Source organism: Streptomyces sp. NPDC101152 (assembly GCF_044768275.1).
Classification (GTDB): Bacteria; Actinomycetota; Actinomycetes; order Streptomycetales; family Streptomycetaceae; genus Streptomyces.
In genome coordinates, this window is record NZ_JBIWPO010000006.1 from 1 (window position 1) to 111,401 (window position 111,401).

General features: G+C 72.3%; 104 protein-coding genes and 2 pseudogenes. 45 read left to right on the top strand and 61 right to left on the bottom strand.

Annotation, left to right across the window (positions count from 1 at the left end; genetic code table 11):
- Positions 1–204: pseudogene (locus ACIRVK_RS09750) on the top strand (hypothetical protein); the annotation flags it as partial.
- On the opposite strand, the gene ACIRVK_RS09755 reads toward ACIRVK_RS09750, so the two are convergent.
- The 4 genes from ACIRVK_RS09755 to ACIRVK_RS09770 form a co-directional block, all read right to left on the bottom strand.
- Positions 198–602: a VOC family protein gene (locus tag ACIRVK_RS09755; protein WP_404244957.1), complete on the bottom strand. Its 405-nt coding sequence runs from the start codon at positions 600–602 to the stop codon at positions 198–200. The pseudogene ACIRVK_RS09750 and the gene ACIRVK_RS09755 sit on opposite strands and share 7 nt — an antisense overlap.
- A 48-nt stretch (positions 603–650) precedes the next feature.
- A complete protein-coding gene (locus ACIRVK_RS09760; protein ID WP_404244959.1) occupies positions 651–1,244 on the bottom strand; it encodes a hypothetical protein in 594 nt (197 codons plus the stop codon).
- A gap of 88 nt (positions 1,245–1,332) precedes the next feature.
- Positions 1,333–1,551, bottom strand: a complete 219-nt coding sequence (locus ACIRVK_RS09765) for a hypothetical protein (protein WP_404244961.1) — start codon at positions 1,549–1,551, stop codon at positions 1,333–1,335.
- Between the two features lie 65 nt (positions 1,552–1,616).
- A complete protein-coding gene (locus ACIRVK_RS09770) occupies positions 1,617–2,117 on the bottom strand; it encodes a universal stress protein (protein WP_404244963.1) in 501 nt (166 codons plus the stop codon).
- A 155-nt stretch (positions 2,118–2,272) separates the two neighbouring features.
- Between ACIRVK_RS09770 and efeU the strand changes: the two genes are divergently transcribed.
- Together efeU and efeB are read left to right on the top strand one after the other, a co-directional pair.
- Complete coding sequence (gene efeU / locus ACIRVK_RS09775; protein ID WP_404244965.1) at positions 2,273–4,303, top strand: iron uptake transporter permease EfeU; 2,031 nt, start codon at positions 2,273–2,275, stop codon at positions 4,301–4,303.
- Positions 4,304–4,350: 47 nt separating this feature from the next.
- Entirely contained in the window at positions 4,351–5,634 is a 1,284-nt protein-coding gene (gene efeB / locus ACIRVK_RS09780) for an iron uptake transporter deferrochelatase/peroxidase subunit (RefSeq protein ID WP_404244967.1), read from the top strand.
- Positions 5,635–5,642: 8 nt separating this feature from the next.
- On the opposite strand, the gene ACIRVK_RS09785 is transcribed toward efeB, so the two are convergent.
- From ACIRVK_RS09785 to ACIRVK_RS09800, 4 genes are all read right to left on the bottom strand, one after another.
- Positions 5,643–6,308 (bottom strand): response regulator, encoded by a 666-nt coding sequence (locus ACIRVK_RS09785; protein WP_404244969.1) that lies wholly within the window; start codon positions 6,306–6,308, stop codon positions 5,643–5,645.
- A complete protein-coding gene (locus tag ACIRVK_RS09790; RefSeq protein WP_404245552.1) occupies positions 6,305–7,561 on the bottom strand; it encodes a sensor histidine kinase in 1,257 nt (418 codons plus the stop codon). The genes ACIRVK_RS09785 and ACIRVK_RS09790 overlap by 4 nt, the downstream gene beginning before the upstream one ends.
- A 64-nt stretch (positions 7,562–7,625) precedes the next feature.
- The gene (locus ACIRVK_RS09795) at positions 7,626–8,468 is read right to left on the bottom strand and encodes an ABC transporter permease (protein ID WP_404244971.1); all 843 of its coding nucleotides are present in this window, start codon (positions 8,466–8,468) and stop codon (positions 7,626–7,628) included.
- On the bottom strand, positions 8,465–9,409 hold the full coding sequence (locus ACIRVK_RS09800) for an ABC transporter ATP-binding protein (RefSeq protein ID WP_404244973.1): 945 nt from the start codon (positions 9,407–9,409) through the stop codon (positions 8,465–8,467). Before ACIRVK_RS09800 ends, ACIRVK_RS09795 begins: the two co-directional genes overlap by 4 nt.
- A gap of 356 nt (positions 9,410–9,765) precedes the next feature.
- Between ACIRVK_RS09800 and ACIRVK_RS09805 the strand changes: the two genes are divergently transcribed.
- The 4 genes from ACIRVK_RS09805 (at position 9,766) to ACIRVK_RS09820 (ending at position 15,296) form a co-directional block, all read left to right on the top strand.
- Positions 9,766–11,958 carry an MMPL family transporter gene (locus tag ACIRVK_RS09805; RefSeq protein WP_404244974.1) on the top strand — a complete coding sequence of 731 codons (2,193 nt, stop codon included), beginning with the start codon at positions 9,766–9,768 and terminating at the stop codon, positions 11,956–11,958.
- Between the two features lie 46 nt (positions 11,959–12,004).
- A complete protein-coding gene (locus tag ACIRVK_RS09810) occupies positions 12,005–13,186 on the top strand; it encodes a sensor histidine kinase (protein ID WP_404244976.1) in 1,182 nt (393 codons plus the stop codon).
- A 25-nt stretch (positions 13,187–13,211) separates the two neighbouring features.
- Positions 13,212–13,889, top strand: coding sequence for a response regulator (locus ACIRVK_RS09815; protein ID WP_404244978.1), 678 nt, complete (start codon positions 13,212–13,214; stop codon positions 13,887–13,889).
- Between the two features lie 138 nt (positions 13,890–14,027).
- Positions 14,028–15,296, top strand: coding sequence for an MFS transporter (locus ACIRVK_RS09820; RefSeq protein ID WP_404244979.1), 1,269 nt, complete (start codon positions 14,028–14,030; stop codon positions 15,294–15,296).
- Here ACIRVK_RS09820 and phoU read toward each other — a convergent pair.
- From phoU to ACIRVK_RS09860, 8 genes are all read right to left on the bottom strand, one after another.
- Entirely contained in the window at positions 15,291–15,953 is a 663-nt protein-coding gene (gene phoU / locus ACIRVK_RS09825; protein ID WP_404244981.1) for a phosphate signaling complex protein PhoU, read from the bottom strand. The two genes, ACIRVK_RS09820 and phoU, sit on opposite strands and share 6 nt — an antisense overlap.
- A gap of 91 nt (positions 15,954–16,044) precedes the next feature.
- On the bottom strand, positions 16,045–17,898 hold the full coding sequence (locus ACIRVK_RS09830) for an RICIN domain-containing protein (RefSeq protein WP_404244983.1): 1,854 nt from the start codon (positions 17,896–17,898) through the stop codon (positions 16,045–16,047).
- A 73-nt stretch (positions 17,899–17,971) separates the two neighbouring features.
- Positions 17,972–19,702, bottom strand: a complete 1,731-nt coding sequence (locus tag ACIRVK_RS09835; protein WP_404244985.1) for an amylo-alpha-1,6-glucosidase — start codon at positions 19,700–19,702, stop codon at positions 17,972–17,974.
- 101 nt (positions 19,703–19,803) lie between these two features.
- Complete coding sequence (locus ACIRVK_RS09840; RefSeq protein ID WP_404244987.1) at positions 19,804–20,613, bottom strand: carbohydrate ABC transporter permease; 810 nt, start codon at positions 20,611–20,613, stop codon at positions 19,804–19,806.
- Positions 20,610–21,590 (bottom strand): carbohydrate ABC transporter permease, encoded by a 981-nt coding sequence (locus ACIRVK_RS09845; protein WP_404244989.1) that lies wholly within the window; start codon positions 21,588–21,590, stop codon positions 20,610–20,612. Before ACIRVK_RS09845 ends, ACIRVK_RS09840 begins: the two co-directional genes overlap by 4 nt.
- 19 nt (positions 21,591–21,609) lie before the next feature.
- Positions 21,610–22,857 (bottom strand): extracellular solute-binding protein, encoded by a 1,248-nt coding sequence (locus ACIRVK_RS09850; RefSeq protein ID WP_404244992.1) that lies wholly within the window; start codon positions 22,855–22,857, stop codon positions 21,610–21,612.
- Positions 22,858–23,009: 152 nt separating this feature from the next.
- A complete protein-coding gene (locus ACIRVK_RS09855) occupies positions 23,010–24,032 on the bottom strand; it encodes a LacI family DNA-binding transcriptional regulator (RefSeq protein ID WP_404244994.1) in 1,023 nt (340 codons plus the stop codon).
- 172 nt (positions 24,033–24,204) lie between these two features.
- Positions 24,205–25,383 (bottom strand): galactosyldiacylglycerol synthase, encoded by a 1,179-nt coding sequence (locus tag ACIRVK_RS09860; RefSeq protein ID WP_404244996.1) that lies wholly within the window; start codon positions 25,381–25,383, stop codon positions 24,205–24,207.
- Positions 25,384–25,601: 218 nt separating this feature from the next.
- Here ACIRVK_RS09860 and ACIRVK_RS09865 point away from each other — a divergent pair, with 218 nt between their 5' ends.
- The 3 genes from ACIRVK_RS09865 to ACIRVK_RS09875 are packed head-to-tail and all read left to right on the top strand — an operon-like array spanning position 25,602 to position 28,132.
- A complete protein-coding gene (locus tag ACIRVK_RS09865) occupies positions 25,602–26,453 on the top strand; it encodes an SDR family NAD(P)-dependent oxidoreductase (RefSeq protein WP_404244997.1) in 852 nt (283 codons plus the stop codon).
- A 6-nt stretch (positions 26,454–26,459) separates the two neighbouring features.
- The gene (locus ACIRVK_RS09870; RefSeq protein WP_404245000.1) at positions 26,460–27,377 is read left to right on the top strand and encodes a DMT family transporter; all 918 of its coding nucleotides are present in this window, start codon (positions 26,460–26,462) and stop codon (positions 27,375–27,377) included.
- On the top strand, positions 27,374–28,132 hold the full coding sequence (locus ACIRVK_RS09875) for a polysaccharide deacetylase family protein (protein ID WP_404245002.1): 759 nt from the start codon (positions 27,374–27,376) through the stop codon (positions 28,130–28,132). The genes ACIRVK_RS09870 and ACIRVK_RS09875 overlap by 4 nt, the downstream gene beginning before the upstream one ends.
- A 577-nt stretch (positions 28,133–28,709) precedes the next feature.
- Here ACIRVK_RS09875 and ACIRVK_RS09880 read toward each other — a convergent pair.
- The 5 genes from ACIRVK_RS09880 to ACIRVK_RS09900 form a co-directional block, all read right to left on the bottom strand.
- Entirely contained in the window at positions 28,710–31,004 is a 2,295-nt protein-coding gene (locus tag ACIRVK_RS09880; protein WP_404245004.1) for an FtsX-like permease family protein, read from the bottom strand.
- Positions 31,001–31,699, bottom strand: coding sequence for an ABC transporter ATP-binding protein (locus tag ACIRVK_RS09885; RefSeq protein WP_404245006.1), 699 nt, complete (start codon positions 31,697–31,699; stop codon positions 31,001–31,003). The genes ACIRVK_RS09880 and ACIRVK_RS09885 overlap by 4 nt, the downstream gene beginning before the upstream one ends.
- Positions 31,696–32,220 carry a PadR family transcriptional regulator gene (locus ACIRVK_RS09890; protein ID WP_404245009.1) on the bottom strand — a complete coding sequence of 175 codons (525 nt, stop codon included), beginning with the start codon at positions 32,218–32,220 and terminating at the stop codon, positions 31,696–31,698. Before ACIRVK_RS09890 ends, ACIRVK_RS09885 begins: the two co-directional genes overlap by 4 nt.
- Positions 32,221–32,299: 79 nt before the next feature.
- Complete coding sequence (locus ACIRVK_RS09895) at positions 32,300–33,349, bottom strand: alpha/beta fold hydrolase (RefSeq protein ID WP_404245011.1); 1,050 nt, start codon at positions 33,347–33,349, stop codon at positions 32,300–32,302.
- A gap of 105 nt (positions 33,350–33,454) precedes the next feature.
- Positions 33,455–34,396 carry a Dyp-type peroxidase gene (locus tag ACIRVK_RS09900; RefSeq protein ID WP_404245013.1) on the bottom strand — a complete coding sequence of 314 codons (942 nt, stop codon included), beginning with the start codon at positions 34,394–34,396 and terminating at the stop codon, positions 33,455–33,457.
- Positions 34,397–34,626: 230 nt separating this feature from the next.
- Here ACIRVK_RS09900 and ACIRVK_RS09905 point away from each other — a divergent pair, with 230 nt between their 5' ends.
- The 3 genes from ACIRVK_RS09905 to ACIRVK_RS09915 all read left to right on the top strand — a co-directional run bounded on the left by ACIRVK_RS09905 (position 34,627) and on the right by ACIRVK_RS09915 (position 37,951).
- Positions 34,627–36,051 carry an amidase gene (locus tag ACIRVK_RS09905; RefSeq protein WP_404245015.1) on the top strand — a complete coding sequence of 475 codons (1,425 nt, stop codon included), beginning with the start codon at positions 34,627–34,629 and terminating at the stop codon, positions 36,049–36,051.
- Positions 36,052–36,077: 26 nt separating this feature from the next.
- Positions 36,078–36,296, top strand: coding sequence for a hypothetical protein (locus ACIRVK_RS09910; protein WP_207929898.1), 219 nt, complete (start codon positions 36,078–36,080; stop codon positions 36,294–36,296).
- 167 nt (positions 36,297–36,463) lie between these two features.
- Entirely contained in the window at positions 36,464–37,951 is a 1,488-nt protein-coding gene (locus ACIRVK_RS09915) for an SPFH domain-containing protein (RefSeq protein ID WP_404245017.1), read from the top strand.
- Between the two features lie 18 nt (positions 37,952–37,969).
- Here ACIRVK_RS09915 and ACIRVK_RS09920 read toward each other — a convergent pair whose 3' ends face one another.
- Complete coding sequence (locus ACIRVK_RS09920) at positions 37,970–39,082, bottom strand: sensor histidine kinase (RefSeq protein ID WP_404245019.1); 1,113 nt, start codon at positions 39,080–39,082, stop codon at positions 37,970–37,972.
- Complete coding sequence (locus ACIRVK_RS09925; RefSeq protein ID WP_404245021.1) at positions 39,075–39,770, bottom strand: response regulator transcription factor; 696 nt, start codon at positions 39,768–39,770, stop codon at positions 39,075–39,077. Before ACIRVK_RS09925 ends, ACIRVK_RS09920 begins: the two co-directional genes overlap by 8 nt.
- A 375-nt stretch (positions 39,771–40,145) precedes the next feature.
- Between ACIRVK_RS09925 and ACIRVK_RS09930 the strand changes: the two genes are divergently transcribed.
- Together ACIRVK_RS09930 and ACIRVK_RS09935 are read left to right on the top strand one after the other, a co-directional pair.
- A complete protein-coding gene (locus ACIRVK_RS09930) occupies positions 40,146–41,132 on the top strand; it encodes an endonuclease/exonuclease/phosphatase family protein (RefSeq protein ID WP_404245554.1) in 987 nt (328 codons plus the stop codon).
- Between the two features lie 46 nt (positions 41,133–41,178).
- Positions 41,179–41,625: a type II toxin-antitoxin system PemK/MazF family toxin gene (locus ACIRVK_RS09935; protein WP_404245023.1), complete on the top strand. Its 447-nt coding sequence runs from the start codon at positions 41,179–41,181 to the stop codon at positions 41,623–41,625.
- Between the two features lie 40 nt (positions 41,626–41,665).
- Here ACIRVK_RS09935 and ACIRVK_RS09940 read toward each other — a convergent pair whose 3' ends face one another.
- Positions 41,666–42,097, bottom strand: coding sequence for a hypothetical protein (locus ACIRVK_RS09940; protein WP_404245556.1), 432 nt, complete (start codon positions 42,095–42,097; stop codon positions 41,666–41,668).
- 13 nt (positions 42,098–42,110) lie between these two features.
- Positions 42,111–42,773: a helix-turn-helix transcriptional regulator gene (locus tag ACIRVK_RS09945; RefSeq protein WP_404245025.1), complete on the bottom strand. Its 663-nt coding sequence runs from the start codon at positions 42,771–42,773 to the stop codon at positions 42,111–42,113.
- Between the two features lie 116 nt (positions 42,774–42,889).
- Here ACIRVK_RS09945 and ACIRVK_RS09950 point away from each other — a divergent pair, with 116 nt between their 5' ends.
- Complete coding sequence (locus ACIRVK_RS09950; RefSeq protein ID WP_404245027.1) at positions 42,890–43,273, top strand: hypothetical protein; 384 nt, start codon at positions 42,890–42,892, stop codon at positions 43,271–43,273.
- Positions 43,274–43,315: 42 nt separating this feature from the next.
- Here the strand turns inward: ACIRVK_RS09950 and ACIRVK_RS09955 are convergent, their stop codons facing one another.
- Entirely contained in the window at positions 43,316–44,173 is an 858-nt protein-coding gene (locus ACIRVK_RS09955; RefSeq protein ID WP_404245029.1) for a TIGR02452 family protein, read from the bottom strand.
- A gap of 290 nt (positions 44,174–44,463) precedes the next feature.
- On the opposite strand from ACIRVK_RS09955, the gene egtA reads away from it, so the two are divergent.
- The 4 genes from egtA to egtD are packed head-to-tail and all read left to right on the top strand — an operon-like array spanning position 44,464 to position 48,843.
- On the top strand, positions 44,464–45,774 hold the full coding sequence (gene egtA / locus ACIRVK_RS09960; RefSeq protein ID WP_404245031.1) for an ergothioneine biosynthesis glutamate--cysteine ligase EgtA: 1,311 nt from the start codon (positions 44,464–44,466) through the stop codon (positions 45,772–45,774).
- Positions 45,771–47,093, top strand: coding sequence for an ergothioneine biosynthesis protein EgtB (egtB, locus tag ACIRVK_RS09965; RefSeq protein ID WP_404245033.1), 1,323 nt, complete (start codon positions 45,771–45,773; stop codon positions 47,091–47,093). Before egtA ends, egtB begins: the two co-directional genes overlap by 4 nt.
- On the top strand, positions 47,093–47,884 hold the full coding sequence (gene egtC / locus ACIRVK_RS09970; RefSeq protein WP_404245035.1) for an ergothioneine biosynthesis protein EgtC: 792 nt from the start codon (positions 47,093–47,095) through the stop codon (positions 47,882–47,884). Before egtB ends, egtC begins: the two co-directional genes overlap by 1 nt.
- Positions 47,881–48,843 carry an L-histidine N(alpha)-methyltransferase gene (gene egtD / locus ACIRVK_RS09975; RefSeq protein WP_404245037.1) on the top strand — a complete coding sequence of 321 codons (963 nt, stop codon included), beginning with the start codon at positions 47,881–47,883 and terminating at the stop codon, positions 48,841–48,843. Before egtC ends, egtD begins: the two co-directional genes overlap by 4 nt.
- Before the next feature lie 26 nt (positions 48,844–48,869).
- On the opposite strand, the gene ACIRVK_RS09980 is transcribed toward egtD, so the two are convergent.
- Positions 48,870–50,129 (bottom strand): extracellular solute-binding protein, encoded by a 1,260-nt coding sequence (locus ACIRVK_RS09980; RefSeq protein WP_404245039.1) that lies wholly within the window; start codon positions 50,127–50,129, stop codon positions 48,870–48,872.
- Positions 50,130–50,356: 227 nt separating this feature from the next.
- Between ACIRVK_RS09980 and ACIRVK_RS09985 the strand changes: the two genes are divergently transcribed.
- Positions 50,357–50,572, top strand: a complete 216-nt coding sequence (locus ACIRVK_RS09985) for a dodecin (protein ID WP_404245041.1) — start codon at positions 50,357–50,359, stop codon at positions 50,570–50,572.
- A gap of 28 nt (positions 50,573–50,600) precedes the next feature.
- Here the strand turns inward: ACIRVK_RS09985 and ACIRVK_RS09990 are convergent, their stop codons facing one another.
- Together ACIRVK_RS09990 and ACIRVK_RS09995 are read right to left on the bottom strand one after the other, a co-directional pair.
- Entirely contained in the window at positions 50,601–51,092 is a 492-nt protein-coding gene (locus ACIRVK_RS09990; protein WP_404245043.1) for a hypothetical protein, read from the bottom strand.
- Positions 51,093–51,185: 93 nt separating this feature from the next.
- Positions 51,186–51,776 (bottom strand): TetR/AcrR family transcriptional regulator, encoded by a 591-nt coding sequence (locus tag ACIRVK_RS09995; protein ID WP_404245045.1) that lies wholly within the window; start codon positions 51,774–51,776, stop codon positions 51,186–51,188.
- A gap of 147 nt (positions 51,777–51,923) precedes the next feature.
- Between ACIRVK_RS09995 and ACIRVK_RS10000 the strand changes: the two genes are divergently transcribed.
- The 7 genes from ACIRVK_RS10000 to gap all read left to right on the top strand — a co-directional run bounded on the left by ACIRVK_RS10000 (position 51,924) and on the right by gap (position 57,883).
- A complete protein-coding gene (locus tag ACIRVK_RS10000; RefSeq protein ID WP_404245047.1) occupies positions 51,924–52,943 on the top strand; it encodes an aldo/keto reductase in 1,020 nt (339 codons plus the stop codon).
- Between the two features lie 62 nt (positions 52,944–53,005).
- The gene (locus tag ACIRVK_RS10005; protein WP_404245049.1) at positions 53,006–53,353 is read left to right on the top strand and encodes a hypothetical protein; all 348 of its coding nucleotides are present in this window, start codon (positions 53,006–53,008) and stop codon (positions 53,351–53,353) included.
- 69 nt (positions 53,354–53,422) lie between these two features.
- On the top strand, positions 53,423–53,845 hold the full coding sequence (locus ACIRVK_RS10010) for a (2Fe-2S) ferredoxin domain-containing protein (RefSeq protein ID WP_404245051.1): 423 nt from the start codon (positions 53,423–53,425) through the stop codon (positions 53,843–53,845).
- 48 nt (positions 53,846–53,893) lie between these two features.
- Entirely contained in the window at positions 53,894–54,898 is a 1,005-nt protein-coding gene (locus ACIRVK_RS10015; protein WP_404245053.1) for an LLM class flavin-dependent oxidoreductase, read from the top strand.
- A 29-nt stretch (positions 54,899–54,927) separates the two neighbouring features.
- Positions 54,928–55,620 (top strand): VOC family protein, encoded by a 693-nt coding sequence (locus ACIRVK_RS10020; RefSeq protein ID WP_404245055.1) that lies wholly within the window; start codon positions 54,928–54,930, stop codon positions 55,618–55,620.
- Positions 55,621–55,808: 188 nt separating this feature from the next.
- Positions 55,809–56,765 (top strand): GlxA family transcriptional regulator, encoded by a 957-nt coding sequence (locus tag ACIRVK_RS10025; RefSeq protein WP_404245057.1) that lies wholly within the window; start codon positions 55,809–55,811, stop codon positions 56,763–56,765.
- Between the two features lie 119 nt (positions 56,766–56,884).
- Entirely contained in the window at positions 56,885–57,883 is a 999-nt protein-coding gene (gene gap / locus ACIRVK_RS10030; protein ID WP_404245059.1) for a type I glyceraldehyde-3-phosphate dehydrogenase, read from the top strand.
- A 7-nt stretch (positions 57,884–57,890) separates the two neighbouring features.
- Here gap and ACIRVK_RS10035 read toward each other — a convergent pair whose 3' ends face one another.
- Complete coding sequence (locus ACIRVK_RS10035; protein ID WP_404245061.1) at positions 57,891–58,487, bottom strand: DinB family protein; 597 nt, start codon at positions 58,485–58,487, stop codon at positions 57,891–57,893.
- A 173-nt stretch (positions 58,488–58,660) separates the two neighbouring features.
- On the opposite strand from ACIRVK_RS10035, the gene ACIRVK_RS10040 reads away from it, so the two are divergent.
- A complete protein-coding gene (locus ACIRVK_RS10040; RefSeq protein ID WP_404245063.1) occupies positions 58,661–60,001 on the top strand; it encodes a jacalin-like lectin in 1,341 nt (446 codons plus the stop codon).
- A 59-nt stretch (positions 60,002–60,060) separates the two neighbouring features.
- On the opposite strand, the gene ACIRVK_RS10045 is transcribed toward ACIRVK_RS10040, so the two are convergent.
- The 8 genes from ACIRVK_RS10045 to ACIRVK_RS10080 form a co-directional block, all read right to left on the bottom strand.
- Positions 60,061–61,239: an alanine--tRNA ligase-related protein gene (locus ACIRVK_RS10045; protein WP_404245065.1), complete on the bottom strand. Its 1,179-nt coding sequence runs from the start codon at positions 61,237–61,239 to the stop codon at positions 60,061–60,063.
- Positions 61,240–61,482: 243 nt separating this feature from the next.
- Positions 61,483–62,040: a pyridoxamine 5'-phosphate oxidase family protein gene (locus tag ACIRVK_RS10050; protein WP_404245067.1), complete on the bottom strand. Its 558-nt coding sequence runs from the start codon at positions 62,038–62,040 to the stop codon at positions 61,483–61,485.
- A 176-nt stretch (positions 62,041–62,216) separates the two neighbouring features.
- The gene (locus tag ACIRVK_RS10055; RefSeq protein WP_404245069.1) at positions 62,217–63,026 is read right to left on the bottom strand and encodes a lysophospholipid acyltransferase family protein; all 810 of its coding nucleotides are present in this window, start codon (positions 63,024–63,026) and stop codon (positions 62,217–62,219) included.
- Positions 63,026–63,796, bottom strand: a complete 771-nt coding sequence (locus ACIRVK_RS10060; protein ID WP_404245071.1) for a GNAT family N-acetyltransferase — start codon at positions 63,794–63,796, stop codon at positions 63,026–63,028. Before ACIRVK_RS10060 ends, ACIRVK_RS10055 begins: the two co-directional genes overlap by 1 nt.
- A gap of 154 nt (positions 63,797–63,950) precedes the next feature.
- Complete coding sequence (locus tag ACIRVK_RS10065) at positions 63,951–64,970, bottom strand: hypothetical protein (RefSeq protein WP_404245073.1); 1,020 nt, start codon at positions 64,968–64,970, stop codon at positions 63,951–63,953.
- Between the two features lie 101 nt (positions 64,971–65,071).
- On the bottom strand, positions 65,072–65,821 hold the full coding sequence (locus tag ACIRVK_RS10070) for a succinate dehydrogenase/fumarate reductase iron-sulfur subunit (RefSeq protein ID WP_404245075.1): 750 nt from the start codon (positions 65,819–65,821) through the stop codon (positions 65,072–65,074).
- Positions 65,818–67,764, bottom strand: coding sequence for a fumarate reductase/succinate dehydrogenase flavoprotein subunit (locus ACIRVK_RS10075; RefSeq protein ID WP_404245077.1), 1,947 nt, complete (start codon positions 67,762–67,764; stop codon positions 65,818–65,820). The genes ACIRVK_RS10070 and ACIRVK_RS10075 overlap by 4 nt, the downstream gene beginning before the upstream one ends.
- Before the next feature lies 1 nt (position 67,765).
- Positions 67,766–68,437, bottom strand: a complete 672-nt coding sequence (locus tag ACIRVK_RS10080; RefSeq protein ID WP_404245079.1) for a succinate dehydrogenase — start codon at positions 68,435–68,437, stop codon at positions 67,766–67,768.
- 120 nt (positions 68,438–68,557) lie between these two features.
- Between ACIRVK_RS10080 and ACIRVK_RS10085 the strand changes: the two genes are divergently transcribed.
- Entirely contained in the window at positions 68,558–69,445 is an 888-nt protein-coding gene (locus ACIRVK_RS10085) for a LysR family transcriptional regulator (RefSeq protein WP_404245081.1), read from the top strand.
- A gap of 92 nt (positions 69,446–69,537) precedes the next feature.
- Here the strand turns inward: ACIRVK_RS10085 and ACIRVK_RS10090 are convergent, their stop codons facing one another.
- The 3 genes from ACIRVK_RS10090 to ACIRVK_RS10100 all read right to left on the bottom strand — a co-directional run bounded on the left by ACIRVK_RS10090 (position 69,538) and on the right by ACIRVK_RS10100 (position 73,698).
- Positions 69,538–71,673 carry a putative bifunctional diguanylate cyclase/phosphodiesterase gene (locus ACIRVK_RS10090; RefSeq protein ID WP_404245083.1) on the bottom strand — a complete coding sequence of 712 codons (2,136 nt, stop codon included), beginning with the start codon at positions 71,671–71,673 and terminating at the stop codon, positions 69,538–69,540.
- Positions 71,670–72,482 carry an SAM-dependent methyltransferase gene (locus tag ACIRVK_RS10095; protein ID WP_404245085.1) on the bottom strand — a complete coding sequence of 271 codons (813 nt, stop codon included), beginning with the start codon at positions 72,480–72,482 and terminating at the stop codon, positions 71,670–71,672. Before ACIRVK_RS10095 ends, ACIRVK_RS10090 begins: the two co-directional genes overlap by 4 nt.
- Before the next feature lie 253 nt (positions 72,483–72,735).
- A complete protein-coding gene (locus tag ACIRVK_RS10100; protein ID WP_404245087.1) occupies positions 72,736–73,698 on the bottom strand; it encodes an SCO0930 family lipoprotein in 963 nt (320 codons plus the stop codon).
- Between the two features lie 274 nt (positions 73,699–73,972).
- On the opposite strand from ACIRVK_RS10100, the gene ACIRVK_RS10105 reads away from it, so the two are divergent.
- From ACIRVK_RS10105 to ACIRVK_RS10115, 3 genes are all read left to right on the top strand, one after another.
- The gene (locus ACIRVK_RS10105) at positions 73,973–74,458 is read left to right on the top strand and encodes a hypothetical protein (RefSeq protein WP_404245089.1); all 486 of its coding nucleotides are present in this window, start codon (positions 73,973–73,975) and stop codon (positions 74,456–74,458) included.
- Positions 74,459–74,473: 15 nt separating this feature from the next.
- Positions 74,474–75,238: a DUF4239 domain-containing protein gene (locus tag ACIRVK_RS10110; protein WP_404245091.1), complete on the top strand. Its 765-nt coding sequence runs from the start codon at positions 74,474–74,476 to the stop codon at positions 75,236–75,238.
- Between the two features lie 201 nt (positions 75,239–75,439).
- Positions 75,440–75,958: a hypothetical protein gene (locus tag ACIRVK_RS10115; RefSeq protein ID WP_404245093.1), complete on the top strand. Its 519-nt coding sequence runs from the start codon at positions 75,440–75,442 to the stop codon at positions 75,956–75,958.
- Positions 75,959–76,046: 88 nt separating this feature from the next.
- On the opposite strand, the gene ACIRVK_RS10120 is transcribed toward ACIRVK_RS10115, so the two are convergent.
- The gene (locus ACIRVK_RS10120) at positions 76,047–76,544 is read right to left on the bottom strand and encodes a hypothetical protein (protein WP_404245095.1); all 498 of its coding nucleotides are present in this window, start codon (positions 76,542–76,544) and stop codon (positions 76,047–76,049) included.
- A gap of 331 nt (positions 76,545–76,875) precedes the next feature.
- Here ACIRVK_RS10120 and ACIRVK_RS10125 point away from each other — a divergent pair, with 331 nt between their 5' ends.
- Positions 76,876–77,538, top strand: a complete 663-nt coding sequence (locus tag ACIRVK_RS10125; RefSeq protein WP_404245096.1) for a class F sortase — start codon at positions 76,876–76,878, stop codon at positions 77,536–77,538.
- Positions 77,539–77,569: 31 nt separating this feature from the next.
- On the opposite strand, the gene ACIRVK_RS10130 is transcribed toward ACIRVK_RS10125, so the two are convergent.
- Both ACIRVK_RS10130 and lysX read right to left on the bottom strand, forming a co-directional pair.
- The gene (locus ACIRVK_RS10130) at positions 77,570–78,409 is read right to left on the bottom strand and encodes a polysaccharide deacetylase family protein (RefSeq protein ID WP_404245098.1); all 840 of its coding nucleotides are present in this window, start codon (positions 78,407–78,409) and stop codon (positions 77,570–77,572) included.
- Between the two features lie 85 nt (positions 78,410–78,494).
- Complete coding sequence (gene lysX / locus ACIRVK_RS10135) at positions 78,495–81,773, bottom strand: bifunctional lysylphosphatidylglycerol synthetase/lysine--tRNA ligase LysX (protein WP_404245100.1); 3,279 nt, start codon at positions 81,771–81,773, stop codon at positions 78,495–78,497.
- A 90-nt stretch (positions 81,774–81,863) separates the two neighbouring features.
- Here lysX and ACIRVK_RS10140 point away from each other — a divergent pair, with 90 nt between their 5' ends.
- On the top strand, positions 81,864–82,325 hold the full coding sequence (locus ACIRVK_RS10140; protein ID WP_404245102.1) for a universal stress protein: 462 nt from the start codon (positions 81,864–81,866) through the stop codon (positions 82,323–82,325).
- Between the two features lie 57 nt (positions 82,326–82,382).
- Here the strand turns inward: ACIRVK_RS10140 and ACIRVK_RS10145 are convergent, their stop codons facing one another.
- A complete protein-coding gene (locus ACIRVK_RS10145) occupies positions 82,383–83,498 on the bottom strand; it encodes a CapA family protein (protein ID WP_404245104.1) in 1,116 nt (371 codons plus the stop codon).
- A 201-nt stretch (positions 83,499–83,699) separates the two neighbouring features.
- Here ACIRVK_RS10145 and ACIRVK_RS10150 point away from each other — a divergent pair, with 201 nt between their 5' ends.
- From ACIRVK_RS10150 to ACIRVK_RS10160, 3 genes are all read left to right on the top strand, one after another.
- On the top strand, positions 83,700–84,245 hold the full coding sequence (locus ACIRVK_RS10150) for a sigma-70 family RNA polymerase sigma factor (RefSeq protein WP_404245558.1): 546 nt from the start codon (positions 83,700–83,702) through the stop codon (positions 84,243–84,245).
- 156 nt (positions 84,246–84,401) lie between these two features.
- Positions 84,402–84,917: a hypothetical protein gene (locus ACIRVK_RS10155; protein ID WP_404245106.1), complete on the top strand. Its 516-nt coding sequence runs from the start codon at positions 84,402–84,404 to the stop codon at positions 84,915–84,917.
- Between the two features lie 150 nt (positions 84,918–85,067).
- A complete protein-coding gene (locus ACIRVK_RS10160; protein ID WP_404245107.1) occupies positions 85,068–85,721 on the top strand; it encodes an anti-sigma factor family protein in 654 nt (217 codons plus the stop codon).
- Positions 85,722–85,728: 7 nt separating this feature from the next.
- Here ACIRVK_RS10160 and ACIRVK_RS10165 read toward each other — a convergent pair whose 3' ends face one another.
- Positions 85,729–86,313: a class I SAM-dependent methyltransferase gene (locus ACIRVK_RS10165; protein ID WP_404245109.1), complete on the bottom strand. Its 585-nt coding sequence runs from the start codon at positions 86,311–86,313 to the stop codon at positions 85,729–85,731.
- 123 nt (positions 86,314–86,436) lie between these two features.
- Between ACIRVK_RS10165 and ACIRVK_RS10170 the strand changes: the two genes are divergently transcribed.
- Positions 86,437–87,735 carry a sensor histidine kinase gene (locus tag ACIRVK_RS10170; protein ID WP_404245111.1) on the top strand — a complete coding sequence of 433 codons (1,299 nt, stop codon included), beginning with the start codon at positions 86,437–86,439 and terminating at the stop codon, positions 87,733–87,735.
- Positions 87,732–88,403, top strand: a complete 672-nt coding sequence (locus tag ACIRVK_RS10175) for a response regulator (RefSeq protein ID WP_404245113.1) — start codon at positions 87,732–87,734, stop codon at positions 88,401–88,403. The genes ACIRVK_RS10170 and ACIRVK_RS10175 overlap by 4 nt, the downstream gene beginning before the upstream one ends.
- 21 nt (positions 88,404–88,424) lie before the next feature.
- Here ACIRVK_RS10175 and ACIRVK_RS10180 read toward each other — a convergent pair whose 3' ends face one another.
- Together ACIRVK_RS10180 and ACIRVK_RS10185 are read right to left on the bottom strand one after the other, a co-directional pair.
- Entirely contained in the window at positions 88,425–89,288 is an 864-nt protein-coding gene (locus ACIRVK_RS10180) for an Fpg/Nei family DNA glycosylase (protein ID WP_404245115.1), read from the bottom strand.
- A 40-nt stretch (positions 89,289–89,328) separates the two neighbouring features.
- Positions 89,329–91,416 (bottom strand): SpoIIE family protein phosphatase, encoded by a 2,088-nt coding sequence (locus tag ACIRVK_RS10185; RefSeq protein ID WP_404245117.1) that lies wholly within the window; start codon positions 91,414–91,416, stop codon positions 89,329–89,331.
- 170 nt (positions 91,417–91,586) lie between these two features.
- Between ACIRVK_RS10185 and ACIRVK_RS10190 the strand changes: the two genes are divergently transcribed.
- Positions 91,587–93,011 carry a lipase maturation factor family protein gene (locus ACIRVK_RS10190; RefSeq protein WP_404245119.1) on the top strand — a complete coding sequence of 475 codons (1,425 nt, stop codon included), beginning with the start codon at positions 91,587–91,589 and terminating at the stop codon, positions 93,009–93,011.
- Positions 93,012–93,025: 14 nt separating this feature from the next.
- On the opposite strand, the gene ACIRVK_RS10195 is transcribed toward ACIRVK_RS10190, so the two are convergent.
- From ACIRVK_RS10195 to ACIRVK_RS10230, 8 genes are read right to left on the bottom strand one after another with little or no spacing between them, the layout of a single operon-like run.
- Entirely contained in the window at positions 93,026–93,859 is an 834-nt protein-coding gene (locus ACIRVK_RS10195; protein ID WP_404245121.1) for an amidohydrolase family protein, read from the bottom strand.
- Complete coding sequence (locus ACIRVK_RS10200; protein WP_404245123.1) at positions 93,856–94,170, bottom strand: L-rhamnose mutarotase; 315 nt, start codon at positions 94,168–94,170, stop codon at positions 93,856–93,858. Before ACIRVK_RS10200 ends, ACIRVK_RS10195 begins: the two co-directional genes overlap by 4 nt.
- Complete coding sequence (locus tag ACIRVK_RS10205; RefSeq protein ID WP_404245125.1) at positions 94,167–95,156, bottom strand: aldo/keto reductase; 990 nt, start codon at positions 95,154–95,156, stop codon at positions 94,167–94,169. Before ACIRVK_RS10205 ends, ACIRVK_RS10200 begins: the two co-directional genes overlap by 4 nt.
- A complete protein-coding gene (locus tag ACIRVK_RS10210) occupies positions 95,153–95,908 on the bottom strand; it encodes an SDR family NAD(P)-dependent oxidoreductase (protein WP_404245126.1) in 756 nt (251 codons plus the stop codon). Before ACIRVK_RS10210 ends, ACIRVK_RS10205 begins: the two co-directional genes overlap by 4 nt.
- Complete coding sequence (locus ACIRVK_RS10215; protein ID WP_404245128.1) at positions 95,905–97,254, bottom strand: L-fuconate dehydratase; 1,350 nt, start codon at positions 97,252–97,254, stop codon at positions 95,905–95,907. The genes ACIRVK_RS10210 and ACIRVK_RS10215 overlap by 4 nt, the downstream gene beginning before the upstream one ends.
- 32 nt (positions 97,255–97,286) lie before the next feature.
- Positions 97,287–98,312, bottom strand: a complete 1,026-nt coding sequence (locus ACIRVK_RS10220; RefSeq protein ID WP_404245130.1) for an ABC transporter permease — start codon at positions 98,310–98,312, stop codon at positions 97,287–97,289.
- Entirely contained in the window at positions 98,305–99,909 is a 1,605-nt protein-coding gene (locus tag ACIRVK_RS10225; RefSeq protein WP_404245132.1) for a sugar ABC transporter ATP-binding protein, read from the bottom strand. The genes ACIRVK_RS10220 and ACIRVK_RS10225 overlap by 8 nt, the downstream gene beginning before the upstream one ends.
- Entirely contained in the window at positions 99,906–100,979 is a 1,074-nt protein-coding gene (locus ACIRVK_RS10230) for a sugar ABC transporter substrate-binding protein (RefSeq protein ID WP_404245134.1), read from the bottom strand. The genes ACIRVK_RS10225 and ACIRVK_RS10230 overlap by 4 nt, the downstream gene beginning before the upstream one ends.
- 164 nt (positions 100,980–101,143) lie before the next feature.
- On the opposite strand from ACIRVK_RS10230, the gene ACIRVK_RS10235 reads away from it, so the two are divergent.
- Positions 101,144–101,845, top strand: a complete 702-nt coding sequence (locus tag ACIRVK_RS10235; RefSeq protein WP_404245136.1) for a FadR/GntR family transcriptional regulator — start codon at positions 101,144–101,146, stop codon at positions 101,843–101,845.
- A gap of 9 nt (positions 101,846–101,854) precedes the next feature.
- On the opposite strand, the gene ACIRVK_RS10240 is transcribed toward ACIRVK_RS10235, so the two are convergent.
- The gene (locus tag ACIRVK_RS10240; protein WP_404245138.1) at positions 101,855–102,310 is read right to left on the bottom strand and encodes a DUF4231 domain-containing protein; all 456 of its coding nucleotides are present in this window, start codon (positions 102,308–102,310) and stop codon (positions 101,855–101,857) included.
- Between the two features lie 28 nt (positions 102,311–102,338).
- On the opposite strand from ACIRVK_RS10240, the pseudogene ACIRVK_RS10245 reads away from it, so the two are divergent.
- Both ACIRVK_RS10245 and ACIRVK_RS10250 read left to right on the top strand, forming a co-directional pair.
- Positions 102,339–102,818 (top strand): annotated as a pseudogene (locus tag ACIRVK_RS10245) (GNAT family N-acetyltransferase).
- Between the two features lie 58 nt (positions 102,819–102,876).
- Positions 102,877–103,497, top strand: a complete 621-nt coding sequence (locus ACIRVK_RS10250) for a DedA family protein (RefSeq protein ID WP_404245140.1) — start codon at positions 102,877–102,879, stop codon at positions 103,495–103,497.
- A 23-nt stretch (positions 103,498–103,520) separates the two neighbouring features.
- Here ACIRVK_RS10250 and ACIRVK_RS10255 read toward each other — a convergent pair whose 3' ends face one another.
- From ACIRVK_RS10255 to ACIRVK_RS10265, 3 genes are read right to left on the bottom strand one after another with little or no spacing between them, the layout of a single operon-like run.
- Positions 103,521–105,071, bottom strand: coding sequence for an alpha-L-fucosidase (locus tag ACIRVK_RS10255; RefSeq protein WP_404245142.1), 1,551 nt, complete (start codon positions 105,069–105,071; stop codon positions 103,521–103,523).
- Positions 105,072–105,090: 19 nt separating this feature from the next.
- Positions 105,091–106,941, bottom strand: coding sequence for a family 20 glycosylhydrolase (locus tag ACIRVK_RS10260; protein WP_404245144.1), 1,851 nt, complete (start codon positions 106,939–106,941; stop codon positions 105,091–105,093).
- Entirely contained in the window at positions 106,934–109,285 is a 2,352-nt protein-coding gene (locus ACIRVK_RS10265) for an alpha-L-fucosidase (protein WP_404245146.1), read from the bottom strand. Before ACIRVK_RS10265 ends, ACIRVK_RS10260 begins: the two co-directional genes overlap by 8 nt.
- 246 nt (positions 109,286–109,531) lie before the next feature.
- Here ACIRVK_RS10265 and ACIRVK_RS10270 point away from each other — a divergent pair, with 246 nt between their 5' ends.
- Positions 109,532–110,905, top strand: coding sequence for an amidase (locus ACIRVK_RS10270; RefSeq protein WP_404245148.1), 1,374 nt, complete (start codon positions 109,532–109,534; stop codon positions 110,903–110,905).
- On the opposite strand, the gene ACIRVK_RS10275 is transcribed toward ACIRVK_RS10270, so the two are convergent.
- A complete protein-coding gene (locus ACIRVK_RS10275; RefSeq protein ID WP_404245150.1) occupies positions 110,886–111,368 on the bottom strand; it encodes a GNAT family N-acetyltransferase in 483 nt (160 codons plus the stop codon). The genes ACIRVK_RS10270 and ACIRVK_RS10275 overlap by 20 nt on opposite strands.
- Positions 111,369–111,401 lie beyond the last annotated feature (33 nt).

A 111,401-nucleotide genomic window follows, 5' to 3' on the forward strand; every position in this document is an offset into this window, starting at 1 on the left:
CGCGCCGGCCAGGGCGCCTCCGACTGGTGGACCATCACCTCCGGCCCCGCCCACCTCCCCCCGCACGCCAGCGCCGTCTACCGCGTCACACCACCCGGCGGCTACCGCACCCTTCCCCCCAGCACCCACACCCCGATCTACCTCATCGCCGTCACCGGCACCCCCATGACCATCACCACCACACAGATCCCGAACCCTCAGTAGGACTGCAGCTCCACCAGCGTGCCGTCCGGTGTCCGCAGGTGGGCAGATCGCAGGCCGGGGCCCCACTCGGGGCGGTCCTGGGGCTCGGCGAGCGCCGACGCGCCGTGCCTGCCGAGGCGGAGCGCCGCGTCGTCGACGTTCTCGACGCGCAGGACGAGCATCGCGGCGTCCTGCGCCGGCGCGGATGGCGGAAGGGCGGCGGTGCCGATGACCTGGGCGATGGTCTTGCGCGCGTACAGCACGAGGACGGCTTCGCCGCCGAGGTCCCAGTTGGCGTAGCCCGCGTCGGGCAGCACCTTGACGGGCTCGATGCCCAGCAGGTCGCGGAGCGCTTCGGTCCAGAAACGGGCCGCGGTGTCGAAGTCCTCGACGAGCAGCCGGGGATACAGGGCGTCCATGAGGGCTGAGCGTACCGGGGCGGTGTGCCGCGCATCCCCCCGCCCGGATCATCCGGTGCGGCCGCCCCAGCGCAGGTCGGCGCGGGCCCACTCGTCGTCCCACGCCCGCATGCGGCCTTCCATCAGGCGGCCCCGGACGACCCGACCGGCCGCCCACACGACACCGCCGGCGGCACCCCCGGCCAGCGTGCCCAGGATGGCCGCCTCCACCTGTGCCTCCCCATGCTGGGGAGGAGCCGACACCAGGGCACCGTGGTCGTCCGTCCAGATGGTGACCCGGTCGCCGGCGTGCGCGTTCTCAGACGCCCTGGCCTGACCGACGTGCACGGAACCGTCCCGGCCACGCCAGCGGACGTCCGCCCAGACATGGTGGTCGTCCACGGCCACCGGGGAGACGGAGTCCTTCGCGTCCCGGGTCAGCACGGCCGACACCTCATGGCGTTCGGCCCGCAGCCGGTCGAAGCTCCGCGCGCCCGCGTCGGCGGTCACCAGCCCGGCGACCAGTCCGCCCGCGACCGCGAGCACCCACACCGCGAGCAGCAGCCAGGCCTCGACGACATCGGTGCGCCGCCTGAGCGGACTGCGCCGCCAGCGCCACAACCTGACCCTCGTGCGGCTTCCACGCCACCCTGTCCTTGCCACCGGTCGACACCCCCAGTGAGCACCGACACCCCCGTTTCCCCCAGTGTCCTCCTCACGGCGGCCAAGAGCACCCGCAGGCCCCGCCGTCCTACGCGCCGTCGTTCCAGTCGTAGGGGCCGCCCTCGCGCCACTCGATCAGCGCGGGGTCGTCGACGGCCCGGTCCTCGGCGGGCAGGCCCGCGCCGTGCAGGAGGTCCAGGACCTCGAACAGGCTGTACGCGGTTCCTACCGGCTCGCCGTCGATGGTCACCTGTCGGCCACCATCCTCGGCGAGCGGAAACACGACCACGGGCGGGCGCTCGTCCATGACACCACGATGCGCCGAACGGGGTCCCGGCGCAGCTCTTGTGCGGCCACACAGGCGGGCCGCCGCTACCCCTGGTGCGGGGGACGCGGTGGTGGGGGCGGGATGGTGGTGAGGCCGGGGGCCGGTTCGGGCCAGACCAGGAGCACCGGGCACGGGGCGTGGTCGAGGACGAAGCGGCTGGCAGGGCCGAGGCTGTGCGGGCCGAGGTGGGTGCGGTCGCCGTCGCGGGCCAGGATCAGCAGGTCGGCGTCCTCGGCCGCGGCGACGACCTCGCGTTCGACGCGGCCGGTGCGCTCGTCCCGGGTGCAGGGGGCGCCCAGGCGGTCGGCGGCGGCCCGCAGGAGCTGGTCGGCGGAGGCGGCGGCGAGGTGCTCGACCCGGGTGCCGGGATCCCGTTCGGACCGGCCGCGGCCGAGCAGCCCGGCGAACGCCCCGCGCGCCACCTCCTCAAGGTCGGCCGGGGTGACGTGCAGCAGGACGATGTCCGCGTCCACGGGGGCGTGGGTGCGGGCGGCGTCCACGCAGGCGGGCCAGGTCCCCTCGACGATCCACACGACGACAGCCATGGCCCCAGTCTGCGCCGTCACCGGGATTTTTGCCTTCACATTACCAAAACATGACTATTGGACTACCCATCCGTGGTCATCATGGTCAACGTCCAAGTTAGGTATGCCTACGCTAATGAACGCGATCATGGCGCGGGCCGGCCGGGGAGAGCCGTATGTGGGATGACGCGTTTCCGAGCTTCCTGATCGGATTGCGGGAAGGACTGGAAGCGGGGCTCATCGTCTCCATCCTGGTCGCCACCCTGGTGCGGGCCGACGCCCGCTCCCGGCTGCCGCAGGTGTGGACGGGCGTGCTCGCGGCGATCGCGCTCGCGATGAGCTTCGGCGCCGTCCTCACCTTCACCGCCGCGTCTCTGACCGCGACCGCCCAGGAGGCCTTCGGCGGCACCCTCAGCGTGATCGCGGTCGCGTTCGTCACCGCCATGGTCTTCTGGATGCGCCGCTCGGCGCGCGGTCTGTCCGGCGAGATCAAGGAAAAGGTCACGGGGGCGCTCGGCATGGGCGCCGGTGTCCTGATCGTCACCTCCTTCCTCGCCGTGGGCCGGGAGGGCCTGGAGACCGCCCTGTTCCTGTGGACCACCGCCCAGGCGGCCGGCGAGTCCGCCGGCCCGCTGACGGGCGCCGCGATCGGCCTCGTGCTCGCGGCCGGTCTGTGCTGGGGCCTGTACCGGCGCGTACTGAAGATCAACCTGACGAAGTTCTTCACCGCGACCGGCGCCGTGCTGATCGTCATCGCGGCCGGTGTCCTCGGCTACGGGCTGCGCGATCTGCAGGAGGGCGGTGTGCTGCCGGGGAAGGCCGCCTACGCCGTCGACCTCAGCGGCAGCGTCGACGCGAGCTCCTGGTACAGCACCCTCGTCCAGGGCGTGCTCAACCTGACGCCGACCATGACCTGGCTCCAGGTCACCGCCTACGTCGGCTATCTCGCCGTGGTCATGACCCTGTTCGTGCGCGGTGTGCGAGTGGCGGCGCCGAAGCAGGCCCACGAGCAGGCGGCCCCGGCCGACAAGGCCCCGCGGGCCGCCCGGCGCCGCCCCGGCTGGGTCGTGCCGGTCGCCGTCGTCACCGTACCGGCGGTGGTCGCGGGCCTCGCCGTCGCGCTCGGCCGTCCCAAGCCCGCCGCCGCGCAGACCGTGGCCGTCTCCGAGACGGAGTGCGGCCAGGGGTTCTCCGCGCCGAAGCCGGGGCGGCAGACCTTCCAGATGCACAACACCGGCGACAAGACCTCCGAGGTGTACCTGGTCGACCCGGCCACCAACGCGGTCTACGGCGAGATCGAGGGCCTCGCCCCCGGTACCACCCGTGCGCTGGTCGCCACCGTCGCCGGCGGCACGTACGCCTGGCGGTGCGTCCCCACCGGCGGCACCGCGGTCACCTCCAAGGCCGTCCGCGTCACCGGCTCGGGAGCGGCCAAGGCGGTCGTCCCGGTCTCCGCGCAGGACCTCGCAGGCCCGCTCGCGCGGTACAAGGCGTACGTCGGCCAGGGCCTCGCCACTCTCGTCGCGCAGACCCGCACGCTGGCCGCCGACGTCAAGGGCGGGCATCTCGACCAGGCCCGCGCCGACTGGCTCAGCGCCCACCGCACCTACTCCTCCCTCGGTGCCGCCTACGGCACCTTCGAGGACTTCGACAAGAAGATCAACGGCAGGGCCGACGGGCTGCCGGGCGGCGTGCACGACAAGGACTTCGCCGGCTTCCACCGCGTCGAGTACGGGCTGTGGCACGGCGAGTCGGCGGCCTCACTGACGGGTCCGGCCGAGCAGCTCGCCGTCGACTCCGCCGGACTGCAGAAGGCGTTCCCGCAGCAGCAGTTCGACCCGGGCGACCTGCCGCTGCGCGCCCACGAGATCCTCGAGAACACCCTGCAGTTCGAGCTGACCGGCGACACCGACGAGGGCAGCGGCTCCAACCTCGCCACCGCCGACGCCAACCTCGCGGGCACCCGCGAGCTGCTCACCGTGCTCAGGCCCCTGCTGACCACCCGCTCGCCGCGGCTGCTGCCGACGGTCGAGGCGGACATCGCGCGGCTGCAGAAGCTCCTCGACGCCGCCCACCAGGGCACCTCGTGGACCCCCGTCGACCAGCTCGACGCGACCACCCGGGCCCGCCTGAACGGAGCCACCGGCCAGCTCCTCGAGGACCTCGCCCCGGTCCCCGACCTGCTGGAGATCCGGAAGTCCGCCTGATGAACCCCGCACACCACGACCCCGCACGCAGCGAAGGGAACCCTCCCATGCCGTCCGCCGAATCCCCCGCCCCGCTGGGGGGCTGCCCCGCCGGTGCCGGGCGCCGCTCCTTCGTGAAGACGGCCCTCGGCGCCTCGGCCGCCGGCGCGGTCCTGGCGGGCGGCGGCTTCGCGCTCGCGGAGGGCGGCGACGGCACCGCCGAGGCCGCCACCCAGCCGCAGAACGCGGCGAAGGTCCCCTTCCACGGCGCGCACCAGGCAGGCATCGTCACCCCCGCCCCCGCGTTCGCCACCTTCGTCTCCTTCAACGTCATCGCCGAGAACCGGAACGAGCTGGCCCAGCTGTTCAGGACGATCACCGACCGGGCCCGCTTCCTCACCGCCGGCGGCACCCCGGCCGACCTCGGCGTGGGTGCGCCGCCCTCCGACAACGGCATCCTCGGCCCGGCGGTCCCCGCCGACGGCCTCACCGTCACCGTCGGCGTCGGCGCGTCCCTCTTCGACGACCGCTACGGTCTCGCCAAGGCCCGTCCCCGCCGGCTGACGCCGATGCGGACCTTCCCCAACGACAACCTGAAGCCGGCCGAGTGCCACGGCGACCTGTCCCTGCAGATCTGCGCCGACCGCCAGGACACCGTCCTGCACGCGCTGCGCGACATCGCCCGGCACACCCGCGGCGCCATGCAGATCAAGTGGCGCATCGACGGCTTCCAGAACACGCCCCGGCCCACCGGCGCGCAGCGCAACCTGCTGGGCTTCAAGGACGGCATCGCCAACCCGGACGTCACCTCCGCCCGCGAGACCGGCCGGCTGGTCTGGGTCGGGGACGGCGACGGCGAGCCCGCCTGGGCGACGGGCGGCAGCTACCAGGTGATCCGCGTCATCCGCATGCTGGTGGAGTTCTGGGACCGGGTCTCCCTCACCGAGCAGGAGAAGATGTTCGGCCGCCGCAAAGACACCGGCGCCCCGCTCGACGGCGCGGTGGAGACCGACATCCCGAACTACGCCAAGGACCCGCACGGCACGGCGATCCCCCTCGACGCCCATATCCGCCTGGCCAACCCGCGCACCGCGAAGACCGACAACACCCGTATCCTGCGCCGCGGTTACAACTACGACCGCGGGATCGACGACGTCGGCAACCTGGACATGGGCCTGGCGTTCTGCTGCTATCAGCAGGACGTGCAGCGCCAGTTCGAGGCCACCCAGACGCGTCTCATCGACGAGCCGCTCGTCGACTACATCTCCCCCACCGGCGGCGGCTACTTCTTCGCCCTGCCCGGCGTGCGCGACGCGGCCGACTGGCTCGGCCGCGGACTGCTGGCGGCCTGAACCCGCGGTCAGGGGCCGGGGCGGGCCAGGCCGAGGTCGTAGGCGAAGATCACGGCCTGGATGCGGTCGCGGGCGCCGATCTTGGCCAGGACCCGGCCGACGTGCGTCTTCACCGTGGACTCGGAGACGACGAAGCGGGCGGCGATCTCGCCGTTGGTCCAGCCCTTGCCGATGGCGACCAGGATCTCGCGCTCGCGTTCGGTGAGGGCCGCCAGCCGGGCGTCCTCCTCCGCGTCGCTCCGTCCGCCCGGCACGTGCCGGGCGTACTCGTCCAGGAGGCGGCGGGTGAGCGCCGGCGCGATGACGGCGTCGCCGCCGGCCACGGCACGGATGCCGGCGAGGAGTTCGTCCGGGCGCGCGTCCTTGAGCAGGAAACCGCTCGCTCCGGCGCGCAGGGCGGCGTGGACGTACTCGTCGACGTCGAAGGTGGTCAGCACCAGGACCCGGGAGCGGCCCCCGGCGGCGGTGATCCGGCGGGTGGCCTCGATGCCGTCCATGCCGGGCATGCGGACGTCCATCAGGACCACGTCGGGGTGCAGTTCGGCGGTCTTGCGGACCGCCTCGGCGCCGTGCGCCGCCTCGCCGACCACCTCCGTCTCAGGGATGGAGTCGAGCAGCACCCGGAAGCCGTAGCGCTGCAGCGGCTGGTCGTCCACGACGAGCACCGTGGTCATCGCACGCCGTCCCGGGGTGCCCGCTGCAGGGTGGCCTCCACCGCCCATCCGCCGCCGCTCGCGGGTCCGGCGCTGACGCTCCCGCCGTACAGCGCCGCTCGTTCGCGCATGCCCACCAGTCCGTGTCCTTCCTCGTTCCGGGGTCCGGGGCGTCCGCCCGGTCCGTCGTCACGGACCCGGATGACCAGGCGGTCGTCCTCGGCGATGAGGGACAGTTTCACCCGGGTGCCGGCGCCCGCGTGCTTCAGGGTGTTCGTGAGGGCTTCCTGGACGATGCGGTACACCGTCAGCTGCGTCCCGCCGTCCAGGGCGTCGACGTCGCCGACGGTGCGGTAGACGACGTCCAGACCGGCGGTGCGCACACCGTCGCACAGCGCCTCGATGTCCGCGACAACGGGCTGCGGGCTGAGTTCGGGCACGCTGGACGAACTGTCCGAGGCCTCCCGCAGGACGCCGAGCACGCGCCGCAGCTCGCCGAGGGCGGTGCGGCCGGTGTCGCCGATGAGCTGGAGGGCCTCCTTGCCGCGCTCGGGGGCGAGGTCGGTGGCATAGGCCCCGGCGTCGGCGAGGGTGATCATGACGGACAGGTTGTGGCCGACGATGTCGTGCATCTCGCGGGCCACCCGGGCGCGCTCGCTGGCCGCCGCGAGCCGGCTGCGCTGGTCGCGCTCGATCTCCAGGCGGGCGGCCCGCTCGCGCAGGCCGGCGAGCTGGGCCCGGCGAATGCGGATCACCAGGCCGAGCGCGAGGGCGGCGGTCGCGGTGCCGAGCAGGAAGAACAGCGCGTCCCAGACGGACATGGCCGCCGACACCCGTACCGCCACCAGGACCATCGCGGCCGCCATGGCGCCGCAGGCCCAGGGCAGCTGCCGCAGCCGCCCGTGCAGGGCAAGGCTGTACAGGGCGATGAACAGGGCGACGTCCGCGCGCAGCGCCGCGCCCAGAGACCACTGGAGGACGAACACGGCCGCTATGACGGCGAAGGCCGCCAGGGGCCTGCGCCGCCGCCACAGCAGCGGCAGCACCAGTCCGGCCTGGAGGAGCAGCATGACGGCCAGGGGCAGCCGGGTGACGGCGAGCCGGAACCGGTGGTGGCTGCCGCCGTCCCCGGCGCCCCCGTGCAGCAGGTCCGGCAGGCAGAACAGGAGGAAGGCGAGGACCACCACAGCGGTGTCCAGCGCCCAGGGATGTGCCCGGTCCGCCTGGCGCAGCCGCTGGCCGCTCCGGGCGAACCGGGCGACCAGCGGTCCCATCCCGCCGAAGTCGCCGGCGGGGGTGGTCGTCGTCAAGGTGGTCACCTGCCCCATGGTGCGGGCGTCAGACGTCGCTGCGCACCAGCCGGTACGCCGCGCCGGCCAGGGCGAGCGCCGTCCAGCCGAGGAAGACCAGCAGTCCGGCGCCGGGTGAGAGGGTGGTGCTGTCGTGGGTCAGGGCGAAGATCGACTCGCCCGCGTTGCTCGGCAGGTAGGGGCTGATGTCGTCCTTCCAGGAGCTCGGCAGCAGGGACAGCAGCCCCGGGATGAGCATGAAGGAGGCGACGAACACCGAGATGCCGCCGGCCACGGAGCGCAGCAGCGCGCCCAGCGCGGTGCCGATCACGCCGACCAGGCCGAGGTAGAGCCCGGCGCCCAGCAGGCTGCGGACGACTCCCGCGTGCGAGATGCCCATGGCGGCGGGCGTGCCGGAGACGATGCCGCTGCCGAACCCGAAGGCGACGAACGCGCCGATGGTGCCGATCACCAGCGCGACCACGCCGAACACGGCCGCCTTGGACCACAGCACGGGCAGCCGGCGCGGCACGGCGGCCAGCGTCGAGCGGATCATGCCGGTGGAGTACTCGCCGGCCGTGACCAGCACGCCGAGCACGCCGAGGGCGAGCTGGGCGAAGTTCGTGCCGAACAGGGACAGGCTCACGGCGGTCGAGCGCGCGAAGTCCGGGTCCATGTGCTGCCCGGAGTCGATCCCGGACTTGTAGCGGCTGGCGGCGATCAGGCCGAAGGCCACGAGGAAGAGCAGGCCGAGGCCCAGGGTGATCCAGGTGGAGCGCAGCGACCACAGCTTGGCCCACTCTGCGGCCAGCACGCGCCGTCCGGTCACCCGGTAGGCGGGGCGGGCGGGGGCGGAGGCCGGTGCCTCGACGGTGTCGACGACGGTACTCATGCCGCACTCCCCTCGGCCGCGAGGGCCTCGATGCCGGTGGTGCCGTGGTATTCCACGGCATCCCTGGTCAGGTTCATGAACGCTTCCTCCAGCGACACCGACCGCGAGGTCAGTTCGAACAGCGCGATCCCGTGCTCGGCCGCCTTGAGGCCGATCTCGCGGGTGCTGAGCCCGGTCACCTGGAGCTCCTCGGAGCCGGCCCGGCCGGTGATGTCGACGCCGGGACCGGCGAGGACCTCCCGCAGCCGGGCCGGGTCCTGGGTGGCGACCTTCACCGTGTCGCCGCCCGCCTCGCGGACCAGGTCCGCGACGGTGGTGTCGGCGAGCAGCCGGCCGCGGCCCACGATGATCAGGTGGTCGGCCACCAGGGCCATCTCGCTCATCAGGTGGGAGGACACGAACACGGTCCGCCCCTCGTCGGCGAGCGCCTTGAGCAGGTTGCGGATCCACAGCACGCCCTCGGGGTCGAGCCCGTTGACCGGCTCGTCCAGCATCACCGTCTGCGGGTCGCCCAGCAGGGCGGCCGCGATACCGAGCCGCTGGCCCATGCCCAGGGAGAAGGCTCCGGCCCGCTTCTTGGCCACGCTGCCGAGGCCGGCCAGCTCGATGACCTCGTCGACGCGGCGCCGGGGGATGCCGTGGGTGAGCGCGAGCGCGTTCAGGTGGTTGTAGGCCGAGCGGCCCGGGTGGATCGACTTCGCCTCCAGCAGGGCGCCGACCTCCTGGAGGGGCGCCCGGTGCTGGGCGTAGTGCCGGCCGTTCACCGTCACGGAGCCGGCGGTCGGGGCGTCGAGCCCGATGACCATGCGCATGGTCGTGGACTTCCCCGCGCCGTTGGGTCCGAGGAACCCGGTCACCGTGCCCGGCCGGACGGCGAAGTCCAGGCGGTCGACGGCCGTCTTCTCGCCGTACCTCTTGGTCAGCTGCTGTGCGTCGATCATTCGCGTCTCTTCCTGTCGGACACCGGCGCCCGTGACGCCTCACCGACCACGCTAGGTTCCGCGGCGCCGTGATCCGTGGTACCGGGGACTGATCCACACGGGCCGGGTGGTACCGGGGTACTACGGCGGCGCCCGGTCCGACGGCCCCACCACGGGGGTTCGCGGGGCCTGCGGAACGAGTCGACCCGGCGGGTCGGTGATCGGCTGTCCGTGTGACCGGAGGGACTTCCTACTGCGGGCGCAGTAGGGCGAAGTGTCTGCGAACGCCCGACGACGAGAGGGTGCCGGACTGCGAGCGTGAGGGTGGGCCGGGGTGCCGGCCCTTTCGCGTGGCGTATCCCTGGAAAGGCTCGTCGATGTCTCCTCTCGCCCGCTGGTGCCACCGGCACCGGCTCGCCGTCGTCCTGGTCTGGGTGGGCCTGCTGCTCGCCCTCGGGGCCGGGGTCGGTGCGGCCGGCAGCGCCTTCGGCAACAGCCAGACCTCGCAGAACACCGACTCGGCCAAGGCCACGGCGCTGCTGCAGGGGGCTTCGAACAGCGCGGCGGGCAAGAGCGGCAGAGTCGTCTGGCAGACCGCGGAAGGCAAGGTCAGCGGAGCCGCGGCCGAGCGGGCGATGAGCGGTGCACTGGCACGCGTCTCCGCCGCGCCGGGCGTCGCCTCCGTGACCAGCCCGTACACGGCCGCGGGGCGGGCGCAGGTCAGCAAGGACGGCCGTACGGCCTACGCCACGGTCTCCTTCGCCCGTGACGTGGCCGACTCGCAGGTCGCGCACGTCAAGGAGCTGGCGACCGCTCCGGAGTCGAAGAGCCTGCACATCGCGCTGAACGGGCAGGCATTCACCGTGAACCCGGCACCCAACCCGGTCGCCGACGCCCTGGGCATCGCGCTCGCCTTCGTGGTGCTGCTGTTCGTCTTCCGGGCGGTCTGGGTGGCGGTGCTGCCCATCGTCACAGCGATCGTCGGCGTCGGCACCTCCGCGGTCACGGTGATGCTGCTCAGCCACGTCATCACGCTGTCCAGCACCACGCTGACCCTCGGCTCGCTGATCGGCCTGGGCGTGGGCATCGACTACGCGCTGTTCATCGTCAACCGGCACCGCGCCAACCTCAAGGCCGGGAGGGGCGTCGCCGAGTCGATCGCCAAGTCCCTCGACACCTCCGGCCGGGCCGTGGTGTTCGCCGGACTGACCGTGGTCGTCGCCCTGCTGGGCATGCTGACGCTGAACGTCGGGATCCTCAACGGCATGGCCGTCGGCGCGGCCGTCACCGTCGTACTGACGGTCCTGGCCGCCGTCACCCTGCTGCCGGCGCTGCTCGGCCTGATCGGGGTGCGGGTCCTCGGCCGACGCGAGCGCCGCGAACTCGCCGGTGGTGCGGTCACTCCCCAGGGCGGGGCCGGGCTGTGGGATCGGTGGGCGGCGCGGGTGCAGGCCCGGCCCAAGGCCCTCGGTCTGCTCGGGCTGGTCGTGGTGGCGGCGCTCGCGTTGCCGACCCTGTCGCTGCGCCTGGGCGCGTCCGACGACGGCAACCTGCCCACGACGTCGACCAACCGGCAGGCGTACGACATGATCGCGGACGGTTTCGGGCCCGGCTTCAACGGCCCCCTCGTCCTCGCCGTCCAGGCCCCGACCGCCACCGACCGGGCCGCCGCGGCGCACCTGGTCACCAGCCTGCGGCAGGTCGACGGCGTCGCCGGCGCCACCGCCGCCCCCATGAAGGAGGGGCAGACCGTCGGTGTGATCTCCGTCGTGCCGACGACGTCCCCGCAGTCCGCGGCCACCTCCGACCTGATCGGCCGGCTGCGCGGCGACGTCATCCCCCGGGCGCAGCAGGGCACGTCGCTGAAGGTGTACGTCGGCGGGCTCACCGCCAGCAACGACGACTTCGCGTCGGTCCTGATGGGCAAGCTCCCCCTGTTCGTGCTGGTGATCGCGGCGCTCGGGTTCCTGCTGCTGACCGTCGCCTTCCGCAGCCTGCTCATCCCCGCCGTGGGCGCCGTGCTGAACATCCTCAGCATCGGGGTCGCCTTCGGTGCCATCGTCGTCGTCTTCCAGTACGGCTTCGGCGCCTCGCTCCTCGGACTCGGCGCCGCCGGACCGATCGAGTCGTTCGTGCCGATCCTGGTGGTCGGCATCATGTTCGGCCTGTCCATGGACTACCAGGTCTTCCTGGTCAGCCGGATGCGGGAGGAGTGGGCGCACACCGGCGACAGCCACCGGGCGGTCCGCGTGGGCCAGGCGGAGACCGGCAAGGTGATCGCCGTCGCCGCCACGATCATGTTCTGCGTCTTCGGCTCCTTCGTGTTCGGCGGCATGCGGGTGATCTCCGAGTTCGGGCTGAGCCTCGCGGTGGCCGTCGCCCTCGACGCGCTGCTGATCCGGATGGTGGTCGTACCGGCGCTCATGCATCTGTGCGGACGGGCGAACTGGTGGCTGCCGCGCCGGCTCGACCAGGCCCTGCCGCGTGTGTCCGTGGAAGGGCCGCCGCCGGAGCCGGTCGTGCCGCCCCACGCGGCACGGGAGCCGCAGACCGCCGGCCTGACCGACTGAGCCGCGGACGGCCCGTGCTCCTCGCAGCGCTCCATACAGTGAGGGAATGGACGTGAGAGTGGTGTGGCGGCGGTGGCTGGCCCGTCATGAGCGGATCCGGGACGTGCTCCCCACGGTACCGGTGACCCTGGTCGCCGTGGCCGCGACCGCCGTCGGCGAGTCCGGCTGGCACGAGCCGCGTTGGGCCGAGGCGGTGTGGACGGCGCTGTCCTGCCTTCCGCTGGTCTTCCGCAGTCGCCGGCCGCTGGGTGTCGCCCTCGTCACCCTGGCCCTCGACCTCGCGCTCATGTCCTTCGCCCCGTACATCGCCCTGACTCCGGCGGCGAGCCTCGTCGCCCTGTACACACTCGCCGTCCGCGGGAGTCGGCGTACCGCGTGGATCGTCGGCGTCGCCGCCTCCGTGGCGATCACCGGGGTGTACTCCGCCTCCCACCCGGACGCCGTGCTGGGGGCCAGCAGCCTGGTGCGGCTCGACCTCGCGATCGCGGCCACCGCGCTGGGCCGCGCCGTCCGCAGCCGCCGCGACCACCTCGCCGAGGCCAGAGCGCGGGTGGAACTCGCCGAACGCACCCGGGAGGAGGAGGCCAGGCGCCGCGTCACCGAGGAACGGGTGCGCATCGCACGCGATCTGCACGACGTCGTGGCCCACCACATCACCCTGGTCAACGCGCAGGCCGGAGTGGCCCACCACCTCCTGCGCACCGACCCCGACCGGGCGTACGAGGCCCTGGCCCACATCAAGGAGACCAGCCGCGCCGCGCTCGACGAACTGCGGGCCACCGTCGGTCTGTTGCGCCAGCCGGACGACGCGGCCGACTCCCGGGCACCGCTGCCCGGACTGGCCGACCTCGACACCCTTCTCGGCGGCATCCGCGCCGGCGGTCTGCCCGTGACGGTGACCCGCACCGGCCTGCCCCGGCCCGTGCCCCCGGCGACCGGTCTGACGGCCTACCGCATCATCCAGGAGTCCCTCACCAACACCCACAAGCACGCCTCGGCAAGCCACGCCGTGGTGGCCCTGGAGTACGGTGTGGCGACCCTGCGGGTCGTCGTCACGGACGACGGCCGTCCGCGGGCGCCCCAGGGCCCCGGCACCGGCCACGGACTGATCGGCATGCGGGAGCGCGCCACGGCCCTCGGGGGCACCGTCACCGCCGGTCCGCACCCCGACGGCGGCTTCCAGGTCGTCGCCGAACTGCCGCTCTCGCTCGCCCCCGCCACCGTCTGACGCACCCCACGAGGACACTCCGCCCATGACCATTCGCGTGCTGCTCGCCGACGACCAGGCTCTGCTGCGCGGCACCTTCCGGCTGCTCGTCGACGCCCAGCCGGACATGGAGGTCGTCGCGGAGGCCGCCGACGGCCGCGACGCGGTGCACCTGGCCCGGTCCGAGCGGGCCGACGTGGTGGTGATGGACATCCGCATGCCCGAGGTCGACGGCATCGAGGCCACCCGCCTCATCGGCCGGGACGAGGATCTCGCCGGGGTGAAGGTCCTCGTCCTGACGACCTTCGAGGTGGACGAGTTCGTCATCGAGGCGCTGCGGGCGGGCGCGAGCGGCTTCCTCGGCAAGGGCGTCGAACCGGCCCAACTCCTCGACGCCATCCGCCTGGTGGCCACGGGCGAGGCGCTGTTGTCGCCCGCGGCGACGAAGGGCCTCATCGCCCGCGTCGTCGCCCAGCCCGCGGCGGGCGACCTCGTCGATCCCGGCCGCCTCGCCACGCTCACCCCGCGGGAGCGCGAGGTGATGACCCTGGTGGCCACGGGCCTGTCCAACGACGAGATCGCCGAACGGCTCTTCGTCGCCCCGGTCACCGTCAAGACCCACGCCAACCGGGCCATGGCCAAACTCGGCGCCCGCGACCGTGCCCAACTCGTCGTCATCGCCTACGAGACGGGTCTGGTCCGCGCCGGAGAACGGCAGAACTGAAGGGGCGGTCGTCCGGCCTTCGCCACGTCAGCGGCGATTGACAGGGCGGTATAGTTCAGCCGTCAACTGCCAGTGCGCGCAGGTGAGTTCTCCCGCTTTTCCCTCTCCCCTCACGACCTCACCGAAAGCCTCCTGTTCGTGGCCCTCACCGTGTACGAGGACCGGCCTGCCGGTCGGCATGCCGCCATTCCGTCCGGCAGTCTCTTTCGGCGAATCTATGCTCCGCGCGCGAGTGACGCGCTGGCGTTCTCCATCTCCACGTACGCCATGCCGCTCCTGGTCCTGACCCTCACCAGTTCCGCGTCCTTGACGGGGCTTGCGTTCGCGTTGGAGTGGACCCCCCGCATCGCGGCGTTCGTCCTCGCCGGCAATGTGGTGGACCGGCGCGGCGCGGCGATCGTGTGCTTCCTCGCCTCCCTCGGACGGTCCGTGGTGGTGGGGGTCTCGGCGGTGGCCCTGACCATGCTGCCCCGAGGCACCACCGAGACCGCGGTCGTTCTGGTGCTGGCGGCGGTGACCGGGACGCTGTCCCAGTTCGGGTTCGTCGCCAACGAGGCCGTGGGGGCGGTGATCACCCGGCGCAAGGAGGCCCGGCCCCACGGGATACAGGCGGTCCTGGTCGGCATCGACCAGACGGCCACGGTCGTCGGACCCCTGGTCGCCGGCTTCCTCCTGCTGGCGGGACCGGCGTGGATGCTGGGGTTTCTCAGCGCGGTGTCCCTGTTCGCGGCCGTGCTCGGGCTGCAGACCCCGCCGACCCCGTTGCGGGCCGCCGCCGCGGACGGCATGGGCACGGGCAGCGGACTGCGCAAGGGCCTGCGTACGCTGCTGAAGCTGCCCGCCCTCGGCTGGCTGGTGGCGGGCCTGACCTGCTCCAACCTCGCCCTCGGTCTGCTCCAGTCCGCGAGCCCCGTGATCGTGGTGGAGAACCTCGGGCGCTCGCCCGCGAGCGTCGGCACCATGTGGTCCGCCGCCGCGGTGGCCACCCTCCTGGCGATCACGTGCTGTCGGCTCGCGCTGAGCCGTGTCGACCTGTGGGCGGTGGGCGTGGTGTCCGCGACGCTCGCCGCCGCGGCCTGCCTGGCCCTGCCCCAGGCGCCGTCCTACGTCTCCTACACCCTCCTGGTCGCGATCTTCATGGCGGGTGACGGCGGTCTCACGGTCGTACTGCGCACCGTGCGCTCGGTCGTCATCCCGGCCAACGCGCTCGGTGCCACGCTGTCGCTGACCATGCTGCTGTTGCTGCTGCCCTTCCCGGCCGCCGGCGTGCTCGTCGCGCTCACTCCGCCGCCCCACCTCGGCAGGGTGGTGCTGGGCTGCGCCGTCCTGCAGGCCGTCGCGCTGTTCGTCACGTTCTTCAGGCTCCGCGGGGCGCCGGCGCTGCGCATGACCGCCGATCGATCATGACAAACGCGGGGCGTCGTCCGCGTGTTCCCCGGTGACGAGGTAGACCACGCGACGGGCGATGGAGACCGCGTGGTCGGCGAAACGCTCGTAGTAGCGGCCGACCAGCGTGACGTCGACCGCCGTCTCCACCCCGTGGTGCCAGCGGTCGTCCATCAGATGCTGGAAGATCATGCGGTGCAGCTCGTCCATGCGGTCGTCGTCCTGCTCCATCTGCAGGGCGGCATCCACGTCGTGGGTGATCAGGACCTCCGCCGCTTGGGCCATCAGACGCTGCGCGAGCTGGCCCATCTCCAGGATCGTGCGGCGCAGGTCCCGGGGCACGGCGTGCGCGGGATGGCGGCGCCGGGCCAGCTTCGCCACGTGCTCGGCCAGCACGGCGCAGCGCTCGAGGTCCGCGCTCATCCGCAGTGAGGTGACCACGACCCGCAGGTCCGTCGCGACCGGCTGCTGCCGTGCCAGCACCGCGACCGCCCGTTCCTCCAGGTCCCGCTGCAACTCCTCGACCTGGCCCTCGGCGGTGATGACGCTCTCGGCCGCCGGGAGGTCCGTGTCGAGCAGGGCGCCCGTGGCGCGGCCCATGGCCGAGCCGACCAGGTTCGCCATCTCCACGAGCGCCTCGCTGATCGCGTCGAGCTCCTTCTGATACGCCTCGCGCACCGGTCCTCACCGTCCCGTTCTCAGCCGCCTGCACCGGCTGCCAGACTCGCACACCGGTCGCGCGAGGCGACGCGAGGGACCGCTGTCCTGCTCAGCCCTTCCCGGTGAGGCGCCAGATCTGGTTCTTCTTGGTGGCGAGCGCGCTCGCCGGATCGCAGGTCCACTGGTGGATCAGGGCGCCCGGTGCGGTGGAGACGTTGCTGACGTCGACGCACTTGCCGCTGTGGACGGCGACGAGCTGGTAGTCCTGGCTGTTGCCGAGCGCGGTGACGGGGTTGAGGGTGAACATCTGGTTGGGCTGGCCGTTGCAGGTGTACTGGATGACGGCGGCGTCGTCGGCCGTGGAGGCACCCTTGACGTCCAGGCACTTGCCGCTGAGCTCGTTGACGACGGTGTAGGTGTTCGTCCGGCCGGCGACCGGCTTGAAGTCCAGCATCTGCTGGTAGCCGCCCTCGCAGTAGTACTGCTGATACTGCGTGCCGTCGGTGGTGCTGAGGTTGGTGTCGTCCAGGCACTGGCCGCTGTTCTCGCTCACCGCGACCGTGGAGACGGTCGTGTTGGAGGGCGGGAGCAGGGTGACGGTGTAGCCGTCCTTGGCGTTGGTGTAGGGGATGGTCACCGAGGCGGCGTTGTTGCTGACGGTCAGCGTGGTGTCGGAGACGGTGGTGGGACCGGTGACGGCGCCGCCGCTGTTGTAGGGGATGCGCTGGACGACGGCGCGGACCCGGCCGTTCTCCACGACCGAGGTGGTGTTCAGGCCGGTGAGGTTGACGGTGACGTTGCCGGTGTTGCCGTTGCTGCCGATCAGGACCTTGGCGTTCTTGGCGGTGTTGTCCTTGGTGGCGAGGCCGTCGGTGCCGGCGCCGGGGATGTAGTTGACGATGTTGCCGGTCTGGGAGCCGTAGTAGCGGTACATGAACCACTCCCCCAGCGGCAGGTACTGGCCGGAGCTGTTCTTGGTGAGCAGGTTGGCCTCGTCGTCGTGCAGGGCGGTGCCCATGGCCCAGTTGCCGCGCAGGCCGTCGGCGCCGGCCCGCTCCAGGCGGCCGATGAACCAGGCGCCGCCGCCGGGGTTCTGCTGCGACAGCGCGCCGTACTCGTTGATCTGGTACGGGCGGGTGTTGGTCAGGCCCGCGGCCGCGAGTGTGGAGTTGGCGCTCGAAACGCCCGGGACCGGGTCTGCGGGTTCGTCGTGCCAGCTGTAGATGTCAGGGGCGACGTTGTTGGCCTTGACGTAGTTGAGGTAGGTGGTCCACCAACTGTTGGAGGAGGTGGGCTGGCCGGCCATGCTGGGCCCGACGATGAGCTGGCCGGGGAAGTTGGCCCGCACCGCGGCGTAGAACCGCGACCACATCTGCAGGTACTGACTCTGGGACCGAGCCCAGAAGCCGCTGCCGTCCGGCTCGTTCCACAGGTCCCACTCCACCGTCATGTTGTTGGCCTTGACGTCGGAGAAGAGCTGCTTGACGAAGTTGTCGAAGAGCGTCCAGTCACCGTTGTCGCCGGGGAAGGCCTGGCTGGTGGTGCCATCGGCGCCCCACAGGTCGTGCGGCAGGATGACGAAGGTGCCGCCGAGGGCGACGGTGCGCTTGTACTGGGCCAGGGTGGAGTTCCAGCGGGTCTGGTAGTCGGCGAGGCTGGTGGCGTAGCCGCCGCTGTTGAGCTGCGCGCCGCCGGCCCGCATGAAGTGCCACTTGATGTCCTTGAAGAAGTGGTCCTGCGGCAGTGAGCCGTCCGGCGTCATGCCGTAGATCATGCCCGAGGCGCGGTAGGTCGGGGCTCCTCCGGCGGTGGCGAAGTCGACGGTGACGCTCGTGTCCGCGGCCTGCGACGGGCCGGCGGGCACCAGGGTCGTGGCCACGGCGGCCAGGAGGACGGCGAGGGATGCGACCGTCTTGCGTCCGGTGGGTGTTCCTGGTCTGGGCAGTGTGCTGCGCAGGTTCATGTGCGGCTCCTGAACGGGGGGGATCGGACCGGGACTTCAACGGTCCCGGGGCTGTGGGGGGGGAGGCGGCAGGTCAGCTGCCTTCTCGGTGGGCGTGTGCTTCGGCGAGGAGGAGGTAGCTGCTGGCGGTCCAGGTGTAGGCGCGGTCGCGCAGGCCCGTTCCGGTGAGGGCGTCGAAGTTCTCGGCGAAGCCGTGGGTCTCGCACAGGGCGCGGAAGCGGGCGCTGATGTCGTCGGCCAGCCGGTGGTGACCGGCGCGGCGCAGGCCGTCCTCGACGAGGACGGTGGCGGGGGCCCAGATCGGGCCGCGCCAGTAGCCGTCGGCGAGGTAGTGGGGTGAGGTGGTCAGTTCGGTGGCCAGGCCGTACGGGGTGAGGTGGGCCTTGATGTGGTCGGCCAGCGCGCTGCTGACCTCGCCGGGCAGGTGCTCGCCCAGCACGACGGGCATCAGGTCGAGGAGGCTCGCGCTGCTCCAGGTGTCCCCGGTGGCCGCCGACCGGGCGACGAACCGGTCTCCGGTCCAGAGCTGGTCGAGCAGCGCCGTCTGGGTCTCGGTGGCGGAGGAGGCCCACCGGTCCGCCTCCGCCGTTCTTCCCAACTCGGTTGCCAGGTTCGCGAGTTCGCGCATCTGGAGGATGAGGAAGGCGGCGAGGTCGGCGGTGACGACGACCCGCTCGGGGTCGAAGGTGGTGGCGTTGTCCCAGCCGCTGTCGTTGCCGTGCTGGTAGTGGGGCAGTCCGGCGCCCGGGGCGCGTCGCGCGGTGAGCCAGAACTCGGTCCAGCGGGTCAAACGGTCGTAGGCCTCGGCCAGTTGGCCCCTGTCGGGCGGCGTGGGCAGGCGGCGGCGCAGGTGGCCGAAGGCCCAGCCGTGAATGGGTGGTTTGACGAAGTTGTACAGGACCTCGGAGTGGGTCACCGAGTCGGGCAGGGCGCCGGCGGCGTCCTGGTGGTCGAAGGGCACGTGGAACTGGTCCATCGCCAGCTCCGCCGAACCCGGCGCCAGGGCGAGGGCGTTGAAGCAGTGGTCCCAGCTCCAGACCTTGTCCATCCAGTGCTTGGACATCAGTACGGCGGGCCGGGTGACCAGGCCCGCCGGGCGTACGGTCGCCGACCAGACGACGTAGGCGGCGAGTTCGGCCGCCGGGGTGGCCGGCGAACGCCAGGGGGCGACCGCGTCGACGAAGCCGGCGAACGCGCGCCGCGCGCTCTCCACGACCTCGTCGAAGGACCACCGGGGTGCGAACGGTGGGCGGGCGGTGTCGAGTTCCTCGACCGCGAGCTCCCAGGTGCCGTCCGCCGTCACGGCGACACCCCGGTCCGCGCTGCCCAGGGCCTGGTCACCGACCGCCTCGGCGAGAGTGCCGGACACCACGGTGACGCGGTAGCGGCGTCCGGTCTCGTACGACGTGAACACGTGCGCGCCCGCCGCCGGGTCGTGGAAGAAGTAGGTACCGCTGAACGGGGTGAGGGCACGTGCGGCGGCGAAGATTCCGAAGCCCAGGCCGCTCCCCCGCAGCCGCACCGTGTCCGGCGACTCGTACGCGAGGTCGACCCGCCCGCTCTCGCCGGCCCAGCTGAGCAGGCCCGGTGTCGCCTCGACCCGGGTCTCGGCGCGGTCGCCCGTCGCCGCGTCGAGGGGGACCAGGCGCAGGACGCCGTGCATGCCGTTCTGGTGGGAGACGAGGTGGAGGTCGTCGGCGTACGTCTTCTCCGCCACCACGGGCGAGAGGTCGAACCAGGAGCCGCAGGTGCTGAAGGGTATGTCGCGGACGGAGAAGGCCGGGCCGGCAGGGGCGGCGGTCATGGGGCGTGACTCGTTTCTGGAGCAGGGGACGACAACAGGCGGCGCGGGCCAGGTCAGGGGAAGGGCATCGCTCTCCAGGGGGGCAGAGACGTGACGACTGCTCAGTCCTTCACCGCACCGGCGGCCACGCCGGCGGCGACGTAGCGCTGGGCCAGGACGAGGATCACCGCGGCGGGCAGGGAGGCGACCACGGCGGTGGCCATGATGGCGTTCCACTGCTGGTTGTTGTTGCCGATGTAGTGGTAGATGCCGAGCGTGATCGGCTCGTGGGCGCCGCCGCCGTCGAGGGTGCTGGCGAAGACGAAGTCGGACCAGGACCACAGGAACGCGAACAGGGACACGGTGACCACGGCGTTGCGGCTCATGGGCAGGACGACCGACCAGAAGGTGCGCAGGGTCCGTGCCCCGTCGACCTGCGCGGCCTGGAGCAACTCGCCCGGGATGCCGGACATGAACGCCGTGAAGATCAGGACCGCGAACGGCACGGCCAGGGTCGAGTCGGCGACGATCAGGCCGGGGACGGACTGGAGCAGGCCGAGTTGGAGGTAGATGGCGTAGAAGCCCATCGCCATGATGATGCCGGGGATCATCTGGGCGGCCAGCAGGACGAAGCTCAGGACGCCGCCGCCGCGCGGGCGCAGCTTGGCCAGCGCGTAGCCGGCCGGCGCGGACAGGGCGACGGTCAGGACGACGGTGCCCAGACCGATGACGAGGCTGGTGCCGAGGTAGGGCAACTGCTCGTGCAGCACGGTGCGGTAGCCGGTCAGGGTGCCGTGCAGGGGCAGCAGGTCCGGGGGGCTCTTGCGCATGTCCTGGTCGCGGGTGAGGGAGACGTTGATCATCCAGTAGACGGGGAAGAGCATGACCGCGGTGAGGAGGACGCCGACGGCCGTCTTCCAGCGAGCCTTCATGACAGGGCCTGCTTTCTCTGCACCCGGACGTACACCAGGCCGAAGACCAGGGCGGCGACGACGAGCAGGTTGCCGACGGCCGCGCCCGGGCCGAAGGCGGGGAGCAGGTTGCCGAAGCCGAGCCGGTAGGACCAGGTGGCGAAGGTGGTGGAGGAGTCGGCCGGGCCGCCCTTGGTCATGATCCAGATGATGTCGAAGACCTTCAGTGTGTAGACCAGCCCGAGGAGCAGGGTGATCGCGGAGACCGGGCGCAGCAGCGGGAAGGTGATGCTCCAGAAGCGGCGCCAGGCTCCCGCCCCGTCCAGGGCCGCGGCCTCGTACAGTCCGGCCGGGATGGACTGCAGCCCGCTGTACAGCACGACCAGGTTGAACGGGACGCCGATCCAGATGTTCGCGATGATCACCGAGGGGAGCGACCAGGAGGGTGAGGTCAGCCAGTTGACCGGGCTGATGCCCACCGCGTGCAGAACGGCGTTGACCACACCCGACTCGCTGTTGAGCATCCACGACCAGGTGGACGCCGACACGATCAGTGGCAGCAGCCACGGGACGAGGAACAGGGCGCGCAGGGTGGGCGACAACCGGAAGTTCTGGTTGAAGAAGACGGCGAGGGCGAGCCCGATGGCGTACTGGAAGACCAGGCACACGGCGGTGAAGAGGGCGGTGTGCAGCAGGGCCGGGGCGAAGGTCGGGTCGTCGAAGACCTTGCGGTAGTTGGCCAGGCCCGTGAAGGGGGCGTCGCCCTGGACGAAGGAGCGCACGGTGTAGTCGCGCAGGCTCAGATCGAGGTTGCGGTACAGCGGATAGGCATAGAAGAGGGCGAGATAGACGGTCACCGGGGCCAGGAATCCCCAGGCGGCCCACTGGGTGGAGGTGGGCCGCCGGCCCGTCGGGCCGCGGGCGGGGGGCGGGGCGGTGACCGCCCCGCCCTGGCCGGGCACGGACCGGTGGTCCGGCGGACGGGTCGTCTGCTTCATCTGCTTCACAGGGCTCATGTCACTTGGCCGCGGCCTGCGCCGACGTCAGCGCGTCCTTGGGCGACTTGGAGCCGCTGAGGGCGGACTGGACGGCCTTCCACATCTGCTCGGAGATCTTGGGGTACTTGGTGCCCAGGTCGTCGCTGGTGCGGCCCTTGGCCGACTTGACCGCGGCGACCCACGGCTTGAGTTCGGGGTTCGCGGTGACCTGCTTGTCCTGGACCTCACTGGTCGGGGCCACGTAGGACAGCGTGGTGTCGGTGGTGTAGAGGTTGGCGGTGCTGGTGAGGCAGGTCGCCAGCTTCTGGGAGGTGGCGTAACGGCCGGTGTCCTTCTGCACGGGGACGGTCACGAACTCGCCGCCGGTCGGGGCCGCGGCGGTGCCGCCCGTGGCGGCCGGGATGGGCAGGACACCGTAGTCGAGGCCGGCCTTCTTGGCGTTGCCGAGCTGCCAGGTGCCGTTCTCGCTGAACGCGTAGTCGCCGGTGGCGAACTCCTGCCAGCTGGTGGTCTGGGTGTTGTTGAGGACCGAGTTCGGGGCGTAGCCGTTCTTCAGCCAGTCCTTCCACAGGGTCAGCGCGGACACGGCCTGGGCGGAGTCGAGTTGGGTGAGCTTGGCACCCGAGCCCCACAACCAGGGCAGGAACTGGAAGCTGCCCTCCTCGGTACCGATCGCGGAGAACGTGATGCCCTTCTTGCCCGCCTGCTTGACCTTCGCCAGGGCCGCCGTCAGCGAGGCCCAGTCCTTGACGGAGGCGATGTCTACGCCGGCCGCCTTCAGGACCTTCTTGTTGTAGTAGAGGGCGAGGGTGTTGGCGCCGATGGGTGTGCCGTAGGTCTTCCCGCCGGACTGTCCGGCCGCCAGCAGGTTGGGGTCGACCTTCGAGGTGTCCAGCTTGGTGTCGGCGGTGGTGGTGAGCACGCCCGCCTCCGCCAGGGTGGACACGACCGGGTTGTCGACGATGAGGACGTCCGGGGAGTTGCCCTGCTGGGCGGCGAGGAGCGTCTTGTTGCCCAGGTCGCTCGTGTCGAACGCGGTCCGCTTGACCTTGACGCCTGCCTTGGCGCCGCACTGGTCGAGCAGCTTCGCCCAGTCCGAGGTCTTGTCGAACTGCGGGTAGGGGTCCCAGATGGTGTACGAGCCGCCGCCGGCGCCCTTGGTGTCGGTGCTGCCCGAGCCGGAGGAACAGGCGGTGGCCGTGACGGTGACGGCGAGGGCGGTGAGGGCGGCGGCGGTCAGACGGCGGTGTCTGGAGGAGCTGTTCATCGCGGGAGTCCTTTGTTTCGGGCATGCGGGTGCCGAGGCACGGGGTGATGAGGCACGGGACGACGAGAGGAGGCGGGCACGGCGAACGGCGCTGTGGAGCGGTTCGGGTGTCCGGTGAGGTGAAGGGGGCTTCGGTGGTCCGCGCGGGGCGGTCAGGGCGTCGTCGGGGTTCCCGCGGGTCCGGTGCTGGCCCGCAGGGAGATCGGGGGGGTGAGGAGGTGGTGCCGGGGCGGCGCCTCGGGGTTGTCGAGGCGTTCCACGAGCAGGTCGACGGCGCGGCGGCCCATCTCCTCCGCCGGCACGTCGGCCGCGGTGAGCTGCGGGGTCACCGTCTCCGCCCAGCGGCCGGCCACGACCCCGGTGACGGAGAAGTCGCGCGGCACATGGCGGCCGGCCTCGCCGAGCCCCCGGTACAGGCCGCCCAGGGCGGCCTCGTTCAGCGTGACCAGGGCGGTGGTCCCCGGGTCGTCGTGCAGGATCTGCTCCAGGCAGGCCTGGCCGGAGGCGGCGTCGTCCCCGCAGCAGTAGGTGCGCACGGTCAGCCCGCGTTCGGCGGCGGCCTTGGTGAAGCCGTCCAGGCCGCGGTGGGCGGACTCGTATCCGGCCCGCAGCAGTTGCTGGGGGCGGTTGACGAAGGCGACCCGGCGGTGGCCCAGGTCGGCCAGGTGGTGCACGCAGGCCGCCGCGAGCGCGGTGTGGTCCAGGCCCACCCACCAGCCGCCCTCCGGACGGGCGGTGCGGCCGATGGCGACGCAGGGGAAGCCGAGGGCGGCCAGGTGGTCGACCCGGTCGTCCTCCAGCCTGATCTCCATGAGGATGGCCCCGTCGACCCGCCGCTCCCCCAGCAGGCGCTGGAAGGAACGGTCGCTGTCCACGCCGCTCGGTGAGAGCAGGACGTCGTAGTCGTAGGCCGCCGCGGCCTCCACCACGCTGCCGATGAAGTCCAGCTGCATGCCGGTGTAGTGGTTGCCGGCGGGCGGGAAGACCAGGCCGATGGTGCTGGTGCGTCCGTTGGCCAGGGCGCGGGCGCTGGCGTTGGGCTGGTAGCCCAGCTCGTCGATGACCTGCTGGATCTTACGCCGGGTGCCGTCCGAGACCGGGCGCTTGCCGCTCAGCGCGTAGGACACGGTGCTGCGCGAGACACCGGCCCGGCGGGCGATCTCACCGATGTTCACTCGGACTCCTTCGTCGAACCGGTTCGCGTGAAGTGAAGGTAGGAACTGCCCGCACACCTGTCAACACCCTTCGCGCCACTTCTTCCGGCAGGCGGGCGGCCTGGGGAAGCTACGGTCGAAGGGATTGCTGGCCAGCCCCGCCGGTGCTAGCTTCTCGAACCGGTTCGATGACTCATGCCGTCCGGCCGGCCGGGTCCAGGAAGGCCAGCAGACGGCTCGGGACGTCGGTCCGGAATACCGTGCGCGCGTGGGCGACGCGCCGGTCACGGGTGGGCCCGGAGGTGGTGAGGCGGTACAGGGCTGCGACGAGTTCGGACGGGGTGGCCGCGAGGTCCGCGAGGCCGAGCGCGGCCATCTCACGGACGCCGTGCGCGCCATGGCCCGGCAGCGGCCGGTGCCCCACCACCGGCAGACCCGCGGCCAGGGCCTGTACGGCGGTCTGGCCGGCGGCGTTGTCCACCAGCGCGCCGGACGCCTGCATCAGCCCGGGCATGTCGGTGACCCAGCCCAGGGCGAGCACCCCGGGGAGCTCCCCCAGGCGCCTCCGTAGGCCGTCGTTACGGCCGCACAGCGCGACCGGCAGGAATCCGTGCCCGACCAGGGCCGTGGCCGTCGCGGCGAGGCGGTTGCCGACTCCCCACTCGCCCGTGGAGAGGATCACCGGAGGCCGTCCTGCGGCGAGGCGGGCGAAACGCTCGCCCCAGTCGGTGGCCGTGGGAGCCGGGCGGAAGAAGGCGGGGGCCACGAGCGGTCCGGTCGTCTCCGTGCGGCTTCCGGTGTCCCGGCGCACCTCCCGAGCCGCGCCCTCGGTGAGGCAGAAGTACCCGTCGTTGCCGGGGTGGAGCCATTGGCGGTGCACGGCGAAGTCGATCAGGAAGACGGCGCTGGGCACCCGCAGCCCGCCCCGGGCCCGGAGGTGGCCGGTCAGCTGGGCGGCGAGATGGAAGACTGGCACCACCAGGTCCGCGCGGGCGTGGTCCACGAGGTCGGTCAGTCGGTCGCCGGCGAGGCGGGCCAGGGGGAGGCCGCTGGGACGGCGACCGGCGCCCGGCTGGAGGAACGCCCGGTACAGGGCGGCGTAGGACCATGGGAAGTACCGCACCGAGGACCGGTAGAAGCCACGCAGGCCGCTGCCGAGGCCGCACGGCAGCAGGGTGAGGACATCGACGACACGCACCTCGTGCCCGTCCTCCCCAAGGCGCCGCGCGAGTTCCCCGGCCACCGTGTCGTGCCCGGCGCCCATGCCGGCGCTGAGGACGACGATCCGGCGGGAGCCGTCCGTCGTCCCGGGACGCTCCGCGAGGTCTGGCCGCCGCGGTTCCCGGCGCCGGTGATCACCGCCTCCGTACACCCGATCCACTCTCCCTCGGACGAGTCCCCTCCGCCGTCCAGGGGAGTGACCCGCGGCCTCGGTGCCCAAACGGCGCGTCCCGCCCCTCCGGACGAGCCCGGCGTTTCGTCACCTGACGGTCTGGATACTCCGGGGGTGCCCGACCGATGGGGGACGGGAGCGGTCCTACCGGGCTCCTTGCTTCCCGCCTCCGCCACGTCGCAGCGAGGTCAGCCATCATGCTCCACGCCCTCTTCGGTACCGGATCGACAGCCTCTTCCCCCCGGCCGGTGACAGCCCACCGGACCGCGGGTCGTCCCGTGCGGCTCACGGTCGGCAGTACGGTGGTCGTCGGCACGGCACTCGTGACGGGCGCGTCCTCGGGCATCGGCGCGGCGGTGACCCGCCGGCTGGCCGCCGAGGGCTGGCGGCTCGTGCTGAACGGACGGGACGCGACACGGCTCGAGAGCGTGGCGGCCGAGGCGTCGGCCACGGCGTTCCCGGCGGATCTGACCCGGCCCGGCGCGGATCGGCGGCTGGCCGGGTTCGTGCTGGACCGGCTCGGCACGGTGGACCTGCTGGTGGCGGGCGCCGGTGTCGGCTGGGCCGGTGACTTCGCGCGCATGCCGGCGACCGCCGTCGACGAGGTCGTCAACACCGACCTGCTGGCCACTCTGCACCTGGTCCGGCTGCTGCTGCCGCACATGGTCGCGGCCGGCTCCGGACGGATCGTGCTCATCGGTTCCGTGGCCGGCAGTGTCGGGGTGCGCGGGGAGGCGGTCTACTCGGCGGCCAAGGCCGCGCTGGCCGCCTTCGCCGACGCCCTGCGGTACGAGCTGCGGGGCAGTGGCGTGGGTGTCAGTCACGTGGTTCCGGGAGTGGTGGACACCCCGTTCTTCGACCGCCGCGGCGTCTCCTACCAGCGGTCGATGCCCCGGCCGGTGCCGCCGGAGCGGGTCGCGGACGCCGTGTGGAGCGCGGTACGGCGGGGCCGGGACGAGGTCTACGTGCCCGGCTGGCTGCGTCTGCCCGCCCGGGTGCGGGGCGCCGCGCCGGGGCTGTACCGGCGGCTCGCGGCCCAGTTCGGATGACCGGTAGTGAGCGTCCTCACCGTCGTCCTCGCCCTGTCGGCGGCCCTGACCAACGCGTCGGCCTCCGTGCTGCAGCGCCGTGCCGCGACGGACGAGTCGGACAGCCGCAGCGGTGCCTGGCACGCCGTGCGGTGGCTCGGGCGGGTGCTGCGGCGGCCGTACTGGCTGGCGGGTGCCGGGATGCTGCTGTTGTCCACCGTGTTCCAGGCCTGGGCGCTGGCGGTGGGCAGTCTGGCGGTGGTGCAGCCGGTGCTGACCACCGAGCTGCTGTTCACGCTCGTGGTGGGCAGCCTCGTCTTCCGGCACCGTCCCGACCGGCGCACCTGGCTGGCGTTCGCGGCCCAGGCCCTGGGGCTGGCGCTGTTCCTGGGCGCCGCGGCGCCGTCCGCCGGCCGGTCCACCGCACCGTCCGTGACCTGGCTTTGGACGGGTGTCGTGGTGGGCTGCGGGGTTGCTGCCGTGGTGGTGACCGCGCGGCGGGTGACCGGTGCGTCGCGGGCAGCACTGCTCGGCCTCGCCTCCGCCGTGAGTTTCGCCGCGACGGCCGCCGTGCTCAAGGAGGTCATGGGCAGGCTCGGCGACGGTGCGGCCGGCGTGTTCACCCACTGGTCGCCGTACGCCACGGCGGTCGTCGGCCTGGTCAGCTTCCTGCTGTTGCAGGCCGCCTTCCGTGCCGGGTCGCTGGCGGCCTCGCAGCCTGCGCTCACTCTCGGCGACGCCATGACGAGTGTCGCCCTGGGGTGGGTGCTGTTCGAGGAGCACATCGGGCTGGGTGTGCGCATCGTGCCCGAGGTGGTCGGTGTCGCCCTGATCGGGGCGGGCAGTATCGGGCTGGCCCGTGCCCCGTCGCTGGGCGGCGGCTGGGACACCGGGCCCGAGGACCGCTCGGAGGCGACCGGCGTGACAGGGCAGGGGGCGTCATGACTCCACGACGACCGGGACGGGTGGCGGCGACCACGCTGGTTCCGGTGGCCGCCGTCGCCGCCGTGCACATCACCCCGGCGGTCACCTGGCTGCCGAGCGTGCGCCGCCTGCTGTTCCCCCGGCTGTCCGGCACCGGCCGCTGGAACCACATCGCCCTCACCTTCGACGACGGCCCGGACCCCTCCTCCACGCCACGCTTCCTGGAGGTGCTGGACGGGCTCGGGGTCCGGGCGACCTTCTTCATGCTGGGCGAGAGCGTTACCGCGTACCCGGCGCTGGCCGGTGAGGTCGCCCGGCGCGGACATGAACTCGCGGTGCACGGCTGGACCCACAGCCGCCCGTGGCGCCCGTCCCCTCGCCGCGACGCCGCGGAGATCCGTCGCTCCGTGCACGCCGTGGTCGAGGCGACCGGCTTTCGGCCGCGGTGGTACCGGCCGCCGTACGGGATCCTCACCTCGGGCCGGTGGATCGCCGCCCGGCGTGCCGGGGTGCGGCCCGTTCTGTGGACGGCCTGGGGCAGGGACTGGACGGCCGACGCCACCGCCGCCTCCGTGCGGGCGCTGGTGGGCGCGGATCTGCGCGGCGGAGGCACCGTCCTGCTGCACGACTCCGACCGGGCCTCGGCCCCGGGTGCCTGGCGCTCCGCGCTCGGCGCCCTGCCCGCCCTCGTCAACGACTGCCGCGAGGCGGGACTCCGGGTGGGGCCGCTGTCCGAGCACGGCACCGGGCGACCCGCCCCGGCTCCGGCGCCGTGAGGAGATCGGTCGTCGGGGGTTTGGAACCGCCGCAGGCGGGTGACTCCCCCTCCTGGCAGCCCTGCCGGACAGTGCGGCGGGCCTGGGCCGGTGACGCGAACTGCGGGGTGTACGAGCACGCGTGACCGCGAACCCTCCTGGGAGGCCCCCGCACCCCGTCGGCAGGGCTGCCGCCACGGGCACGTCAAGCCGCAGCCGGCCTGGGCGAGGGCCCGGGACGTGCACGCGGGACGTTGCCGCGGGCGACGCGCGGGGCGTCGCCGCCGACGACGAGGGGGACGTGGACCGACGGCTCTATCGCACCGCGGCCCCACCCCCACCCCCACCCCCAGCCCCAGCCCCAGCCCCAGCCCCAGCCCCAGCCACCACCGTGACCGCCGGCCGCGCACCGCCAGCCACAACCCGCGAGCCCCCAGCCGCGACCCGCTGCCACCACCTGGGAATCGTCGGCCGCGCGGCCCGAACCGCAAGCCCCCAAACCCCAGCCCCTCAGCCCCCAGCTGCAGGGATAATCGGAGCGGCTGGGCCTGGGCCGCCCGGGTTTGGTGGGGCGGTCCGGGGGCCGGCCGGGCGTCGGCTACTCGTTGCGTGCTGTTTCGGGGCCCGTGATCCGCCTGAGCAGCGGCATCGTGGACGCGATGACACCCAGTGAGGCGACCAGGCCGGCTAGCACGATCGCGTAGTACTGGATCCCCGGTGCCCTGATCGAGTAGTGGAACTGTGCTCGCACGAACAGCTGGGCGGCCAGGAAGCCCATCCCGATCGCCACCGCCGCGACCACCAGGAGCGGGACCGCGCTCTCCAGCAGCACCACCCGCCGGAGCACCCCGAGCTGGGTGCCGGTCAGCCGCAGCAGGCTGAAGGGCCGTTTGCGGTCGCGGAGCCCCCCGGCGACACTCACCGCCAGGCTGCAGCCGGCGATGGGGAAGCTCACCAGGACGACCACGTCGGACAGTTGCTGGTACCCGGCGAGTTGTGAGCCCGTCTCGGCGTGCTCCTCGCGGACGGTGTACGGGAGGTCCTGATCGGGATAGGCGTTCGCGAGGATGGTGCGCGCGCGTTCGATCGCCGACGTCGAACCGTTCGTGGCCACGACGATGTGCTGGACCGGGAGGCCGGCGAGCCGCTGGGCCGAAATGGCGGCGGCGGGCCAGGTCGACGGCCAGTGTTCCCAGGGGTACGTGCCGAAGGTGCCGTAGTCCTGGGTGACCGACGCGACCTCGGCTCCGGCGGCACACGTGCCGTGGGCCGGCATCTTCGCGAGCTCCGCGCACGAGGCCAGACCGGCCACGGGCCGGGCGTCGCCCCGGGGGTCGACGACGGAGGGGTCCGTGGTGCCCAGGGGGTTGGTGTGGACGCTCAGCACGCCTTTGACACCTGGTACGGCGTTCAACTCGCCGAGCACCGCCGTCGAGAGCGGGGGCACACTGCCGATCAGCGCGCCCGAGGAGTGCTCCGCGCCCCGAACGTAGTCCGCCACCAGGGCGCCGGAGACCGCCGGGCCGGCCGCCGGTACACCGCGCTCGGCGTTCAGCGAGCCGATGACCCCGACGGCCGTGCTGGTCACGCACAGCGCGACGACCAGCCCGCTGACCGCGCGGAAGCCGGCCTTCGGGTCGTCCGCGAGCCGCCGCCCCGCGACGAGCAGGGCGGGCCGGCTGGTGAACCGGGCCACGACGCGGGCCCCGGCCATGGTCAGCCACGGTCCGGCGATGACGAGACCGATGAGGACGAGCAGGACTCCGGGCACGAAGATCGCGATCTGTCCGTTCGCGCTCCTGGGCACCCGGCCGATGCTGTACGTCAGTTCGGCGATCCCGGCGAGCAGCGGGATCAGCCGGTACGCCCGCGGCGGGCGGGGCCGTACACGCCGGGTGACCCCGAGCGGGGAGACCTGCACGCGGCGCAGGGCGATCCTGGCCGCGATCGCGGCGGCCACCGGGACGCCGAGGGCGACGAGCAGGATGTCGCCGGCCCCGAGCGTGAGGTCGCTCGCGAAGAAGGGCGTACGCGTGAGATTGACCGCCGCCAGTTGGGTGCGCAACAGGTAGAAGAGGCCGAAACCGACGGCCGTTCCGAGGACCGCGGCGGCCGTCGACTCGACGGCGGCGAGCATCGAGATCTGCCGCGGGGTGGCGCCCACCAGCCGCATCGCGGCGAAGCGCTGCTCGCGGCGGGCGGCCGCCAGCCGGGAGGCCGTGCCGATGAGGATGAGCACCGGGAAGATCAGGGCGGTCCCCACGACGGAGAGGATGAGCTTGATGCCCCTGCTGTCGATGCCCGCCCTGACCGTGCAGTTCCTGCCGTTGCAGGAACTCGGGGTGACCGTGGTGATCGAGGTGACCTTGCTCGCGTCGTGCTGCTGCGCGAGCTCGTCGGGGCGGTGGCCGATGACGATGACCAGGGAGTCGGGGCCCGGGAGCGCCGCCTTGCCGACCGTGCCGACCTCGTGGCCGGGGTAGCGGGCGGAGAGTTGGGCGGCCGGGGTGGAGCCCAGGAGCTTGCTCAGGGCCGGTGAGGCGTAGTACTCGCCCGGCCCGGGAAGGTGCGAAAGGCCCGGTGGGACCGGGGAGTTCGGACCGGTGGCGGCGACGTCGACGCGGCCGATGAGCTTGCCGTCGAAGTGGTCGGGCCGCAGCCGCCACCACAGCGGGTCCGTGTCCGCCTTCGCCGCCGACCGGCTCGACGTGCTCGTGCCGGTGCCGGTGTTGAGCCAGGCGTTCCGGCCGTTCTGGGTGGACGTGGCGTTGATCGCCGCCAGGATGCTCAGCAGCAGGCCGACGCCGAGCGCGACCGCGGAGGCGATGACGGCGAGACGGGCGGCGGCCTCCCTGCCCCCGGTCAGGGTGAGGCGCAGGCCGAAGCGGATCACGAGGCGAGCCGTTCCACGGACAGCGGCGTCACCTTGCCGTCGCGGACGACGACTTCGCGCTTCGCGTAGGCGGCCACCCGCGGCTCGTGGGTGACGAGGACGACGGTAGTGCCCTCCGCGCGTACGGAGGCGACCAGCAGTTCCATCACGTGCTCACCCGTGAGGGAGTCGAGCGAGCCGGTGGGCTCGTCGGCGAACAGCACCCTGGGTCGGGAGACCAGGGCGCGGGCCAGGGCGACCCGCTGGGCCTGTCCGCCGGACAGTTCACCGGACCGGCGGCCCTCGAGACCGTCCAGGCCGAGCCGCCCGAACCAGGAGCGGGCCTCGGCCAGCGCGCCCGCCCGGCGGGACTTGGCGAGCAGCAGTGGCAGCGCGACGTTCTCCTCGGCGGTCAGCTCGGGGACGAGCTGACCGAACTGGAAGACGAAGCCGAACTGGTCCCGGCGCAGGGCGCTGCGTTCGGGCTCGCCCAGGGTGTCGATACGGCGGCCGTCGAACCGGATCTCACCGGAGTCGGGGGCGAGGATCCCGGCCAGGCAGTGCAGCAGCGTGGACTTGCCCGATCCGCTCGGTCCGGTGACCGCGAGGATCTCACCGGCGGCGGCGCGCAGGTTCGCGCCCTGCAACGCGGGTGTCTGCCCGAACGACAGGCGGGCGTCCCGCGCTTCCACGAGGAAGCCCTCGTCCGCGCTCATGAGCGCACCTCCGTCGTCAGGGCGCCGAGCCGTGCCGCGGTGAGGTCCATCCACCGCAGATCGGCCTCCAGGTGGAACACGCCGTGGTCGGCGAGCAGCGAGTCGATCGTGCTGCCGGTCTGCCGCAGTTCGGTCAGCTCCCGCATCCGCTCCATGTGCGCGGCGCGCTGGATGTCGAGGTACACGCGGGGGTCGCGCTCCAGCAACAGGGCGAGGACGACCTTGGTGAACAGGACAGTCTGCAGGTGCGGTTCGGCGGCCACCGGCTCGGTCAGCCAGGTCTCGACCTGGGTGACCCCCAACTCGGTGATCACGTACCGCTTGCGGTCCGGTCCGGCGCCAGCCTCGGTCTCGCCGACCTCGACCTTTCCGTCCCGGGCGAGGCGGCCCAGGGTCGAGTAGACCTGGCCGGGCGGCAGCGGCTTGCCCCGGCCGAAGTACGTGTCGTAGTCGCGCTTGAGGTCATAGCCGTGGCTCGACTCCCTTTCGAGGAGTCCGAGGAGTGCCAGAGGAACGGTCATACCTCAGTATCTACACTCAGTATCTAGTCGGCGTCAACAGCCTTCCGAAGCCAGGCGACTTGGACCGGGCCGGGCCTCGCTACGGCACGGGACGGGCGCCCGCCAGGGCCTCCACGGCTGCCGCGACCTCGTGCGGGCTGGAGATCATGGTCAGATGGCGGGCGCGGGGGATGAGGGTGGGGGGAGGTGCGCCGATGCGCCGGGCGGTCTGCCGCGGGGTCTGCTCGCTGAACACGTCGTCCTGCGCGCCGAAGACGACCGCCTTCGGGATGCGCACCGTGGCGAGCCGGGCGACCTCGGCCGCCGGCAGGCCGGGCACGCCCTCGCCGAGCATGCTCCACAGCGCGGTCTCGGCACCGGGCACCCGCAGCGGCCGACGCCACTCGTCCAGTCCGGCGGCGTCCAGACGTGGGCAGGCAGGTCCGCACTGGGCGCCGTAGAACGAGCGGATGAGCCCGTCGACGCCGAGACCGAGGCGCAGCAGGCTGGTGCGGTACGGGTCGATCAGGACGTACTTGAGGGCCGACGGCGGACCGGCGCCGGTGTCCAGGGCGTCCCCGTCCAGCAGCATCACGCTTCCGATCCGTCCCGGGGCGCGCAGGGCGGCCTCCGCGACGACCGCGGCTCCGCTGGAGTGGCCCACCAACAGCGGGCGTTCACCGGGGCCGTCGAGGTGCAGGGCGCTGAGGAAGCCCAACAGCTGTCGGGTGAAGTGGTCGACGGTGTAGGGGCCGCGGCGTTGGCTGTAGCCGTCTCCGGTGAGGTCCAGCGCGTAGACGCGGTGGTCGGGGGCGAGGAGCGGGCCGACCCGCGACCAGGTGTCCGCCTGCTCGAAGGCGCCGTGGACGAGGACGACGGGCGACCCGGCCCGGCCCCAGGTCCGGTAGCGGGTGCGGATGTCGGCCGCCTGCACGTACCGCAGCCCCTTGGGCGGCGCTGCACGCCCGGCGGTGACCGCGTTGTACGTCAGGGACGTCGTGGTGACGACCAGGAGCAGGACCGTACCGACCAGCACCGCGCGTCGCCACCACCGCCCGAGCCGCGAACGGCGCCGTGGCGGTGCGCCGGGCCCGGCGTCGGAATCCACCGCCGGCGGTTCGATCGGCCCGGCCTGGAGGTCGGCATCCACGCGAGTTCCCCTTCTGTTCGCCCCTCCGTACAGCATCGCCGCTTCGGGTACGGAGATCATCCACCGTGAGTCGTCATCGGGCGTACTCCCGTGGGCGTAACCTCCTCAGCCCAGGTTCTCCAGGAAGTCCACCGTGGGGACGTGGAAGAGGCATCCGGTGAGCGGAGTGGAGAAGTCGAGGATCCGGTCGTGCGCCGCTCCCGGGGCGCCCAGGAACATGCGCTCCAGCATCGTCTCCGTGACCGCGGGGGTGCGGGCGTAACCGATGAAGTACGTTCCGAACTCGCCCCGGCCGACGGTGCCGAAGGGCATGTTGTCGCGCAGGATCTCGTGTTCCGTGCCGTCGGCGTCGGTCAGGCTGGTGAGGGCGATGTGGGAGTCCGCCGGTTTGACGTCGTCGTCCAGTTCGATGTCGTTCAGCTTCGTCCTGCCGATGATCTTCTCCTGCGTCTCGACCGGGAGGGCGTTCCACGCGTCGAGGTCGTGCACGTACTTCTGCACGATGACGTAGCTCCCGCCGGCGAACTCCGGGTCCTCGTCCCCCACCAGGACGGCGGCGCTCGCCCCGGGCCCGGTGGGGTTTTCCGTGCCGTCGACGAAGCCGAGCAGGTCGCGTTTGTCGAGGTACTGGAAGCCGTGCACCTCGTCGCGTACGGTCACCGCCCCGCCGAGCCGGGCCATGATCTCCGTGGCGAGCGCGAAGCACAGGTCCAGACGCGCGGCGCGGATGTGGAAGAGCAGGTCGCCGGCTGTCGACACGGCGCGGTGCACCGGTCCTTCCAGCGCGCGGAAGGGGTGCAGTTGGGCCGGACGGGGTCCGGTGAACAGGCGGTCCCACGCCTGCGAGCCGATTCCGGTGACGCAGCTGAGCCTGCCGTCCGGCTCGGCGCGGAAGCCGACGGCGCGCTGCAGGGAGCTCACCTGGGACAGCACGTCCCGGGTGACCGCCTCTCCGCCGGGGTCGATCGTGGCGACCAGGAAGATCGCCGCGCTGGTGAGCGGTGAGAGAACCAGCTGCGGAGTCGGTGCCGGGGCGTCTTCCGCCATGGGCCCTCCCCTTCCGATCGTCGTCTGCGGTTCCGCCGAAACGGAGGCACGGGAGCGGGGCCTCTCGCCCGTGCCGACTCTATGGCCGAGCCCGCGCGGCCGCAGCCGGATGCCGGAGCCCCGGGCACGCGCGACGACTGGCCGACTCCGGCCCCCGTCCGCCGAGGGCGCTCGCCGCCGCCGCCGGTGGAGGTTACTGTGCAGTAGTCAGAGCGTTCCCGGAGGTGCCCATGACGTTCGACCGTGCCGCGGGTCTGGTGGAGTCCGCGCGGGCGCTGGCCGCCGGTGAGGTGACCTCGCGTGCGCTCGTCGAGAGGGCACTGGCGCGGATCGAGGCGACTCAGCCCACCCTCAACGCCTTCCGGGTCGTCCGGGCCGAGGCCGCCCTCGCCGAGGCCGACGCCGCGGACCGGGACCTCGCGGCCGGCCGCCGCGCACCGCTGCTCGGCGTGCCCGTCGCCGTCAAGGACGACATGGACGTGGCCGGCGAACCGACCGCGTTCGGCTGCGAGGGGGAATTCCCGCCCGTCACCCGGGACGGGGAGGCGGTACGGAGGTTGCGGGCGGCCGGAGCCGTCGTCATCGGCAAGACCAACACCTGCGAGTTCGGGCAGTGGCCCTTCACCGAGGGGCCCGCCTTCGGCGTCACCCGCAACCCCTGGAACCCCGAACACACCCCCGGAGGCTCCTCCGGCGGGTCGGCCGCCGCCGTCGCCGCCGGTCTCGTGCCCGCCGCGCTCGGCTCCGACGGCGCCGGCTCCGTCCGCATCCCCGCCTCCTGGACCCACCTCGTCGGCATCAAGCCCCAGCGCGGCCGCATCTCCACCTGGCCCCGCGGCGAGTCCTTCCAAGGCATCACCGTCAACGGCACCCTCGCCCGTACGGTCGCGGACGCCGCCCTGATGCTGGACGCGGCGAGCGGCAACCACGACCTCGACCCGCACCGGCCGGCCCGGGTCGACGCCTTGGACGCGGTCGGCCGCGACCCCGGCCGGCTGCGCGTCGCGCTCGCGCTGAAGCCTCCGTTCACCGCCCTGCCCGCCCGCCTCGGTCCGGAGGTGCGCGAGCGGGTGCTCCAACTAGCCGAGCGGGTCGCCCGGTTGGGGCACGTGGTCGAGGAGGCCGACCCGCCCTACGGCCGGATCGGGCTGACCTTCGTCCCCCGCGCGACCGCGGGTCTCGCCGAACGCGTAAGCGAGGCGCCCTTCCCCGCGCTCCTCGACCGCCGCACGCGGGACGCCGCCCGGCTGGGGCGGCTGCTCGGCGGGGCGCCCCTGCAGGCGGCACGGCGCGCGGAGGCGGTGCTGCACCGTCGTATCGGCGCGTTCTTCACGTCGTACGACGTCGTCCTCGCGCCCACCACGGCCGCTCCCCCGCCCCGCGTCGGCGCGATGCTGCGGCTGGGCGGTCTCGCCACCGACCGGGCGATGATCGCCGCCTGCCCCTATGCCTGGCCGTGGAACGTGCTGGGCTGGCCGGGCGTCAACGTCCCGGCCGGGTTCGTCGGGGACTCACTGCCCGTCGGTGCCCAACTCCTCGGGCCCGAGGGCAGCGAACCGCTGCTGATCTCCCTCGCCGCGCAACTGGAGGCGGAGTTGCGCTGGCACGAGGCGTGGCCGCCCGTCGAGGCCGTCACGGACTCACCGGCGACGTAGGCGGAGTGGGTCCGTACCCTGTGGCCATGGACGATGCGTCGATGGTCGGGCTCATGGGGCGGGTCACCGGCACGGTCGGGCCCGGGCTCGTCGGCGAGGTGATCGTGCGGGTGCGCGGCGGCGCCGAGCACTTCCTCGCCTATCCGGCCACCGGGACCGCGCGGATCGAGCGGGGCACGGTCGTGATGGTGGTGGAGTACCTGCCCCCGCGGACGGTGTACGTGACCGAGGCGTACGACGGTTGAGCCGTCCCGCGGCCGACACGTGAGCCCGCTTCCGCGCAGGTGAGAGCCGCCGCAAGGGGGCGTCCGTCAAGAAAACGACAAGGATTCGCCGGCGTCTTCACGCCGGCGCCGCGCGGGAGCACACTCCCTTCGTTCGGTGCCGAGAGGGCACCATCAAAAGGGGGCGTATGCCGATGATCGTCGGCGTCGTTGCGGGAGTGGTGGTCGTCGCCGTTCTCGCTCTGATCGGTCTGTTCAAGGCGATGTGGCGCGTCGCGGAACCCAACGAGGCGCTGGTCATCTCCGGCTCCAAGCACCGTACGGAGGGCTTGGAGGAGGGCATGGGATTCCGTATCGTCACCGGGCGCGGCACGCTGGTGCTGCCCGGGGTGCAGGCGGTGCGCAAGCTGTCGCTCGACCTGAACGAGACCGAACTGCACGTGGACTGCGTGACCCACCAGGGCATTCCGCTGAAGGTGCGGGGCGTGGTCATCTTCAAGGTGGGCGACGACTTCGTGTCGATCGCCAACGCGAGCCGCCGGTTCCTGGACCAGCAGAAGCTGATGGCCGAGCGGGTGCACAACGTGTTCGCCGGTCATCTGCGGTCCATCGTCGGAGGGTTGACGGTCGAGGACATGATCCGCGACCGGGAGAAGCTCACCGCGCAGACCCGGGCCGCCTGCGGCACGGAGATGGAGAAGCTGGGGCTCATCGTCGACTCCCTGCAGATCCACGAGATCGAGGATCCGACCGGGTACATCCAGAACCTGGCGATGCCGCACGCGGCGGCCGTCCAGCGGGACGCGCGCATCGCGCAGGCGGAGGCGAACCGGCTGGCCACCGAGGCCGAGCAGCAGTCGTTCGCGCGGATGGCCGAGGCGACGCGGGACAGTGAGATCCTGCAGGCCGGCTACCAGGCCGAGCGGGACAAGGCGGCCGCGAAGGCGCGGCAGGCCGGTCCGCTCGCCGACGCCGCGGCCCGGCAGGAGGTCGTCGTCCAGGAGACACGGGTCGCCGAACTCGAGGCGCACCGGCGTGAACAGCAGTTGCAGGCGGACGTCCGCAAGCCGGCGGACGCCCAGGCCTACGAGAAGCGCACGCTGGCCGAGGCCGAACGTGACGCGCGGATCTCGGCCGCCGAGGCCAAGGCGAAGGAGACGGAGCTCGCGGCGGCGGCCGAGGCGACCCGGGTCAAGACGGCCGCGGGCGCCGAGGCCGAGGCGACCAAGACCCGGGGTGCCGCCACGGCGGCCGCGACCCGGGCCACCGGTGAGGCCGAGGCGGCGGCAGCGCAGGCCAGGGGTCTCGCGGACGCCGAGGCGACCAAGGCCAAGGGGCTCGCCGAGGCGGAGGCCATCAAGGCGCGGGCCGCGGCCCTCGCCGAGAACCAGGAGGCCGTCGTCGCGCAGCAACTCGCCGAGAACTGGCCGGAGATCGTCAAGGCCGGCGCGTCCGCCTTCGGCAGCGTCGACAACATGGTGGTGCTCAACGGGGCGGACGGCATGGCCGACATGCTCGCCAAGGCGCTCACCATGGGCGGCACGGGTCTGGGACTCGCCCGCCAGCTGCTGGCCTCGATGAACCAGAACGGCCAGGCGGCGAACGGGACTTCGCCGTCCCTCAACGGGATCGCGGCACCGCCGTCGCAGAAGGTGCCGGTGGAGAAGGAGGGATAGGCCGGGCTGTCGGGGGCGTCATCCGTCGGCGGGCGGGGCCGTGGTGGGTAGTTCCACGGTTACCCGGAGCCCGCCGGCGGAGCACGGTGTCAGGGTGAGTGTTCCGTCGTGGGCGTGGGCGATGGTCTTCACGATGGCGAGGCCCAGGCCCACCCCCGCGTGGTCGGCGTGGATGCGTTCGGTGCCACGCCGGAACGGTTCGGTGAGGGTCGAGGCCAGCTCCGGGCCGATGTCCTCGCCGGTGTTCTCGACGGTCAGTGTCACTGTCCCGGGGCGGGCACGGGTGCTGACCCACACGGTGCCCCCCTTCGGCAGGTTGTGGACGATCGCGTTGTGCACGAGGTTCGTGGTCAGCTGCAGCAGGAGCGCCGGCGATCCGTCCGTGGGGGTGATGTCGCCGTACGTCTCCACCGTCACGCCGTGCTTCTCCGCGAGCGGCAGGAGGGTTTCGGTGGCCTCCTCCGCCAGCAGGGACAGGTCGACGTGTTCTTCGGTGAAGGACCGCTGGTCGGCGCGGCTGAGCAGGAGCAGGGCCTCGGTGAGGCCGATCGCCCGCGTGTTGACGGCGTGCAGCCGGTCGATGAGCTCGCCGGTGTCGCGCGTCGGGTCGGTGCGGGCCACGTCGAGGAGCGCCTTCGAGATCGCCAGCGGGGTGCGCAGCTCGTGCGAGGCGTTGGCGGCGAATCTCCGCTGTTCGGCGACGTGCGACTCGAGCCGTTCGAGCATCGCGTCGAAGGCGTCGGCAAGTTCGCGGAACTCGTCCCTGCGGCCCGGCAGCCGGATCCGGTGCGAGAGCGAACCGGAGGTGGCCGTTCGGGTGGCGTCGGCGATGCGGGACAGGGGGGCGAGCATGCGGCCGGCGAGGATCCACCCTCCCACCAGACCGAAGACCAGCAGCAGCGCGAGCACTTCGGCCGCCCTCGGGGCGAAGACGCGCAGGAGGCTGTTGCGGATGGGGAAGACCCCTGCCGAGAGCCTGTCGTCGGGGTTGATGAGCATCGCCCGGTTGGGCACGTACCGCAGGAGGAACATCCACACCGCCGCGAGCAGCAGACCGCCGGCCAGCATGAGGAACCCGGCGTAGCTGAGGGTGAGTTTGACGCGGACGCTCAGCCCGGGGGCCCTATCCACTGTCCGCTCCCTCGTGCGCGGCGCCGGCTCGTGCGTCGATGCGGTAGCCGACACCGGGCACGGTGGCGATGATCCAGGGCTCGCCGAGACGCTTGCGCAGCGCCGAGACGGTGATGCGCACGGCGTTGGTGAACGGGTCGGCGTTCTCGTCCCACGCCCGCTCCAGGAGTTCCTCGCCGCTGACCACACCCCCCTCGGCGGCGACGAGGACTTCGAGCACCGAGAACTGCTTCCTGGTCAGGGCGACGTAGCGGCCGTCCCGGTAGACCTCTCTGCGGAAGGGGTCAAGGCGCAGCCCGGCCATCTCCCGCACGGGAGGCCTGCTGTGGGCGCGGCGGCGGTCCAAGGCCCTGAGCCTGAGCGCGAGTTCCTGGAGTTCGAAGGGTTTCGTGAGGTAGTCGTCGGCGCCGAGTTCGAATCCGGAGGCCTTATCGTCGAGCCGGTCGGCCGCGGTGAGCATGAGGATCGGCATGCCGCTGCCGCAGGCGACGATGCGCCGGGCGATCTCGTCACCGGAGGGCCCGGGGATGTCGCGGTCGAGGACGGCGATGTCGTAGGCGTTGACGCCCAGCAGTTCCAGAGCGGTGTCTCCGTCGCCGGCGATGTCGGCCGCGATCGCTGCCAGGCGGAGGCCGTCGCGGATGGCCTCCGCCAGATAGGGCTCGTCCTCGACGATCAGCACACGCATGCCGTCGATGCTACGAGGGGGCGCATATCGTCGGCGTATCGAAAACCGCATACGGGCCGGCAACACCGCGCTGCCTTGACTGGCGGCATGCATCTCCTCCCGCCCTCGGCACGGACGACGACCCACCGGATGCGGTGGCTCCTCGTCGCCGGCGACGTCCTCCGTGCCCGACTCGACGGCTTTCCTCGCCCAGGCTCGTCGCGGAGCGCACCGGGGCGCGCTGGGCGAGGCCCACGGGGTCGCGTTCTACGTCAACAGCGGCCGGCGTTCCCCGGCAGGACGAAGGCAGGGGTGGATGCGGCGGAGACCGGGCAGGGCGGCGCGGGCCGCCCGGACCCCGGCCCGGGTTCCTGGCGGGCACGCGTCCGACGGACGATCAGGGGCGCCCGCCGGCCGGAGCCCTGGAAGCGCGGCCCGGTGGTCGCCGCGTCCGCGCTGCTGCTCGGCCTGCTCCTGCTGCTGCACGCGGCCGTGCCGAACCGGATCGGCCACCTGGGCAGTCTGGTGGAGACCTTTTTGCCATGGTTCGGCCTGTTCGTCCCGGTGCTGCTGGCCCTCGCGCTGTGGCGCCGGTCCGCCTCGGCCCTGCTCGCGCTGCTGCTGCCGGTCACGGCGTGGCTGACCCTCTTCGGCGGGCAGCTGATCGACAGGTCCCGCGCGGGCGGTGACCTCATGATCGCCACCCACAACGTCAGCGCCGACAACTCCGACCCGGCCGGCACCGCCCGCGACCTGGCAGCCTCCGGTGCGGACGTGCTGGCGCTGGAGGAGATCACCGCGCAGGCGAAGCCGGTGTACGAGCGGGCACTTGCCAAGGCCTATCGCTACCACGCGGTGCTCGGCACGGTCGGGGTGTGGAGCAGGCTGCCGCTGTCGGACACCCGGCCGGTCGACACCGCGATGGACTACGGGCCGCTGGGGGCGACCAAGCCCGCCGCCGTGAAGCTGGTCTACAACCGTGCGCTGCGCACCACCGTCGCCACCGAGCACGGACCGCTGGCGGTGTACGTGGCCCACCTGGGGTCGGTCCGGGTGAATCCCCGGGTGGGCTTCTGGACGGACTCGCGGGACCGGGGTGCGGTGGCGCTCGGCAAGGCCGTCGCCGCCGAGCCCGAGCGGCGGACGGTGCTGCTCGGCGACCTGAACGGAACCCTGGAGGACCGCGCCTTCGACGGCCTCACGTCACATTTCCGCTCGGCCCAGGACGTGGCCGGGGACGGCTTCGGCTTCAGCTGGCCTGCCGCGTTCCCGGTGGAGCGGATCGACCAGATCCTGGTCAGGGGGGTGCAGCCGCGGAGCTCGTGGGTGCTGCCCGCCACCGGCAGCGACCATCTGCCCGTGGCGGCCCGGATCAGCTGGTGAACAGCGCGCAGGCCGCCCCGGGCGACCGGTCCTCTAAGGTGCCTGCGTGACTGCGTTTACCGATGAGAACGTCCCCGGCCGTTTCGGCCCCGGCGCCACCACCGAGGCCGACCCGCACCAGATCGGCAGGGTGCGCACCGAGTACTCCCCCGCGCACGACGGCGACCCCGACCCCGGTGAGATCGTGTGGACCTGGGTGCCGTTCGAGGAGAACGACGGCCGGGGCAAGGACCGTCCGGTCCTGGTCGTGGCCCGCGAGACCGCCGGCACCCTGCTCGCCGTCCGGCTGTCCAGCAAGCGGCACGACGGCGACCGGGAGTGGGTGGCGATCGGCAGCGGCCCGTGGGACCGGTCGGGCCGCGACTCGTGGGTCGACGTCGACCGGGTGCTGCGGTTGCACGAGGACGGCATGCGCCGGGAGGCCTGCGCACTGGACCGGGGACGGTTCAACCTGGTGCGGCAGCGGTTGGCCGAGCGGTACGGGTGGAGCTGAGTGCGCGCCGCGTGAACTGCTCGGCCGCTGCGGTGGGTTGTCAGGTGAGGGTGAGCAGCCCCACGCCCAGCACGATCAGGGCGGTGATCTTGGCGACCTCGAGGGCGATGTAGTACAGGTGTTCTCGTGAGCGGGGCAGGTCCTCGCCCGCGAGGACACGGTCCGACCTGCGGTTGAGGCGGGGGCGCACGACGAGGAGTTGGGCGAGGAGGAGGACGGCCGCGGCGGCGATGGGTGCCACGACGCGGGCCGTCGGATGGCCCGCGGCGACCGTGGCGACCACGACCACCGCGAGGACGGCCTCCACCGCGTTGAGGGCCCGGAAGACCAGCCGCCCGATGCCCAGCCCGATGGGGAGGGTCACGCCCGGGGCACGGAACTTCAGCGGCGCCTCCAGGAACGAGATCGCCAGCACCATCCCGAGCCACACGAAGGTGACGGCGACCGCTGTCGCGGCCCACGTGGGGTACATCAAGTCTGCCTTTCTAGAGAGTGCGGGGCGCGGGCGCCAAGTGGGCGAGGCACGCGTCGGGTTCGGCGAAGGGTTCCAGGTCGGTCGCGGTCAGCGGGGCCCCGAGTTCGTCCAACGCGCCCTGCATCAGTGCGAGATGGAGGGGGCAGACCAACTGGCCGTACTCCTCGGCGAGTTCGAGGAAGGGGCAGTGCCGCAGCCGGATCCGTGACGGTACGGGGCCGTCCTCCGGGTCCGGCGCGAAGCCGAGGTCGTCCAGCAGGCCGACCAGCCGGGCCGCCGACTCCTCGGGCGCGGGCCGCCGGAACGGGGGCGGCGGCCCGACCAGGAAACGGCCCCATTCGCGGCCCGCCTCCCTGGCGGCGGCCGTCGCCCCGGGCCCGGTGGCGGCGAGCCGGCTGAGCAGCATCCGGGCGAGCAGTTCGTAGCCCCGGCTTCCGCCGCGGTCCATGCCGGGCCGCGGGGCGTAGACGGTACGCGGACGCCCTCGTCCGGCGGGCTCCTGCGGGTGCCGCTCCACGAGCCCGTCGGCGACCAGCGCGTCCAGGTGGAAGCGCACGGTGTTGGGGTGGACGCCGACGCGCTCGGCCGTCTCGGCGACACCGAGCGGAGCCGCGGCGGCCCGCAGCACGGCGAGCACCTCGCCGCGGCGCGGACTCGTACGCCTGGCGGTCATACCGGCCCCCCTCTCCCGGAAGCAGCGTCGGCGGCAGAATTACTCCAAATATTACCTGTCATAATTGAGCGCGGATCCGGCGGATCCAGGAGGGCGCCGAGAGCGGAGAGGAACCGATGGCACAGGTTCACGAGGAAGAGCCGGCACCGCGCGTGCTGTGCGACACGGCCGCCGTGCTCGACGAGGCACCGGACGCCGCCGGCGTGCTGTGGAAGCTCGCCGAGAGCGGCCGCCAACTCGACGCCAACCTGGTGCGGTTGACCCCGGGCCGGCATATCGCCGCGCACACGGAACCCGACCTCGACGTGCTGGTACTGGTCGTCTCGGGCGCCGGCATCCTGCACGCCGGCACGGACGGCGAGGAGCGGCCCCTCACGTCGGGCGCCCTGCTCTGGCTGCCCCACGGCTCGACCCGTGGCATCACGGCGGGCGACGAGGGTCTCGCCTATATGACCGTGCACCGCCGCCGCCCCGGCATGCGGATCGGCCGGGCGCGCTGAACAATCTCGCCGGCTCGGGAACGCGGCCCGCCCTTCGTCCGTCTACCTGTGTGAGGCCCCCGCAGCATCCCCCGTCTGCGGGGGCCTCGCCGGCGTTCGAAGCCCGCGTTCGAAGCTTTCGAGGACCTTCTGGCCCGTCGTGCGGTCCAGGACGCCGAACGTGATGTGCTCGAAGGTCCGGGCGAAGCGGCCGTCCGGTCCGAGCAGGGCCCGGAAGGCGGCGGCCACCTGCGCGGGCTCGTTCTGGAAGACACCGCAGCCCCAGGCGCCCAGCACCAGGCGGCGGTAGCCGTGGGCCGCGGCCGTCTCCAGCACCCGCTCGGCGCGGGTCGCGAGGGCGTCCGGCAGTTCACCGGCCCGCTCGAGCGCCGTACGGCGGACGACGCCCGCGTTCGGGGCCGCCGCGGTGAGGAAGCCCGCGGTGTACGGCTCGTCCAGCAGGCGGCCGCGGTCGTCGCGGAAGACGGGGACGGCCGGTGAGTGGATGACACGGTCCGTGTAGAACGGGTCGCGGTGGGCGCGGTGGTGGTCGTAGAACTCCGGAGCCTCCAGCAGGCACGTGTACAGCGCGGAGGCGCGGCACAGGGCCTCCTCCTGCGCCTGGGCGCCGTTCAGGAAACCGCCGCCGGGGTTGCGGGCGGAGGCGAAGTTCAGCACCGCGACCTCGCCGCCGACCCGGCGGGCCGCCTCCAGGCTGCTCTCGCCCGTGACCTCGATCACCGTGTCGGCGGGGACGGATCGGGGTACCGGCACCGGCCCGGGCCCGTACATGCGCGTACCGGCCCGGGCGGCCCGCACGGCCGTACCGATGGACACCTCGTGTCCGTCCGGCGCGCGATAGGCCCCCGCGGCCACGATCTCTTCCGTCTGGCGCGCGATGCCGCGCAGGCGCGCGCTCACGGCGCCACCCCCGTCGGCGCCGTGCTCGCGCGCCCCGCGCGCTCCCCCGTCGTGCTCATGCAGGCATCGTGGGTGATGCTGGACATCTGGTGCAACAGAGTTTTCCGCGTCCGTGAACACCCAGGAAAGCCGCAGGGAACGCCCGGAACGAGGAGATGACCGAGTCGGAACGCGCCGCCACGCACCCTTGTGCGAATCGGCACGAGGGTTTTGGGTGGGACGGGTGTCGCCGTTCGGGCACCTGGCGGTCCCGGCCGGCGGCATGGAGGAACCTCAGAAGGGATCCCGACATGTCCGATTCAGCGACCGACTGCAGCGACTGTACGGAGCCTCGCACCGCCCTCACCGAAGCCGAGGTGGAGGCTCTGGTCCGGGGCATCTGTTTCAAGACCGGCCCGCCCCGAGGTGTCGGGGTCGAACTGGAATGGCTCGTCCACGAGCTGCGCGATCCGCGGCTCCCCGTCACACACGAACGACTCCGAGCGGCCTACGCCGCTCTGCGGACCGTGTCCCTGAGGTCGGCGCTCACCGTCGAGCCCGGCGGCCAGCTGGAGCTGAGCTCGCCGCCCGCCGCCTCCCTGATGGAGTGCGTCGGCACCGTCTCCGCCGACCTGGACGCCGTCCGCACGGCGCTCGCCGGGCACGGGCTCGGCCTCGCCGGCATCGGCAACGACCCCTGGCACTCCCCGCGCCGGTTCCTGCACGAGCCGCGCTACGACGCCATGGAGACGTGCCTGGACCGCACCGGCCCGGCCGGCCGCCGCATGATGTGCACCTCGGCCTCCGTTCAGGTCTGCCTGGACGCCGGGTACGAGGAGCCCGGCCCCCTCGGCCACGGACGGCGCTGGTGGCTGGCGCACCAGCTGGGCGCGGTCCTGGTGGCCGCCTTCGCCAACTCCCCGCTGGCCGACCACGAGCCCACCGGCTGGCGCTCCACCCGGCAGCTCGCCTGGATGGAGATCGGCACCGGCCGCGCGGGTGGGCCCCCGCTGGAGGGCGACCCCCGTGCCGCCTGGGCCCGGCACGTACTGGACTCGCCGGTGATGTGCGTACGGCGCGACGGCGTGTCCTGGGACGTTCCGGAGGGGCTGACCTTCCGGGAGTGGGCCAGGTCGGGGGCGCCCTGGCCGCCGACCCGCGCCGACCTCGACTACCACATCACGACCCTGTTCCCGCCGGTCAGGCCGCGCGGCTTCCTGGAACTGCGCATGATCGACGCGCAGCCCGGCGAGGACGGCTGGATCGTCCCGCTCGCCGTGACCACGGCGCTCTTCGACGACCCGGAGGCCGCCGAGAGGGCCTACCGCACGGTGAAGCCCCTGGCGGAGCGGGCCATGGCGCTGCCGGCGCCGCACAATCCGCTGTGGCTGGACGCGGCCCGCTCGGCCCTCGCCGACCCCGAGCTGCACGAGGCGGCCGTCACCTGTTTCGCCGCCGCGATCGAGGCGCTGCCCCGGATCGGCGCCACCCCCGAGGTCACGGCCGCCGTCACGGCGTACCGGGACCGCTATGTCGCTCAGGGCCGCACCCCGGCCGACGAGCTGCTCGACCATGTGGACGGCATGGCCGGGCGCACCCATGGGAAGGACCTCCGCACATGACCGACCCCGCCATCGACGCCGAGACGCTCCGTGAGCGGGCCCTGACCACCCTGACCACCGCGCGTGCCCGCACCACGCTCCTGACCAGCTGTGTCGAGGAGCCCGACCTCACCGCCCAGCACTCGCCGCTGATGTCCCCGCTGGTGTGGGACCTCGCCCACATCGGCAACCAGGAGGAGCTGTGGCTGCTGCGGGCCGTCGCCGGCCGGGAGGCGATGCGCCCCGAGATCGACGGCCTCTACGACGCCTTCGAGCACCCTCGCTCCGAGCGCCCCTCGCTGCCGCTGCTGCCGCCGGCCGAGGCCCGCGCGTACGCGGCCGAGGTGCGCGGGCGGGTGATGGACGTGCTGGAGAGCGCCCGCTTCCACGGCACGACCCGGCTCACGGAGGCCGGATTCGCCTTCGGGATGATCGCCCAGCACGAACAGCAGCACGACGAGACGATGCTGATCACCCATCAGCTCCGCGAGGGGCCCCAGGCGCTGACCGCCCCGGACCCGGACCCGGTACAGCTGTTCACCGGACCGGCCGAAGTCCTCGTCCCGGGCGGCCCGTTCACCATGGGCACCTCGACCGAGCCGTGGGCGCTGGACAACGAGCGGCCCGCGCACCGGCGCGAGGTGGCGCCCTTCTTCATCGACACCACGCCGGTCACCAACGGCGCCTACCAGGCGTTCATCGACGACGGCGGCTACGAGAACGAACGCTGGTGGACGGCGGACGGCTGGGCGCACGTCCGGGGCCACTCCATCACCGCGCCGCTGTTCTGGCACCGTGACGGCAAGCAGTGGCTGCGGCGCCGCTTCGGCGTCACCGAGGTGGTGCCGCCCGACGAGCCCGTGCTGCACGTGTGCTGGTACGAGGCCGACGCGTACGCGCGCTGGGCCGGGCGGCGGCTGCCCACCGAGGCCGAGTGGGAGAAGGCCGCCCGGCACGACCCGGCCGGCGACCGCTCGACGCGTTACCCGTGGGGCGACGCCGACCCGGCGCCCGAGGACGCCAACCTCGGCCAGCGGCATCTGCGCCCGGCCCCGGCCGGCAGCTACCCGGCCGGCGAGTCGCCGCTCGGCGTACGGCAGTTGATCGGCGACGTGTGGGAGTGGACGGCCAGCGACTTCCTGCCGTACCCGGGTTTCGAGGCCTTCCCCTACAAGGAGTACTCGGAGGTGTTCTTCGGACCGGAGTACAAGGTGCTGCGCGGCGGTTCGTTCGCCGTGGACCCGGTGGCCTGCCGGGGCACGTTCCGCAACTGGGACTATCCGATCCGCCGGCAGATCTTCTCCGGATTCCGTACCGCCCGGTCCGCGGAAGGCGTCTGATGTGCCGTCACCTCGCCTATCTGGGGCCCGAGGAGCCGCTCGGCCGGGTGCTGGTGGAGCCCGCGCACAGTCTCCACCGCCAGTCCTGGGCGCCCAGACGGCAGCGGTACGGGACGGTCAACGCCGACGGTTTCGGGGTGGGTTGGTACGCCGACGGCGACCCGGTGCCGGCGCGGTACCGCCGCGCCGGGCCCATCTGGGCGGACCTGTCCTTCGCCGACCTGGCGCGGGTGGTGCGCACCGGGGCGCTGCTGGCCGCCGTACGCGACGCGACCCTGTCGGGGGCGGACGCGGAGGCCGCGGCGGCCCCCTTCGCGACCGGGCCGTGGCTGTTCAGCCACAACGGTGCCGTGCGGGGCTGGCCGCAGTCGCTCGCCCCGCTCGTGGAGCGCCTGTCCGCCGTCGACGTGCTGTCGCTGGAGGCCCGCAACGACTCGGCGCTCGTGTGGGCGCTGGTCCTGGCGAGGCTGCGGGCCGGTGACGACGAGGGGCAGGCGCTGGCCGACACCGTGCTCGAGGTCGCCGAGGCGGCTCCCTCCTCCCGGCTCAACCTGCTGCTCACCAACGGCGAGACGATCACCGCGACCGCCTGGGGCGACACCCTCTGGTACCTCAGCACCCCCGGCCGCGGCACCGTCGTGGCCTCCGAGCCCTACGACGACGATCCGCACTGGCACGAGGTGCCCGACCGCACCCTGCTCGCGGCGAGCCGCACCGACGTGCTGCTCACCCCCCTCAAGGAGCCGAGCGAGACCTCGGCCCCCGTACCGACGAAGGAGCCCCGTACGTGAGTCCGTTCCTTCTCACCCGCACCCTGCCCGAGGACGCCACCGACGCCGCCCTGCGCGCGGACGTCCTCCAGGGCCTCACCGGCACGCCCAAGACGCTCCCGCCGAAGTGGTTCTACGACGCCCACGGCAGCGAGCTGTTCGAGCAGATCACCGAACTGCCCGAGTACTACCCCACCCGCGCCGAACGCGAGATCCTGGTCGCCCGGGCCGGCGACATCGCGGCCGCGACCGGGGCCCGCACGCTCGTCGAACTCGGCTCCGGCTCCTCGGAGAAGACCCGGTACGTCATCGACGCGCTCGGCGAGCTGCGCACGTACGTCCCCGTGGACGTCAGTGAGAGCGCCCTCACCCAGGCCGGGCACGCGCTCATCGCCGAACGCCCGGGCCTCGAGGTCCACGCCCTCATCGCCGACTTCACGGCCGGCCTGACCCTTCCCGAGACGCCCGGACCGCGGCTGATCGCCTTCCTCGGCGGCACGATCGGCAACCTGCTGCCGGTCGAACGGGCCGCGTTCTTCGCCGCGGTCCGCTCCCTGCTCTCCCCCGGCGACGCGCTGCTGCTCGGCACGGACCTGGTCAAGGACGAGCAGGTGCTGGTACGGGCGTACGACGACGTGGCGGGGGTGACGGCGGCCTTCAACAAGAACGTCCTGGCCGTCGTCAACCGCGAACTCCACGCCGACTTCGAGCCCGAGGCCTTCGACCACGTGGCGCTGTGGGACGCCGACAACGAGTGGATCGAGATGCGGCTGCGTTCCCGTGTCACCCAGACGGTGAAGATCCCGGCGCTGGACCTGGCCGTCGACTTCGCGGAGGGCGAGGAGCTGCGCACCGAGGTGTCGGCGAAGTTCCGCAAGGAGGGAGTGCGCGCCGAACTGGCGTCCGCGGGGCTGGAGTTGGCTCACTGGTGGACGGACAGCGCGAGCCGCTTCGCGCTGTCCCTGAGTGTGGTGCGCTGACCCGGCCGGAGGCCTGAGGGCGCCGCTCACCCCAGGGCGTTCAGTGCCCGGGTGATGCGCCGCGAGGCCCGGTGGGCCTCGGTCGCCGGGTCGGAGCCGGTGAGCACCCTGGTCATGTACTGCTTGATCGGGTTGTCCGCCTCGACCGCGCCCCACTGCGGCGTGGCCGGGGTGGCCCGGCCCCGGGCGGCGCCGGCCGCCATGGCCGCGACCCCCTCCTGACCGGCGACGGCCCGGGCGAGCGACCTCTTGTTGGGGACGTAGTTCATGGTGCGGGCCAGTTCGGTGTCCCACCTCGCGCCGGTGAGCGCGGCGACGACGGCCACCGCGCCGTCGTGCTCGTTAGTGTTGTTCGGTACGACGAGGTCGGAACCGCCGGTGAAGACGGCACCGGGCCGGCCGGCGACCCTGCCGGGCACGGGGAAGAAACCCAATCTGCCCTTCAGGTCCGGGTTCTGCTGGACGACGGTCCGGGCGAGACCCGGTACGGCCACGATCTGCGCGACCCTTCCGTGGGCGAACACCCCTGCCTGCGGGGGGTGTTCCTCGTCCGAGCCGGTCGGTCCGTGGCCGAGCGCCTGCAGCCGCCGGTAGAAGTCCATGCCGCGCAGCGCGGCCGGGGTGTCCAGCGCGCCGCGCCAGCCGACGCCGTCGCCCCCGCCGTCGTCGGCCAGTTCGCCGCCCTCCTCCCAGATGAAGCCGGCGAGCGTGTACCAGTCCTGGCCGGCGAGGTAGATGCCCTGGGTGCCCCCGCGGTTCAGGCGCTCGGTGACGGTGAGCCACTCGTCGCGCGGGCGGGGCGGAGCGGTGATGCCGGCCTGCGCGAAGAGGTCCTTGCGGTAGATGACGACGCGGTTGGCCGCGTACCACGGGATGCCGTACTGGTGGGACATCAGCTGTCCGGGCTGGGCGAGGCCGGGCAGCCAGTCGTCGCCGCCCCAGCGCAGGGCCGACTCCAGTGTCAGGTCGAGCAGTTGGTCGCGTTCGACGTACTGCGGGACCTGGGTGTTGCCGACCTCGATGACGTCGGGCCCGTCCCCTGAGTCGGCGTCGAGCGCGTGCCGGACCTTGGGGCCGATGCCGGTCCACTGCTGGATGCGGACGTCCAGGCGGTAGGCCGTGTGCTCGCGCTCGAAAGCCTCGGTGAACCGGCGCAGGAAGTCCGTGGACGCGCTGTCCTTCATCAGCCACACGGTGACAGTGCGCCGGCCCCCTCCGCCGGGCACGAGTCCGCACCCGGCGAGCGGACCGAGGGAGGCGAGGGCGAGGAGGCTGCGGCGTCTCACGGTCGGTCCTGTTCTGTCTGACGGACAGGGAAGGGGCCCGGCGTGGGGGGCGAGCGGAGGGCTCTTACGGGTGTGCCGGAGTTTGGTATGGACCAATACGCGGCGTCAAGAGGCGCCGGGAGCGCGGGCCGACGTCTCGCGCTCCGCCGCAGCTTGGGGCACGGTGGAGTGACGCGTGACACACGTGACGCTCCGGTCAACACGGGCGTACGGAGAGGAGCACCCGCATGACGAACCACACCTACCGGGTCACCGAGATCGTCGGCACCTCGCCCGACGGCGTCGACCAGGCCATCCGCAACGGCATCAGCCGCGCGACGCAGACGCTGCGGAACCTGGACTGGTTCGAGGTGGTCCAGGTCAGGGGGCAGATCGAGGAGGGGGAGATCGCCCACTGGCAGGTCGGCCTGAAGGTGGGTTTCCGGCTCGACGAGTCGGACTGACGGCCCCTTCGGGCGATCCCGACCGGCCTCAGGTACGCCCCTCCCCCTCCTGCGCCGCCTTCAGCGCGGCGGACGGGGCGCTCCAGCGCGCCCGCACGACCCTGAAGCCGGCCCGTTCCGCGTCCAGGCAGACCAGTTCGTCGTCGTCCACGAACACCCGGATCCGGCGGGTGCGGGCGAGCCGGCGCAGGATCTCCAGCTTGGTGCGGCGGGCGGGCCGGCGGTCGTCGTCGCGCCGCATGTACAGCCGCCCCTCGGGCAGCCCGTGCGTGTCGAGCCAGGTGAGCGTGGAGCGCCGGCAGCGCTCGGGCCGCCCGGTCAGATAGACGACGGCGCACTCCTCGGCGTTCTCCCGCACCATCGCGATGCCCTCGGCGATCGGCGGGTCGTGGGGCGCGGCGGCGAAGAAGGCGTCCCAGTCGCGCGGCCTGCGCTCCAGAAACCGCTGGCGGTGGGCCGTGTCGGCGAGCGTGTTGTCCAGGTCGAAGACGGCGAGGGGCCGCGCGGCACTGTCGGTCACGCCCCCACCTTAGGGGTCGTAGCGCTATGAACGTCCGATCAGGCCGCGCGACCCGGGCGGGCATAGTGCAACGACCCCTCAGGCGGGCCTCGGTCAGTCGCGTCGCCGCAGGCCCGCGACGAGGAGGTCGACCAGGCGGCGGGGGTCGTAGCGGGGGTCGTTGTCGGCGCCGATGCAGAGGTTGCCGACGCCGCGCAGGAGCTCGTAGGCCTTGAGGCCCGCCTGGATCTCACCGGCGGCCGACGCCGCGTCCAGGAGTTCGGTGCAGACGGGCAGCAGCCGGTCGAGGAAGTAGGCGTGCAGCGTCTCGAACCCGGCGTTGTCGGACTGCAGCGCCCCGGCGAGCCCGTGCTTGGTGACGAGGAAGCCGACGAAGAGGTCGATCCACTCCCGCAACGCGGTGTACGGCGTCGCACTGCTCGCCAGCAGTGCCGGCCCCGCCTCGGCGCAGGCGTCGACCTGGTGCCGGTAGACGGCGATGATCAGGTCCGCCCGGGTCGGGAAGTGCCGGTAGATGGTGCCCACTCCGACGCCGGCCCGGGCCGCGATGTCCCGCACCGGCGCCTCCACGCCGGACGCGACGAAGGCCGAGGCGGCCGCGTCGAGCAGCGCCTCCTTGTTGCGCCGGGCGTCCTTGCGCCCGGACCGGGCCGCAGGTTCCGCGCCCTCGTCACCGCCGCTCACCGTGCCGCTCCCTCCACCTCGCGCTTGCCAAAACGGAACACCGTTCCGTACTGTTCCGGAACAGGGTTCCGCTTACTTCTCCCATGATGCCAGAGCGCGGACCCGCCACCAAGCCACGCCCTCTCATCCCGACGGAGGACCCCAGTCATGCAGTACCGCACCTTGGGCCGCACCGGCGTGCAGGTCAGCTCCCTCGCACTCGGCGCGATGAACTTCGGCCGGATCGGCCGCACCACCCAGGACGAGGCCACCGCCCTTGTCGACGCGGCCCTGGAGGCCGGGATCAACCTCGTCGACACCGCCGACATGTACAGCGACGGCGAGTCGGAGGAGATGGTCGGCAAGGCCCTCGCCGGCCGCCGCGACGACGTCGTGCTGGCCACCAAGGCCACCATGCCGATGGGCGACGAGCGCAACCACCGGGGCAGTTCACGCCGTTGGCTGGTCACGGCCCTGGACGACAGCCTGCGCCGCCTCGGTGTGGACCACGTCGACCTCTACCAGATCCACCGCTGGGACCCGACCACCGACGACGAGGAGACGCTGTCCGCCCTCACCGACCTCCAACGCGCGGGAAAGATCCGCTACTTCGGCTCCTCGACCTTCCCCGCGTACCGCATCGTGCAGGCCCAGTGGGCCGCCCGCGAGCACCACCTGGGCCGCTACGTCACCGAGCAGCCCAGCTACTCGATCCTGCAGCGCGGTGTCGAGAGCCATGTCCTGCCGGTGACCGAGGAGTACGGGCTCGGCGTGCTCGCCTGGAGCCCGCTGGCCTCGGGCTGGCTCTCCGGTGCCGTCCGCGCGGGCCGGGACGTCTCCACGAGCCGCTCGGCGTTCATGCCGGACCGCTTCGACACCACCCTGCCGTACAACCAGGCCCGCCTCGACGCCGTGGAACGGCTGGCGGAGGTCGCCGACCAGGCCGGCCTGACGATGATCCAGCTCGCGCTCGGCTTCGTGACCGCGCACCCCGCCGTGACCAGCGCCCTGATCGGCCCGCGCACCCTGGACCATCTGCACACGCAGCTCGCCGCGGCGGACACGGTGCTCTCCGCCGACGTACTGGACGCCATCGACGCGATCGTCGCCCCCGGCACCGACCTGGCCCCGCACGAGAAGCACGACACCCCGCCCGCGCTGCTCGACCCGTCGCTGCGCCGCCGCTGAACCTCGTGGAGCGCCCCGCCCTAGCCTCTGGAAATGCTCAAGTGGCTTGGCAAGCAGGGCACATGGCCACCAGCCTGGCCCTCATGGGAATCCTGGGACCGTCCAAAGACGCCACCATCCTCCTGCGCGACGCGGGCGTGATCGCGGCCGCCCTGCGCCAGGCGCTGGCGGACGCCCCGCCGCAGGAGCGCGCGGGTCTGGAACGCGCCGTCGAACTCGCCGAGTCCACCGCCGCCGCCACCGGGTCCGAGGTGCGCGGGCGCTGGGTCCGCTCCCGGCTGGCCGCCGTCGGCTTCACCGGGGACGTCGCCTCGGTCGCGGCGGTGAAGGCGCTGCGCCAGGCGGAGCCGGGACTGTCCCTGGTGGCGGCGGTGCAACTGCAGAAGGACGCCCTGGCCCAGCCGGAGTGATCCGACGTCGCCGGTGACCCGTCGGCCCCGGTGGCAGGGCAGCGCGGGCGCATGGATCATGCTTGTCCCATGCGATCCCGGTTCCCCGCCCCCCGTACGACCCTGATCGGCGCCGCGCAGCAGCGTCCCTGCACGCTCGTCGTGTGCCGGGGCTGCTGCTGCGGCGATCCGCGCAAGCTCCCCGGCGCCGACCACGCCTGGCAGTTGGAGCGCCTGCGCGCCGCGGCCGCCGAGTCCGGTTTCCAGGTCCGTACGACCGACTGCCTGGGCCCCTGCGACCAGGCCAACGTCATCGTCGTCCAGCCCTCGGCCGCGGGGCGCCGGGCCGGCGGCCGGGCGACGTGGATCGGCTTCGCGACGGACGACGACAGCACCGAGGAACTCGTCGACTGGGCGGCGGCGGGCGGGCCCGGCGTGGCCGAGCCGCCGGCGACACTGGAGCTGCAGTTCATCCGGCCGCCCCGGGACGCCCGGGTACGCGGCCGCCGGTGACCCGGCTTGCGCGCGGAATCCTGGCGGCCGTACGGCGTTGAACCCCGCATGAGCTCCGTGATCGCGCAGACGCGTTTCTCCGTCCTCGACCGCTCCCGCATCCGCGAGGGCCACGCGAACGCCGAGGCCCTGCGGGACACCGTGCGGCTGGCGCGGGAGGTGGAGGGGCTCGGGTACCACCGGTTCTGGGTCTCGGAGCACCACGGGGTGCCCGGGGTCGCCGGTTCCGCGCCGACCGTGCTGGCCGCCGCCGTGGCCGGCGCGACGCGGACGATCCGGGTCGGCACCGGTGGCGTGATGCTGCCGAACCACCGGCCCCTGGTGGTGGCCGAGCAGTTCGGGGTGCTGGAGTCGCTCTTCCCCGGGCGGATCGACATGGGGCTCGGGCGGTCCGTGGGCTTCACCGAGGGCGTGCGCAGGGCGCTGGGCCGCGACAAGGAGGACGCCGAGGACTTCGCCGGGCAACTGGGGGAACTGCTCGGCTGGTTCACCGGGACGTCCCCCACGGGCGTCCACGCACGTCCCGCCGAGGGGCTGACCGTGCCGCCCTTCGTGCTGGCGATGGGCGAGGGCGCCGCCATCGCCGCCCGCGCCGGTCTGCCGATGGTCATCGGCGATCTGCGCAACAGGGAGAAGATGCTGCGCGGCATCGACCACTACCGCGCCCGGTTCCGGCCGTCCGCCTGGGCCGAGGAGCCGTACGTGGTCATCTCCGGCACGATCGCGGTGGCCGCCACACCGTGGGAGGCGCGGCGGCTGCTGGTCCCGGAGGCCTGGTCCATGGCGTACTCCCGCACGCACGGCACCTTCCCGCCCCTCGCCCCGGCCGAGCGCGTGGAGGCGCTGACCATGACCGCCAAGGAACGCGGCTTCTACGAGACCGGGCTCGCCGGGCACATCGCCGGCACCGAGGAGCAGGTCGCGCATGAGCTCGAGACGGTGCTGAAGGAGACCGGCGCGCAGGAGGTGCTGGTGACGACCAGCACGTACGACAGGACGGCGCTGGTGGACTCGTACCGCCGACTGGCCGGGATCTTCGCCGGCCGGTCCTGAGCATGTCCCCGGGCTGCGAGGATGGCGGGATGGGGCAACCAGTGAGCCGGCCGGAGGCGTCCGCGGCGGTGCACGACCACGGCTGGCGCTACCTGCTGGGCACGCTACGGACGTCCGTCCCGGTCGGGTCGCTGGCGCGGGGAGTCGCGCTGGCGTCGACGGTGGTCGCGGTGTGCGGTGAGGACGCCGATCGGCATCTCCAGGTCGACGTCCGGCCTGGACTGGTCCTGTTCGCTCTGCAGTCGACTCAGCACGCGGCGGTCACCGCCCGCGACGTCGAGCTCGCGCGGCGGATCTCGGCGGCCGTGCGGGAGAGCGGGCTGCGGACGGACCCGGGAACCGGGGACCAGGCTTCGCGCTCGGTCCAGTTGGTGGAGGTCGCGGTCGACGCGCTGGACATCGCCCAGATCCGGCCGTTCTGGAAGGCCGTCCTGGGCTACGTCGACGAGCCGGACCGGGGTGGACCGGAGGATCCGCTGGTCGACCCGGCCGGGCTCGGACCGGCCGTCTGGTTCCAGCGGATGGACCGGCCACGTCCGCAGCGCAACCGCCTCCACCTCGACATCTGTGTCCCCCACGACGAGGCGCCCCGGCGGATCGAGGCGGCGCTCGCGGCCGGGGGCCGACTCGTGTCCGCGACCCGCGCCCCCGCGTTCTGGATCCTGTGCGACCTGGAGGGGAACGAGGTCTGCGTGACCACCTGGCAGGGCCGGGACGACTGACCCGCGCCCGGTCCGCCCGGCCCGGGTGTGCCGAGCCGGGGCCCTTCTGGCGGTTCTCCGCGGAGGAAGGAGCGGCGTCGTGGGGGCCCCTCCCGCTCGAGCGCAGCCGAGAGTGGGGGGGAGTGCGTGCCGGGCGTCGCGACGCCCGGAGATCCGCCAGAAGGGCCCCAGCCTCGTAGCCTGTTCCCGTGTCAGCGTCCCGCCTCCACCGTGTCGCCGTCCTCGTGCTCGAGGGCGCCAAGCCGCTCGACGTGGGCATCCCGGCGCAGGTGTTCACGACCCGGGCGAGCATGCCGTACGAGGTGCGGGTGTGCGGGGCGGCCCCGGGGCCCGTCACCGGCGGGGACGGGCTGTCCTACCTCGTCGCCGACGGTCTCGACGCGCTGGACTGGGCGGACATCGTGTTCCTCCCCGGCTACCGGTTCCCGGACCGCGAGGACCCGCCGCCCGCCGTCGTCGACGCGTTGATCGCCGCCCACGAGCGGGGCGCACGGCTCGCGGCCATCTCCACGGGCGCCTTCGCGCTCGCGGCCACCGGGCTGCTGGACGGCAGACGCGCCACGACGCACTGGCACTACACACGGACACTCGCGGCCCGCCATCCCCGGGTCAGGGTCGACGAGAACGTGCTCTTCGTCGACGAGGGCAGTGTGCTCACCTCGGCCGGCGCCGCCTCCGGCATCGACCTGTGCCTGCACATCCTGCGCGGGGACCTGGGCGTGGCCGCCTCCAACCACGCAGCGCGGCGCCTGGTCGCGGCCCCCTACCGCAGCGGCGGCCAGGCGCAGTACGTGCCGCGCAGCGTGCCCGAACCGCTGGGCGAGCGGTTCGCCGCCACCCGCGAGTGGGCGCTGCACCGGCTCGCCGAGCACCTGACCCTCGACGTGCTCGCCCGGCACGCGGGAGTGTCGGCGCGCACCCTGTCGCGGCGCTTCGTCGAGGACACGGGGTACACGCCGATGCAGTGGGTGATGCGGGCCCGCGTCGACCGGGCCCGTGAGCTGCTGGAACGTTCGCAGCGCGGCGTCGAGCAGATCGCCGCCGACGTCGGGCTCGGCACCGGCGCGAATCTGCGGCTGCACTTCCAGCGCATCCTCGGCACGACCCCCAGCGAGTACCGGCACACGTTCGCGCCCGGCGAGTGACCGGCCCGGCTGGCGGGATCCTTTTGAACCATGGCGTTCTCGCCGCTGTCACCGGCGAAGGCCGGACGCGACCCTGGTGGGGAACCCAAGGGACGACTTCAGAAGGTGGATCACCCCTCATGACGCGCATCGCCATCAACGGATTCGGCCGCATCGGACGCAATGTGCTGCGCGCCCTGCTCGAACGCGACAGCGCCCTCGAGATCGTCGCCGTCAACGACCTCACCGAGCCCGCCACCCTCGCCCGACTCCTGGCCTACGACAGCACGGCCGGCCGGCTCGGCCGCCCGGTCACCGTCGACGGGGACACCCTCGTCGTCGACGGCCGCCGCATCCGGGTGCTCGCCGAGCGCGAGCCGGCGCAGCTGCCCTGGGCCGAACTCGGCGTCGACCTCGTGCTGGAGGCGACCGGCCGCTTCACCTCGGCCAAGGCCGCCCGCGCCCACCTCGACGCCGGGGCGCGCAAGGTGCTGGTCAGCGCGCCCTCGGACGGCGCGGACGTGACGCTCGCGTACGGCGTCAACACCGACGCCTACGACCCTCGGCTGCACACCATCGTCTCCAACGCCTCCTGCACGACGAACGCGCTGGCACCGCTGGCCGGCGTGCTCGACGAGCTCGCCGGCATCGAGCACGGCTTCATGACGACCGTCCACGCCTACACGCAGGAGCAGAACCTCCAGGACGGCCCGCACCGCGACGCCCGCCGCGCCCGGGCCGCCGGGGTCAACATCGTGCCGACCACGACCGGTGCCGCCAAGGCGATCGGCCTGGTGCTGCCGGGCCTCGACGGCAAGCTGTCGGGCGACGCGATCCGCGTGCCGGTGCCGGTGGGTTCGATCGTCGAGCTGAACACCACCGTCGCCCGTGACGTGACCCGAGAGGAGGTGCTGGAGGCGTACCGCAAGGCCGCCGAGGGGCCGCTCGCCGGGGTCCTGGAGTACTCCGAGGACCCGCTGGTCTCCTCCGACATCACGGGCAACCCGGCCTCGTCGATCTTCGACTCGGCCCTCACCCGCGTCGACGGCCGGCATGTCAAGGTGGTCGCCTGGTACGACAACGAGTGGGGCTTCTCGAACCGGGTGGTCGACACCCTCGAACTGCTCGCCGCGGGCTGACGGGCCCTCACTCCTCGGCGGACGCCTCCCGCGCCACGCTCTCCAGCCGCTGCCGGTACTCCTCCCACCAGGCCGGATCCGTGGACGGCAGGCTGGTGTTGTTCGCGTTCATACCGACGGCTCCGTCGGCGAGTTCGCGGATGATGTCGGCGTGGCCCGCGTGCCGGTGCGTGTCGGCGATGACACGCACCAGCGCGTGGTGCAGGGTCACCTCGTCGGCGTGGGCGGGCCACCAGGGCACCCTGCCGACGGTGTCCAGCTCCAGTCGCTCGATCGTCTCGTCGGCGTGCGCCCACGCCTTGCGGTACCCGGCGACGATGTCCTCGCGCGACTCGTCGGCCCTGGCCCACATGTCGGCGTTGGCGTCCGCACCCTCCCCGAAGGCGGGCTTGGGCAGATCGCAGGGCCGCCCGAACGTGTCGCCCAGATACCCGAGTTCGACGTAGGTGGCGTGCTTGACCAGCCCCAGCAGATTGGTGCCGGTCGGCGTCGCCGGGCGGCGGATGTCGTACTCGGAGAGCCCTTCGAGCTTCCACAGCAAGGCGTCGCGGGCGTTCTGGAGGTAGAAGCGGAGGTCGGCCTTGGGATCAGGTGCGATGGTCATGGGGTCAGTCTGTCGACACCCCGCCCGTTGTCCACCGCGTTTCGACGCGGCGAGGAGACGGTTCGCGTTCACCCGACGATTTCCTGTCAGGGTCGCGACAGACTGGGGTAACCAGCGGTAACTTCAACCCCGGATCTACCGCAACCGCTTTCACCCCCGGGAGACACCCCCTCATGCGCAGACTCCTCGCCTGCCTGGCGGCGGCAGCCGCCTCCCTCGGCGGGCTCACCCTGGCGGCCCCCTCCGCGGCCGCCGCCGACTCCGGCAGCTTCAGCGTGCTCACCTACAACGTGGCGGGCCTGCCCGAAGGCATCTCCAGCGCGCCGACGCCCCGTCAGTCCAGCACCACGACGATCGGCCAGCGGATCGCGCCGTACGACGTCGTGCACGTCGAGGAGGACTTCAACTACCACTCCTACCTCTACGCCGGGGACACGGCCCACGCCTACCGGACGCCGACCAGCGGCGGCGCCGGCATCGGCAGCGGGCTCAACACGCTCTCGAAGATCCCCTACGACGCCGACGACTTCGAGCGGGTGAAGTGGAACTCCTGCCAGGTCGACTCCGGTGACTGCCTGACCCCCAAGGGCTTCACGTTCATGCGGGAGCGGCTCGCCGAGGGCGTGTACGTCGACTTCTACAACCTGCACACCAACGCCGGCACCAACGACGGCGACGAGGCCTCCCGCGCCGACAACCTCAACCAGCTCACCGCCTTCATCAAGACCCACTCGGCCGGAAACGCCGTCGTGGTCATGGGCGACACCAACACCCGCTACACCCGCGCCGCCGACACCATCGCCGAGTTCGGCGCGGCCAACGGCCTGACCGACGCCTGGGTGCAGCTGATCCGCGGGGGCACGCCGCCCGCCAAGGGCAGTGACGCGCTGGTCTGCGACCAGTCCGGGGCCACCGTGCCCAACACCTGCGAGGTGGTGGACAAGGTCCTCTACCGGGGCAGCAAGCTGCTCTCGTTGAACGCGACGTCGTACAGCAACGAACACGCCAAGTTCCTCACCGACGCCGGACTCATGCTCTCCGACCACGACCCGATCGCCGTCGGCTTCACCTGGTCGCGCAACCCCGCCTACCAGTTCAGCGACCAGTTCGGCGGACCGCACGGCGACTACTACGACGACATCGACAGCGTGCCGGCCGGCGCCCGTGCCACCGCCATCGGTCTGCGCTCGGGCTCCCGTGTCGACCAGCTGAGCCTCACGCTGGCCGGCGGCACCACCCTCACCCACGGCGGGACCGGCGGGACCGCGTCCTCCCTCGCCCTGGGCAGCGGCGAGTACGTCACCGACGCCACCCTCTGCCAGGGCAGTTACAACGGGCACACCCGCATTTTCTCCGCCAAGTTCACCACCAGCCTGGGCCGCACCCTGGCCGGCGGCACCACGACCTCCGACTGCGTGACCCGCACCGCGCCCGCCGGCTGGCAGATCGCCGGCTTCCACGGGCGCTCCGGCGACGAGGTCGACAAGGTCGGCTTCATCTACACCCGGCGCTGACCGGACCGGCGTCCGGGACGGTACACGCACCCGCCGTCCCGGACGCCGTCCCGCAGACGTCATCCCGTGGTGAGCAGCCCGGCGACGAGGTCGCGGGGCAGGCCGTGGGTGTCGTGGAGGTAGCGGTAGTCCTCGTCGGTCAGCGGCCGTCGGAACTCCGGACGGGAGACCACGCGCCGCCCGCGTTCGAGGAGCAGGGTGAACCTGCGTTCCTCGTCGAGGAGTTGTTCCCGCACCGGTCCGCTGCCGGCGGACTGGCGGAAGTGGTCCAGCGTGTGGCCGACCGGTTCCTCGGGCAGGTCGGCGAGGGTACGGGAGGGGTCCTCGCGCCGCAGGGTGGTGAGCAGGCGGCGGATCAGCCGTCGCAGCACGTAGCCGCGGCCGGTGTTGGAGGGCCGTACGCCGTCACCGAGGACGACGACGGCCGAGCGCAGGTGGTCGCAGACGAGGCGGAGCGACGGCTCGTCGTCCAGGTGCCACAGCGAGGGCACCGTCCGCGTCCACGGTTCGAGCAGGTCGGTCTCGTAGACCGAGTCGCGCTCCTGCAGGACGGTGACGAGCCGTTCCAGGCCCATGCCCGTGTCGATGCCGGGCTGCCGCAGCGGCTGAAGGGTGCCGTCCTCGCGGCGGAGGTAGCGCATGTGGACGTGGTTCCAGATCTCCACCCAGCGAGGATCGGTGGTCGGCGTGCCCTGCGGCGGGATACCGGGCCCGCCGGTCCACACGAAGATCTCCGAGTCGGGGCCGCACGGTCCGGCGGGCCCGTTGGACCACCAGTTGTCCTCGCCGGTCGGCTCGACGGGAACCCCCAACTGCCGCCAGGTCCGGAGCGAATGATGGTCCGGGCCCACCTGGTCGTCGCCGCCGAAGACGGTGACGTACAGCCGCTCCCCCGGGATGCCGAAGCCGTCGCGCAGCAGTTCGTAGCCCCATCGCAGGCTCTGCGAGTGGCCGTAGTCACCGAGTGACCAGGAGCCGAGCATCTCGAACACCGTCAGATGCGTCGGATCGCCGACCTCGTCCAGGTCGGTGGTGCGCAGACAGCGCTGGAGGTTGACCAGGCGCCGCCCCTGGGGATGCGGGCGGCCCAGGAGGTACGGCGTGAGGGGGTGCATGCCGGAGGTGGTGAACAGCACCGGGTCGGAGGGCGGCGGCAGCAGCGTGCCGCCGGTGATGAGCTGGTGTCCCCGTTCGCGGTAGAAGTCGGTGAAGGTCCGGACGACCTGGTCCGTGTGCATGGCGGTGTTCCTTCGGGTCGGGGGACCGGAAAGAACCGCGCGAGGACAGGAGACGGTGGGCGTACGACGAAGCCCGGCGGTCCGTTTCCGGCCGCCGGGATGAGTGTGGGGTCAGGCGTCGGCAGCCGGTGAGCTGGTCGCTCGCGCGGCTGCGGTGCGGGTTCGCCTGGTGACGTCCATGCACGGAACGTTAGCAGCGGGGCGCCGAGGCCGCCGGGGGTTTTCCGCGCGGGGCGCCTCGCGTCAGAACGCCCAGCGCGTATGGGTGTACACCCCGTCGGTACGGCCGAAGCCGTACGCGGTGGCGGGGGCCACCCCGAAGACCAGGGCGTCCCCCTTGCGGAACGCGTCCCCGATGCCGTGGAAGGTGCCCTCGGGCGAGGTGATGTGCGAGCCGTACTTCGCCTCGTACGCCGCGATGACGTCCTCCAGCAGCGCCGGGGCGGACACCTGCTGCGCCGTTCCCTCGACGACGAGATCGAGCCCTTCGCTGAGGGCGTCGCCCCCGGTGGTCAGCGCGCAGTGCGCGTCGTGGGCGAGGTTCCTCGCCTTCTGCTCACGCGGCCCGGTGGAGAAGTACAGCACTCCCTCGTGCCAGACGGCGATCACGGGCGTGACGTGCAGCCGGCCGTCGGGCCGCACGGTGGACACCCAGAAGATCTCGGCGGCTTCCAGGTGCCACTGGGCCTCGGCCCACGCGGTGGCGGTGACGTCCGCGGCACCCGGACGGGAGTTGAGCGCGGAGCTGTAGCGGGGGTCGAGCTCGGTCGTGGGGTGCTGGGCGGAGCCAGGTGTGGGCATGGCGGATCTCCTTCGTCTCCCATGGACGACTCCGCGCCCGGGCGGAAGTCATCGCCGTCCCCGTGCGAGCAGCCCGGGAACGCCGGTGACGGGGTTCGATCATCGGGTCTCCGACGGCGCGGCAGCCCCTTCCTCACCTGGTCGGGCGTGTCGGCCGACCGGACCCTTGCGGCGCCTCAGGCCACCAGCGCCGTGTGGGTCCAGGCGGGTTGGGCCGTCGGGCCGGGCTGGGCCGCGCGGGCCAGCGTGCGGCGGTCGGGGTGGCTGCCGGGTGGAATGAGCCGGCGTACCTCCACCTCGGCGATCAGGCCGCGCGTCGTCACCACCCGCCACACCGAGGCCAGCAGGGAGTCGTCGCCGATGAAGGCGGGGGCCGTGCTGACCGAGCCTTCGGCGAGCCGGTAGCGCAGGTGGACGGGCTGGACGGGGACGTCCGCGTCGAGGGCGGCCTGGAAGACGGCCCGCCGGAAGGTGCCCTGGGCGCGCCCGCACCAGGTGCTGCCCTCGGGAAAGACCCCGACGGCCTGCCCGGCGCGCAGCGCGTCCGCGATGCGGGCGACCGTGCCGGGCAGGGCACGCAGCCGGTGGCGGTCGATGAACAAGACGCCACCGCGCGCGGCCACCGGGCCGGCGACCGGCCAGTCCCGGATGTCGGACTTGGCGACCATCCTGGCCGGCCGGACGGCGGCGAGCAGCGGTATGTCCATCCAGGAGATGTGGTTGGCGACCAGCAGGAGTCCGCCGGTGGGCGCGGTGGTGCCGGTGATCCGTACCCGGACCCCTGCGGCCCGTACGATCCACCGGCACCACCGCCTGACCCACTCGGCGGGGATCCTCCCGCCGAGCGGCGTCAGCACGACCCCGGTGAGCACCAGGGCCGTGACCGCCGCGAGCCGCAGCACGGCACGGGGTACGGCCGTGGCGGACGCCGTCACTGCGATGCACGCCCGGGGGGTGCAGGGCGCGCTGGGCTGCCAGACGCTCATCAGGCGGGCACGAGGGACAGGAAGTGCCGCAGATAGCGCGGGTCGACCCGGCGCATCGACAGCAGCACGTACAGGTCGGCGACGCCGAAGTCCGGGTCGTGGGCGGGCTCGGCGCACACCCACGCGCCGAGGCGCAGGTAGCCGCGCAGGAGGGCGGGGAGTTCGGCGGGGGCGGCCGGAGGGGTGGCGTTCGGGACCCAGGGCAGCAGCGGGCGTACCCGGTACTCCTGCGGGGCGAGGTGCTTGGCCCGCACGCGGTCCCAGGTGGCGGAGGCGAGTGCGCCGCCGTCGGCGAGCGGGAGGGAGCAGCAGCCGGCCAGCCACTCGTGGCCGCGGTCGACCATGTAGCGGGCGATGCCGGCCCAGATGAGGCCGATCACGGCGCCGTCGCGGTGGCCGGGATGGACGCAGGAGCGGCCGACCTCGACCAGACCCGGGCGTATCGCGTCGAGGGGGGAGAGGTCGAACTCGCCCTCGGAGTACAGCCGTCCGGCGACCGCGGCCCGCTCGGGCGGCAGCAGCCGGTAGGTGCCGACGACCTGCCCGGTGGTCTCCTCCCGGACCAGCAGGTGGTCGCAGTAGGAGTCGAAGGCGTCGATGTCGTGCCCCGGCAGCGGGGTGGCCAGCAGGGCGCCCAGCTCCGCGGCGAACACCTCGTACCGCAGCCGCTGCGCGGCGCGTACGTCGGCCTCGTCGCGGGCCAGGGAGACGGTGTAGCGGGTGGGGGCCGTGGGCTGTGGGGGACGGTCGAGCGTCGATACGCCGGTCATGGCTCTCTCCTGGTCACGGGCCGGGTCGGCCCAGCGGGGAGCAGACCCGTGGCGTGCGATCTGCCGCCCCTGTTCTTCCGATGCCGGCTGACCTACGCGTGACAGCCGCGGAGAGCGTCGATGTGGGGTTGTTGAACGGCTCGGTCGGTACCGGTCAGTTCGCCGGCGCGCAGTGCGCCAGCCATCTGCCGGTCTCCGCCGGGTCGAGGACGCGCTCCAGTACGAGCTCGCCGGTCATGCCGGGGAAGAACCGGCCGGCGGGCCAGCCGCGCTGGTACGGCGGCGGGTCCAGGACGAGGAGTCGTACGCCGTCGACGACGGGGATGTCGGAGGGCGTGCCCTCGTTCCACACCCACTCCCCGGCCGGGGTGACGAGGTTGAAGGAGCCGGTGGTCGGCACCTGGCCCGGCGCGTCACGGCACACGGCGGCCTCCTGCGCGGAGGGCGCGTGGCCGGGAACGTGGCCGCCGCCGACGAGAGTGTCGGCGAGCAGGGTGTGCAGCTGGAAGTTGTCGCCTATGCCGGTCATGCGCAGGGCGTAGCCGGTGCCGGTGGGGCGGTGCAGCGCGATCAGCGGCTCGTCGTCGAGGACGAGCAGAGCGTGGTGCAGGCACGTGAAGTCGTGGCCGGATGCTTCCTGGACCGGCCTCAGCGCCTCCAGGAGGCGTGTGCGCCGGTCGGGGGCGACTCCGGTGCGGACGGCAGGGTGGTTGAGCATGGCCACGGACGCCATCTCCCACTGCGGGAGCGTCCCCCAGCCGACGGCGGCTTCCTGGCCGACCCGTTCGAAGGCCGCCTCGTCGACCGAGTCCGGGGCGGGCATCTCTCCACCGCCGGTGGCTTCCCAGCGCCGGCAGAACTCGTCTGCCCCGCCGAGTGCTTCGGCCAGCCCGTGGAAGATGTACGGGGCGCAGTCCCGGGCGTCCGCACCGCGCTCGACGCACGCGCCGACCAGCACGGCGACCTGCGCGCGGGGCCCGGGCGGCACTTCGGCGAGCAGGGCCGCCAGCCGCGGGCCGGCCTGCGGGAACTCCCAGTCCCCCGCGTCGCCGTAGCGCCGTTGTATCTCCTGCATCAGCTGCTGCGAGCGGCTCGCGTCCCGCTCGCGCACCGCGGCCTCGAAACCGGCGACGGCTTCGAGAAACCGCTCTCTCCCCTTGCGCCCGAAGATCATGTGGGCACCCTACCGACGCCGCCTGTGCGAAACGGGGCCGGGGAGCACCCTCCCGGCCCCGCCCGTCCGCACCCTCGGCGAACGCTTTCCCCCGGTGTGGCCTACCTCTTGGCCACCTTGCGCGTGGCCCGCAGCCACTCCTTGTTCATGCTCGTGATGGACACGAGCGGGATGCCCTTGGGGCAGGCCGTGGCGCACTCCCCGGTCAGCGTGCAGCCGCCGAAGCCCTCCTCGTCCATCTGCGCCACCATGTCCAGCACCCGCGTCTCCCGCTCGGGCGCCCCCTGGGGCAGGACGCCCAGATGGTTGACCTTGGCGGAGGTGAACAGCATCGCCGCGCCGTTCGGGCAGGCGGCCACGCAGGCCCCGCAGCCGATGCACTCGGCGTGCTCGAAGGCGAAGTCGGCGTCGGGCTTGGGCACCGGCGTGGCGTGCGCCTCCGGGGCGGAACCGGTCGGCGCGGTGATGTACCCACCGGCCTGGATGATCCGGTCGAACGCCGACCGGTCCACCACCAGGTCCTTGATCACCGGGAACGCGGACGCCCGCCACGGCTCGATGTCGATGGTGTCGCCGTCCTTGAAGGACCGCATGTGCAACTGGCAGGTCGTGGTGCGCTCGGGACCGTGCGCGTCACCGTCGATGACGAGCGAGCAGGCACCGCAGATGCCCTCGCGGCAGTCGTGGTCGAAGGCGACCGGGTCCTCGCCGGAGAGGATGAGCTGTTCGTTGAGGACGTCGAGCATCTCCAGGAAGGACATGTCGGAGGAGATGCCGTCCACTTCGTACGTGGACATGGCGCCCTCGGCGTCGGCGTTCTGCTGCCGCCAGACGCGCAGGGTGAGCTTCATGCGTAGCTCCGCTGGGTGGGGTGGACGTACTCGAAGACCAGGTCTTCCCTGTGCAGGACGGGAGCCTCGCCGGTGCCGGTGAACTCCCAGGCGGCCGCGTAGGTGAACTCGTCGTCCCGGCGGGCCGCCTCGCCGTCCGGCGTCTGCGACTCCTCGCGGAAGTGGCCGCCGCAGGACTCGGCGCGGTGCAGCGCGTCGAGGCACATCAGCTCGGCGAGCTCCAGGTAGTCGACGACCCGGTTGGCCTTCTCCAGCGACTGGTTGAACTCCTCGCCGGTGCCGGGCACCTTGATGCGCCGCCAGAACTCCTCGCGGATCTGCGGGATGCGTTCCAGGGCCTTGCGCAGCCCCGCGTCCGTGCGGGCCATGCCGCAGAACTCCCACATGAGTTCGCCGACTTCGCGGTGGAAGGAGTCGGGCGTACGGTCGCCGTCGACGGACAGCAGCAGGTTGAGCCGGTCCTCGGTTTCCGCCAACGCCTCCTGCACGACCGGGTGTTCGCCGGTGACCGCGCCCTGGTGGGGGTTGCGGGCGAGGTAGTCGTTGATGGTGGCCGGGAGGACGAAGTAGCCGTCGGCCAGGCCCTGCATCAGCGCCGAGGCGCCCAGGCGGTTCGCGCCGTGGTCGGAGAAGTTGGCCTCGCCGATCGCGAACAGGCCGGGGATGGTGGTCTGCAGGTCGTAGTCGACCCACAGTCCGCCCATCGTGTAGTGCACCGCCGGGTAGATGCGCATCGGCACCTGGTACGGATCCTCGTCGGTGATCCGCTGGTACATGTCGAAGAGGTTGCCGTACTTGGCCTCGACGGCCCCCCGGCCCATGCGCTTGATGGCGTCGGCGAAGTCCAGGTAGACGCCCTGTCCGCCGGGGCCGACTCCGCGTCCCTCGTCGCAGACGTTCTTCGCGGCGCGGGAGGCGATGTCACGCGGGACCAGGTTGCCGAAGGAGGGGTAGATGCGCTCCAGGTAGTAGTCGCGCTCGTCCTCGGGGATCCTGCCCGGCGGACGGTCGTCGCCCTTGGCCTTCGGCACCCAGATGCGTCCGTCGTTGCGCAGCGACTCGCTCATCAGCGTCAGCTTGGACTGGTGGTCGCCGGTGCGCGGGATGCAGGTCGGGTGGATCTGCGTGAAGCAGGGGTTGGCGAAGAGGGCGCCGCGGCGGTGGGCCCGCCAGATGGCCGTCGCGTTGGAGTTCATGGCGTTCGTCGACAGATAGAAGACGTTGCCGTAGCCGCCGCTGGCGAGGACGACGGCGTCCGCGAAGTACGTGGAGATCCTCCCGGTGATCAGGTCCCGGGCGACGATCCCGCGCGCCCGTCCGTCGACGACGATCAGGTCGAGCATCTCGGTGCGCGGGTGCAGTTCGACGTTGCCCGCGGCGATCTGCCGGCTGAGGGCCTGGTAGGCGCCGAGCAGCAGCTGCTGGCCCGTCTGGCCACGGGCGTAGAAGGTGCGCGAGACCTGGACGCCGCCGAAGGATCGGGTGTCGAGCAGACCGCCGTACTCGCGGGCGAAGGGCACGCCCTGCGCCACGCACTGGTCGATGATCTCCACCGAGATCTGCGCGAGGCGGTGGACGTTGGACTCGCGGGCCCGGAAGTCGCCGCCCTTGACGGTGTCGTAGAACAGGCGGTGCACGGAGTCGCCGTCGTTGCGGTAGTTCTTCGCCGCGTTGATGCCGCCCTGCGCGGCGATCGAGTGGGCGCGGCGCGGGGAGTCCTGGTAGCAGAACTGGAGGACGTGGTAGCCCTGTTCGGCGAGCGTGGCCCCTGCGGAGCCGCCCGCGAGGCCGGTGCCCACCACGATCACCGTGTGCCCCCGCCGGTTGGCCGGGTTGACCAGCTTGGCCTCGAAACGGCGCTTGTCCCAGCGCTCGTCGATCGGCCCGGAGGGCGCCTTGGTGTCGGCGACGGGTTCGCCGGTGACGTAGTCGGTGTAGGTCATGTCAGCTCACCACTCCGGTCATGACGCCCACGGGTACGGCGACGAAGCCGGCCGTGAGCAGCAGCGCGAGGACGTTCGCGACGGTCTTCAGGGCGCGGTCGCGGGTGCGGCTGCCGGCGCCCAGGGTCTGGGCGGCGCTCCAGAAGCCGTGCCGCACGTGCAGGCCGAGCGCGAGCATCGCGACGATGTAGATGACGTCGCCGTACCAGGTGGAGAAGGTGTCCACGACGTTCTGGTACGGGTGCCCCGGCTGGAAGCCGCCGGAGTGCACGGTGCCGGTGGTCAGGTCGAGGATGTGCCAGACGATGAACAGGCCGAGGATGATCCCGCCCCAGCGCATGGTACGCGTCGCGTAACTGGCCTTCGGCTTCCTGTGCACGTACTTGCTGGGCCGCGCCCTGAGGTCGCGGCGGCTGAGCTGGTAGGCGGAGACGGCGTGCGCGACGACGGCGGCCACGAGGACGACGCGGATCAGCCAGAGCGTCCACTCGTAGTGCATGAACGGTTCGCCGATGGTGCGCAGCCAGCGCGCGTAGTGGTTGAACTCGCCCGCCCCGAAGAAGATCTTCAGGTTGCCGATCATGTGGACGACCAGGTACAGCAGCATGATGAGGCCGCTGACCGCCATGACGGCCTTCTTGCCGACGGAGGAGTCCCACACGGTGCGTGCCATGGACGGCCGTCGGTCCGTCCGCGTTACCAGAGCCATGCCTCAAGACGCTAGGGCCGACCGGCCCCATCGGTCCAAGACATGGTCCGGCTCGTTTCGATAGCGGGAGCCTATGATGGTGGGGTGCAGTTCCAGCAGCTCCAGTACTTCGTGGCGGTCGCCGAGACCCGGCACTTCACCCGGGCCGCGGAGACGGTGCACGTCGCCCAGCCCTCGCTGTCCCAGCAGATCAAGGCGCTGGAGCGGGAGCTGGGGGCCGACCTGTTCCAGCGGGCGCGGGGCAACATCACGCTCACCGACGCGGGCGAGGCGCTGCTGCCGCTGGCCCGGCGCATCCTGGCCGACGCGGACACGGCCCGGCACGAGGTGCAGGAGCTGGTCCAACTCCGCGGTGGGCGCGTGCGGTTGGGCGCGACGCCCAGTCTGTGCACCGGCCTGCTGCCCGATGTGCTGCACACCTTCCACGACCGCTACCCCGGTATCCGGCTGCTGATCGAGGAGGGCGGCTCCCACGACCTGGTTCGGCAGCTCGCCCGGGGCGCCCTGGACCTCGCCCTGGTGGTGCTGCCCCTGCCGACGCCCTCCCCCGCCCTGACCACCGTCGAGCTGCTGCGCGAGGACCTCGTCGTGGTCTCCTCGCCGGAGGCCCCCGCGCCGGGCGGCCCGGGCCGTCGTACCGTGCGCGTGGGCGACCTGGAGGGCGAGCGTCTTGTGATGTTCCGGCACGGCTACGACCTGCGCGAACTCACCGTGGCCGCCTGCCGCGCCGAGGGCTTCGAGCCGGTGTTCGCGGTGGAGGGCGGGGAGATGGACGCGGTGCTGGGCTTCGTCCGGGCCGGGCTCGGCGTGGCCGTCGTACCCCGCATGGTCGCGACCCGGTCGGGGCGGGGGCTGCGGGTCACCCCGCTCGCCCGGCCCGGTCTGCACCGCACCATCGCACTGGCGCACCGCAGCGACGTGGCTCCACCGCGGGCGGCACGGGAGCTGCAGCGGATGCTGCTGGAGCGGTGAGGATCGGTCCCGGGTGCGCTGCCGCGCACGTCGTCGCGCACCCGGCGCCTGGCCGCGCCCGAATCCGCCGCCCCGGCAGCGGGCCCGGTGCTTCAGCCCGTCGCGTCCACCAGGGCCAGCTCGTGGAGGCGGTCCGGTGGGCCCGGGCGGGCGTAGTACCAGCCCTGGGCCGTGTCGCAGCCCAGTATCCGCAACTGCTCGGCCTGGGCGCCGGTCTCCACTCCCTCGACCGTGACGGCGAGGTCGAGACTGTGGGCGAGGGAGACGATCCCGTCGACGATCTTGAGGTCGACTGGGTCGGCCGGGAACTGCTGCATGCTCTGGGTGAAGGAGCGGTCCAGCTTGAGGATGCTGACCGGCAGCCGGCGCAGGTTCGCCAGGTTCGAGTAGCCGGTGCCGAAGTCGTCCAGGGCGATGTCGACGCCCATCTCGGCCAGTCGCCGCAGGGGTTTGAGCAGGTCGTCGTCGGCTCCGATGAGGGCCGACTCGGTGACCTCCAGGCACAGGACGTCGGGCTCGACACCCGCGCGTTCCAGGATCTCGACGGTGTCCTGGACCAGGCCGGGGTGGGTGAGCTGGCAGGGCGAGAGGTTGACGTTGATGCGGAGGGGCCCCGCATCGTCGTACCGTTCTCGCCATTCACGGGCCTGGCGCACGGACTGTTCCAGCACCCAGCGGCCGAGCGGGACGATCAGACCGGTGTGTTCGGCGAGCGGGATGAACCGGTCCGGGCCGAGCACGCCGTGCTGTGGGTGCAGCCAGCGCACCAGGGCCTCGGCGCCGCGCACGCTGCCATCGCCGAGGTGGACCAGCGGCTGGTACTCGATGAAGAACTCGCCCCGCTCCAGCGCGGCGGGCAGCGCGGTGGTCAGCCCGTGCCGGGTGATGGCGCGGGCGTCCGCCTCCGGATCGGCCAGCTCGTAGCGGTTGCCGCCCGCCGACTTGGCCCGGTACATGGTGATGTCGGCGCTGCGCAGCACCTCCGCCGGGCTGCGCTCCCCCGCCGGTCCCTCGACGATGCCGATGCTGCCGCGCACCGTCAGCTCGCGGCCGTCGATGCTGATCGGGGCGATGAGGACGTTCATGATCCGGTCGGCGAGCTCGTCGACCTCGCGCTGGGTGTTCGAGCCGGTGGTCAGCGCCACGAACTCGTCACCGCCGAGCCGGGCGACCATCTCGCCGGGCGCCGTGGTGCAGGACTGCAGGCGGTCGGCGACCTCCACGAGCAGCCGGTCACCGGCAGCGTGGCCGAGGCTGTCGTTGACGGTCTTGAAGCCGTCCAGGTCGAGGTAGCACAGGCCGAAGCGCTGGCCCTCGCCGGCGCCGAGCGCCTTCTCCAGGCGCTCGAAGAAGAAGGTGCGGTTGGGCAGGCCGGTCAGCGCGTCGTGCGTGGCCTCGTAGCGCAGCCGGAGGTTGAGCAGCCGGCGTTCGGTGGTGTCCTCCATCAGCGCGAGCTGGTACTGCGGGTTGCCGTCCGCGTCCCGCAGCAGGGAGACCGTGAGGTTGGTCCACAGGACCGTTCCGTCAGGGCGGTAGAACGCCTTCTCGAGGTGGTAGTGCTCGCGCTCGCCGCGGACGAGTTCCTCGTAGAGGGTCCAGGTCTGCGGGGCGTCCTCGGGGTGGGTCCACTCCTTGACGTTACGGGCCCGCAGGTGCTGCTCGGTCAGGCCGAACATCCGCAGCAGGGCGCCGTTGACCTGGAGGATGTTGCCGTCCAGGTCGGCCATGCCGATCCCTATCGCCGCGCCCTCGAACACCGCGCGGAAGCGGGCCTCGGTGGCGTGCAGCGCCTGCGCCACCACGCCCTGGGCCTGCAGCGCGGCGACGGAGATGGCCTCCTGCTCGGCCAGCGTCCGCTCGCGCAGCGCCTGCGCGAACCCGGCGGCCATGGCGTGCTGCAACCGCGCGCTGCGCGCCCGCAGTTCCTCCTGGTCGCCGTCCTCGCCGCAGTACAGCACGAGGTAGGCGTCGACGCAGTCCAGGGAGCGGCTGAGCGCCTCCGGGTCGGTGCAGTGCGCGGTGACCAGGGCCGCGCCCACCGCCCTGCCCTGGTCCGCGTCGAACGTGCGGGCGTGCAGGGCCTGACTCAACCGCCGGGCCAGCGGCAGGAGCTGCTCCTCGAACTCCGGCCGGGTCAGGGACGTCGAGGTCACCGGGAACACGGCCCGGCTCCAGATCGTCGCGAACCGGCGCAGTCTGTCCTCCGGCCCGTCCGGCTCCGCGCTCACGCCGTACGCCCCACGCCGGCGAACCCGGAGAAGGCATAGGGGTCCTCGTCCTCGGGCGCCTCCTGCGGCCGCCACAACGGCGGCGCCACCAGTCCCGGTTCCACCATGTCGTACCCCTCGAAGAACCGCGCGATGTCGTCGCGCGAGCGCATGATCAGCGGGTTGCGAATGTCCTTGTACACGTCCACCGCGCCCTCCGCCCGCTCCGGCGGCAGCGGGATCCCGTCGTACGAGGCGTGCGTGAGCACCAGCAGGCTGCCGGGCGCGAGCGCGTCGCGCAGCTCGGCCACCGCCTGGTACGGGTCGTCCGCGTCTTCCACGAAGTGCAGTATGGCAACGAGAAGCAGCGCCACTGGCCGGTTCAGGTCGATCAGCCGCTCCACTTCGGAAGTCGCGAGGAGCTCCTGGGGCTTGCGGAGGTCGGCGGCGACCACGCCCGCGTCCTCGTTGCCCTCGAGGACCGCCTGGCTGTGCGCCACGGCGACCGGGTCGTGGTCGACGTACACCACCCGTGCGCCGGGGCGGGCGGACTGGGCCACCTCGTGGACGTTACCGAAGGTGGGGATGCCGGAGCCGATGTCCAGGAACTGGTCGATGCCCTCGTCCACCGCGAAGCGCACGGCGCGGCGCATGAACGCCCGGTTCGCCTGCATGATCTTCGGCAGGCCCGGCATGAACTCCATGGCCCTGCGGGCCGCTTCCCGGTCGACCTCGAAGTTGTGCGAGCCGCCCAGGTAGAAGTCGTAGATGCGCGAAACGCTGGGCACCGAGATGTCGATGCTCCGGGGGGCCCAGGCGGGACGCTCCATCTATCTCTCCAAGGCGTAGGCGATCCGGTGTTCGAGCTGAGGCTACTGATCGCCCGCCAACGGGGCGAGTCGAAACGGAAATTGACCGTCCGTTCCCGGTCACTGCCTGCGGCACGTGCCGCATTCGCCCGTAGAAAAGCGGCAAAACGGCGGGCGCCGGAACGCGGAAAGCGGTCCGCCCCCTCCGTGCGGTGCGGAGGGGGCGGACCTGCGATCAGCGCGTCCGGAGCGGTCAACCCTGGGGAGGTGACGCCTACTTCTTCGGCGCGCCGATCGGCTTTCCGGAGGGCGCCATGACGTACCAGGTGCCCCCGACACCCTGGCCGTTGGTGTCCCCGGGCTTGGTGTCGCCGGAGAAGGTGTACGCCGGCCAGCAGTCGACGGTCATCTGCTTGACGCCGTCGGGCCGGGTGAAGCCCATCAGGCCCTTCTTCGCGATGCCCTTGGTGTCGTTCGGGTCGACGGGGGCGACGGCGGGCCACTTCTGCAGGCAGGAACCGGTGCAGTTGGAGATCACCTTCGGCCAGGCCTGGTCCTTGATGAACCGGTAGACCGTCATGCCGTTCTTGTCGACGACGATGTCGCCGAGCTTGGGGTCCTTGCGCACGGACAGGCCCGGCAGGCTGGCGAGGGTGGCCTTCTTGCCGGTGGGGGCCAGCGCGAACCACTTGCCGCCCACGCCCTGACCGGCGATGTCGCCGGCCTTGGTGTCCTTCGCGTACCGGTACGCCGGCCAGCCGCCGATGGTCAGCTGCTTGGTGCCGTCGGCGCGGGTGACCTCGCCGAGCAGGGACTTGTCGATACCGGCACCGGCCGAGGCGTCGTTCGCGGGGACGGGCGGCCAGGCCTTGGCGCAGGCGCCCTCGCAGTTCGACTTGGGCGGCTGGGCCGTGTCCTCGTCGAAGCGGTAGAGGGTCAGGCCGGCGCTGTCGGTGAGCACCTTGCCGAGCTCGGCGTTGGACGCCACGTTGAGCTGGCCGGCGGGCGAGGTCTGGGTCGCGGAGCCCTGCTGACCGTCGGCGCCGTATCCGTTGCTGGGACTGGCACTGGCGCCCGTGCCGGCACCGACGCTGCCGTAACCGCCGGCCGGCGCCGTGGCGCCCACGTTCTGGCTGCCCACCGAGGAGGCACCGCTTCCCTGGCCGCACGCGGTCGTCAGAGCCAGGATGGCCGCGGCGCCCACCACCATGGACGCGCTCCGCCAGGAGGTCTTCATCGTCAACAACTCCCCATACTCACAAGGGTGTTGCAGCGCCCTGCTGCGCCGCCGCACGAGCATGGGTACGCATGGGACCTGCGGTTGTGTTCAACCGCCTCACAAATTTCTTTTCGGAACCTGTGGCACCGCCACCCCGATTCGCACGTGCGTGCCTGTCGACGGCTCCTCCCGGGCGAGCCGGATAAACCCCCGTACGCCCCGAATCCCCCCTTAGGGCCAATCCCTCCGCGCTCCGGTGTGGCCCGGTCCGGGAAGCCTCATGATCTCGTTCGTGCATGGACCCGAACCGACCCAAACCGCCCTCGTCGCACGGACGTTGGCGCTGGTGACGCTCACCTGGCTGCTGGTGGGGGCACCGGCCGCGCCGGCCGCCGCCGACGCCTGCGCGTACGCGTCGACCGGCCCGGACGGCATCCAGGCGGTGGCGGTCGCCGGAGACCTCTCCTGGCCGATGCCTCCGGCCTGCCGGACGCCGACCCCGCCGCCACCTCCGCCACCGACTCCCCCGTGCCCGAGCCCGACGCCGACACCGACTCCCACTCCGAGCCCGACGCCCCGACCGACGCCCAAGCCGCCGCCCGTCCCGACGCCGTCGCCCAAGCCCACCCCCCGGCCGCCGGTGGCCCGCGTGAGCTATCCGCTCTACCGCGCACCCGCCCCGCACCGGCCCGCCCACGACGGCCCGTCGCCGCTCACCTTCGTCCTGCTCATCACCGCGCCCGCCGCGATCGCCGTGGCCGCGCTGCGTCCGCGCTGACTCTGGAGGCACCTCTTGTCGGATTGGCTTGTTCTCACCCTCGCGATGCTGGCCGCCTGCGTCGTGGTCGTCATCGTGACCCTCGTACGGAACCGGGCCGCTCCCGAGGACGAGGACACCAGCGAGACCCCGGACGTCATCGAGTACATGACGATGTGGATCGGCGTCGTCTACGCCATCGTCCTCGGTCTGGCCATCGCCGGGGTCTGGGAGGGCCGCAACGCGGCCCAGGACCACGTCCAGTCCGAGGCGGTCGCGCTGCACGAGATCTCGCAGCGGGTGCGGGTCTACCCGCCCGACGTCCGCGACCGCATCCGCAACGACGTCAACGCCTATGTCGGACAGGTCGTCACCGCCGAGTGGAAGGCGATGTCCGACCACGGCAAGGTCACCGCGCGCGGCAACGCGCTCTTCCAGCGCATCCGCGAGGACGTCACCGACTACCAGCCGAAGAACGACTTCGAGGCCCAGGCCTACCAGCCGCTGGTCGACCAGGTCACCGCGGCCGACCAGGCCCGCGCCGCCCGCTCGAACTCGCTCGGGGCGACCATGCCGGGAGTGGTCTGGTTCGGGCTGCTGACCGGGGCGGCGGTCACCATCGGCATGATCTTCGCGCTGCAGATCCGGCGCACGGCGCGCGAACTGGTCCTGGCCGGGCTGTTCTCCGCGCTGATCGCCTTCCTGCTCTTCCTCATCTGGGACTTCGACGCGCCCTACAGCCGGGGCATCACCGCCTCGGCCGCTCCCCTCCTGAACCTCTTCCCGCACATCAAGGCCTGAGGGCCTCTCACCCGACCGGCCATCCGGGGGACACCCGCCACGCCGCGCCTGTCCCCCGGATGGCCCACACGTATGCCCCATTCGCCCTACAGCGATCGCGCGAGGCGCACACCTGTTCCTAGCGTTTCGGTCATCGAGGTGCATCGACGACGTCAGCGGAAACGGTCCGCAGCTGCTCCTCGGGGACCCGGAGGATCAACCATGCGCGCGATACGCGTCGCTTCGGCCGCACTGCTGGGCGTCAGCGCCCTCACCTGCTCCGTGCCCGCCGCCACGGCAGGCACCATCTTCCCGTTCGGCTTCAGCGTCCTGCCGTCGACCGTCGCGGCGGGCGGCCAGGTCACGCTGGAGCTGAACAGGAACGGCGGCTGCCGGGGACCGGCGACCGTGACCTCGGCGGTGTTCGACACGGTCACCATCCCCCGGGGCCTGTCCTTGGCAACGACGGCGGTCGACCGGGACGCCAGACCGGGGACGGTGTACCCGGTGACGTTCACGTGTGACGGGGTGAGCGGATCGACGGGGCTGACCATCGCGGGCGGCCGTCCGGTGGGCCCGACCCCGCTGCCGGTGACGCCGGTCAGTCCACCCCGGGCCGTGCACGCCGGTGAGGGCGGCAGCGTCGCAGGGTTCGACCTGAAGGAACTCGGCCTGGGCGCTGCGCTCGTCGCGGGCTCGGTCGGGGCGGTCTACCGCTTCTCCCGCCGGCGCGACGTCTGACCGAAGGCCTCGGTCCCGGATTCCCGGGGAAGGGATCCGGGACCAAGGCGTTTCGGCGTGCGGGTGGTCCGTGGAAGGGGTGCGGGGGTCAGATCCGCCGCTCCGCCCTGCGGCGCATCCAGAAGACCCCGCCGCCGACGACGGCCGCGGCGACCAGTCCGCCGCCGATCGCCACGTCGGTCGGCGTGGCACCGCTGGAGTTGCTGCCGCCGAGACCGCCCTGGACGGCGCCGATGACGGTGAAGGCGTTGGGGTTGATCACGGTGCCGTTGCGGCAGACGACGCTGATGCTGTGCGGTCCCTGGCGCGCGTCGCGGCTCACGGTCGCGGTGCCCGTCGCGAGGCCGCTGCGGTCCTCCGTCCTCAACCGGACCGTCGGGAAGGCGTCGGAACTGGCGGTCGCGTCGGGGCCGTTGCAGTTGTTGACGGTGATGGTCAGCTGCCCGCCCCGGGCGATGACGCTGGGCAGGGCGACGATGTTGCTGGGGCTGATGTGCATGCCGTCCCGGGCGTCGGCCGCGGGGGCGGCGATCCCCAGGGCGGCGACCGCGGCGGCAGCAGCTGCCAGGGCACGAGTGGTACGCATGTGATCCTCCGCGGAAGACGCCCCGGGACCCGTCCCCGGTCGATCGGCGAGAAAACGTCTCCCGGAAAAACCCTCAGTTGCCCTGCCACGGACCGCATTTCGGCGCTGGTCCGTCCTGGTGAGAGGAAACGCCGGGTGATTACCGCACAATCGGATATCGCCGCAGGTCACACACCGTCAGAAATTTCCAGGGGACGGCAACTCGGATGGCGCACCGAAGACACGCGGGGCACCCGTTCGCGCCTCACCCGTCGCCGCTTTCGCGCGCGCGACTTAGCGTTCTCGTATGCGCGAATGACGCGGCGACGGCCGCGTCGAGAGGGGAAGTCGAATGTCTGCGTTCGAGCTGGCCGACGACGAGGAGGAGCTGCGGCCGAAGAAGCGTGCTCCCTGGGGCGTGATAGCGCTTGTTCTGCTGACCGGCCTCGCCCTCATCCGGAACGGTTCGGGTGAGTTCGACGTGGGGCCGCCGCAGCCCGCCGCGGCCGCCGCGGCGGACAGCCGGGTCCCGAGCACCTTCACCAGGGTCGACCCGCTGCCGTACGCCCAGCCCGACCGGGTCCGGATCCCCGCCATCCGGGTCGACGCGCCGGTCACGCCGGTCGGTCTGGACAGTGACGGCTGGGTCGGGGCGCCGCCACCGGAGGACCCGAACCTGGCGGGCTGGTTCACGGGTGCGGTCTCGCCCGGCGAGAAGGGCACCGCGGTCGTCGTCGGCCACGTCGACAACAAACAGGGCCCCGCCGTGTTCTACGGACTCGGAGCCCTGAAGAAGGGAAATCGCGTCGAGGTCGCCCGGAAGGACGGCAAGACGGCCGTTTTCGAGATCTACGGCATCGAGGTCTTCGCGAAGGACAACTTCCCCTCGGACCGCGTCTACGCCTCCAAGGGAACTCCGGAACTCCGTGTCATCACCTGCGGCGGCGGTTTCTCCAAGCAGCACGGATACGACGGGAACGTCGTCGTCTTCGCCCGCCTGGCCGACGTCCGCTGAGGATTCCCCGGCCGGGCGGGCGGAATGCGCCTCACGCGTACCGGCGCCTCGGCAGGGTGATGTGGTAGCCGGAATCCAGCAGTCGGGGCAGATACTCCCGCAGCGCCTGGACACTCTGCGAGCGGTCGCCCCCGGCGTCGTGCGAGAGCACCACGACGCCGGGGGCGGCGCCGTGCTCGACGGCGTGGACGATGCTGCCGGTGCCGGGGGTGGTCCAGTCCTCGGTGTCGACGGTCCAGGCGAGGGGTTCCATGCCCAGCTCGGCCTCCAGTTGGAAGGTGGCCCGGTTCCAGGCGCCGTAGGGGGCGCGGAACCACTGGGGCTTGTCGCCGTAGGCGTCCTCGATGACGTCGCTGGTGCGCTGCAGCTCGGAGCGGATCTGCGCGCGGGTGAGCGTGGTCAGCAGGGGGTGGGACCAGGTGTGGTTGCCGACGACGTGGCCCTCGTCGGCCATCCGGGCCAGCAGGTCCCGGTTCCAGTCGGCCTGCTCCCCGCACACGAAGAACGTCGCGTGGACCTCGTACTTGGCCAGGGTGTCGAGGATGTGCGGGGTGTAGCGGGGGTCGGGTCCGTCGTCGAAGGTCAGCAGCATGGTGCGACCGCGTCCGGACATGCGCAGGAACGGTTCGTGCCGCACGGGCAGCCGGGCGGGGACGGCGTGCGGTGGCCCGTCACCGGTCAGGGGCTGCAGACGGTAGGCGGAGGGGGTGAGCGCGGTGCGAGCCTGCGGGCCGGCGACGGGTGCGGCGGTGGGCCGGGCCGGCTCGTCGTCCCCGCCCAGCGCGACCGCACCGGCGGTGCCGGCCGCGCCCAGGGCGGCGGCCGCGGCGATCAACGCCCGGCGCCGCGTGAGGAACTGATCCTTCTTCATGAGTCATGAGTCGCCCGGCACGGGGCCGACGCCCCACGGCGACACCGGTCCGGGCGCAGGAAACCACCCACTCGGCCCAATCGGGTCAGCGGCGGCGGACCAGCGGGAACGGCAGGGTCTCCCGGATCGTCAGTCCGGTGAGGAACATGACCAGGCGGTCCACGCCGATACCGATGCCTCCGGTGGGCGGCATCGCGTATTCGAGGGCGTCGAGGAAGTCCTCGTCCAGTTCCATCGCCTCGGGGTCTCCCCCGGCGGCCAGCAGCGACTGGGCGGTCAGCCGCCGGCGCTGCTCCACCGGGTCGGTCAGCTCCGAGTAGGCGGTGCCGAGCTCGGTGCCGAAGGCGACGAGGTCCCAGCGTTCGGCGAGGCGCGGGTCGGTGCGGTGCCGGCGGGTGAGGGGCGACACGTCCGTCGGGAAGTCCTTGTAGAAGGTGGGCAGTCGGGTCCGCTCCTCGACGAGCCGCTCGTACATCTCGAGGACGACGTCGCCGCGCCCGTCGTCCGCGGTGTACGGCACCCCGGCGCGGTCGCACAGCCGGTGCAGTCGGTCCAGTTCCGTGTCCGCGTCGATCTCCTCCCCCAGGGCCTCGGAGATCGCCCCGTGGACGGTCCTGACCGGCCAGGTGCCGGAGATGTCGTACTCCTCGCCGTCCTTGCGGGCGACGGGTGAGCCGAAGGCGGCGGTGGCCGCGCCCTGGATCAGTTCGCGGGCGAGGTCGAGCATCACGTCGTAGTCGGCGAAGGCCTGGTAGGCCTCCAGCATCGTGAACTCGGGGTTGTGCTTGTAGGAGACGCCCTCGTTGCGGAAGGTGCGGCCCAGTTCGAAGACCTTCTCCAGGCCGCCGACGCACAGCCGCTTCAGGTACAGCTCGGGGGCGATGCGCAGGTACAGGTCGAGGTCGTAGGCGTTGATGTGGGTGGTGAAGGGGCGGGCGTTGGCGCCGCCGTGGATCTGCTGCAGCATGGGCGTCTCGACCTCGAGGTAGCCGCGGCTCAGCAGGCCCTCGCGCAGGGCCTGTACGGCGGTGGAGCGGGCCCGGATCACCTCGCGGGCCCCGGGTCTTGAGACCAGGTCGAGGTAGCGCATCCGGACCCTGGCCTCGGGGTCGGCGAGCCCCCGGCGTTTGTCGGGCAGCGGGCGCAGGCACTTGCCGATCAGCTGCCAGTCGGTGACGAAGACGGTGGGTTCGCCCCGGTCGCTGGTGCCCGCCCGGCCGGTGGCGGTGATGTGGTCGCCGATGTCGGTGTCGGCGGTGAAGCGGTCGAGGGCGGGGCCGGACCCGTCCCGGGTGAGGGCGAGTTGGTGGTCGCCGGACCAGTCGCGCAGCACCGCGAAGACGATGCCGCCGAAGTCGCGGACGAGCATGATCCGCCCGGCCACGGTCACCTGGTCGCCGGGCCGGACCTCGGCGAGGGTGTGGGTGCGGGGTGGGATGCCGACCGGATAGGGGTCGGTGCCGTCGGCGTACAGCCGCTCGAGCTTGTGGTGGCGGACGCGCACCTGTTCGGGCAGGCCGGCCAGGGGGTCGTCGGGCCCGGCCTCGTCCCCTCCGGCGAGGCCGAGCGCCGACAGCGACGGCAGGCCCTGGGTGGTGACGGGCCTCACCGCGCCGCTCGGGTGCCCCTTTCCCCAGAGTTTGCGCAGGGACGGTACGGAAACGAAACCTTCGGCGATCGCGGAGGCCAGGCCGATCCGGGCGAGGGCGCCGGCGTCGCCGTAGCAGATGAAGCGGGGGTACCACTCGGGCTGGTACTTGGCGTTGGAGCGGTACAGCGCCTCCAGTTGCCACCACTTGGAGAAGAACAGCAGCAGGCGCCGCCACAGGCGCAGGACCGGGCCGGCGCCGATGCGGGCGCCCTCCTCGAAGGCCGAGCGGAAGACGGCGAAGTTCAGGGAGATCCGGCGCACCCCCAGCTTGGGGGCGGCGGCGCACAGTTCGGCGACCATGAACTCCATCACGCCGTTGGGGGCGCTGCGGTCACGGCGCATCAGGTCGAGGGAGATGCCGTCGCGGCCCCAGGGGACGAAGGAGAGCAGGGCGAGCAGGCGGCCGTCCGCACCGATGGCCTCCACCAGGAGGCAGTCTCCGTCGGCGGGGTCGCCGAGCCGGTCCAGGGCCATGGAGAAGCCGCGTTCGGTCTCGGTGTCGCGCCAGGCGTCGGCCTTGTCGATGACCTCCTCCATCTCCTCGTCGGTGAGGGAGGCGTGGCGGCGGATGCGGGTGGTGGCGCCGGTGCGGCGGACGCGGTGCACGGCCTGCCGGGTGACGCGCATGTCCCGGCCGTCGAGGTCGAAGGCGGCGACGTTGAGGATCGCCTCGTCGCCGAGTTGCAGGGCGCCGAGCCCGGCGCGGGCGTAGGCCCGGGCGCCGTCCTCGGAGGCGCCCATCGCGGCGGGCGCCCAGGCGTGCCGGCGGGCCACGGCCAGCCAGGCGGCGATGGCGTGCGGCCAGGCCTCCCGGTCACCCACGGGGTCGCCGCTGGCGAGGCAGACGCCGGCCTCGACGCGGTAGGTGACGGCGGCCTTGCCGCTGGGCGAGAAGACGACGGCCTTGTCGCGGCGGGTGGCGAAGTAGCCGAGGGAGTCCTGCTCCCCGTAGGCGCCCAGGAGGGCGCGGATGCGGGGCTCCTCGTCGCCGTGCAGGGCGGATTCCATGCGCTGGGAGCGGAAGAGGGTGGCGGCGGCGTTGAGCAGGGCGAGGGCCCCGAAGAGGCCGAGGAGGAAGAACAGGGCGTGGGGCGGGCGCCCGCCGAAGGTCTGCGGCGAGACCAGCCCGCCGCACACGCGGTTGGCGGCCCAGACCAGGTGCTGGCTGTCGGGCAGGGTGCCGGGGAACAGTTCGACCAGGCCCCAGCCGGCGAGGATGCCGACGGCCAGGCCGACGAGCAGGACACCGACGGCGCGGCGCACGGCGGCGCGGCGGGAGGCGGCGTAGAACTCGCCGCGGGCCACGATCAGCAGGACAAGCAGCAGGCCGCACACGACCAGGGACGGGACGGACTCGGCGTACAGGCCGAGGAGGACACCCAGCACGTCGGTCAGGACCACCAGGCCGAGGTACACGACCACCAGCCACCAGGCGATCTTCTTGCGGGCGGCGGTGGCGGCGGCCAGCAGGAAGAGGAAGACGGCGTAGGCGAGGTTGGCGCTGACGGGGACGATCACCAGGTCCAGGAAGCGTACGAGGGGGCGGAGCAGGGTGCGCAGCGGCGGGACGAGGGACAGGAGGGCACACAGCAGCCCGAGGGCGCCGAAGAAGGTCGCGAAACCTTCGGGCACCCGGCTCAGCGGTCCGGTGCCGGGCGGCCGTACCGGACCGGCGCTGTCCTCGGGCGCGGAGGCGTCGGCGGGGGCACTCATGGTTCCGACTGTAGGAAGGGCCCGGCCGAGCCGCCCGTCGAGAGGGGCCGCCGAGGCTCGGGACCTGCGGTTTCCGATAGCCTCGCAGCCGTGACGGAACAGCACTCGCACCAGTTCGAGCGGGGCACGGACGGGCCCAAGGTCATCGTGGTCGGAGTGGACGGCTCCGACTCCTCGCTCCGCGCGGCGGCCTACGCCGCCGGCCTGGCCCGCCGCCAGCGCGCGCTCCTCGCCATCGTCTACGTCCAGCCGGTGATGGCGGCGGGCGCCGCGATGGGGGTGCCGGTGGCGGAGGCGACGGACGAGATCGCCGAGGAACTGGTCGCCTACATCCGGGACTCGACCGAACGCCTGAAGGGGATATTCGAAGTGCGCTGGGAGTTCCACACCTTCCGCGGCGACCCCTACAGCGGCCTGGTGAAGGCGGCGGACGACCTGAAGGCGGACGCGGTGGTGGTGGGCGCGTCGGAACAGGCCGGCCACCGCATCATCGGCTCGGTCGCCGTCCGCCTGGTGAAGACGGGCCGCTGGCCGGTGACGGTGGTCCCGTAGGGCTCACCTCGGTGGCGTGCCGCGTACGCCCACCGCGTGGGCGGCGCGGGCGGGCCCTCACTCCCCCATCAGCAGGCCGTCCTTCGCCGCGCCACGGCTGAGTGCCACGTCGCGGATGCGGTCGCGGACCCCCTCTGCGTCGGCGCCCTGTTCGAGTGCGTGGTTGAGGTTGACGACCCGGCCGGCGTCGACGTCGAACAGCTGTGGGATGAACTCGGCCCTGGTCACCTGCCAGCGGCCGCCCGGGCGGGCGGGCTGGGCGAAGGTGAATCGGGCGATGGTGGACTGGTTGCCGCGTGGGTCCTGTGCGCCCGCGTTGTCGTACATCTCGCCGGCGATCTGGTCGCCCATGCCGTAGACGACCCACGTGCCGTTGACCTTCTCGTACGCCTGCGGGACATGGGCGTGGGCGCCGAGGATCAGGTCGATGTCGGGGCGGTCGCCGGTGCGGGAGGCGGTGAGCCGGCGGGCCAGGGCGAGTTGCTGCTCGTCGGGCGCGTCCTGCCACTCGGTGCCCCAGTGCAGGGAGACGACGACCACGTCGGCCCCTGCCCGCCGGGCGGCCCGGGCGTCGGCGATGATCTGGTCCTCGTTCATGAGGTCGACGGCCCACGGCTCGCCCGGCGGCAGCGGCAGGCCGTCGGTGTCCGAGGTGTAGGCGAGGTGCGCCACCTTGGCCGGGCCCGCGCGCAGGAGGGTGACCGTGTGCGCCTCGGCCTCGGTGCGAGCCGAGCCCGCGTGCCGTACGCCCGCGCCGTCGAGTGCGTCGAGGGTGCGCCGGACGCCCTCGGCGCCGTCGTCGAGGGTGTGGTCGGAGGCGGTGGAGCAGCCGTCGTAACCGGTGGCGGCGAGCGCCCGGGCCACCTCGGGCGGGGACTTGAAGGTGCTCTCCATGTGGCACAGCGCCACATCGGCACGGGAGACCACGGGTTCGACGCCGGCGAGCATCGGGCGGAAGTCGTAGGAGTTCCCGCCGCCGTCGAAGCGGGCGCGGTCGATGATCGAACTGTTCGGGAGCACGTCGCCGGACGCGACGAGCGTGAAGCCGCGCGCGGCCTGCGGGGCCGGGTGCCCGGCGTGGACCGTCGCCCGGTGGTGCTGGGCCTGGCAGGCGGCGCCCCCGGCGAGGACGGCCGTCAGGGCCAGGGCAACCTGTCGTCTGCGTGCAATCATCAGCTCACCCCAGAGTGGTCATATTTAACGACAAACGGTACGAAGGTGAGAGGCCCCGCCACCGACTTCGGCACGCCGATTAGCCCGTCCGGCGGTCGCCCGGAACCGTTCGTCGCGCCGTTCGCCGACGCGATCGACCGTCCGCCGCAGATCTCCGTACGGGCCCTGTCCCGGACGGCCGGCCTGCGGTGCCATACGCGCATGACGGCCGGAACCACCCTCACGAACGGGACGACCGCCGAGCACGAGCTCGCCGCAGTGCAGCGGGAGCACGGCCGGCCCCTCTTCGCCTTCCTCCTGAGGCTGTGTGACGGCGACCGGCAGCGCGCCGAGGACCTGATGCAGGAGACCCTCGTCCGCGCCTGGCAGCACCCCGAGGCGCTGCGCGCCGACGACTTCGCGTCCGTGCGGCCGTGGCTGCTGACCGTGGGACGGCGACTCGCCATCGACGCCCGGCGGGCCCGGCAGGCGCGGCCCGCCGAGGTCGGGGACGCGGTGCTGGAGAACGCGCGGGCGATCGGCGACCACGCCGAACGGGCCGCGGCGACCCTGGACGTGCGCGAGGCTGTGAAGACACTCACTCCGGAGCACCGTGAAGTCCTGGTGCTCGTGTATTTCCAGGGGACGAGTGTGGCGGAGGCCGCGGAGATCCTCGGGATCCCGCCCGGTACGGTGAAGTCCCGCGCGTACTACGCGCTGCGCGCCCTGCGCCGGGTGCTTCCCGGATACGCGGCCGACCTGCGGTGAAACCGACGGCTGAGTCAAACCTCCGTAAAGCGCCTTGCTGAGGACCCCGGTTGAGTAATCGGCTGTCCTCATCCGTGTTCCGGACTGGGGGGCTCGGGGTCCGGATCCGGGCCCGGAGCCGGGCGACGCGAACGCACCGGAGGAAGGCAGGAAGGGATGCTGCACAGAGGTCAAGAGAGCACGGACGGCACCGGCGGCGGTGAACTGGTCGTCCCGATGGCCTGGTTGTACGCCGAGTACATCGCCGACGAGCTGCTCAGGACGGGCGATCTGATGCCGCCGACGTCCATGGAGTTCCGGGCCGGGCGCGACGCGCTGGCACTGACCATCTTCCTCGCGGACACGGACGGCGAACTCTCCGGGATCCGGGTGGTCTCCCAGCTGGAGACCTGGCTGTCGCTGACGGCGTACGACCAGCCGTGGCAGGACTGGGTCGGCGAACGGATGGCCGATCTGGCCGCCGTGGCGCTCGAGTCCGGCGGCCCCACGCCCGACCTCGATCTGGCCGAGGCGGCCTGGCGCTGGCTGGAGGAGACCGAGTTGCTCGCGCCCGATCTGAACGCGGTGCCGGGCGGCGCCGGGGGGGGCGGTGAGGACGAGGGGCCGAAGGTGTGGACGAAGGCCTGGCAACTCGGCCTGCCCCTCGGCCACCTCGCCATCCATCTTTTTTAGATTCGTTTCGATCCGGACCAATCCGCGGCCCGCGTCGCTACGAATCCCTTGGTTGCGATTCTGTCTGTGGCTTGAGTGAATCGGCGGTCTGGTGCGTACCGGTGGGAGCAAGAGTCACCCACCCCGCACCCGACGGCACGAGGATTCGGCATGAGGTCCCAGGAAACGCACCGCGACGTCGCCGCGTACGCGCTCGGCGTGCTGGACGAGGCGGACGCCTTCCGCTTCGAGGACCACCTCATGGAGTGCGCGCGCTGCGCGGCACACGTGACCGAATTCGGTCCCGTCACCCGGCAGATGATGCTGTACCGCCGGTCGACACCGCGGTTCGTGAGCCCGCTCACCCGGCCCGGGCCCCAGTTGTTCGACCGGCTGATGGGCGCGGTGGCGGCCCGGCACAAGGCGACGCGGCGGCGCTTCCTGTACGGCCTGGCCGCCTCGGTGGCGGTCGCCGCGGCCGGACCCGGCGTGGTGATGATGGCCAAGGGCGGCGACGACGGCATGATGCGGGTCGCCGCGACCGACGCGAAGTCGGGTGTGTGGGCCCGGGTGACGACGGCCGACGACTACTCGGGCAGCGACGTGAAGCTCGAGATCAAGGACGGCGCCGGCCCGCGCTCGTGCCGGCTCATCGCCGTCGGCCGGGACGGCTCCGAGCAGATCCTCACCAGCTGGACCGTGCCCAGCCACGACGCCCGCCCGATCACCATGCGGGGCACGTCGTCGATGCACGTCGAGGAGATCGCCCGCTACGACGTGCGCACGGCCCAGGGCGAGCACCTGGTGACGCTGCAGCCGCACTGAGCCCGGGTCACGGCCGGCGCAACGCGGCGCGGGCCCGGTGGACGAAGGCCGGCGGGAGGTTCGGCCACACCGTCCGGGTGCGCTCGACGATCGGGAAGCGGTCGCGCAGGGCGGCGGCGAGAGCGCGGCCGGGTGGGGTCCAGGCGGCGTGCGTGTAGGCGAACGTGGTGAACCGGCCGCCCGGTGCCAGCGACTTCGCCACGGCGTCGAGGGTGTGGTCCCGCGTCCGCGCCGGCATGACGGTCCACGGCAGCCCGGAGACCACCGCGTCCACGGGGCCGTCCACGAGCCCCGCCAGGTCGGCCGCCGAACCGTGCACGACGGTGAGCCGCTCGTCGCGGTGGGTGGCCGCGAGGCGGTCCGCGAGGTGGGCGTTGAGCTCGATGGCGACCAGACGCGCGGTGGGCGGTATGCGCCGCAGCACCGCCTCGGTGAACACGCCGGTGCCGGGGCCGAGTTCGACGACGAGCCGGGCCTCCTCCAGACCGATGTCGCGGGTCATGGCCGCGGCCAGCCGTCGTGAGCTGGCGGCGACCGCGCCGGTCGTGAGGGGGCGTCTGAGGAACTGAGTGGTGATCGACACGGCGGCCATGCTCGGCAGCCGCGGGGTGGCCGCGCGTCGTACGCCGGGGCCGCCCGGGTAGTCCTGCGGTACGACCCCGGTGCAGCCTGCGGGACGACGCGCGTGGCGCCGGACCCCCCCTACCGTGGGCCGGTGTTTCGACTGATCGAGGGCCTGTCGCGCCGGCTGCGGCGCAACCCGCGGCTGCTGGACCTGTGGGTGATGGCGCTGGTGGGGCTGCCTCCGGTGATCCGTGAGCAGGACGGCTGGCGGCCGGTGTGGGTGCAGATCGTGGTGAACGCGGCGCTGGTGCTGCCGCTGTGGTGGCGCCGGCGGGCGCCCGTCGCGGTCGCCGTGGCCGTCACCGCCGCGTTCTGGGTCCAGTACCTGGGCGCGGTGTGGGGAGACGAGCCCGGACGCGGAGTGCTGGCCGTGGCGACGGTCCTGTACACCCTGGCGACGCTGGGGCTGCGTCGCGCGGCCGTGAGGACGGCGGTGTGCGTCGCCGCGGGGGTGGTGCTGTGGACGCCGCGATGGCTCGCGTCCACCGACCCGGCCGGGGCCGGGCCCAGCCCGTGGCTGACTCCGTCGACCGTGGCGGTGTGGCTGGCGGGAGCGTGGGTGTGGGGCGCTTACGTACGGCAGCGGCGGGCGTTCCTCGCCGAGTCCACGCGTCGCGTGGCGGCCGAGGAGCGGGCCCGGATCGCCCGGGAGATCCACGACGTGCTCGCGCACGGCGTCAGCGTCATGGTGCTCAACGCCGAGGGCGGCAGGCTGGCCCGGCACACCGACCCCGCCGCGGTGGACCGCGCGCTGCGGACGATCAGCGCCACCGGCCGCGAGGCCCTCACCGAACTGCGCCAACTGCTGGGCGTGCTGCGGGACCCGGCGACCCTCGACGACCGCGGTCCGGAAGGGGGCCCGACACCGCCGCCCGAACCCCCCGCCGGTGCCCGCGACTCCCGCGAGAAGCCGGACGCCGCGGCCGAGCACACCCTGATGCCACCGCCCCCGACCAGGCCCCCTGGCCTTCCCCCGCCGGCCGCCCCGCGAGCGGGCCTCGGTGACCTGCGGACGCTGGTCGACCGCTTTCCGGGGGCCGCCGAGCTCGACCTGCGGGGGGACCCGCGGGAGGTGCCGCCCGGGGTCGCCGCGCAGGCGTACCGGATCGTGCAGGAGTCCCTCACCAACGTCGCCAAACACGCCTCGCCGGACGCCACGGCCCGCGTCCGGGTCGACGTCGGTACCCCCGGCCCCGGCCGCCGGGTCCGCATCCGCGTCGACAACTCCGCGGGCGGCACCCCCGCCCCCGCGCCCACGCTGCCCTCGGCCGGACGCGGTCTGACCGGCATGCGGGAACGGGCGGCGCTGTACGGCGGCACCGTCGACGCCGGCCGCACGGACGACGGCGGATACCGCGTCGACGCCACCCTGTGGCCGGTGCCCCGGTGACCGGCGCCCGCTCCCCGCACCGCGTCCTGCTCTGCGACGACCAGGAGCTGATCCGCATGGGGTTGCGGATGGTCATCGACAGTCAGCCCGACCTGACCGTCGTCGGGGAGGCCGCGGACGGGGACACGGCCGTGGCCCGCAGTGCCGAACTGGAGCCGGACCTGGTGCTGATGGACGTACGGATGCCAGGCGTCGACGGTCTGGCGGCGACCCGGCGCATCCTCGAGCAGCCCGCCGCGCCCAGGATCCTCGTCGTGACGACGTTCGACCTCGACGAGTACGCCTTCGGCGCCCTGCGCGCGGGCGCGAGCGGGTTCCTGGTCAAGGACGCGGTCGGCGAGGAGATCCTGGTGACGGTCCGGGCGGTGCTGCGGGGCGAGGTGATGATGGCGCCCTCGGTGGTGCGCCGACTCGTGGAGCGCTTCGTGCTGCCTGCCCCCGCGCCCGGGCAGAAGGCCCGCCTGGAGCTGCTGACCGGGCGGGAGCGGGAGGTCCTGGCGCTGGTCGCCCAGGGGCTGAGCAACGGTGAGATCGCCGCGCGGCTCTTCCTGGGCGAGACCACCGTCAAGACCCATCTGGGACGTGTCCTGGGCAAGTTGGGGCTGCGTGACCGGGCGCAGGCGGTCGTCTTCGCCTACGAGAGCGGGCTGGTGCGGGTGGGCGCGTGAGCGCGGGCCGCCGGGTCGCGGCTACTTGAGCAGCCGCGACATCCGGCGGTCCGCGAGCGGCTTCCCGCCCGTCTGGCAGGTGGGGCAGTACTGGAGGGAGGAGTCGCTGAAGGAGACCTCGCGGACGGTGTCGCCGCAGACCGGGCAGGGTTCGCCGGTACGGCCGTGGACGCGCAGGCCGCTCTTCTTCTCCGCCTTCAGCCGGCCGGCCGCGACGCCTCGCGAGCGTTCCACCGCCTCGGTGAGGGTGGTACGCAGGGCCTCGTACAGCCGGGCCGTCTCCTTGGGGCCGAGACTCGCGGCGAGTTTGAAGGGGGACATCTGCGCCGCGTGGAGGATCTCGTCGCTGTAGGCGTTGCCCACTCCGGCGATCAGGCTCTGGTCGCGCAGGGCGCCCTTGATCTGGCGTCTCTCGTCCTTCAGCAGTGCGGCGAACGCCTGTTCGTCGAAGTCCTCGGCGAGCGGGTCCGGGCCGAGGCGGGCGAGTCCCGGGACCTGCTGGGGGTCCTGGACGACGTACACCGCGAGCCGCTTCTGGGTGCCGGCCTCCGTGAGGTCGAAGCCCTCACCCGTCTCCAGCGCGACCCGCAGGGCGAGGGGGCCCTTGCCGGGGCGGGGCGCGCCGTCGGGGAGCCTGTCCTTCCACTGGAGCCAGCCCGCGCGGGCCAGATGGGTCACGAGGTGCGGGCCGCCCTCGGTGGCGAGGTCGAGGAACTTGCCGTACCGGCGCACGGCGGTGACCTCACGGCCCTCGACGGCGGCGAGCGGAGGGTCGTACGTCTTCAGCACGCTGATCGCGACGGGCAGCACGCGCACGATCTCGTGCCCGACCAGGTTCTCGGTCAGGAAGTCCTTGAGCGCTTCGACCTCGGGCAGTTCCGGCATACGTCCAGAGTGCCACCGGGCACCGACGTCGCCACCGGGTTCACTGCCGCACCGGCACCACGAACTCGCACCACACGCACTTGCCGCCGCCCCGCGCCTCCACGCCCCACGCGTCGGTGAGCAGGTCGACCAGGAGCAGCCCGCGCCCGGAGACACCCGACTCCCCGGCCTCGCGGCGACGCGGCAGGGCGCTGGAGGAGTCCTCCACCTCGACCCGCAGCCGCCGCTCGCCGCCGCCGGTGAGCACCCTCAGGGTGACGACGGCGGCGCCCTCGGTGTGCATCAGGGCGTTGGTGATCAGTTCGTCGGCGACCAGTTCGACCTCGTCGGCGCGTTCCTGTGCGCCCCACGCCCGGACCGCGGCCCGGATCATGTGCCGGGCCTGGGTGAGGGCTTCGGGGTCGCCGGGCGCCACGTGCTGCTGGAGCCGGCCGCCGGACTGCGGGGTTTCCAGGCCGCGACGGCGCAGCAGGAGCAGGGCCGCGTCGTCGTCGCCGCCGCGTTCCTCGGCGACGTCGATGAGGCGGTCGGCGAGGTCGCGTACGTCGTCGGGGCCGGAGGCGACCAAGGCGGTGAGTGCCTGCATGCCGTCGTCGAGGTCGGCGCCGGGCTGTTCGACCAGGCCGTCGGTGCACAGGACGAGGGTGTTGCCGGGGTCGAGCTCGAGGGTGCCGACGGGGTATTCGAGGCTGCGGAACTCGGCGGACAGACCGAGCGGCAGCCCGCCCTCGACGGGGACCCGGCGGCAGCCGCCGTCGGCGCCCCGCACCAGCGGGTCGATGTGGCCGGCCCGCACCACCTGCACCACTCCGGTCGCGAGGTCCGCCTCGGCGTACAGGCAGGTCGCGAAGCGGTCGGTGTCGAGTTCATGGAGGAAGACGGAGGCGCGGGCCATCACGGTGGCGGGGGTGTGGCCCTCGGCGGCGTAGGCGCGCAGCACGATACGCAACTGGCCCATGACGGCGGCCGCGTGCGTGTCGTGGCCCTGGACGTCGCCGATGACCGCGCCGACCCGGCCGCCGGGCAGCGGGATGAGGTCGTACCAGTCGCCCCCGATGTCCCGGGCGACGGAGCCCGCGGCGGTGCCGGCGCGGTAGCGGACGGCGACGTCGGCGCCGCGCACGCTGGGGATGGTGCGCGGCAGCATGGCCTGCTGGAGGCCGGAGGCGAGGTCTTTCTCCTGTTCGTAGAACATGGCCCGCTGCAGGCTCTGCGCGATGCTGCTGCCGAGGGCGATCAGCACGTTGCGTTCCTCCGGCGAGAAGCCGCGCCGGTCGCTGTAGAGCAGGCCCATCGCGCCGATCGGCCGGGCCTGGACGATGAGCGGCAGATAGGCGGCCGAGGTGATGTTCAGGTCGGTGAGGTGCGGCCACAGGACGGGGAAGCCCTCGGCGAACTCCTCCGGCGACTCGATGAAGCGCGGGCTGAGGGTGCGCACGACCTCGCTCATCGGGTAGGGCTCGTCGATACGGGTGACCAGGGTGCCGGGCACGAAGCTGCCCTCGGGGCCCTCGGCGATCAGCCGGATCCGGCCGGCCTCGACCAGGCCCATGACCAGGCTGGTGGCGCCCAGATGCGTCAGGCCGTGGGTGTCCTTGAGGACGTCGATGACGTCCTGGACGGTGCGGGCGTGGGCGAGGGCGGCCGTGGTGAGCTGCACGACGTTGGTCTGCTCGCGCCGGGCCGCGTCCTGTGCGGCCTGCTCCTGGCGGGCGGCGATCTCGCCGAGCTCCCGGGTGGCGTCGCGGACGATGCCGATGATGCGGCGCGGGCGGCCGGTCTCGTCGCGCCGGATGTAGCCCTGGGTGTGGGTCCAGCGCAGGACGCCGTCGCGGCGACTGATGCGGAAGTAGGCGCCGTAGTTCTCGCTGCCGTCCTTCAGGGCCTGGGCGATCAGGGTGTCGAGCCGGTGGGCCTCGGCGCGCGGGACCCGGCTCGTGAGGCTCTCGGGGTGGCCGTCGTATTCGTCCGGGCGCAGGTCGAAGACCTCGTGGGCCTGGGCGTCCATGTGGAACAGGCCGCTGTCCAGGTCCCAGTCGAAACTGCCCATCTGGTTGAGCGCCAGGATGTCCGGGTGGGCGGGCCAGTCGTCCGGGAGTGACAGGGCGCTCGCTCCCCGATCAACCATGGAGCCACCTTGCCAGTGTTTGGCCGATTCTTCGACCGGGAGTGACGTGATTGTTTCGCCACGGGGGATCACTTCCGGCTGCTTCACTCACCCGGGTTACACAGGCGGAGCAGGGATAGACGCAGAGTGACGTAGGTTCGGCGCGAGAATGGAGACAGGAGCGCACGGCCATGGACTGGTTCACCGCACCCGGGTACTGGATGAGCCGGCTGGTCTTCCAGCGGGCGCTGGCCGGCGTGTACCTGGTGGCGTTCTGGACGGCGGCCCGGCAGTTCCGCGCGCTGATGGGCGAGCGGGGGATGCTGCCCGTCGCCCGGTACGTCGAGCGGGTGCGGTTCCGCCAGGCGCCGAGCCTGTTCCAACTCCACTACTCGGACCGCTTCTTCGCCTTCTGTGCCTGGACGGGCTGCGCGGTCTCCGCCGCCCTCGCCGCCGGGCTGGACTCCCGCCTCCCCCTGTGGGCGGGGATGTCGCTGTGGCTGCTCCCCTGGCTGCTGTACCTGTCCATCGTCAACGTGGGACAGACCTGGTACGCCTTCGGCTGGGAGTCACTGCTGCTGGAGGTGGGCTTCCTCGCCGTGTTCCTGGGCAACGACGAGGTCGCGCCGCCCGTCGTCGTCCTGTTCCTGCTGCGCTGGATCCTCTTCCGCGTGGAGTTCGGCGCCGGTCTGATCAAGATGCGGGGCGACGCGTGCTGGCGGAAGCTGACCTGCCTCGACTACCACCACGAGACCCAGCCCATGCCAGGCCCGCTGAGCTGGTTCTTCCACCATCTGCCGAGGTCCGCGCACCGGGTGGAGGTCGCGGCCAACCACGTCACCCAACTCGCCGTCCCCGTCCTGCTGTTCACCCCTCAGCCGATCGCCACGGCCGCCGCGTCCCTGATGATCGTCACCCAGCTCTGGCTGGTCCTGTCGGGCAACTTCTCCTGGCTGAACTGGATCACCATCGTGCTGGCCGCGTCCGCCCTGCGGCTCCCGTCCGACGCGCCCGTCAGGGTCCCGGCCACCCCTCTGTGGTACGAGGTGCTGGTCCTCACCGTCGCCGCGCTGCTCCTCGGGCTCAGTTACCACCCCGTGCGCAACATGATCTCGCGCCGCCAGATCATGAACCGCTCCTTCGACCCCCTGCACCTGGTCAACACCTACGGCGCGTTCGGGAGCGTCAGCCGCATCCGGTACGAGGTGGTGATCGAGGGCACCGACGACGCCGTACCGCGCGCGGACTCCGACTGGCGGGAGTACGAGTTCCGGGGCAAGCCGGGCGACCCGCGGCGCTGGCCGCGCCAGTTCGCGCCGTACCACCTGCGCCTGGACTGGCTGATGTGGTTCGCGGCCCTCTCGCCCTCCTACGCGGGGCCCTGGTTCGGCGTCCTGGTGGAACGGCTCCTGGAGAACGACCGGGACACCCTGCGGCTGCTGCGCCGCTCGCCGTTCCCGCCCGACGCCCCGCCGCGCTTCGTCCGGGCCCGCCTCTTCCGCTACCGGTACACGAGCTGGCGCGAGCTGCGGGAGACGGGGGCGTGCTGGGAGCGGACGTACGTGCGGGAGTACCTGCCGCCCACGCGGCTGGCCGGGGCGGCGCAGCGGTCGTGAGGGCGATCCGCCCGTCACAGACCGTACACGCGTGTCGCCGTCCCCGCGAACACCTCCGCGCGCTCCTGCTCCCCCAGGCCGCCCAGCAGCTCCCGCGCGCTGTCGGTGACTTCGGCGTAGGTGGCGGCCAGGGTGCACACCGGCCAGTCCGAGCCGAACATCAGGCGGTGCGGGCCGAAGGCGTCCAGGGCGGTGAGGGTGTACGGGCGGAGGTCGTCGACCTTCCAGGCGGCGGGGTCCGCCTCGGTGACCAGGCCGGAGAGCTTGGCGACCGTGTTGGGGAGGGCGGCGAGCGCGCCGAGGTCGGCGGACCAGCGGTCGAGGGCGCCCGAGGCGATGGGCGGCTTGCCCAGGTGATCGAGGACGAAGGTGAGTTCGGGCAGCGCGGCGGCCACCCGCGCGCAGGCGGGGAGCTGCCGGGGCAGGACGACCAGGTCGTAGACCAGACCGGCCGCGGCGACGGCGGCCAGGCCCCGGCGTACGTCCGGGCGCAGGAGCCACTCGGGGTCGGGCTCGCCCTGGACCTGGTGGCGGATGCCCTTGAGGTGGTCACCGCCGGGCACGTCGCGCAGGCGGGCGAGTTCGTCGGCGATGTCCGGCCGGGTCAGGTCGACCCAGCCGACGACGCCGGCGATCAGGTCGTGGCCGGCGGCGAGGGCCAGGAACTCCGGGGTCTCCTCGGGCACGGTGACCGTCTGGACCAGGACCGTGCGGTCGACTCCGGCCGCCCGTGCCTCGGGGGCGAGGTCGGCGACCGTGAAGGTGCGGCGCAGCGGACTGTCCTCGGGTATCCAGTCCTGGTCCCGGACCGACAGGTCCCAGACGTGGTGGTGGGCGTCCACCGTCATGGCAGCTCCCACACCACGGGCAGCCCCGCGTCCGCGCCCTCGCCGGAGTAGTCGTGCACCACGTCGAGGAGCTCCGCCATCCGGGCCTGCCAGGCGACGTTGACCGGGAGTTTCTCCAGCTCGGCGAGGAGGCGGGCGTAGTCCTCGCACTCCAGGACATGGAAGAGGTCGGTGCCGCTGCGCCAGATGGTCCAGGAGGTGGCGCCGGCCGCCCGGATGGCGTCGGTCAGTTCCTCCGGGACCTCGCGGTGGGCGGCCTCGTACTCGGCGACGCGGTCCGCGCGGACCTTGGTGTGCAGGGCGACTCTCATGACAGGTCCTCCGCGGGTACGGGGGCGTCGGCGGGCACCAGCGCCTTGTCGCGCAGTTCGTGCCAGAAGGCGGACGGCACCGGGCTCGCGAACTGTTCGGCCGCGTCCCGTACCTCGTCGGCCGAACGCGCACCCACCAGAACGCTCGCCACTGCCGGATGGGCTCCGCAGAAGGCCAGGGCGGCGGCGCGCAGCGTGGTGCCGTGGCGTTCCGCGATCTCCTTCAGCTGCAGGGCACGCTCCAGCACCTCCGGGGTCACGGTCGCGTAGTCGTACGTCATGCCCGGTCTCGGGTCCGCCAGCAGACCGGAGTTGAAGGCGCCCCCGATCACGACGGACCTGCCGCGTTCCTCGGCGGCCGGCAGGAGCTCGGTGAGCGCCCGCTGGTCGAGGAGCGTGTAGCGGCCGGCGCACAGCACCACGTCCACGTCGGTGTCGCGGACGAAGCGCGTCAGCATCTCCGCCTGGTTCATGCCCGCACCGATCGCCCCGACCACGCCCTCGGAGCGGAGCCGCTCCAGCGCCGGGTAGCCCTCCCGGAAGGCCTGTTCGGCGTGGTCGTCGGGGTCGTGCAGGTAGACGACGTCGACGCGGTCGAGGCCGAGCCGCTCCAGACTGGCCTCCAGGGTGCGTCGTACGCCGTCCGCGCTGAAGTCCCAGACGCGGCGCAGCGTCGCGGGGACGGCGAAGCCGTTGTCCAGGTCGTCGCCGGTGGCCTCCGTGACGGGTTCCAGGCGACGGCCGACCTTGGTGGAGATCGTGTACTCCGCGCGCGGTCGCTCCCGCAGGGCCGCTCCGAGGCGGCGTTCGGACAGGCCGAGGCCGTAGTGCGGGGCGGTGTCGAAGTAGCGGATGCCCTGCTGCCAGGCGGTGGACAGCGCCTCGTGGGCCTGGTCCTCGCTCACCTCGGTGAACAGGTTGCCGATGGCGGCCGATCCGAAGCCCAGGGCGCTGACCTCGACGTCGCTGCTGCCGAGCCGGTTCACTGCCCCACCGGCCTCAGGCGCAGGCCCTGCATGCCGCCGTCGACGGCGAGGGAGGTGCCGGTGGTGGCGCCGGACAGGGGGCTCGCCAGGTAGGCGACGGCACCGGCGACCTCGGCGGCCGTGACGAGCCGGCCGGTGGGCTGGCGGGCCTGAAGGGCGGCGCGCTCGGCGGCCGGGTCGGCGGCCCGCTCCAGCAGGCGGCCGACCCACGGGGTGTCCACCGTGCCGGGATTGACGCAGTTGACCCGGATGCCCTCGCGGACGTGGTCGGCCGCCATGGCGAGGGTGAGGGAGTACACGGCCCCCTTGGTGGCGCTGTACAGGGCCCGCTGCGGGAGTCCGGCCGTCGCCGCGATGGAGCAGGTGTTGACGATCGCCGCGTGCCGGGACTCCCGCAGGTGCGGCAGGGCCGCGCGGGTGACGCGGACCATGCCGACCACGTTGACGTCGAGGACGCGGTGCCACTCGGCGTCGTCGTTGTCCTCGACGGTGCCCTGGGCTCCGATGCCCGCGTTGTTGACCACCACGTCGAGGCCGCCGAGGTCGGCGACCGCGGCCGCCACCGCCGCTCGTACCGAGGCGTCGTCGGTGACGTCCGCCCGGTACCCGAGCAGCGGCTTGTCCACCGCGGACGGGTCGAGGTCGAGGACGGCGACCTGGGCGCCGCGAGCGGCGAGGAGTTCCGCCGTGGCCCGTCCGATGCCGGAGGCTCCGCCGGTCACCAGGGCCTTGAGCCCCTCGAAGTCGGTCATGCCGCCTGTCCCTTCTTCGCGTCGAGGTCGGCGACCCAGAAATCGCCGTCGGGGAAGGTGTACCGCGCGATCGACTCGGGACGCATGGCGGCCGAGAAGCCGGGCGCGGTGGGTGCCCTGTAGTGACCCTCGCGGATCACCACCGGGTCGATGAAGTGGTCGTGCAGATGGTCGACGTACTCGATCACCCGGTTCTCGGTGGTGCCGGTGACCGCCACGTAGTCGAACATGGACAGGTGCTGGACGAGTTCGCACAGGCCGACGCCTCCCGCGTGCGGGCAGACCGGCACGCCGAACTTGGCGGCGAGCAGCAGGATCGCGAGGTTCTCGTTGACCCCGCCGACGCGGGCCGCGTCGATCTGCACCACGTCGAGGGCGCCGGCCTGCAGCAGCTGCTTGAACACGATCCGGTTCTGCACGTGCTCGCCGGTGGCCACCTTCACCGGCGCGACGGCCTCCCGGATCGCCGCGTGGCCGAGGACGTCGTCGGGGCTGGTGGGCTCCTCGATCCAGTACGGGTCGAACTCGGCCAGCGCCCTGGTCCAGCGGATGGCCTCCGCCACGTCCCAGCGCTGGTTGGCGTCGATCGCCATCCGGACGTCGGGGCCGACGACCGAGCGGGCCACCCGGCAGCGGCGGATGTCGTCCGCCAGATCGGCGCCGACCTTCAGCTTGATCTGCGTGAAGCCGTCGGCGACCGCCTGGGCGGCGAGCCGGGTGAGCTTCTCGTCGCTGTAGCCGAGCCAGCCGGCCGAGGTGGTGTAAGCCGGGTAGCCCCGCTCCAGCAGGCGGGGGATCCGCTCGGCGGCGCCCTGCCGGCCACGGCGCAGGATGTCCAGCGCCTCGTCGGGGGTCAGGGCGTCCGTCAGGTAGCGGAAGTCGATCTGGCCGACCAGCCACTCGGGGTCGGCCTCGGCGAGCAGCCGCCACAGCGGCTTGTCGGCGCACTTGGCGGCGAGGTCCCACACGGCGTTGGTGACCGCGCCGATCGCCATGTGCATCACGCCCTTCTCGGGACCGAGCCAGCGCAGCTGGCTGTCGCCGATGAGGTCGCGGTACACGGTGCCGGGGTCCGCGCACAGCTCGTCGACGGACCGTCCGACCACGTGGTGGCGCAGCGCGTGGATCGCGGCGACCTGGACATCGTTGCCCCGCCCGATGGTGAACGTGAAACCGTGGCCCTCGAGACCGTCCTCGGCGTCGGTGCGCAGCACGACGTACGCGGCCGAGTAGTCGGGGTCCGGGTTCATCGCGTCGGAGCCGTCGAGCTCCCGCGAGGTCGGGAACCGGATGTCGTAGGTGTCGAGCGCGGAGATGCGGCGAGGGGGGCCGGGCGTCGGGGACACGGAGGGCCTTTCGGTCGGGGGCTGGGAGGGGGTCAGTCCTGGGCGCGGCCCGTGGTCACGCGGGCGATCATGAGAGCGACAAGGATGATCCCGCCGTAGATGGCGTCGATCCAGAACGACGGCACCTGTGCCATCGTGAGCATGGTCTTGACCACGCCCAGCAGCAGCACGCCGGTGAGGGCCCCGAACATGGTGCCCCGGCCGCCGTCGAGGCTGATGCCCCCGATGACGGCCGCGGCGAACACCGTGAAGATCATGTTCTGGCCCTGGTTGGCGCCGATCGCGCCCACGTAGCCGGTGTACATGAGGCCGCCGAGCGAGGCGAGCACACCGGCGACGACGTAGACGCCGAGCCGGACACGGTCGACGCGGATGCCCGCGGCGCGGGCCGCTTCCAGGTTGCCGCCGATGGCGTACAGCGAGCGGCCCACGCGGTGGTACTTGAGGATCCCGCCGGCGACGGCGAAGGCGGCGGCGGCGACCCACACCGACAGCGGGATGCGCAGGAACGTGGAGGTGGCCAGCGAGAAGAACGCGTCCGGCATGCCGAACAGCGTCTTGCCCTTGGTGGCGCCGACGAGCAGTCCGCGCAGGATGATCAGCATGGCCAGCGTGACGATGAAAGCGTTGAGCTTCACCTTCACCACCAGGATGCCGTTGAAGGCGCCGATGACCGCGCCCACCACGGGGATGGCCAGCAGGGCCAGCCAGGCGGGGAGTTCGCTCCCCCAGCCGGCCTGGGCGGCCGGCAGCACCAGGAGCGCCGCGACCGCCGGCGCGATGCCCACCACCGACTCGAGCGACAGGTCGAACTTGCCGGTGATGAGGACCAGGGACTCGGCGAGCACCACCATCGCGAGCGCGGCGGACGAGGCCAGGATGGAGATCAGGGTGGCTTGGGTGAAGAACGAGTCGTTCAGCAGGGCGCCCAGCACGAGGAGCAGCAACAGCGCAGGGACGAGGGCGAGTTCGCGTGCCCGGCGCACCAGCACGGCCCGAGCCGACCGGGCGTCGGGCACCCTCACCGGCTTCACCGGCGGAGCCTTCGTGTCAGCCATGGTCAACTCCTTCGATGGAGGCGATCAGCTCGTGGTCGCGCCAGCCCGCCGGGTGCTCGGCGACGACACGGCCGTGGAAGAGGACGAGGACGCGGTCGCAGCGCCTGAGGTCGTCGAGTTCGTCGGAGACGACCAGGACGGCCGTGCCGTCCTCGCGGGCGCTGTCGACGCGGGCGAGCAGCGACTCCTTGGACTTCACGTCGACGCCCGCGGTGGGGTTGATGAGGACGAGCAGCCGGGGTTCGGAGGCGAGGGCGCGGGCCATGACGACCTTCTGCGCGTTTCCTCCGGACAGGTCGGAGACCGGCTGTTCGGGGCCCTCGGCGTGGATGTCGAGGCGGTCGATCAGCTCGGCGGCGAAGCCGCGCCGGCGGTCGGTGCCGACGAAGCCGAAGCGGCCGAGCCGGTCGAGGACGCTCATGGTGGCGTTGTCGCCGATGGTCATCCCGGCGACCAGTCCCTGCTCGTGCCGGTCACGCGGCACGCAGCCGACTCCGGCCGTGAGGGCGGCCTGCACGGACCCGAACCTCATGGGTTCGCCGTCGAGCAGGGCCGTTCCGCCGGTCGGTGTGCGCAGGCCCGCGAAGGCCTCCGCCAGTTCGATCTTGCCGCTCGCGCTGGAGCCGGCGAGCCCGACGACCTCGCCGCGGCGCACGGTCAGGTCGACGTCCTCGTACGTCGGCGAGCTGAGCCCGCGCGCGTCGAGGAGGACGGGTGCCGCCTCGTCGACGGCCCTTTCCCGCAGGCCCTGTTCGGCGATCGCCTCGATGGACTCCCCCGCCATCGCCTCCACCAGCGCCGCCCTCGGCAGGTCGGCGACCGGGGCCGTGGTGATCCAGCGGGCGTCGCGCAGGACGGTGACGGTCTGGCAGACCTCGTACACCTCCTGCAGATGGTGCGAGATGAAAAGGAAGGTGACGCCGGAGTCCTGGAGTGCGCGCATCCGGCTGAACAGCCGCTCGATCTCACGGTTGTCGAGCTGGGCGGTCGGCTCGTCGAGGATGATGAAGCGGGCGCCGAAACTCAACGCCCGGGCGATCTCCACCATTTGACGGTCCTCGACCTTGAGGTCGGCGGTGCGCGCGTCCGGGTCGACCCGGACGTCCCAGGTGTCGAGGAGCTGGGCGGCCTCGCCGCGCAGCCTCCGCCAGCTGATGAACCCCCTCTGCAGGGGCTGCCGGTTGATGCTGTGCTTATCCGGGGGACAACCCCCGGACCCCCGGCCGACCCTGGAGTTGAGGCGTGTCGACCTGGCGGCGTGAATCTCCGCCATGAAGAGATTTTCGGCAACCGTGAGTTCCGGAACGAGGGTGGGGTGCTGGTAGACGCAGGCGACCTTGCGGCGCCACGCGTCGCGGTCGGTGAGCGGGGGCGCGGGCTCGCCGTCGAAGCGGACCGTACCCTCGTCGGGCGCCTCCAGGCCGGTGAGGACCCTCACCAGCGTCGACTTGCCGGCACCGTTGCGGCCGACGAGGGCGTGGGACTCGCCGGGCAGCACGGTGAGCCGGCCGTCCGCGAGGGCGGTGGTGGGGCCGTACCGCTTGACGACGTCCCGCGCCTCGACGAGCGGTACGGCCGGGGTTTCCTGGGCGCTCATTTGACCGTGTTGCCCCAGAGCTTGGGGTCGTCGACGTTGTCCTTGGTGACCAGCGGCGCGGGCAGTTGGTCCTCCAGGATGCCGTTGGGCAGCCGGACGATGGTCGAGTCGTGGTCGGTCGGGCCCGGCTTGAAGGTCTTCCCCTCCATCGCCGCCTTGATGTAGTACATGCCGTACTTGGCGTAGGCGTCGGCGGGCTGGGAGACCGTCGCGTCGATCTCGCCCTTGCGGAGGGCGTCGAACTCCTGCGGGATGCCGTCGTTGGAGACGATCGTGATATGGCCCGCGGTGCCGGCCGTCTTGAGCAGCCCCTTCGCCTTGAGGGTCTGCAGGGTCGGGGCGAGGTAGACGCCGCCTGCCTGCATGTAGATGCCCTTGATGTCGGGGTTGGCGTTGAGCAGGGTGCCCAGTTGGGAGGCGGCCGTGTCGGACTCCCACTTGGCGGGGATCTCCAGGACCTTCAGCTTGGGGTACTTCGTCTTCACGCAGGACCGGAACGCCTGGGAGCGGTCCCGGCCGTTGACCGAGGCCAGGTCGCCCATGATCTGCACGACCTTGCCGCTGGTGACGTGCTGGCCCAGGTAGTCGCAGGCTTTCGTGCCGTACGCCACGTTGTCGGCGCGCACGACCATGGCGACCTTGCCCTTGTCGGGCGCCACGTCGACGGCGACGACCGGCACGCCCTTGCGGTCGGCCTGGGCGAGGCCGGCCTCGATGGCGGCGCTGTCCAGCGGGGCCACGACGAGGCCCTTCACGCCCTGGTTGAGCTGGTTGTTGATGTCGGTGATCTGCTGCGAGGGGTCACTGTTGGAGTTGACCGTCTTCAGCGCGTCGACGCCCTGGGACTTGGCCATCTTCGGCACGTAGTCGTTGTACGACTGCCAGAACGGCGAGGTCAGCAGGGGCAGGATCACCCCGACCTTGCCGGTGCCGCCGCCTCCGGCGCTGCCGGAACCAGCCGTGTCCTTGGTACTTCCGCACGCGGCGAGCGCGAGCGAGGCGCTCGCGGCCACGGCGACCGCCGCGACCATCCGCATTCTGTTCCGCTTGCCCACTGTCCTGCCGTGCATCTGGCGGCTCCTCGTTGAGCGTCTTCGAGCAGATGACGGCATACTTATCAGACCACTCGCTCGCTACAACACCCTTCCGCGCCAGATTTTCGCAGATTCAGGCCGTAGTGGTCGGACCACCTTGGCGGTTAGACTTCGGCGCACCCGGTGAGTGGAGGAACGGCGTGGACGAGACAGCCCCACAGAAGGGCACCGTGACGCAGCGCGCCATCGAGCAGATCAAGGCGTTGATCGCGGAGGGCCGCCTCGAGCCGGGCCAGCGGCTGCCCACCGAGCGCGATCTCGCCGCCCAGCTGGGAATCTCCCGCAGCTCGATGCGGGAGGCGATCCGTGCGCTGACGGTGCTGGGCGTCCTGGAGGCCCGGCACGGTTCCGGCATCTACGTCACCCAGCTCGAGGCCGGCGATCTGCTGGAGACGTTCGGTGTGGTGGCCGACCTCTCGCGCGGCCCGCGTCTGGTGGAACTGCTGGAGGTGCGGCGGATCCTGGAGTCGACGGCGACCGCGCTGGCGGCGGCCCGCATCACGCCGGACCAGCTCGCGGAGGTGGAGAAGCACCTCACCGCGATGAACGCCACCGAGGACCCCGAGGTGATCCTCGCCCACGACCTCGCCTTCCACCGCGAGATCGCCATGGCCGCCGGCAACGACACCATGGCGGCGATCCTGGAGGGCCTCTCCTCGCGGACGTTCCGGGCCCGCGTGTGGCGCGGCTACCAGGAGGAGGGCGCCTTCGCCCGCACCCGCCGCGAGCACGCGGCGATCCACCGCGCCCTGGTCGCCCACGACCCGGAAGCGGCACGAGCGGCGGCGGCAGCGCACGTGGGCGAGGTGGAGGAATGGCTGCGGGCGCAGCTCGGAGCGTAGGCCGCCGGTTCAGGCGCTCGGTGGGCCGGTGTGCTGGGCCTGGGTCTCGGACCACTCCCGCAGCTCGTTGGCGCCCACCTCCTCGATGGTCGCCCGCAGGGCGGCGCGGGCCGTCGCGTCGCGTTCCTCCGGCGGCAGCAGCCGGTAGCGGTCGACGGCGCGCCGCAGCGTCTCGTGGGACTGGCCGCACACGACCCAGCGCGCCCCCGGGTTGAAGAGCTGGCGCACGCCGGTGAAGAAGACGGCACCGCCGGCGATCAGCGCCGTCAGCCACGCGGGAGCGTGCAGCCCGGCCGCCACCACCGTCGAGGAGGTGGCGACGAGGGCACCGAGTTCCGTCGCGTAGTGCATCCGACGCGACCGGTCCCGGGTGCGCCCGTAGAAGACCAAGTCCCGCTGCGCGAGCGCCAGTACCGGGTCGGGCTCCGACGCCCAGTCCCGGCCGGCGGCCGTTGTTCTGCTCATCGGCACATCATGCCCAAGACGGCGGCTTATTGGATTGCCCGGGTCCCGGCACGAGGAAGACATACCGGCCCTGCGAACCGAGCCCTACGACGACGTGGTCAACTCCTCGCGCGCGGAGGGCGGCCCTGGCGGCCGGTCACCCCCCGCTCGAAGGATCCGCGTCTCGTGGCGGACGACTTGGACGAGAAGCACGTCCGGTTCTCCGTGGTGGAGCTGGGCGCCGGCACACTGATCGGCGCGGCGGTGCTCTGGGGCATCGCCAACCACAACCGCTCGGCCCACATGGGACTCGGCCTGCTGCCCTCCTCCCGCGGCGAGGGCTACGGCACCGACGGGGTCGCGGTCCTGTGCCATTACGGCTTCGTCGTCCGCGGCCTGCAGCGCCTCCAGATCGAGACCCTGTCCGACGACACCGCGATGCTCCGCGGCCTGGGTACTGGGCGAGTTCCTGGACGAGGTGGTGCTGGGGCTCCTCGCCCAGGAATGGAAGCCGGGCCGGAAGGGTTAGCCGAGGAGGCCCCCGGCCCTGGTGGGTACTCGTCGGCTGCTGCGAAGGGAGTCAGCGGATGAGCGCTCTCACTCACTGGCTCGAACATCTGTCCGGGCCTGTGGTGTACGTCGTGGTCGTCGGGCTGGTCTTCGCCGAGGACGCGTTCTTCCTCGGGTTCGTGCTGCCGGGCGAGACCGCGGTGATCGTCGGTGGGGTGCTGGCCCGCCAGGGGGTGGTCGAGCTGGTGTGGCTGGCCGTCGCCGTCGTCCTCGCGGCGATCGCCGGGGACGGCGTCGGGTACGCGCTCGGCCGCCGGCTGGGGCCGCCGGTCCTGCACAGCCGCCTGCTGCGCAGGCACGCCCACGGCGCGGACAAGGCACGCGACCTCATCCTCCGGCGCGGCCCCGCGGCCGTCTTCATCGGCCGGTTCGTCGCCCTCTTCCGTTCCCTGGTCCCGGCGCTGGCGGGCGCCTCGAACATGCCGTACCGCCGGTTCTTCCTCTACAACGCGCTCGGCGGCCTGGTGTGGGGCGTCGGCAACGCCGTCCTCGGGTACGCGCTGGGCGCCGCCTACCAACGGGCCGAGGGGCTGATCGGCAAGACCCTGGCGCTGGTGGTGGCGGCCCTGGCGCTGGTGACCCTGGTCGTCTGGCGGATCCGCCGGCATCGCCGGGACCGGGCAGAAAGCGGGGACTGAGACCGCTCCGCTCGGATGTGCCGTCAGACCTGCGACCGGTACAGCCCGAACCCGGCGATGTGCACGGCGCCCCGCGCGCCCGTCACCCGCAGTCGCCAGCGCTGGGCCCGTACCGGCGCCGGCAGGAGCAGGATGCGGCTCGCGCCGATCGTTCCGGCCGCGGCCGCCTGCGTCCAGGAACCGTCGAGCCAGGCCTCCACGACGAAGCTCTCGACCTGCTGGCCGTGCCGGGTGTCCTCGGCCAGGCGGACCCGGTCGACCTCCCGCGCACGGCCGAGGTCGACGGTGATCCCGCTCGCGGTGCGCGTGGTGCGCGCCCCCCGGGCCAGGTCCTGCGGGAGTTCGCTGTCGATGCGGGCGCGGAACTCCCGCAGCCGGGCGACGTCGGTGTCGTGCAGCCGGCCGTCCGTGTCCGGCGGGACGTTGAGCAGCAGGACCGAGTTGCGGCCCACCGAGCCGAACCAGATCTTCGTCAAGTCGTCGACTGATTTGGGGAGTTGGTCCGAGTGGTAGAACCAGCCGTCGCGGATGGACACATCGCACTCGGCGGGCCACCACTGGAGGTAGTCCGTCTTCGGCTGGGCCGTCACCAGCACGGCGCGGCTGCCCTCGTCGGCGGTGTCGTACGACAGCGCCCAGTCGGTACGCCCGTACTGGTTCTCCTTGACCGGGATGACGCTCCACTCGTTCTCGCGCGCCAGCCCGTCCTCGTTGCCGACCCAGCGCAGGTCGGGGCCGGTCACGGCGATCGCGGCGTCCGGGGCGAGGGTGCGCACCAGGGCGTACCAGCTGTCCCAGTCGTAGTTCTCCACCTTGTCGGGCGGGATGTGGCCCTGGGCGCCGTCGAACCACACCTCGTCGACGGGACCGTACTCGGTGAGCACCTCGTGGAGCGTGTTGAGCATGTGGGCGCCGTAGTCGGTCCCCTGGAAGGTGTAGAAGCGGTCCGGGGTGCGGTCGTCGCCCGGGACCAGGGTGGGGATGGTGCGCGGGGTGCGGGCGCTGCCGTTGGCGTAGACGCCGTGCAGATACTGGTTCTCGTCGGCGGGCGAGATGTAGACGCCGACCTTGAGGCCGTGCCGACGCATGGAGTCGGCGAAGGAGCGCAGCACGTCGCCGTGGCCGTCCTGCCAACTGCTGGAGGCCACCGTGTGCCTGGTGTACCGGGACGGGTAGAGCACGAAGCCGTCGTGGTGCTTGACGGTGAGGATGGCGAGCCGGAAGCCGCCGTCGCGCAGGGCGCGGGCCCACTGGTCGGTGTCGAGCCCGGTCGGCTGGAAGACATCGGGGTCCTCGTCGCCGGTGCCCCACTCCAGGCCGGTGAAGGTGTTCACGCCGAAGTGCAGGAACCCGGTCTGTTCCAGCGCCTGCCAGGCGATCTGCCGTGCGGTGGGCCGGACTCGGGACGCCTTGCGGACCAGCTCGTCCGGGGTGTCGTCGGGGCTGACGGGGATGCGGGAACGGTCGTCGGAGGCGCTCGCGGAGGGGGCCGCGGCCGCGGGGAGGCCGGAGGTGGCGAGCGCGGAGACCGACAGGGCGGCCGAGGTGACGAAGAGGCGTCTGGAGAGGGCCATGGGGATCGGACTCCTCGGTTCAGTGGATGGTGAGGTACCAGACGGCGGGCGGGCGCTGGTCCGGCGGGTACTGGACGATGCGGCCGTCGTCGGTCACGGTCAGCGCCATCTGCGTGATCGCGTCGACGAGCTCGTAGCCGCCGGCCGTCCGGGTCAGCTGCCAGCGCTGCAGGGTGGAGGTGGCGTCGCAGGGCTGCCGGCTCGCCTCGAGTCCCGGCTGGAGCGGCGCGTTCAGCGTCAGCTTGCCGCCGCTGATCTCCAGACAGCCGTCGGCGGAGCGCAGGCTCGCGTATCCGTCGGCGGTCCGCGTGAGCCGGGCCGTGAAGGACTGGCCGGTCGTACGGAAGGTGTAGGTGCCGTCCGCCACGGGCAGCCGCGTCAGGTCCCGCCGGCCGGGCGCGTGCCCGACGGCCGTGGCGCGGGCGGTGAACCCGGCGTAGGTGGCGTCGGGACGCGGGTCACCCCAGGTCGCCTGCGCGATGTGCCGTAGCGCGGGCCAGAGTTCGACGGCGACCTCGTTCTCCGTCTCACCGCTGCCGTTGTCGGGCCAGAGGCTGATCTTCGCGCCGGTGACGCCCTTGCTGGAGGCCACCTTCTCGCCCTCGAAGCTGCGCGGGTCCCAGCTCTGGTCGTACAGCGACCCGGTGTCGCTGTGGAAGCCGCCGCGCACCAGGTACAGCGAGTAGGCGGCGTTCTCCACCTGGTAGCCCTGCGCGATCAGAGCGCTGGGTTTCACGGCCACGTTCAGCCAGTGCTCGACGGTCGTCCCCGCCGCCACCGGCACGGTGTTGGCGCCGGTCAACCCGTCGTTCCAGATGCGCAGCCGCTTGCCCTTGCTCGCGGCGTAGGCCTGGACACGGTTGATGAAGTCCACGTAAGCGTCCTGCGGAGTGGCGTTCGGACCGTACTTGTCCTGCGCGTACCTCAGCATCTGCGGGTACTTGGCGTAGTCGGAGCCGAGCATGTACTCGTCGGCACCCATGTGCCAGGACTTCGCGGTGAACACCTGCGCGTACTCGTCCATCAGGCTGGTGTAGTAGGCGAAGGCGGCCTGCTGGGTGACGTCGAGGCGGGCGGGCTGCTTGTTGCCGTCGGAGTCGGTGAGCTGCAGGTCGGGGCGGTTCTCGATCCACGGGTCCATGTGGCCCGGGGAGTTGATCTCCGGGATGATCTCGACGTGGTACCTGTCGCCGAGCGCGACGAGCCGGCGTATCTCGTCCTTGGTGTAGTAGCCCCAGGTGTCGGCCTCGGGGTGCGCGTCGCTCTTCACCTTGAGTTCGAGGAGCAACTGGTTGAGCTTGTGGTACGCCATCTCCCGGACCAGGTTCTCCAGCCAGGGCAGCGAGACGTGGATATAGCAGGCGCACACGCCCACGCCCCGCTCCCGGTAGCGCGGTACGTCGACCGTGCGCCCCGCGGGTATCCGGTCGCCCTGCGCGAGGAGTTGGAGGAGGGTGCGGGTGCCGTAGAAGGCGCCGGTCTCGGTGGCACCGGTCACCGACAGCCGCCGGCCGGCGCTGAGTTCGTAGCCCTCGGCCCCCAGCGCGCCCCGGGAGGGGCGGACGTCGATCACGATGTCCCCGGCGCGGGCACCACCCGGGACGACCGGGACGCTGCCGTGGCCGGCTGCCCGCAGGTCGTCGGCGAGCGTGTCGGCCACCCGCCGCCCCGCCGGGCTGTCGGCGACCAGCCGCACACCCTTCCCGTACGCGTAACTGCCGTGCCCCGGCGTCCAGTCGGTCAGAGCCGGCACGGTGACCGGCGCCGTCGGCTGTGCGTCTCGCGCGACCGCCTGGACCGGCGTCACCAGCAGCGTCAGGACCGCCGTGACGCCGAGCAGCCGCAGCAGTCGCTTCCTGACCTCACCCATGCCAGTCCACCTTGAAGACCCACACGTGCGCTCCCGCCTTACGGGCTGTCTCGGGTACGTCGATCACCAGGGCCCCCTTGCTGACCGTCCAGCTCAGCGGCCGGTCGTGGCCGAGCATGGTCACCCGGTCGCCGGGCCGGACCGGTACCGGTGCCTCGACGGTGAGCTTGGCGCCGGGCCGGGTCAGGGAGTGGATGTAGAAGGCCTCGTTCGGGCGGACGGTGAACCGCAGGTCGGCCCCGAGCTGCGCCATCCGGGACCAGTACGTGGTGTCGTAGACCGCCTCGCCGTTGACCTTCAGCCAGGCGCCCGTCTCCCGCAGCCGGGTCTGGAGGATCGGCGCGATGGTGCCGTCGGCGCGCGGGCCGATGTCGAGCAGGAAGTTGCCGTTCTTGGAGACGATGTCGACGAGACTGTGCACGACCTCCTCGGCCGTCATGTAGGAGTCGTCGGGGGTCGCCTGGTTGTAGCCGTAGCTGAAGGGGTCGAGGCCGCGGCTGGACTCCCACTTGGCGACGACCGTGTTGTCGTACGTCGTGTACTCGGGGGTCGTGAAGTCGTGGAAGGCGATGCCGGAGCGGTTGTTGACCGTCACGTCGATCGGACGGGCCCGGTTCTTGGCGTGGTTGAAGTACTCGGCGAGGACGTGCGGGCTGTCGTTCACGCCGCCGATGTCGCACCAGATGATCTCCGGGTCGTAGCCGTGGATCAGTTCGAGCATCTGCGGGGCCTGGTAGTCCCGCACATAGTCCTTGCCCGCGGTGTATCCGGTGTACGGGACGGGGGCGAGCGTGTACGGGTTGCGCGGGGCGTGGCCCATCCAGGGGTTGTCCGGGTTGAACCACTCGGGCATGGAGAAGTAGAGGCCGCGGTGGAGTTCGGGGGCGTACCGCCGCGACGCCTCGAACAGTTCCTTCACGAGGTCCCGTTTCGGGCCCATCTTCACGGCGTTGCGGTCGGACACCTTGGTGTCCCACAGCGCGAAGCCCTCGTGGTGCTTGGAGGTCAGGACGTGGTACTGGGCGCCGGCGTCCCGGAACAGCTCCACCCAGGCGCGCGGGTCGAAGTGCTGCGCCGTGAAGCGCGGGATGAAGTCGTCGTAGGCGAAGTCCGCGCCATAGGTGTCCCGGTGATGAGCGTAGGTGGGGTTGTTGGGGTCCTGCATCTGGTCCCAGTACCACTCGGCGTACTGCTTGCCGACCGGGGCCCAGGCGGGCACCGAGTAGACGCCCCAGTGGATGAAGATGCCGAACTTGGCGCCCTGGAACCAGTAGGGCGCCTGGTGGCCGTCCAACGAGGCCTCGGTGGGCTGGTAGTCGGCGGTTCCGAGAGTCAACGAGCGCTGCTGGGAGGTGACTTGCCTGCCTCGTCCCGTGACGCTCACCGAACCGTCCCGCCGCGTTCCGGGCGCGGTGCCCGCGCGGTTGCGGATGCCGACGCGGACGCGGGCCTGCTCGCCGGGGTCGAGGCGGCGGACCCGGGCGGGCTCGACGGTACGGGCGCCGGGGACGTCGACGTGGACGGACACCTCGTCGCCGGCCAGGATCGCGAAGGTGCCCGCGTTGACGACGGTCGCCTCGATGCTCTGGGCGCCGCTGGACTCCAGCAGGGAACTGGTGGAGTGGACGTCGTGCAGGGCCAACGCCCGCCCCTGGGCGGCCGGTTGGAGGGTGAGCGCGAAGACGTGCAGGGCGGCCTTGCCGGCCTCGGCGGGGTTGATGACCGGCAGGGTGACGGCGACGGCCTCACGCCGCGGGTCGGTCCACACCTGCGAGGTGCCGATCCCGACGCTGTGGGCGTCCTTGGTGCCGTCCGGCTGGTAGCGGTAGGGCGCCGACAGCGAGCCGCCCGCCGCGTACCAGTCGGCGCCGGTCAGGCCGGCGGTGGACGTCGTCCCGTCGGCGTAGTGGACCGTGGCCTTCCCGGAGGCGTCGCCGTAACTGCCGGCGGTGAGGAAGGCGGCGGACAGATAGCGGCCCCGGGGCAGCTCGACGCGCTGGCCGAGCGCGACCACGTTGTTCCTGGCGCCCGCCGCAGAGGACGGGAAGTCGAAGGGGACGCCGTCCACCTCGACGCGGCCCGCGGGCAGTTCCTCGCCGGGGAACGTGTAGCCGGAGCCGTCGAAGTCGCCGCCGCGGGCGGTGGCGGTGTCGATGCCGTCGTTGTCGAACAGGGAGTCGAGCGGGACGGGGACCGGGTCGGGGACGGGAACCCACCGCGGTGCGCCCGAGCCGGCGACCGACTCGGCGGCGCGGGCCTCGCTCGCCACGGAGAGGGGAAGGGCGCCGGCGGCGGTGACGGCCACCGCGGCACCCAGAACCTGACGTCTTGGACAGGGACTCATCAGCGGCTCCCATTCATCGGATGTCTGATCATTGGGCTGGCTCCTGAGCCTGTCAATGCGTCAGGAACAGGCCACAGTTACCCCAGTGATCCGATGACCTGCGGGTCAGTGACGGGCGGCCCGCGAAAAGTCCAAGAAGAGCCGCCCGAATGTCCAAGCGCCGGTGCTCTCGACGCCGGGCGCGCGGCGGGGCAGAGTGCTCCCATACTCACGAGTAGCCACGCATCGCACCTCCGAGGAGCCCCCGTGACCAGCTGGGTCGGCCGGACCGCCACCGAGATCGCCGCCGCCGTACGCGAGAAGCGGGCCACGCCCCGCGAGGTGGTCGCCGAGCACCTCGACCGGATCGAGCGGCTGGACGGGCGGGTCGGCGCCTTCCGGGTCGTCCGGGCGAAGGCGGCGCTCGCCGAGGCCGACGAGGTGGGCTCGCGCGGCGATCTGGCCGAACTGCCGCTGGCCGGCGTGCCGGTGGCGGTCAAGGACAACCTCGCCGTGCGCGGCGAGTCCAACCGCGTCGGCTCCGCCGCGACCCCGGACACGCCGGCCGCCGAGGACCATGTCACGGTGGCCCGGCTGCGGGCGGCGGGCGCGGTGGTGGTGGGCCTGACGAACGTGCCCGAGCTGTGTGTCTTCGGCACCACCGAGGGCGTACACGGCACCGCCCGCAACCCGTGGGACCTCACCCGCACGGCCGGCGGCTCCTCCGGCGGCAGCGGTGCCGCGGTCGCCGCCGGCTTCACGCCGATCGCCCTCGGCAACGACGGCATGGGCTCCCTGCGCATCCCCGCCGCCAACTGCGGCCTCGTCACCATCAAGCCCGGCCACGGCGTGGTCCCGGCGGGCATCAGCGAGGGTGACTGGTTCGGCATGTCCGAGAACGGCCCCCTCGCGACGACCGTCGAGGACGCGCGCCTGATGCTGTCGGTCCTCGCGGACCCGGGCGCGGTACGGCCGTCCGAGCCGGGCATGCGCCGGGTCGCCGTCTCCCTGCGCAGCCCCCTGGTCGGCGTCACCGTCAGCCGGCCGTACGCCACGGCCGCCCGGGACGCGGCCGAGGTCCTGATCAAGGCCGGTCACCAGGTGCGCCGCGCGGACCCGCCCTACCCCGCCTCGCTGAGCACGACCTCCCTCGCGCACTGGACGGCGGGCACGGCCGTGGACGCCCAGGGCCTCGACCCGCGGCTGCTGACCCGGCGCACCCGGACGCACGCGGCCGTCGGCCGTCGCTTCCTGAGCAGCGTCAGGGGCGGCGACAGCCGGAAACGGCTGCGCCGCCGCATGGAACCGTTCTTCGAGGAGTACGACGTCCTGCTCACCCCCGCGCTCGCCCGCCGCTCCCCTGAGGCGGTGGCGTGGCACGAGAAGGGCTGGCTGGCCAACGTCCTCGCCAACACCAATTACTCGCCGCTGACGCCGCCGTGGAACCTGACCGGCTGGCCGGCGATGTCCGTCCCCCTCGGCACCCTGCCCTCGGGCGCCCCCTGCGCCGTCCAGCTCGTGGGCCGCCCCGGCTCGGAGGCCACCCTGCTGGAGCTGGCGGAGCAGTTGGAGAAGCTGCATCCGTGGCAGCGGACGGCGCCGCTGGACCAGGGCCGGCTCCCTACAGCGCCCGGTACATGATGTGCAGGCCCACCCGGCCGTGCGTCGGGTGCTCGAAGGCCTCGGGCACCGTCCCCAGGATCGTGAAACCCAGTGACAGCCACAGCTTCACGGCCGGGTTGGTCTCCACGACCGCGTTGAAGACCATGCCCCGGTAGCCGTCGCTCTTGGCGGCCGCCAGGACGTGTTCGGCGAGGGCGCGCCCGATGCCACGGCCCGCGTGGTCGGGGTCGACCATGAAGCCGGCGTTGGCGATCTGGGCGGCGGGGCCGCCGTAGTTGGGGGTGATGAAGGCGGAGGCGACGATCGCGCCGGTCTCGTCCTCGACGACGTAGACGCGTTTGGCCGGGTTCATCCACAGGGACCGGGCCACCTCCTCGGAGGTGGCCCGGTCCCAGGTGTAGGTCTCGCCGGCGGCGACGACGCGGTGCCAGAAAGGCCAGATACGCGGCCAGTCGCCGGCCGCGGCTTCCCTGATGTGCATGGGCGTGAGTCTGGCACGCCCATGCGGTGGGCG

What these genes read in the sequence shown, in the direction of transcription:
- ACIRVK_RS09755 (WP_404244957.1), bottom strand. Translation starts at nt 602, where the DNA reads ATGGACGCCCTGTATCCCCGGCTGCTCGTCGAGGACTTCGACACCGCG.
- ACIRVK_RS09765 (WP_404244961.1), bottom strand. Translation starts at nt 1,551, where the DNA reads ATGGACGAGCGCCCGCCCGTGGTCGTGTTTCCGCTCGCCGAGGATGGT.
- ACIRVK_RS09770 (WP_404244963.1), bottom strand. Translation starts at nt 2,117, where the DNA reads ATGGCTGTCGTCGTGTGGATCGTCGAGGGGACCTGGCCCGCCTGCGTG.
- efeU (WP_404244965.1), top strand. Translation starts at nt 2,273, where the DNA reads ATGTGGGATGACGCGTTTCCGAGCTTCCTGATCGGATTGCGGGAAGGA.
- efeB (WP_404244967.1), top strand. Translation starts at nt 4,351, where the DNA reads ATGCCGTCCGCCGAATCCCCCGCCCCGCTGGGGGGCTGCCCCGCCGGT.
- ACIRVK_RS09785 (WP_404244969.1), bottom strand. Translation starts at nt 6,308, where the DNA reads ATGACCACGGTGCTCGTCGTGGACGACCAGCCGCTGCAGCGCTACGGC.
- ACIRVK_RS09790 (WP_404245552.1), bottom strand. Translation starts at nt 7,561, where the DNA reads ATGGGACCGCTGGTCGCCCGGTTCGCCCGGAGCGGCCAGCGGCTGCGC.
- ACIRVK_RS09795 (WP_404244971.1), bottom strand. Translation starts at nt 8,468, where the DNA reads ATGAGTACCGTCGTCGACACCGTCGAGGCACCGGCCTCCGCCCCCGCC.
- ACIRVK_RS09800 (WP_404244973.1), bottom strand. Translation starts at nt 9,409, where the DNA reads ATGATCGACGCACAGCAGCTGACCAAGAGGTACGGCGAGAAGACGGCC.
- ACIRVK_RS09805 (WP_404244974.1), top strand. Translation starts at nt 9,766, where the DNA reads ATGTCTCCTCTCGCCCGCTGGTGCCACCGGCACCGGCTCGCCGTCGTC.
- ACIRVK_RS09810 (WP_404244976.1), top strand. Translation starts at nt 12,005, where the DNA reads ATGGACGTGAGAGTGGTGTGGCGGCGGTGGCTGGCCCGTCATGAGCGG.
- ACIRVK_RS09815 (WP_404244978.1), top strand. Translation starts at nt 13,212, where the DNA reads ATGACCATTCGCGTGCTGCTCGCCGACGACCAGGCTCTGCTGCGCGGC.
- ACIRVK_RS09830 (WP_404244983.1), bottom strand. Translation starts at nt 17,898, where the DNA reads ATGAACCTGCGCAGCACACTGCCCAGACCAGGAACACCCACCGGACGC.
- ACIRVK_RS09835 (WP_404244985.1), bottom strand. Translation starts at nt 19,702, where the DNA reads ATGACCGCCGCCCCTGCCGGCCCGGCCTTCTCCGTCCGCGACATACCC.
- ACIRVK_RS09840 (WP_404244987.1), bottom strand. Translation starts at nt 20,613, where the DNA reads ATGAAGGCTCGCTGGAAGACGGCCGTCGGCGTCCTCCTCACCGCGGTC.
- ACIRVK_RS09845 (WP_404244989.1), bottom strand. Translation starts at nt 21,590, where the DNA reads ATGAAGCAGACGACCCGTCCGCCGGACCACCGGTCCGTGCCCGGCCAG.
- ACIRVK_RS09850 (WP_404244992.1), bottom strand. Translation starts at nt 22,857, where the DNA reads ATGAACAGCTCCTCCAGACACCGCCGTCTGACCGCCGCCGCCCTCACC.
- ACIRVK_RS09865 (WP_404244997.1), top strand. Translation starts at nt 25,602, where the DNA reads ATGCTCCACGCCCTCTTCGGTACCGGATCGACAGCCTCTTCCCCCCGG.
- ACIRVK_RS09875 (WP_404245002.1), top strand. Translation starts at nt 27,374, where the DNA reads ATGACTCCACGACGACCGGGACGGGTGGCGGCGACCACGCTGGTTCCG.
- ACIRVK_RS09885 (WP_404245006.1), bottom strand. Translation starts at nt 31,699, where the DNA reads ATGAGCGCGGACGAGGGCTTCCTCGTGGAAGCGCGGGACGCCCGCCTG.
- ACIRVK_RS09890 (WP_404245009.1), bottom strand. Translation starts at nt 32,220, where the DNA reads ATGACCGTTCCTCTGGCACTCCTCGGACTCCTCGAAAGGGAGTCGAGC.
- ACIRVK_RS09900 (WP_404245013.1), bottom strand. Translation starts at nt 34,396, where the DNA reads ATGGCGGAAGACGCCCCGGCACCGACTCCGCAGCTGGTTCTCTCACCG.
- ACIRVK_RS09905 (WP_404245015.1), top strand. Translation starts at nt 34,627, where the DNA reads ATGACGTTCGACCGTGCCGCGGGTCTGGTGGAGTCCGCGCGGGCGCTG.
- ACIRVK_RS09910 (WP_207929898.1), top strand. Translation starts at nt 36,078, where the DNA reads ATGGACGATGCGTCGATGGTCGGGCTCATGGGGCGGGTCACCGGCACG.
- ACIRVK_RS09915 (WP_404245017.1), top strand. Translation starts at nt 36,464, where the DNA reads ATGCCGATGATCGTCGGCGTCGTTGCGGGAGTGGTGGTCGTCGCCGTT.
- ACIRVK_RS09925 (WP_404245021.1), bottom strand. Translation starts at nt 39,770, where the DNA reads ATGCGTGTGCTGATCGTCGAGGACGAGCCCTATCTGGCGGAGGCCATC.
- ACIRVK_RS09940 (WP_404245556.1), bottom strand. Translation starts at nt 42,097, where the DNA reads ATGTACCCCACGTGGGCCGCGACAGCGGTCGCCGTCACCTTCGTGTGG.
- ACIRVK_RS09945 (WP_404245025.1), bottom strand. Translation starts at nt 42,773, where the DNA reads ATGACCGCCAGGCGTACGAGTCCGCGCCGCGGCGAGGTGCTCGCCGTG.
- ACIRVK_RS09950 (WP_404245027.1), top strand. Translation starts at nt 42,890, where the DNA reads ATGGCACAGGTTCACGAGGAAGAGCCGGCACCGCGCGTGCTGTGCGAC.
- egtA (WP_404245031.1), top strand. Translation starts at nt 44,464, where the DNA reads ATGTCCGATTCAGCGACCGACTGCAGCGACTGTACGGAGCCTCGCACC.
- egtB (WP_404245033.1), top strand. Translation starts at nt 45,771, where the DNA reads ATGACCGACCCCGCCATCGACGCCGAGACGCTCCGTGAGCGGGCCCTG.
- egtC (WP_404245035.1), top strand. Translation starts at nt 47,093, where the DNA reads ATGTGCCGTCACCTCGCCTATCTGGGGCCCGAGGAGCCGCTCGGCCGG.
- ACIRVK_RS09985 (WP_404245041.1), top strand. Translation starts at nt 50,357, where the DNA reads ATGACGAACCACACCTACCGGGTCACCGAGATCGTCGGCACCTCGCCC.
- ACIRVK_RS10000 (WP_404245047.1), top strand. Translation starts at nt 51,924, where the DNA reads ATGCAGTACCGCACCTTGGGCCGCACCGGCGTGCAGGTCAGCTCCCTC.
- ACIRVK_RS10005 (WP_404245049.1), top strand. Translation starts at nt 53,006, where the DNA reads ATGGCCACCAGCCTGGCCCTCATGGGAATCCTGGGACCGTCCAAAGAC.
- ACIRVK_RS10010 (WP_404245051.1), top strand. Translation starts at nt 53,423, where the DNA reads ATGCGATCCCGGTTCCCCGCCCCCCGTACGACCCTGATCGGCGCCGCG.
- ACIRVK_RS10015 (WP_404245053.1), top strand. Translation starts at nt 53,894, where the DNA reads ATGAGCTCCGTGATCGCGCAGACGCGTTTCTCCGTCCTCGACCGCTCC.
- ACIRVK_RS10020 (WP_404245055.1), top strand. Translation starts at nt 54,928, where the DNA reads ATGGGGCAACCAGTGAGCCGGCCGGAGGCGTCCGCGGCGGTGCACGAC.
- gap (WP_404245059.1), top strand. Translation starts at nt 56,885, where the DNA reads ATGACGCGCATCGCCATCAACGGATTCGGCCGCATCGGACGCAATGTG.
- ACIRVK_RS10035 (WP_404245061.1), bottom strand. Translation starts at nt 58,487, where the DNA reads ATGACCATCGCACCTGATCCCAAGGCCGACCTCCGCTTCTACCTCCAG.
- ACIRVK_RS10040 (WP_404245063.1), top strand. Translation starts at nt 58,661, where the DNA reads ATGCGCAGACTCCTCGCCTGCCTGGCGGCGGCAGCCGCCTCCCTCGGC.
- ACIRVK_RS10045 (WP_404245065.1), bottom strand. Translation starts at nt 61,239, where the DNA reads ATGCACACGGACCAGGTCGTCCGGACCTTCACCGACTTCTACCGCGAA.
- ACIRVK_RS10050 (WP_404245067.1), bottom strand. Translation starts at nt 62,040, where the DNA reads ATGCCCACACCTGGCTCCGCCCAGCACCCCACGACCGAGCTCGACCCC.
- ACIRVK_RS10055 (WP_404245069.1), bottom strand. Translation starts at nt 63,026, where the DNA reads ATGAGCGTCTGGCAGCCCAGCGCGCCCTGCACCCCCCGGGCGTGCATC.
- ACIRVK_RS10060 (WP_404245071.1), bottom strand. Translation starts at nt 63,796, where the DNA reads ATGACCGGCGTATCGACGCTCGACCGTCCCCCACAGCCCACGGCCCCC.
- ACIRVK_RS10065 (WP_404245073.1), bottom strand. Translation starts at nt 64,970, where the DNA reads ATGATCTTCGGGCGCAAGGGGAGAGAGCGGTTTCTCGAAGCCGTCGCC.
- ACIRVK_RS10070 (WP_404245075.1), bottom strand. Translation starts at nt 65,821, where the DNA reads ATGAAGCTCACCCTGCGCGTCTGGCGGCAGCAGAACGCCGACGCCGAG.
- ACIRVK_RS10075 (WP_404245077.1), bottom strand. Translation starts at nt 67,764, where the DNA reads ATGACCTACACCGACTACGTCACCGGCGAACCCGTCGCCGACACCAAG.
- ACIRVK_RS10080 (WP_404245079.1), bottom strand. Translation starts at nt 68,437, where the DNA reads ATGGCACGCACCGTGTGGGACTCCTCCGTCGGCAAGAAGGCCGTCATG.
- ACIRVK_RS10095 (WP_404245085.1), bottom strand. Translation starts at nt 72,482, where the DNA reads ATGGAGCGTCCCGCCTGGGCCCCCCGGAGCATCGACATCTCGGTGCCC.
- ACIRVK_RS10100 (WP_404245087.1), bottom strand. Translation starts at nt 73,698, where the DNA reads ATGAAGACCTCCTGGCGGAGCGCGTCCATGGTGGTGGGCGCCGCGGCC.
- ACIRVK_RS10115 (WP_404245093.1), top strand. Translation starts at nt 75,440, where the DNA reads ATGCGCGCGATACGCGTCGCTTCGGCCGCACTGCTGGGCGTCAGCGCC.
- ACIRVK_RS10120 (WP_404245095.1), bottom strand. Translation starts at nt 76,544, where the DNA reads ATGCGTACCACTCGTGCCCTGGCAGCTGCTGCCGCCGCGGTCGCCGCC.
- ACIRVK_RS10125 (WP_404245096.1), top strand. Translation starts at nt 76,876, where the DNA reads ATGTCTGCGTTCGAGCTGGCCGACGACGAGGAGGAGCTGCGGCCGAAG.
- ACIRVK_RS10130 (WP_404245098.1), bottom strand. Translation starts at nt 78,409, where the DNA reads ATGAAGAAGGATCAGTTCCTCACGCGGCGCCGGGCGTTGATCGCCGCG.
- lysX (WP_404245100.1), bottom strand. Translation starts at nt 81,773, where the DNA reads ATGAGTGCCCCCGCCGACGCCTCCGCGCCCGAGGACAGCGCCGGTCCG.
- ACIRVK_RS10145 (WP_404245104.1), bottom strand. Translation starts at nt 83,498, where the DNA reads ATGATTGCACGCAGACGACAGGTTGCCCTGGCCCTGACGGCCGTCCTC.
- ACIRVK_RS10150 (WP_404245558.1), top strand. Translation starts at nt 83,700, where the DNA reads ATGACGGCCGGAACCACCCTCACGAACGGGACGACCGCCGAGCACGAG.
- ACIRVK_RS10155 (WP_404245106.1), top strand. Translation starts at nt 84,402, where the DNA reads ATGCTGCACAGAGGTCAAGAGAGCACGGACGGCACCGGCGGCGGTGAA.
- ACIRVK_RS10160 (WP_404245107.1), top strand. Translation starts at nt 85,068, where the DNA reads ATGAGGTCCCAGGAAACGCACCGCGACGTCGCCGCGTACGCGCTCGGC.
- ACIRVK_RS10165 (WP_404245109.1), bottom strand. Translation starts at nt 86,313, where the DNA reads ATGGCCGCCGTGTCGATCACCACTCAGTTCCTCAGACGCCCCCTCACG.
- ACIRVK_RS10180 (WP_404245115.1), bottom strand. Translation starts at nt 89,288, where the DNA reads ATGCCGGAACTGCCCGAGGTCGAAGCGCTCAAGGACTTCCTGACCGAG.
- ACIRVK_RS10185 (WP_404245117.1), bottom strand. Translation starts at nt 91,416, where the DNA reads ATGGTTGATCGGGGAGCGAGCGCCCTGTCACTCCCGGACGACTGGCCC.
- ACIRVK_RS10190 (WP_404245119.1), top strand. Translation starts at nt 91,587, where the DNA reads ATGGACTGGTTCACCGCACCCGGGTACTGGATGAGCCGGCTGGTCTTC.
- ACIRVK_RS10195 (WP_404245121.1), bottom strand. Translation starts at nt 93,859, where the DNA reads ATGACGGTGGACGCCCACCACCACGTCTGGGACCTGTCGGTCCGGGAC.
- ACIRVK_RS10200 (WP_404245123.1), bottom strand. Translation starts at nt 94,170, where the DNA reads ATGAGAGTCGCCCTGCACACCAAGGTCCGCGCGGACCGCGTCGCCGAG.
- ACIRVK_RS10210 (WP_404245126.1), bottom strand. Translation starts at nt 95,908, where the DNA reads ATGACCGACTTCGAGGGGCTCAAGGCCCTGGTGACCGGCGGAGCCTCC.
- ACIRVK_RS10220 (WP_404245130.1), bottom strand. Translation starts at nt 98,312, where the DNA reads ATGGCTGACACGAAGGCTCCGCCGGTGAAGCCGGTGAGGGTGCCCGAC.
- ACIRVK_RS10225 (WP_404245132.1), bottom strand. Translation starts at nt 99,909, where the DNA reads ATGAGCGCCCAGGAAACCCCGGCCGTACCGCTCGTCGAGGCGCGGGAC.
- ACIRVK_RS10230 (WP_404245134.1), bottom strand. Translation starts at nt 100,979, where the DNA reads ATGCACGGCAGGACAGTGGGCAAGCGGAACAGAATGCGGATGGTCGCG.
- ACIRVK_RS10240 (WP_404245138.1), bottom strand. Translation starts at nt 102,310, where the DNA reads ATGAGCAGAACAACGGCCGCCGGCCGGGACTGGGCGTCGGAGCCCGAC.
- ACIRVK_RS10250 (WP_404245140.1), top strand. Translation starts at nt 102,877, where the DNA reads ATGAGCGCTCTCACTCACTGGCTCGAACATCTGTCCGGGCCTGTGGTG.
- ACIRVK_RS10255 (WP_404245142.1), bottom strand. Translation starts at nt 105,071, where the DNA reads ATGGCCCTCTCCAGACGCCTCTTCGTCACCTCGGCCGCCCTGTCGGTC.
- ACIRVK_RS10260 (WP_404245144.1), bottom strand. Translation starts at nt 106,941, where the DNA reads ATGGGTGAGGTCAGGAAGCGACTGCTGCGGCTGCTCGGCGTCACGGCG.
- ACIRVK_RS10265 (WP_404245146.1), bottom strand. Translation starts at nt 109,285, where the DNA reads ATGAGTCCCTGTCCAAGACGTCAGGTTCTGGGTGCCGCGGTGGCCGTC.
- ACIRVK_RS10275 (WP_404245150.1), bottom strand. Translation starts at nt 111,368, where the DNA reads ATGCACATCAGGGAAGCCGCGGCCGGCGACTGGCCGCGTATCTGGCCT.